This is a genomic window from Lysobacter sp. H23M47, assembly GCF_015209765.1.
Lineage (GTDB): Bacteria > Pseudomonadota > Gammaproteobacteria > Xanthomonadales > Xanthomonadaceae > Novilysobacter > Novilysobacter avium.
On the sequence record NZ_CP063658.1, the window covers coordinates 1,364,881 to 1,480,223 of the forward strand.

The window sequence follows — 115,343 nt, forward strand, 5'->3', positions numbered from 1 at the left end:
ACGCGAGGCAATCCCCGGGCTGGGGGTTCGCCTGTCGGCCGTCAATCCCGGTACGCCGCGCGCCGATGTCCGCCTGGAGTTCACCGAGCCGGCGGAACTGGACGGCGATGAGTGGGCGATCGACTGCAAGGGTTTCACGCTGTGGCTTGAAGCCGAGAGCGTGAGCGTGCTGGACGGCGCGGAAATCGACTACGAAGCGCTCGCAACCGGGGGTCAGCTGCAGATACGCGCCCCGAAGATCAAGGGCGCCGTGCCCGGCGAGTCCGCGTCGCTCGTGGAGCGCGTCCGCTACCTCATCGAGAACGAGATCAATCCTCAACTGGCCATGCACCGGGGCAACGTGGCGCTGCAGGAGGTCACTGCGGACGGCATCGTCGTGCTGCGGTTCGGAGGCGGATGCCACGGTTGCGGCATGGCGGACGTGACATTGAAGAACGGCATCGAGAAGACCCTGCGCGAAAAGGTGCCCGGGGTGACCGGCGTGCGTGATGCGACCGACCATGACACCGGCGCCGCGCCGTATATCGCGCGCAACGGCGCCAGCTGACCGACCAGCCCACCCTTGACCCTTCCGGCTGACGCGTGGCTGCATGCGCTCCGGCTTCGGATGAAGCTGGTGGAACCGCATCTTCGTCGCGCCGCTGGCGAGTTCCCGCCGGGGTGGAACGAGTGGGTAGCCCGCGAGGAACGCTCCCGCACCCCCGCCGTCCCGCCCGAAGCGCTGGCCTCCGTGTTTGCCCAGCGCGACGTTGCGCCGCCCCCGCCACACTCCCCGGAGCTCGGCCGATGGGAGTCGCTCAAGGCGCTTTACCGGGAGCAATGGGACCCGCCGCCAGCCGACGAACGCCCGGTCCGCCGCATCGCGTGGGTGGTCGCTGTCGGCTGGCATCTGTTTGTCGCGCTAATGCTGGTGTGGTTGATGTATCAGCAGTATGTGGCGCCCGCGAATCCGCCGAAAAAAGGCGAGGAGGAGGTCGTCCAGATCGAGTTCCTCGGTGAGGGCACGCCGGACGAGGTTGGCGGCGGGCCGGATGTCACGCCTTCATCGGACGACGCGGCCGCAGCGAGCGCCCCCGCTTCCGGGCAGGATTCGGCCGCAGCCGAACCGCCCGCCGCACAGGCTCCATCGCAAACGCTCGATCCCGCGCCAGAGATCGCCGCCTCGGAGCCGCCGCCGGTGCCGCGCGTTACGCCCGACCTGCCGGTGCCCGAACCCACGCCGCCGGAGGTCAGTCAGAACGTCGAGGTGAGCAAGCCGGTGCCGGATGTGTCCGAGTACCAGTTGCCTCCACCGATGCCACGGCTTCCGCTGCCCCAGGTGACGGTTCCGGAGCGCACCGTCTCCGCACCGGACGCGGTCGTGGTCGAGGTGCCGTCGCGACCGGCCACCGCGCTCCCTACCATCGCGCCCAGACCGATTCCGGAATTAGAGCTGGAGCCGACACCTTCAGAGGTCGTCGTGCGCGAAATTGCCGCGCCGCTGCCCGCGGCCCCGACGGTGGTCGTGCCGCGGCGTGAGGTGGCGGTGGCCGAGCAACCGCTGATGCCGCGGGCACTCCGGGAACGGGAGATCCCGGCGCCCTCTCCAGCCACTGCCGTCCAGCCAGCTCAATCCCGAGCCAGTGACACGGCCACCGCCGCAAGATCGGATAGTTCCTCGCCGAGCGAGCGGAAGAACAACGTTTCGACCGGCAACGGCAATGCGGCGGCGACCCCTGCGCAAACCACCGGCCCGAAGGCGGCCGCCGCGCGTGGAGGCTGGGATACGCTCAAGCGCGCCGACGACTGGGGCGATTCCACCCGCAATGTCGAAGGTGGACAGAAGGGTGATCCGTCGGGTCTATACAACAGCGATGGCAGCGTTCGTCTTGCCGGGACGCCGGGGTCCGCCTCGCCGGCCCGCCCTCCCGGGGCGTTGACCGATGAGATCGTCAACCTGGATCGCGCGGGCACCTGGCTCAAGCGCAAGCCCACCGACTACGAGCCCACCGCGTTCGACCGCTACTGGCGGCCCAGCGAGACCCTGCTGGAAGAGTGGGTGCGCAAGAGCGTCACCACCGTCCGGATTCCTATCCCGGGCACCAACAAGCACGTGGTCTGCCAGACTATCCTGCTGGTGGTTGGCGGCGCGTGCGACATCACCGATCCCAACCTGCTGGATGTCGCGGCCACGGCCCGGCCTGCGCCGGACATCCCGTTCAAGCCCGAATTGCAGGAAGGCAATGGCAGCCTGCCGGAGCCGGTCGAGGAGTGAGCCGGATATCAGGTTCCGACCATGGAAAAAGCCCGCGGCAGGCGGGCTTTTTTCCTGATCGAAGCAACGGGGCGGAGGTACTTGCCGCGCCCGGGTTCCGCTACTTCTTGTGCGAGCCCGTCAGGTTGACCAGATTGCTCGGACGCGATGCGAAGTACGTCGACAGGTCGGCGATCTGCTGGTCGGTGAGCGCCTTGGCCTGCATCGACATCATGACGTGGTCGCGGCTGCCATCGCGGTAGCTCTGCAGGGCGTAGGCGAGATAGTCCTGGTACTGGCCACCGATGACCGGGTAGGTCGTGTCGATCGGCGCGTTGCCATCAGCGCCGTGGCAGTCGATGCACGACTGGCCGGTTGCCGCGCCCTTGGCATTGGCCATCTGCTCGCCGGCCGCGACGTATCCCTGCGGCAGCCCGGCGGACGAGGAGTGGGAAGGATCCGCCGGCGTCTGCGAGCAGGCGGACAGGGCGATCATGGCGACGGCGGCAAGGACCGCAGGGGCGATGGCGAATGTTTTGCGGATCGTCATGGGGCTGCGTTCCTACTTCACGTTGGACAGAAATGCGGCGATGTCGGCGATGTCCTGCTCGGAAAAGCCCTGGGACTGTGCACGCATCGTGGGATGCGAGCGGGTGCCGTTCTGGTAGGCGGTGAGCGCATTGACCAGATAGTCCGCCGACTGTCCCCCCAGCTTGGGCACGTGGTAGTTGGGGTAGGCGTTCTTGTAGCCGTCGATCCCGTGACAGCCCTGGCAGGTGTAGGTGAGCTCGTAGCCGTTCTGGGCACTGGCCGATGCGTGGGCGGGCTCCTGCCCGGCGGCAGGGGCCGCAGCAAGGGTCAGCGCCAGGGCAGCGGCAATGGTCAGCAGTCGCATCATAGGTATCCGCAATCTCGTGTGGCTGGCGAAATTCAGGCCGGCTTGGGCAGTGTGTAATCGCCGCGGGCGCCGCGCAATTTTCGGAGTATAGCTTGCGTTCATCGATCAACGAAGGGCAATTGTCGCAAACGGCCGCCCGTTGCAGGCGATAATTGCAGGTCGCATCGGCATGACCTTCGGCGCATTCCGGTGGTGAAGTGTTGGTGACATACTTATCTACAACACCGGCATTGCGACCGGGCTGTCTCCTTCCAAAATCACACCACCGGGGTCTCCAATGCAACATCGCGCCAATTCCAGCGGCAATGTCTGGCTTCGTGCCTGCGGCTCCCTGCTCGTGTGCGCGCTGCTGCTCTCAGGCTGCAAGGGTGGGGCGGCGGGAGCCGATGCCGCCGGGAAGGGCGACGCCGAAGAAAAGGAGGCGGTGACGGTTGAGGTGGCACCGGTGGAGACGCGATCCATGGCTGCCAGCTACACCGGCACCGCTCCGCTGGAAGCCTCGGTGGAGGCGCAGGTCGTCGCCAAGACGTCCGGAGTGGCGCTGAAGGTGTTGGTATCGGAGGGCGAGAACGTGCGGGCCGGGCAGACGCTTGTGCGGCTGGATTCCGACCGCGCCCGCCTGCAGGTCGCACAGACGGCGTCGCAGGTGGGAAAGTTGAGCAACCAGTTCGAGCGCGCGCGGAAGATGGCCGCCGAGCAGCTGATCGCAGCCGCGGACTACGACCAGATCCGCTACGACCTCGCCAACGCGCAGGCCGCAAACCGCATGGCCAACCTGGAACTTTCCTACGCGGACGTGAAGGCCCCGATCGACGGCGTCGTGGCCTCGGTGCCGCCCAAGGCGGGCAATTTCATCCAGATCAATACGCCGATCGTGAGGATCGTCGATACCTCGACCCTCGAAGCGACCCTCAACGTGCCCGAACGTGAGCTTGCAACGATGGCGGTGGGCCTGCCGGTAGAATTGGCGGTGGATGCCTTGCCGGGCAAGTCGTTCCGGGGCACGGTCGAACGGATATCGCCGGTGGTCGATGCCGGCAGCGGCACCTTCCGGGTCATCGCCCGTTTCGACAGCGACGGCGGCCTGCAAGCAGGGATGTTTGGCCGGATCAGCATCAACTACGACCAGCGTGCCGACGCCGCCGTGGTGCCGCGCAACGCGCTGCTGGAAGGGGAAGGCGATCCGGCGGTGTTCGTGGTCGAGGACGGAAAAGTCCGTCGTGCGCCTGTCCAACTCGGATACACCGATGGCAACTGGGTCGAGGTGCGCGAGGGACTTGCGATAGGCGACCGAGTCGTCATCGCAGGCAAGACGGCCCTGAGGGATGGCAGCGCGGTGACGGTGATCGGCGACACGCCGGTCTCAGCGACCGCCGAGTCCGCACAGTAATCCGGGCCCGGCGATGAACGACGTCATGGAACGAGCACCGCACCCTCCGGAGCAGCAGCCGGCCCGCAGCTTCAACCTGGTGGAATTCTCCACCCGCCGGCGGGTCACGGTGGCGATGATCACCATCAGCTTCCTGTTGTTCGGCTTCATCGCGCTGGGCAACCTGAAGGTCAACCTGCTTCCGGATCTGAGCTACCCGACGCTGACCGTGCGTACCGAATACATCGGCGCTGCGCCCACCGAGATCGAGACCCTGATCACCGAGCCGGTCGAGGAAGCCGTTGGCGTGGTCAAGGGACTGCGCAAGCTCAAGTCCGTCTCGCGCACGGGCCAGAGCGATGTGGTGCTCGAGTTCGCCTGGGGCACGGACATGGATACGGCTGGGCTGGAAGTCCGCGACAAGATGGAGTCGCTGCAACTGCCGCTGGAGGCCAAGCCGCCAGTGCTGCTGCGCTTCAACCCTTCGACCGAGCCGATCGTCCGACTGGCGCTGTCGTCCAGGACGGAAGGCGACGAGTTACGCCAGCTCGCGGTACTGCGCCACTACGCCGACGACGACCTGAAGAAGAAGCTCGAGCCGGTGCTCGGCGTGGCCGCGGTCAAGGTCGGCGGCGGACTGGAGGACGAGATCCAGGTGCTGGTTGACCAGGAAAAGCTCGCCCAGTTGAACCTGCCTTTCGGGACCGTCACCCGGCGCCTGGAGCAGGAGAACATCAACATCTCCGGCGGACGCCTTGAGGAGGGCTCGCAGCGCTACCTGGTGCGGACCGTCAACCAGTTTTCCAGCGTGGACCAGATCCGCGACATGCTGGTGACCACGAGCAGTGGGGGCGGTGACGCGGCCGCCGACGCAGCGATGCAGATGGCGCGCGTCGCGGCGGCCTCCGGATCCGCCGATGCCATGGCTGCGGCGGCGTCGGTACAGAGCGCGTCATCGAGTGACGCCACTACGGTTGCCGGCGGCAAGCCGGTGCGCCTGAAGGACATTGCCGAGGTCGTGCAGGGGCACAAGGAACGCGAGGCGATCATCCGCCTGGACGGCCGCGAAGCCGTCGAGCTGGCGATCTACAAGGAGGGCGATGCGAATACCGTCGCCACCGCAGATGCGATCCACGAACGGCTGGAGACGATCCGCAAACAGGTGCCACCGGATATCGACTTGACCGTCATCGACGACCAGTCGACCTTCATCCGCAATGCGATCAGCGACGTAAAGATGGACGCGGTGATCGGCGGCCTGCTGGCGATCCTGGTGATCTTCCTGTTCCTGCGCGACGGCTGGAGCACCTTCGTGATCGGCCTGTCGCTGCCGGTCTCGATCATCACCACCTTCTTCTTCATGGGCCAGCTCGGGCTGAGCCTCAACGTGATGTCGCTGGGCGGGCTGGCGCTGGCCACCGGGCTGGTGGTGGATGACTCGATCGTGGTGCTGGAGTCGATCGCCAAGGCGCGCGAACGCGGCCTGGGAATCCTGCAGGCGGCGATTGTCGGGACCGGCGAGGTCAGCATGGCGGTGGTGGCCTCGACCCTGACGACGGTGGCGGTGTTCCTGCCGCTGGTATTCGTGGAAGGCATCGCCGGCCAGCTGTTCCGCGACCAGGCCCTCACCGTTGCCATTGCCATCGGCATCTCGCTTGCGGTGGCGATGACGCTGATCCCGATGTTGAGTGCGCTGCGCGGCCGACCCTCCGAGTCCTTCCCCGAAGAGCCACCACATCCGCAGTGGCAGGCGAGGCGCCGGTGGCAGAAGCCGGTCGCGGCGACGCGCCGAGGCATCGGTGCGGCGATCAGCGGTGCGCTGTTTGGCGCCGCCTGGCTGGTGGTGCGGTTTTGGCGCGCCATCGTTGCCGTGGTCGGGCCGATCATGCGCAAGGCCAGCGACCTTGCGATGGCACCCTATGCGCGCGCGGAGCGGGGCTATCTCAGGCTGCTGCCTGCGGCGCTGGGCCGTCCGGGGCTGGTGGTGATTTCTGCGGGCGCGGCGTTCGTGCTGGCGTTGCTGCTGGTGCCGCTGCTGGGCGCGGATCTGATCCCGCAACTGGCCCAGGACCGCTTCGACATGACAGTCAAGCTGCCGCCGGGAACCCCGCTGCGGGAAACCGATGCGCTGGTGCGCGAGCTGCAGAAAAAGCATGCCGGGACCGAGGGCATCCACGCGCTCTACGGCGTCAGCGGAAGCGGCACGCGGCTGGATGCCAGCCCGACCGAAAGTGGCGACAACATCGGCAAGCTCAACATCGTGATGAGCAACGGCGGCAGCGAGCGGCTGGAAGCGTCGATGAGCGATGCGTTGCGCGAGAGCATGCAGGCGTATCCATCGGCCCAGGTGGACTTCAGCCGGCCGGAGTTGTTCAGCTTCTCCATGCCGCTGGAGATCGAACTCGCCGGGCCGGACCTGGAGACCATCAGCAAGGCCGGTCAGCGGATGGCGGCACTGTTGCGCGCCAACCCGCACTACACGGACGTCAGCTCAACGGTGGAGCAGGGCTTCCCGGAGATCCAGATCCACTTCGACCAGCAACGCGCTGCCGCATTCGGAATGACCACGCGACAGATCGCCGATGCGGTGGTGTCCAAGGTGCGCGGTGACGTGGCCACGCGTTACAGCTTCCGCGACCGCAAGATCGACGTCCTGGTACGGGTGAAGGAGGGCGACCGGGGCTCGGTGGACGACATCCGCAACCTGATCATCAATGCCGGCGGGAAGTCGGTGCGGCTGGGCTCGGTGGCCGATGTGGTGTCCACCACGGGTCCCAGCGAGATTCATCGCGCCGACCAGGTCCGGGTCGCGGTGGTCTCGTCCAACCTGCAGGGCATCGACCTGGGCAGCGCGGTACTGGAAGTGCAGAAGCTGGTCGCGGAAAACCCGCTGGGCGCGGAGGTGCAGATGCACATCGGCGGCCAGGGCGAAGAGCTGTCGAGTTCAATCCGTTCCCTGCTGTTCGCGTTCGGGCTGGCGATCTTTCTGGTCTACCTGGTCATGGCCTCGCAGTTCGAGTCCTTGCTGCATCCCTTCGTCATCCTGTTCACGATCCCGCTGGCCATGGTTGGCGCGGTGCTGGCGTTGCTGCTGACGCGCTCGCCGGTGTCGGTGGTGGTGTTCATCGGGCTGATCCTGCTGGTCGGGCTGGTGACCAAGAATGCGATCATCCTGATCGACAAGGTCAACCAGCTGCGCGAGGCCGGCGTGGCCAAGCGCGAGGCGCTGGTGGAGGGCGCCCGCTCGCGCCTGCGGCCGATCGTGATGACCACGCTGAGCACGCTGTTCGGCTTCCTGCCGCTGGCGTTGGCCTTCGGGGAAGGTGCCGAGGTCCGCTCGCCGATGGCAATCACCGTGATCGGCGGATTGCTGGTATCGACCCTGCTGACACTGGTCGTGATCCCCGTCGTCTACGACCTGCTGGACCGGCGCCCGGACGAGTACTACCGCAACCGTGCCCGGCGCGGTGATGACATCCTGCCAGTGGCGACGGGGAATCCGGAGCCGGCTGCATGAGCATCGCCGAGATCAGCCTGCGCCGGCCGGTCACCACGATCATGCTGTTTGTATCGATGGTGGCGATCGGGCTGATCGCCGCGGTACGGCTGCCCCTGGAAGCGCTGCCGGACGTGTCCGCGCCGTTCGTGTTCGTGCAGCTGCCCTACGCGGGGTCCACGCCGGAAGAGGTGGAGCGCAACATCCTGCGCCCGGCAGAAGAAGCCTTGGCTACGATGAGCGGCATCAAGGGCATCCAGGGTCGTGCGAGCTCGGACGGTGCCGCGGTTTTCATGATGTTCTCGGACTGGAGCCGCGACGTGGAGATCACCGCATCAGAGGCGCGCGAGCGCATCGATGCCATCCGCGACGAATTGCCCGACGATCTGCGCCGCTATTTCGTGTTCAAGTTCTCCACCACAGACCAGCCGATCATGCGGCTGCGACTGGCCGGCGAGATGGACATGAGCGGCGAGTATGACCTGATCGACCGCGAGTTCAAGACGCCGCTGGAGCGTATCCCCGGCGTCGCCAAGGTCGATATCGGCGGTGCAGCAGCCAACGAGGTCGAGGTGGCGATCGATCCCGATCGCCTGGTCGCGCACGGCCTCAACCTCAATGAGCTGACCCAACGCCTGCAGGCAGCGAACTTTTCCGTATCTGCCGGTCAGATCGAAGACGGTGGGCGTCGTCTGCGGGTCCAGCCGATCGGTGAGATCAACCAGATCGAGCAGTTGCGTGAGCTGCCGCTCAACGCCACGGGCCTGCGCCTTGCTGACGTGGCTGATGTCCAGTTGCGCTCCGCGCGTTTGGATGTGGGCCGGCGGCTGGATGGCAGGCCCGCCGTGGCGCTGGAAATCTTCAAGGAGCGCAATGCCAACCTGGTGGAGGTATCCAGGCTGGTCCTCGCCGAACTGGACCGGATCCGCACCCAGCCAAGCCTGAGTGGCGTTGATTTCAAGGTCATCGAGAACCAGGGCAAGGACGTCACCGACTCTCTGCTGGAGTTGGCCGAAGCCGGCGGCATCGGCCTGTTGTTGTCGGTCGCGGTGCTGTTCTTTTTCCTCCGCCACTGGCCGTCGACGCTGATGGTGACGCTGGCGATCCCGATCTGCTTCGTGATGACTCTGGGCTTCATGTATTTCGCCGGCGTCAGCCTGAATGTCCTCAGCCTGATGGGTTTGCTGCTGGCGGTCGGGATGCTCGTCGACAACGCGGTGGTGGTGGTGGAGAGCATTTACCAGGAGCGCGAGCGGATGCCCGATCAGCCGGTGCGCGCATCGATCGTGGGCACACGCAACGTCGCCATCGCCCTGTCGGCAGGCACACTGTGCCACTGCATCGTGTTCGTTCCAAACCTGCTGGGCGAGGTCAACAACATCAGCATATTCATGTCGCAGATCGCGATCACCATCTCGGTGTCGCTGTTGGCGTCGTGGCTGGTGGCGGTGAGCCTGATCCCGATGCTGTCCTCGAGGATGAAGACGCCGGCGGCGGTGCAGAACGATCACGGACTGATCCGGCGGCTGCAGACTCGCTATGCGCGTTTCCTGCGCTGGACACTGGAGCATCGCGGCTGGAGCATCACCGGAATCGTGCTGATCATTGCCATCAGCGTGGTGCCGATGACGAAGACCAAGTTCGACATGTTCGGCGGCAACCAGGGCGGCGACACGAATATCGCCTACAACTTGAACGGCAGCTACAGCAAGGATCAGGTGTCCGAGGAGGTCGCCCGCGTCGAGGCATATCTGGAGGAAAACCGCGACCGTTTAAGGATCGCCCAGGTCTACTCGTGGTTCAGCGCGGGGAACGACGCCGGCACGATGGTGACCTTCAAGAGCGACGTCGCCGACGCCGGGGAACTGGTGGAGGAGATTCGCAAGGGCCTGCCCAAGTCCGCGCGCGGTAAGATCGGCATCGACGAACAGGGCAACCAGGGCGGCGGCACTGGCGAGGGCATGCAGGTCCAACTGGTCGGGGATTCAACCGAGGTGTTGACCGCGCTGGCCAATGACGTGGTGCCGCTGCTTGCCCGGCGAACGGAACTGCGCGATGTCCGCATCGATGCCGGCGACAGCAACAACGAATTGAACGTGCGGGTCGACCGCGAGCGGGCCGCCGCATTCGGCTTCAGTGCAGACGAGGTGGCGCGGTTCGTCGGCCTGGCCCTGCGCGGCGCGCAGCTGCGGGACTTCAGCCGCGGCCAGACCGAGGTGCCGGTATGGGTGCGCTTCGCCGGTGCCGAGCAATTCGACGTCTCCGACATCGCCGCCTTTACCGTGCGCTCGGCGGACGGTCGCGACGTTCCGTTGCTGTCCATGGTGGATCTGGATACCAGCGCCGCGGCGACCGAGATCCGCAGGACGAACCGGCAGACCTCGCTGGTGATCAAGGCCAACCTGGCCGGCGATGCCACCACCCCCGACGCGCGCAAGGCGATCGAGCAGACGCTGGACAGCGTGGCGTTTCCACCTGGTTACGGCTACAGCTTTGAGGGCAGCTCGTTCCAGAACGATGCCGAAGCGGTCAACCAGATGATGTTCAACCTGATCATCGCGCTGGTGATGATCTACGTGGTCATGGCCGCGGTGTTCGAGTCGCTCGTATTCCCGTCGGCGATCATGAGCTGCGTGGTGTTCTCGATCTTCGGCGTGTTCTGGCTGTTCTGGCTGACCGGCACCTCGTTCTCGGTGATGGCCTTCATCGGCATCCTGGTGCTGATGGGTGTGGTGGTGAACAACGGCATCGTGATGGTCGAGCACATCAACAACCTGCGTCGCCGCGGTCTGTCACGCACCGATGCGCTGGTGGAAGGCAGTCGCGAGCGCCTGCGGCCGATCCTGATGACGATGGGCACGGCGATCCTGGCGATGATCCCCATCTCGCTGAGCAATACCGTCGTGCTGGGCGGCCTGACGTACTCGCCCATGGCGCGTGCGGTGGCCGGCGGACTGGCGTTCTCGACCCTGGTCAGCCTGCTGTTCCTGCCGACCATCTACGCGATCCTCGACGATATGCGTAACGCGACGGCGCGGATGGCGCGCAGGGCGAGGGGAGTGGGGGCGGATGGTGGAACGCCGGAGCAGACAGCAGTTTGAAGGAAACGCCGTAAGCGGTGCGTTGACGCGCCGCTGGCGGTGCGGTGCCGGGTCGGACAATCAGCCGAACAGTGTTCCCAGCATTTTCAAGCCGCCGGTCCAGACCCCGATGGCCGTGCCCAGACTTGTCAGGAAGAAGTTCAACAGCGTCCGTGAAACGCGGTTGCGCCACCAGCCGCGCACGGTCTGCACATCGGCGCGAAGGGCCATGAAGTCGGCGTAGGTCGGCTTGCGGATCCATCCCTCGGTCAGCGCGCTCAGGGTGCCGGACGCCAGGGCAGGGTGGAGCGGGGTGATCGGCGAGGCGACGAACGCCACCAGAATGCTCAGCGGATGGCCGCCGGCAATCGCGCACCCCAGTGCGCCGAGCAGGCCCGTGGCGAGGATCCACTGCAGCAGCAGGTCGGAACCCACATCGATCCCGCCCTGCCAGAAGCCCCAGGCGAATCCGCCGATGACCACGGTGGACAGGATGATGGTGAACCATGGAATGCTGCTTTTGGGCGCGACGGACTCGAGTTCCTCGCGGATCGCGCCGGCGGGGGCGGTTTCCTCGCGCAAATGCCTGGCCAAGCCTTGCAGGTGGCCGGCGCCGACCACTGCCAGCACCTCGCGGGAACCGTCGTGGTTGGTGTCCTCGCGGATCTGGCGCAGGCGCGCGGCCATGTAGCGGTCGCGCTCGGCGATGACGGTCTCGTACACCGCAGGGCTTTCGCTGGCGAACTCGTTGAAGCTGGCCTCGAGCATGTCACCCTGTTTGAGCTTCTCGATTTCCTCGGCGCCGACCTCGTCATCGGCCAGCAGTCCCGCCAGCAGTCCGCCACCGAGTTTCGCCCGGCCCCAGAAGCCCAGCCGCGCCGATGCACGCTTGAAGGTCAGGCCGACGTCGCGGTCGATCAGGTGCACCGGCATGTCCCGCGCACGCGCCTCCAGCACCGCCCGTTTGAGCTCGGCGCCGGGCTCGACGCCGAGTTGCTCGGCGAGCCGGCGCTGGTAGGCCGCGAGCGCCAGGTTGGCGGCGAACATCGCGGTCTTGCCGGTGCGGATCACCTTCACCAGGTCGAGCTTGGCCATCGAATCCGCGTCCGAGAGTGCCTGCAGGCGGGCTTCGTCGAGTTCCACGGCCACGGCGTCGAATCGGCCACTGCCGATCGCATCGCGGACCGCCTCCACGCTCGCCTGCGACACATGGGCCGTGCCCAGCAGGGTGTAGCGGACACCGTCGCGCTCGACGACCTCGTGCGGCTGGCCATGAAGGAAATCGGCGGTGGCCGCCAGTGGGGTATCGCTCATCTAGGTACAACCGTGTTGGGGGTGGCGCGCGAGCGCAACGGGATCAATCGCGATAGCGCTTGAGCAGATCGTCGTAGGCGTCGATGCGCCGGTCGCGCAGGAACGGCCAGATCCGTCGCACGTCCTCGCTGCGCTGCAGGTCGACCTCGCCCATCAGGATTTCCGGACCGTCGCCTGCCATTGCCAGGAACTCGCCCTGCGGACCCAGCACGTGACTGTGACCCCAGAAGTCGACCCCCGCAGTACCCAGCGGAGAAGGCTCATGCCCGACGCGGTTGCAGCTCAGCACCGGCAGACCGTTGGCGACCGCGTGGCCCCGGTGGCTGACGATCCACGATTCACGCTGGCGGTCTTTCTCTGCCTGGTCGTCTTCCGGGTCGTAGCCGATGGCAGTGGGGTAGAGCAGCAGTTCAGCGCCGGCCAGCGCCATCAGGCGTGCGGCCTCCGGGTACCACTGGTCCCAGCACACGAGCACGCCGAGCCGGCCGACGGACGTGTCGATCGGCTCGAATCCGGTATCGCCCGGCGTGAAGTAGAACTTCTCGTAGAAACCCGGGTCATCCGGGATGTGCATCTTGCGGTACTTGCCCGCGATGCTGCCGTCGGCTTCCAGGACCACGGCGGTGTTGTGGTAAAGCCCGGCGGCGCGGCGCTCGAACAGCGAGCTGACGATCACCACCTTGTGCTTGGCAGCCAGGCGACCCAGGCGGTCGGTGCTGGGCCCGGGGATGGGCTCGGCGAGGTCGAACTCGTCCACCGACTCGTGCTGGCAGAAGTACGGGCTGTTGTGGATCTCCTGCAACAGGACCAGGCGGGCGCCGTCAGCGGCGGCCTTGGCGACGCGCTGCTCGATCTGCGCCAGGTTGGCCTCGGCGTTGCCGGCGCCGCGGTCGATGACGGCGCGATCCTGGATCAGCGCAACGGGGAGTGTCCTGGTTTTCATGACGGTTCCGATGATTCGATAGGTGGAATTCGAGCGCTCGACTGCAGGTGCCGCGCACCCGTGGCGCGGATCAGACGACGCCGTCGGGCAGTTGCATCGTGATGCAGTGCAGGCTGCCGTTCTGCCAGATCAGTGGCCGGCAAGGGACCTGGATGACCTCACGGCCCGGGAATGCGTTTGCGAGCACTGCTGCGGCCTCATCATCCATGCTGTCGCCGTAAGCGGGCATCAACACCGCACCGTTGATGATCAGGAAGTTCGCGTAGCTTGCCGCGAGCCGGCGGTCGCCATCCATGACGGGGCCCGGCCAGGGCAGGGGAAACAGTCGATACGGCTTGCCTTCGATGGTGCGCAGGGCGGCCAGTTCCTTCCCCATTGCCTGCAGCGCAACGAAATGCGAATCGGTCTCGTCGTCGCAGGCCTGGTAGACGATGGCATCGCGCGCGGCGAAGCGGGCGAGCGTATCGATGTGGGCATCGGTGTCATCGCCTTCCAGATAACCATGGTCCAACCACAGCACGCGTCGCTGTTCCAGGTGGTGCGACAGCTTCTGCTCGAGCTCCTCCCGCGTTGCGTCCGGATGACGCTCGTGGAGGCAGGTCCACGTGGTAAGGAGGGTTCCCTCGCCGTCGGTCTCGATCGCGCCGCCTTCCAGGGCGAAGTCGATGTCCTGCCGCCGGCTGCGACGGAACACGTCGCGATCGAACAATGCCTCGACAAGGCGATCGTCAAGGCTGGCGTCAAACTTGCCCCCCCAGCCGGTGAAGCGGAAATCCAGCAGGCGGAATTCCCCGTTCGCCCTGAGGCTGATCGGACCGGAATCGCGCAACCAGGTATCGTCGTATGCGACCTCGATGAACCGGACCCGCTGCATATCGACACGGGCCGACGCCAGCCGGGCACGCGCGTACGCCTCGACATCCTCGTCGGCCACGCAGATCAGCGCCGGCTGGAATCGGGTGATCGCCGAGACCAGAGCGATGTAGGTTTCCTCCACCTCGCCCAGCCGGTCGGCCCAGTCGGTCCCGGCCGTCGGCCAGGCAATCAGGATCGCCGATTGGGGCTCCCACTCGGCGGGAAAGCGCATCGTTTCAGTCATGGGGCTTGCTTGCAAGGGGGCTTATCGTATGGCCGGCTTCGGGCCGATTTCAGTGCTCATCGCCTGATTCGCGACGACGTCGATCACGCGGTCCCGCTCGAAATAGACCGTGAACTGGGGATAGGACCAGCGATTGATGGTTGGCCACTGGCTTTTCTGGCCACCTCGCGGATCAAGCCGCTGCGTCGGCTCGCCGTAGCGTGCCTGGACCTGCGCCATGCTGGCTCCGCGAACGGGCACCGCTGCCTGGTTGAGCTGCCCGGTGCGATCGATAAGTAGCGTATCCGCTGACGCCGGAGCGGCAAAAATGAGCACGGCGAGCAGTGAAAGGCTGGCGATACCGGTCTTGTTGGTCATTTCCCAATTTCCATGGACGGATTCTGAAGCGGGATTGTAAGCACAAGGACGAGACGGCCGCGTGGTCGCCATCAGGAGCGCGACGGCTTTGACGCACGAGTCCGGATCCTGCCGGCGGAAAGCAGAAAGCCGCCCGGAGGCGGCTTTCTGGCGAAGCGCAGGAAGCGCCCGTGGATCAGCGCTGGCGCGCCTTGAAACGCGGGTTCGACTTGCAAATCACGAAGACCTTGCCGCGACGGCGAACGACCTTGCAGTCGCGGTGACGGGCCTTCGCCGACTTCAGGGAGGACAGGACCTTCATGAGAGACCTCGGCAACAGTGGGAAAATAGCAAGCCCGCAATGTTAGCGGGTAATTGCATGGCAATCAAGCGCATCCGGGCGCTTCAAGTCAACCTGAGGCAGCTCGCCAGAGGTCGGGCAACCGCTCCAACGTCTTTGCGGTGCTTCCGGGCGATCGGCGGACGGCATAATAGCGCGATGAACAGCAATCCAAGCGAAAAAACATCCGATTCCGCCCCGGTTTTGACGATTGATGGCCCATCCGGCTCCGGCAAAGGAACCATCAGCCGCCTGGTGACCGCCAGGCTCGGTTGGCACTACCTGGACTCCGGCGCACTTTATCGCGCCGTCGGCGTCGCCGCAGGGTGGAAGGACATCGACCTGGGGGACCCGGCAGCGCTGGTGCGCTGCGCGTTCGATACCCGGGTCGACTTCGAGGAGCGGGAAGACGGACTGCGCGTGCTCGTCAACGGCACCGACGCAACCGACGAGCTGCGGATGGAAACCGCTGGCGCGGCCGCATCGGCGATCGCGGCAATCGGCGAAGTGCGCGAGGTGCTGAAGGACCGGCAGCGCGCGTTCCGGCGCGCTCCGGGCCTGGTTGCCGACGGCCGGGACATGGGGACGGTCATCTTCCCCGACGCGGCCCACAAGGTGTTCCTGACCGCCAGCGCGGACGAACGGGCGCAAAGACGCTATAAGCAGTTGAAGGACAAGGGGGTTTCCGTTACATTTGCTGGGCTGCTACGGGAGATTCTCGCCCGTGACGCCCGCGACGCGAACCGTGCCGTGGCACCTTTGCGACCGGCCGCAGACGCCGTGACCATTGATACCACAGGCATGGCAATCGACGATGTGGTGGACAGGGTCCTGGCGTTGCTGGCCCCTGCGCAGTGAGCTTCACCGCAATACCGCTGTAACAATCCCGTCGCAATTCCGCGGCGGATCAACCAACCGACACATGGTGCAGCTCCTCCGCACCACATCAACGGGTGGGTCGACCACGTGCTGCTTGCGTTATCCCCTGTGGGAAACGATGCCAGCCGGTGCGACCCGTGTGTTCACACGGATATTTTCCTAATGACCGAATCATTTGCAGAACTGTTCGAACAGAGCGAGCAGTACCTCTCGAACCTGAAGCCTGGCTCCATCGTTGTTGGTACCGTCGTCGAAGTCCGAAGCGACGTCGTGGTGATCAACGCCGGCCTGAAGTCCGAAGGCATCGTGCCCATCGAGCAGTTCCGTAACGACGACGGCGAGATCGACATCGCTGTCGGTGACAAGATCAAGGTCGCGCTGGATGCCATCGAGAATGGCTTTGGCGAGACCGTCCTGTCGCGTGAGAAAGCCAAGCGCGCGATGGTGTGGGACGAGCTGGAAGAAGCGCTCGAGAACAACGAGACCATCACCGGCCGCATCAGCGGCAAGGTCAAGGGTGGTTTCACCGTCGACATCAAGGATGTCCGCGGCTTCCTGCCCGGTTCGCTGGTTGACGTCCGCCCGGTGCGCGACTCGACCTACCTGGAAGGCAAGGAACTCGAGTTCAAGCTGATCAAGCTGGACCGCAAGCGCAACAACATCGTCGTCTCCCGCCGTGCGGTGGTTGAGAGCGAGCACTCGGAAGAGCGCGAGCAGCTGATGGAGAAGCTGGTCGAGGGCGCCATCCTGAAGGGTGTGGTCAAGAACCTCACCGACTATGGCGCGTTCGTGGACCTGGGCGGCATCGACGGCCTGCTGCACATCACCGACATGGCCTGGAAGCGCGTGCGCCATCCGTCGGAAGTCGTGGAAGTCGGCCAGGAGCTGGACGTCCGCGTGCTCAAGTACGACCGCGAGCGCAACCGCGTCAGCCTCGGCCTGAAGCAGCTGGGCGAGGATCCGTGGGACAACATCGCCCGCCGCTACCCGGCCGACACCCGCGTGTTCGGCAAGGTCTCCAACGTCACCGATTACGGTGCGTTCGTGGAGATCGAGCCGGGCGTGGAAGGCCTGGTGCACGTCTCCGAAATGGACTGGACCAACAAGAACGTCAACCCGTCCAAGATCGTGCAGGTCGGTGACGAGGTCCAGGTCATGGTGCTGGACGTGGACGAGGAGCGTCGCCGCATCTCGCTGGGCATGAAGCAGGTCTCGTCCAACCCGTGGGAGACCTTCTCGGTCCTTCACAAGAAGGGCGACAAGGTGGAAGGCCAGATCAAGTCGATCACCGACTTCGGCATCTTCATCGGCCTGGACGGCGGCATCGACGGCCTGGTCCACCTGTCCGACATCAGCTGGAACACCACCGGCGAAGACGTGGTCCGCAACTACAAGAAGGGCGACACCCTGGAAGCCGTTGTCCTGGCCGTGGACCCGGAGCGCGAGCGCATCAGCCTGGGCGTGAAGCAGATGGAGCAGGACCCGTTCGGCCAGTTCATGGCGTCCAACACCCGTGGCTCGATCGTCACCGGCAAGGTCACCGAAGTCGACGAGAAGGGCGCCACCATCGAGTTGGCGGACGGCATCGAAGGCTACGTGGCGGCTCGCGACATCTCCAAGGATCGCGTTGACGACGCCAGCAAGGTGCTCAAGGTGGGCGACGAGATCGAAGCGCGCTTCATCGGTATGGACCGCAAGGGCCGCACCATGCAGCTCTCGATCAAGGCCAAGGACGAGGCGGAAATGCAGGAAGCCGTCTCCGATTACAGCCGCGCCAGCGCGGAGGCCGCCAGCGGCACGACCAAGCTGGGCGCGTTGCTGCGTGAGCAGTTGAACAGCAACAAGTCGGAGTAATCCGCATCGGCGCGCTGTCCTGTCCGGATGGCGCGTTGTTGACGTTACCTGGCTGTAGCAACACAAGTACGGCCCGGCTTTGGCCGGGCCGTACTTCGTTTGAACCACACACCCCCATATTTTGAGATGGCCGCTAGCCGCCGCCCGGATTCCCATGACCAAGTCCGAACTGATCGAGATCCTGTCCCAGCGCCAGCCGCACCTGAAGGGCGAAGATGTGGATCTGGCAGTGAAGGCATTGCTGGAGATGATGGGAAGTTCACTCGCCGATGGCGAGCGCATCGAGGTGCGTGGCTTTGGCAGCTTCTCGCTGCATTACCGTCCGCCTCGCATGGGTCGCAACCCGCGGACGGGCGAGTCCGTTGCACTGGCCGGCAAGCACGTGCCCCACTTCAAGCCAGGCAAGGAACTGCGCGAACGTGTCAGTGACGCGATGCCAGTGGATGAGGCCGATTGAGCCCGCCGTCGGCTATGCACGGATCGGGGGCTGCGACGCCTCGCCTCCAATCCGATGAGCTGTTTTTCATGGACGCAGCAACCAGGAGATTGTCATGCGAGTGATCCGGTTTCTGGTGGCGATTGTTTGCCTGGCGTTTGGTGCAGTCCTCGGCGCACTCAACCGGCAGGCGGTGTCGATTGACGTGGGCTTTGGCCATGTAGCTTCCAACCTCGGCATCGTTATGCTCGCGTGTCTGCTTGTTGGCGTGATCGTCGGTGGATTGGCGATCAGCGCCAGCGTGGTGTGGCCACTGCGTCGTCGCCTGGCGAACGCGCAGAGGCAGCATGCAAGCCTCCCGACCGTTGCAAAGGAAGTTCCGTAAATGGACTTCATCAGCGAGTGGTTCTGGTTCTTTGTACTGGTGCCCTTGGCGGCGCTCGGCGGCTGGGTGGTGGGCAGACGCGGTGGTGAGCGGCACAGCACCACGCAGGTAAGCCGGCTTTCCACCACCTATTTCCGCGGCCTCAACTACCTGCTCAACGAACAGCCGGACAAGGCGATCGAGCTTTTCCTGCATATCGCGGAACTCGACAAGGACACTTTCGAGACCCAGGTTGCCCTTGGGCATCTTTTCCGTCGACGTGGCGAGGTTGACCGGGCCATCCGCCTGCACCAGGCGCTCGTACAACGTCCAGGCCTGAGCGACCAGCAGAAGGTGCAGGCGCTGCTCGCGCTGGGCGAGGATTACATGAAGTCCGGGCTGCTTGATCGCGCGGAGACCGTGTTCAGCGATCTGGTGGACCTGGACATGCGGGCGCCGCTGGCGCTGCGGCACCTGATCCACATCTACCAGTCCGAGCGCGAATGGGACAAGGCCATTGAAAATGCCCAACGCTACGAGGCGGCGACCGGTGAGTCGATGGGCAAGTTGATCGGCCAGTTCGAATGCGAGCTGGCAGATCGCCACCGCGCTGCAGGTGACGTGGACGCGGCACGCGCTGCGGTCGCGCGTGCGTATCAGGCGGACGCCAATTCGGTCCGTGCCGGAATGTTGGAAGGGCGTCTGGAAGTGGAATCGGGAAACGACGCCGGCGCAATCCGCGCCTTCGAGCGCGTGGCCCGTACCGATCCCGATTACCTCCCAGAAGTGATGCCGGCGCTGTTGTCGTCCTATGAACGAACCGGGGATGGCTCCGGGGCGAGAGCGTTTCTTTCCGAGATGTGCGAGCACTATCGTGGCATCGCCCCGGTCCTGGCGCTGACCAAAATGGTCGAGAGTCAGGACGGCGTTGCTGCCGCGCGCGCCTATCTGGCCAACGAGCTCAAGGACCGACCCTCCGTGCGTGGCGAAGCCGCGTTGATGGAGCTGAGCATCGCTGAGGGCGCGGATCCGCTGGCGACCCTGCATGACCTGAAGCACATCACCGAGCAGTTGCTGGTCCGCAATCCGAGCTACCGGTGCAATCATTGCGGCTTCGGGGCCCGCAGCCATCATTGGCAATGCCCGAGCTGCAAGGAGTGGGGCACCGTCAAGCCACTCCTGAACTACGCGGTGGTGTGACCGCTTGCTCTTCTGGTTGCTCCTGCACTTCCTGATTGCAGCGGCGGGGACGCTGTTGGCGCGCCGCTACGCGCTGCAGCGTGATCTCCTTGATCACCCCGGGGAGCGGCGCAGCCACCAGGTAGCCACCCCGCGCGGCGGCGGCATCGCGATCGTCGTTGCGATGTTGGTCGCGATCCTCGCGCTGGCGCTGCGCGACCCCTCGCAACGCTGGTTGCTCGGCGGTTTCGGCGTCGGGCTCGTCCTGGTTGCAGCCGTTGGAATGGTGGATGACCACCGGCCGTTGCCGGCGAGTCTGCGCCTGGCCGTCCACGCGCTCGCCGGAATGGTGCTGGCAATCAGCGTGCAGATGGCAGCGGGGAACCCGTGGCTGAGCGCGATGGCGTTTCTTTCGGTGATCGTCCTGACCAACATCTGGAACTTCATGGACGGTATCAATGGCCTGGCCACAAGTCAGGCGTTGCTGTTGGCGCTGGCGCTCGCCTGGCTGTTGGGCGGCTCATGGGCGCTCCTGGCTGGCGCACTTGCGGCGTCCTGCACAGGCTTCCTGCCGTTCAATTTTCCGCGTGCGCGCATCTTCCTCGGCGATGGGGGCAGTGGCGGCATCGGTTACTGTCTCGCCGGGCTGGGAACGATTGCAGCGCTGACCGGGGGCGCGGCAGCGCTTTGGCTGTTGCTGCCCCTGTCGGCTTTCATGGTGGATGCCGGCTTGACCCTGCTGAAGCGCGTCGTTCAGCGCGAGCGATGGTGGGAGGCGCATACTCGACACGCTTACCAGGCATGGGCCCGCGTGGTTGGACACACGAGGGTCACATTGGCATACGCATCATGGACGGCGACGACTGTCGCCGTGATGATCGTGCTCCGCTCAACGCCGGTTGCACTGGCGCTTGCGCTGTGTGTGGTGACGTATCTGGCCGCATCGGTGGTCTGGTGGCGGCTGGAGCGAATGGAATCGCATATAAAAACAACAGGTGACAAATGACTAGATGGCGTGAGCGTTGGTCGGGTGCGGTGCCGCGTTCGGCGGTTGTGGTGCACGACCTTGCGATGGTCTGGATCGTCTGGGTGGTTCTTCACCGTGTGCGATACGGCGTGATGGTGTCGCCGCCCGAATTGCCGCTCTGGTCGACCGAGATCGCCATGGTGCTCGCTGCGCAGGGGCTGGTGTTCTGGCAGGTGGGCCTTTATCGCGGACTGTGGAGGTTCGCCAGCGTTCCCGACCTCTGGAACATATTCAAGGCGTGCGCACTCGGTCTGTTTGCCATTGTCCTGGGTCTGTTTCTCTACAACCGGCTTGAGCTTGTCTCGCGCACCGTCCTGCTGATGTACCCGTTCGTGCTGATGGGCATGCTCGGGGCACCGCGGCTTCTCTATCGCGCCTGGAAGGACAGCCACAACGACCAGACGGATGCCGCATCGGTGCGCATCCTTATCCTTGGTGCCGGTCATGCCGGGGATGCGCTGGTGCGCGACCTGCGTCGTCTAGGGTCGTATCAGCCCGTTGGGTTCCTGGATGATGCGCGCCGGCTCCGCGGAAGCAAGGTCCAGGGCATTCCCGTTCTTGGCGGTGTGGAAGAGGTGGCCGAAATCGCCCGGGAGACTGCGGCTCGGCTTCTGGTCATCGCAATGCCCTCTGCAAGCGCAAACGAAATGCAGCGCGTCGTCGCCGCATGCGAGCGCTCGGGCTTGCCCTTCCGGATGGTGCCTCGACTGCGCGACACCCTGGAGGGTCGGTCGCTGCCGGGACAGTTGAAGGAAGTCGCCATTGAGGATCTGCTCGGACGCCAGCAGGTGTTGCCCGACTGGAAAGCGATCCGCAGTTGGCTGGGTGCGCGCGCGGTCCTGGTCACCGGCGCAGGCGGTTCAGTCGGATCGGAGTTGTGTCGGCAGTGCGCGCGTCACGGCGCGCGCCGCATTGCGATGGTGGAGCAGGACGAGTTCGCCCTCATAACCGTGCTGGCGAGCTTGCGCCGTGACTTTCCGGATCTTGAGTACATCCCGGTGCTTGGCGATTGCGGCGATCCCGCGGTTATCCGGCACGCGCTTGAGGCGTCGCAGCCTGAAGCGGTTTTCCACGCGGCGGCCTACAAGCAGGTTCCCCTGCTGGAGACCCAGCTCCGCGAAGCCGTGCGCAACAACGTACTCGCGACCGAGACGGTTGCCCGCGCCTGCCGCGAGGCGGATGTTGGCACCTTTGTGTTGATCTCGACCGACAAGGCCGTGGATCCGGGCAACATCCTGGGCGCCACGAAGCGTCTTGGCGAGATGGTCTGCCAGTCTCTGGTGGACCCGCGCAGTACCCGGTTCGTTACGGTGCGCTTCGGCAACGTGCTGGATTCGGCAGGTAGCGTGGTGCCCCTGTTCCGTGAGCAGATCCGCCGGGGCGGGCCGGTGACCGTCACCGACCCGGAAGTGACGCGCTACTTCATGACAATTCCGGAAGCCTGCCAGCTGATCCTGCAGGCATCGGCAATCGGCAGCCAGGAGGCGATCTACACGCTCGACATGGGCGAGCCGGTGCCGATCCGCCTGCTTGCCGAACAGATGATCCGCTTGGCCGGGAAGCAGCCGGGGCGGGACGTCTCGATTGTCTACACCGGACTGCGGGCGGGCGAGAAGCTGCACGAGACCCTGTTCCACGCCGACGAACGCTATCGCGCCACCGCGCACCCCAAGATCCTCCAGGCCGAGCCACGCGCCGTGGTTGTCAGCGAGATCCACCAGGCACTTGAGCGCCTGCGCGATGCCGCAGGCCGCTATGACCTGTCCGCGCTCGACGTCGTCCTGCGACGTACCGTGCCCGAATTCCAGCCGATCGGATCGCACGCGGTCTCGGTCGCCGCTCCCACCACGGTGGTGGCGTTCCCCTCCCACGCTTCAAGGAAGAATTGATGTCCCAACGTATTCGCAAGGCGGTGTTCCCGGTCGCAGGACTGGGGACCCGTTTCCTTCCCGCCACCAAGACCGTGCCCAAGGAGATGTTGCCGATCATCGACCGGCCACTCATCCAATACGCAGTCGATGAGGCGATCGAGGCCGGTTGCGACACCCTGGTGTTCGTGACCAACCGCTACAAGCATGCCGTCGCCGATTACTTCGACAAGGCCTACGAGCTGGAAGACAAGCTGGAAGCGGCGGGGAAACTGGAACAACTGGAGCTCGTGCGCAACCCGCTTCCGCCAGGTGTGCGCGCGGTGTTCGTGACCCAGACCGAAGCGCTCGGCCTGGGTCACGCGGTGCTGTGCGCCAAGCCGGTGATCGGCAATGAACCGTTCGCGGTCATCCTCCCCGACGACCTGATCTGGAACCGGGGCGCGGGTGCGTTGAAGCAGATGGCCGATGCCGCCGAGTCCAGTGGTGCCAGCGTGATCGCAGTGCAGGATGTGGAGCGGGAGAAGACCGGTAGCTATGGCATCGTCGCCACGGACGAATTCAGCGGCCGGCAGGGGCGCATCCGCGCCATCGTCGAAAAGCCGAGTCCGGCCGATGCTCCCAGCACCCTGGCCGTGGTCGGTCGTTACGTGCTCAGTCCGCGTATCTTCGAGTTGCTGGAAGGCACCACCCCGGGCTCAGGGGGCGAGATACAGCTCACCGACGCCATTGCTACGCTGCTGGTGGAGGAGGCCGTCGACGCCTACCGGTTCCAGGGGACGCGTTTCGATTGCGGGACGCATCTTGGATTGATCGGCGCCACCATCCGCTACGCGCTGGACCACGAGAAGCTCAGCGAGGCAGCGCAGGGAATGATGCGCGACGCACTGAATGAAATGGGTCTGCGCGAACTGGAGTAGGCCGTCCCGTAGTTGGCGCAGAGCGTCTCGGGGGGGCGCTGAAACACCCAGCGCCAGCCAAGGTTCGGGCGAATAAAAACGAAGGGAGCCGTGCATTTTCGCCCGGCTCCCTTCGCTTGTTTCAGTGCACAGGTTTTTTTGCAGCGCTTCTGCTTACAGCGCTTCGAAGATGCCCGCAGCACCCATGCCGGTACCGATGCACATCGTCACCAGGCCGTACTTCTGCTGGCGCCGGCGCATCCCGTGCAGGATCGTCGCGGTGCGGACCGCTCCGGTCGCGCCCAGAGGATGACCCAGCGCGATCGCTCCGCCCAGCGGGTTGACCTTGGCCGGATCCAGCTCGCTGTCGCGGATCACGGCCAGCGCCTGCGCCGCAAACGCCTCGTTCAATTCGATCCAGTCGATCTGGTCCTTGGTCAGGCCGGCCTGCTTGAGCGCCTTGGGAATCGCGGCGATCGGGCCGATGCCCATCACCTCCGGCCGCACTCCGGCAACGGAGAAGCTGACGAAACGGGCCAGCGGCGTCAGGCCATAATCCTTGATGGCCTGGGCCGAGGCGAGCAGGATCGCGCCGGCGCCGTCGGACATCTGCGAGCTGTTGCCCGCGGTTACCGTGCCCCCGAACTGTCCGTTGCGGAAAACGGGCCGCAACCTGGCCAGGCCTTCAATCGTGGAACCGGCGCGCGGGCCCTCGTCGGTGTCGACCAGCGTGCGTTTCTCGCGGATGCTGTCGCGCTCAAGGTCGGGAACGTGCGAGATGACCTCCAGCGGAGTGATCTCGTCGCGGAACTCACCGGCTTCAATTGCTGCCAGCGCCTTCAGATGGGATTCCAGCGCGAACGCATCCTGGTCCTCGCGGCTCACTTTCCACTCTTCGGCAACCTTCTCGGCAGTGATGCCCATGCCGTAAGCGATGTTGACGTGGTCGTCCTTGAACACGTTGGGTGATAGCGCGATCTTGTTGCCCATCATCGGCACCATGGTCATCGACTCGGTGCCGCCGGCGAGCATCAGGTCGGCGTTGCCGAGACGGATCTGGTCGGCCGCCAGCGCCACCGCCTGCAGGCCGGAGGAGCAGAAACGGTTGATGGTCTGCGCCGCGATCGTGTCGGGCAGGCCTGCCAGCAGCACGCCGATGCGGGCCACGTTCATTCCCTGCTCGCCCTCGGGCATCGCGCAGCCGATGATTGCGTCATCGATCCGGCTCACATCGATTCCCGGTGCCTGGGCAATGACGGCCTTGAGCACGTGGGCGAGCATGTCATCGGGTCGGGTATTGCGGAACGCGCCACGGGCCTTGGCAACCGGCGTGCGGGTGGCGGCGACGATGTAGGCGTCTTGTACTTGCTTGGTCATGGTGTTGTCCTCGTCGTCACTCAGTTGCGCAGGGGTTTGCCGGTCTTGAGCATGTGGGCCACTCGGGCCTGGGTCTTGGGCATCTGCGCCAGCTCGACAAAATGTTCGCGTTCCAGCTTCAGCAGCCACTCCTCGTCGACCAGCGATCCGCGGTCGACTTCGCCGCCGCACATGACGGTCGCGATGCGGCTGGCGATCTCGTAATCGTGTTCAGAGATGAACCGGCCCTTGAGCATATTCACCAGCAGCATCTTGAAAGTCGCTATGCCGACATCGCCTGCCACCTGGATCCGGCGAGCGGGCAGGGGCGGGCGGTAGCCGGATTCCGCCAGGGCGCGGGCGTGCGCCTTGGCGACGTGGAGCAGCTCAAAGGCATTGAAAACGACCACGTCGTCCTCGCGCGCCAGCTCCAGCGACTTGGCCTCCATGGCCGAGGTCGCCACCTTGGCCATGGCGATGGTCTCGAACACGTTCTTGAGCTCGGCGAAGACATCGCCGTTGGGCCCGGCCGCATCGGATGCGCGCACGGCGAGCTCCTTCAGGCCGCCGCCGGCGGGCAGCAGGCCGACGCCCGCTTCCACCAGCCCGACGTAACTCTCCAGCCCGAACACCGTGCGCGCCGCATGCATCTGGAACTCGCAGCCGCCGCCCAATGCCAGGCCGCGCACGGCGGCAACCACCGGCACCAGCGAGTACTTGATCCGCTGGCTGGTGCGCTGGAAGTTGGCGACCATCGACTCGAAGCCCTTGATGTCGTTGGCCTGCAGCAATCCCAGCGCTCCTGAGAGGTCCGCGCCGGCAGAGAAGGGCTCCCTGGCCTGCCAGATGACCAGTCCGGAGAACTCCTTCTCCGCGCGGGAAATCGCTTCCTGCAGTCCATCGAGCACGTGGTCGGAGACGGTATTCATCTTGGTCTTGAAGCCGACCACGGCGATGTCGTCGCCTTCATCGGCCCACATGCGCACGCCGTCGTTCTCGAACACGGTGCGTCCCTGTGAGGGCTTCTCGCCCAGCAGCGCGTCCGGGAACCGCTGCCGCGCATACACCGGGTTGGACGAGCGCGGCACGATCGCGTCGCGGCCGGGGCTGTAGCTGCCATCGGCGACGTGGACGCCCTCGCGGCCGTCAAAGACCCAGTCGGGCAGGGTGGCAGTACTCATCGCATTGCCGGCCACGATGTCCTCGGCAATCCAGTCGGCCACCTGCTTCCAGCCCGCTGCCTGCCAGCTCTCGAACGGACCGACCGACCAGCCATAACCCCAGCGCATCGCGAGATCCACGTCGCGCGCGGTCTGGGCAATGTCCTTGAGGTGGAACGCGCTGTAGTGGAAGGTGTCGCGGAAGCACGCCCAGAGGAACTTCGCCTGAGGGTGCTCGCTCGCGCGCAGGGCGGCGAACTTCTTCGCGGGATCGCGTTCCTTGAGCAGCGCTGCGACGTCCGGATCCAACTCCGGAGCGGAGGGACGGTAGTCCTGCGCTTCCAGGTCGAGCACCAGGATGTCCTTGCCCTTGCGGGTGTAGAACCCGGCGCCGGTCTTGGCACCCAGAGCGCCCTTCTCCACCAGCGCTGCGAGCCATTTTGGCGCCTTGAAATACTTGTGCCACGGATCGTCGGGCAGGGTGTCCGCCATCGTCTGGATGACGTGCATCATGGTGTCCAGCCCGACCACGTCTGCCGTGCGATAGGTCGCCGATTTCGGGCGCCCGATGGCGGGCCCGGTCAACGCATCCACCGTATCGAAGCCAAGTCCGAGCTGCTTGGTGTGATGCATCGCCGTCAGCATCGAGAACACGCCGACGCGGTTGCCGATGAAGTTCGGCGTGTCCTTGGCGATCACCACGCCTTTGCCCAGGGTGGTGGTCAGGAAGGTTTCCAGCGACTCGAGCACGCCTGCGTCCGTCGTGCGGGCCGGAATCAGTTCCGCCAGATGCATGTAGCGCGGCGGATTGAAGAAATGCACGCCGCAGAAGCGGGGACGCAACTGCTCGGGCAATACTTCTGCCAGCTTGTTGATGCCCAGGCCGGAGGTATTGCTGGCCAGCACGGCGTGATCTGCGACGTGCGGGGCAACCTTGCGGTACAGGTCCTGCTTCCAGTCCATGCGCTCGGCGATTGCTTCGATGATCAGGTCGCAGTCGGCGAGATTCTCCAGGCCGGTCTCATAATTGGCCGCAGTGATACGGCCGGCAAGACGCTTGTCCGCCAGCGGAGCGGGGCTGAGCTTGGCGAGGTTGGCGATCGCCTTGTCGACGATGCCGTTGGGGTTTCCTTCCTTGGCCGGCAAGTCGAACAGCACCGTGTCGACGCCGGCATTGGTCAGGTGCGCAGCAATCTGAGCGCCCATGACGCCTGCGCCCAGAACGGCCGCACGCCGGACAAGTAGTTTATTAGACATTACTTGTAACTCCTTGATTGGATTGTCTTATGTCAACCATCATTTTTTGAATCCGGCCGCGGCGAAGCGGATGAGTTCGCGTGCCGCCCGTTCCGCATGGGCCTTCTCCTGCACCCCGCCGGGGCGCTTGATCAGGCCGAAATCGGCCATTGCGTAGGTCAATGCGCCGGCGAGGAAGTCCAGACGCCAGTACAGCTCCTCCTTGCTCAGGCCGGGCAGGCAGCCACCGATGGCACGCGCAAAGTCGCGCAGCACGTGCCCGTAACGCTCGGACAGGAACGTACGCAGGCCGTCGTTCTTTTCCGCGTAGGCGCGGGCGATGACACGCACGAACGCGGCGCCGCCCTGGCGATGCAGGGCGACGGCAAGCGCTGGCTCGATAAAGGCGGCAAGGATCGGCTCCAGATCGCCCGGGTGCTCGTCCAGCGCGGCTTTCAGCGCCACCAGGCGCTGCGCGCTCATCTCGTCCATGCGTCGCCGGAAGACCTCGTTGACGAGGTTTTCCTTGCTGCCGAAGTGGTAGTTCACCGCCGCGATGTTGACGTCGGCGCGCCCTGTGACCTGGCGCAGGGAGGTACCAGAGAACCCGTGCTGGGCGAACAGCTCCTCTGCCGCAGTCAGGATGCGGTCCTTGGTGGAGAACTGGGTGTTGGAAGACATGGCGGCATCCTGAACCAGCGCGACCGGTGCGGTTGCGCAAGATGAATCAAACGCTTGTTTGGATGCTAGGGGCCAGGGCCGCTGCCGTCAAATTCAATCCCGATGCGTGCATTGCGCAAGCGGATTTCCGGTAGAATCCGTGGCAGCCATTACGGCCAAACCCGCGTCAGTACGCGGGTTTTCCTGTTATCCTTTGGCGCGTATCCCTGACATACGGGGTGCCGCCCGCCCAACCGGAGATTTTCCATGGCGCTGGAGCGTACCCTTTCCATCATCAAGCCCGACGCAGTTGCCAAGAATGTGATCGGCGAGATCTACAGCCGTTTCGAAAAGGCGGGCCTGAAGGTCGTCGCCTCGAAGATGAAGCATCTTTCGAAGGACGAAGCCGAAGGCTTCTACGCAGTCCATCGTGAACGTCCGTTTTTTGCCGCGCTGGTCGATTTCATGAGCTCCGGGCCGGTGATGATCCAGGCGCTGGAAGGCGAGGGTGCTGTCCTCAAGCACCGCGACCTGATGGGCGCCACCAACCCGAAGGACGCCGCACCGGGCACCATCCGCGCCGACTTCGCCGACAGCATCGACGCCAATGCGGTGCACGGATCGGACAGCCTGGAGAACGCCGCGATCGAGATCGCCTATTTCTTCCCGGCCACCGACGTCTACTCGCGCTGACCATCCACTCCCGGCCGCCGGGAACGCAACACGCAGTACCCATGCCATGACCGCCAACCGCGACAACACCATCGACATCCAGCTGACCGCTTCGCCTGTGGCGGAAGGCCAGGCTGTGACCGGTGCCGCCGCGGATACGACATCACAGGCACTTCCGGGAGCAGCAAGCGCTGCTCCCCGGAAGAACATCTTTGACTTGGACCGCACGCAGCTGGAGGACTTCTTCGAAGGCGTGCTGGGCGAAAAGCGTTACCGCGCCCACCAGGTCATGAAGTGGATCCATCATCGCTACGTCACCGATTTCGACGAGATGACGGACCTCGGCAAGGCGCTGCGGGCCAAGCTGCACGCGCACGCTGAAGTCCGCGCGCCGATCGTGCTGACCGAGAAGCCGTCCGTGGACGGCACCCACAAGTGGTTGATCGGGATGGACCCGAAGAACGCCATCGAGGCGGTCTTCATCCCCGAGAAGGGGCGCGGCACGCTCTGCGTGTCCAGCCAGGTGGGCTGCGCGCTGAACTGCTCCTTCTGCTCCACCGGCACCCAGGGCTTCAACCGCAACCTCACCACCGCCGAGATCATCGGCCAAGTGTGGGTAGTCGCCCGCCACCTGGGCAACATGCCCCACCAGCGCCGCCGCCTCACCAACGTGGTGATGATGGGCATGGGCGAGCCGCTGATGAATTTCGACAACGTGGTCCGTGCGATGAGCATCATGCGCGACGACCTGGGTTACGGGCTCGCCAACAAGCGCGTGACGCTTTCCACCGCCGGCATGGTCCCGATGATCGACAAGCTGGGCGAGCTCAGTGATGTCTCGCTGGCGGTGTCGCTGCACGCGGCCAACGATGAGCTGCGCACCGAATTGGTGCCGCTGAACAAGAAGTACCCGATCGCCCAGCTGATGGCCGCCTGCGAGCGCTATGTCATGCGCAAGCCGCGCTCGTCCATCACCTTTGAGTACACCCTGATGCGCGGCGTCAACGATCAGCCCGAGCATGCGCGCCAGCTCGCGCGCCTGATGAAGCAGTTCGACAATGCAACCCAGATGAAGGATGCGGCCAAGGTCAACCTGATCCCGTTCAATCCGTTCCCGGGCACGCGGTACGAGCGCTCCGACGAGGAAGACATCCGCGCCTTCCAGCAGTTGCTGCAGCAGGCCCGGGTGCTTACCACCGTGCGTCGCACCCGCGGCGACGACATCGATGCCGCATGCGGCCAGCTCAAGGGGCAGGTCATGGACCGCACGCGACGACAGGCAACGTTCCGAAAGATGCTGGCCGAGCAGGGCGCAGGAGAAGCCGGTGTCTGAGGGGCTCAGGTCCAATCGCCCGTCCGGGGCGAACGCGTTGATAGCGGTGTTGGTCGCCGTGGTACTTGCGTCCACTGCCTGCAGTCGCTTGAGCTTCGTCAAACCCAAACTCGCGCGCAGCGGGATGGATCGCAAGGCGCCCGAGGTGCGGATGACCCCGGACAGCTACGATTCTCCGGCCGCGAAATCCCGCGTCTTGATCCAGCAGGGTCAGGTCGCACTGTCGCAGGGCGATCTTGCGGGCGCCGCGAAGGCGGCCGATCAGGCGGTCCGCATGGCGCCCGACAACGCTTCGGCCCACACCCTGGCCGCCCTGGTTGCCGAGCGCAGGGGCGACTCCGCCGCGGCAGGCAAACACTACCGGCGCGCGATTGATCTTGAGCCGCGGCAGGGAAGCTTCGCGAACAACTACGGCACCTGGTTGTGCGCCAGTGGCCGCGCGCAGGAGTCACTGGAGTGGTTCGACCGCGCATTGGCGGATCCGGGCTATCGCACACCCGCCATCGCAATGGCGAATTCCGGAGCCTGCGCCGCTGACGCCGGGCAGGATGCCCACTCAGAGCGCTACCTCACAGGTGCCCTTGAACTGGACCCGGAGAATCCGGTGGCACTGGGCGCCATGGCCGAGCGAACGTTCCGCGCTGGCGACGCTTTCCGTGCACGAGCATTCTCGCAACGACGCCTGGCGGCCGCTCCGGCGGACCGGCGGTCCCTCGTGCTTGCATCACAGATTGAAGAAAAGCTTGGCGACAAGGAAGCCGCCGATAGATATGTTCAACGGGTGGGGGCGGAGTTCCCGGCCGTACCGGGTTCCGGAAACGGGGAAATCGGAAAGTGATGGGACAGTCGAACGATAGGCGATCGGATGATGCCGAACGTTGTGGCGCACGGCTTGCGCGTGCGCGTGAAAGTGCCGGGATCACGCTTGAGCAGGCTTCCGCACGCCTGAAGATGCCGGTGCGAGTGGTGCGCTCCCTGGAAAACGACGAGTGGCAGTCCGAGCCGAGTGTCTTTGTCCGCGGCCACCTGCGCAGTTACGCAAAAATGCTCGGCGTCGACATCGAGCAGGATCTTGTCAGGTCGGGCGTCAATGAAGTTCGACCTGCAGAACTCGTCAGCCATACCCATACGCCCAAATACCGCCATATGTTCGAGCAGGCGGCGCGCCGCGGTATCTATATCGCAATCACCGCGTTCATCGTGGTGCCCGTGTGGTTGGCAACCAAGCCGCATCTGTCCAGCATGCCGGAAGTGCAGTCACTGGATATCCCGTCCTTTGCCGCGGGAATGGGCGATCCGGCATCGCAGGCCGACGCCTCGGTTCAGGAGCGCACGCCGGTCATCGCCTCCATGGCAGCCATCCGCGCGCCTGCTGCTACGGAGCCGCAGGGTCTGTCGTTGACGTTTACCGATGACAGCTGGTTGCAGGTGACCACGTCCACGGGCGAGGTACTCGAGCAGGCCGTCATCGGCAGTGGCGAGAAGAGGCAGTGGGACGCCCGGGAAGACCTGCGGATCGTGCTCGGGAACATCGCCGCGATCAAAGCCAGGCAGAACGGCAAACCTGTGGATCTGGAGGCATTCAGCCGCGCGAACGTCGCCCGCTTTAAGCTATCCTCTGACGGTTCACTTGTGCCGACCAGCGACTGATCAGCCACAACGGCATCGTCGCTCCAATCCGGCACTTCCTCACCGGCCCGCTGCGCGGGCCGTTCGTAATCAACGATCCGTCTGTTCCGGCGGATCCGGACAGCATGGCGACCCCAGATGGCAATTGACGATCCGCTAGACGAACACGAGCAGAGCGAACGCGTATTGGCGTGGTTGCGACAGAACGGCGTTGCCCTGGTGGGCGGCATCGTGCTCGGACTTGCCGCGATCGGCGGTTGGAAGTGGTGGGGCCACCACCAACACACCGAAGCGCTGGCAGACGCCGATCGCTACCAGAAGGTTATAAGCGCCATCGAAGCAGGTGACGCCGATGTGGCGTCCCGCATCGACGGCCTGCAAAGCAACGTGTACGCCGAGCTTGCCGGTCTCGAGCTCGCTTCCCGACAGGTTCGCGATGGCGACAATGAAGCGGCCATCGCCACGCTGCGGGCGATCAAGCCAGGCGACTCGCGCATCGCCGCAGTCGTCCACCAGCGTCTGGCCCGCTTGCTGGTGGATGCTGGCAAGGGCGAGGAGGCGATCGGGCTGCTCGACGGCGCGGATACCGCCATGGCACTGGAAGTGCGTGGCGATGCCCAATACGCCCTGGGCAAAATGGACGATGCACGCACTGCCTACATGGGCGCGCTGACCAAGATGGACGTCGCATCGCCGCGTCGCAAGCTGCTCGAACTCAAATTGATGGAAGTCGGCGGCAAGCCCGACGACTCCGAGGTACGGTCCTGATGAATGCTGCATCCAAGCTCTCCACCATCCGCCCCCCGGCGCGTCAACTGGTCGTTCGGGTCTCCGTGCTCCTGCTTTGCGCAACCGCGCTTGTGGGGTGCAGCACGATGAAAGGCTGGTTCAGCAGCGACAAGAAGAAGGCCGCGGCGCCTGCGGCACTGGTTGAATTCCAGCCGTCTGCGCAGCCTTCGCGCATCTGGTCGGCCAACGTCGGCAAGGGTGAGGGCAAGATCGGCGCGCGCCAGGGTCCGGTCATCGCAAATGGCAAGGTGTTCGCAGCCGCGGTGAAGGGCGGCGTTCACGCCTACGATCTGCAGTCGGGCGCCAAGGTCTGGAGCTATCCCAGCAAGCTGCGCCTTACCGGCGGCCCGGGCGTGGGCGAAGGTGTGGTTGCGGTGGGCAGTCTGGACGGCGACGTTGTCGCGCTGGACGCCGACACCGGCAGCGAGAAGTGGACGGCAAAGCTTGGCAACGAGATCATCGCCGCTCCCGCCGTTGGCATGGGCATGGTATTCGTACGTTCCAACGACGGTCGGATCACCGCGTTCGACGCTGCCAGTGGCGAGCGTCGCTGGTTCTGGAACCACGACGTGCCGATGCTTTCGGTGCGGGGCAACGATACGCCTGTGCTCGGTCCGGGCTACCTCTTTGTCGGCAACGACGATGGCACCGTGGTGGCACTGTCTGCCAACGATGGCCGCCCGTTGTGGGAAGAGAGCGTCGCCCAGCAGGAAGGGCGCACCGAGCTCTCCCGCATGGCCGACGTCGACGGCGCGCCGGTGCTTGACGGCACCAGCCTGTACGCCACCAGCTACAAGGGCAAAACCATTGCCATTGACGCTCCCAGCGGCCAGCCGATGTGGATCTCCGATCACGGTGGACCTGGCCGGATCGGCGTGGGTCCCAACGTGCTCGTGGTTTCCGACTCCGCGGACAAGGTGGTCGGTCTGTACAAGACCGGCGGCAGCGCAATGTGGACGCAGCCTGCGATGACCCGGCGCAACCTCACGGCACCGGCCATCCAGGGCGACTACGCGGTGGTTGGCGATCTGGACGGGTACCTGCACTGGTTGTCGCTGGACACCGGTGAATTCGCGGCGCGCACCCGGGTCGGGCGTGACCGTTTGCTGTCGGCGCCGCGGGTGGCTGACGGCATCCTGGTGGTGCAGGACGTTGGCGGTAAATTGAGTGCGTACCGGCTGGGACAGTGACCAGCAAGCTCCCCCATTCCTGCCGGATCCGCCAATGCTGCCGCTAGTCGCCCTCGTGGGCCGTCCCAACGTCGGCAAATCGACGCTGTTCAATGCGCTCACCCGCACCCGTGACGCGCTCGTCCATGACCAGCCCGGAGTCACCCGGGACCGGAACTACGGGCTGTGTCGCCCCGAAGGCCAGCGCGAATTCGCGGTGGTTGATACCGGCGGCATTGGCGGGGAGGACGAAGGCATTGCCGGCGCGACAACGCGCCAGGCCCGTGCCGCTGCTGCCGAGGCCGACCTGGTCCTTTTCATCGTGGACGGCCGCCAGGGTGCCTCACGCCTGGATGACGACATCCTCGCCTGGCTGCGTAAGACCGCGCGTCCGACCTATCTGGTGGTCAACAAGACCGACGGCCTGGAAACCCACGCCGCACTGAGCGAGTTCGCCCACTACGGGTTTACCGATGTCATCGGCATTTCCTCTGCCCACCGCCAGGGCATCGATGACCTGATCGATGTGATCCTGGAGCGATTGCCGGAGCTGGGCGATTCGGCCCAGTTGGACAACGACCCTTCGCGGATCAAGGTGGCCTTTATCGGCCGTCCCAACGTCGGCAAGTCGACTCTCGTCAATCGGCTGCTGGGCGAGGAGCGGATGATCGCCTCCGATGTTGCCGGCACCACCCGTGATTCCGTCGCGGTGGATATGGAGCGCGACGGACGTCTGTACCGACTGGTCGACACCGCCGGTCTGCGCCGCAAGTCCCGCGTGGACGAGGTGGTGGAGAAGTTCTCCATCATCAAGACCCTGCATGCGATCGAGCAGTGCCAGGTGGCCGTGGTCATGCTGGACGCCAACGAGGGCGTGACCGACCAGGACGCCAGCGTGCTGGGCTACGCGCTGGACGCCGGGCGCGCGCTGGTGATCGCGGTCAACAAGTGGGACGGGCTGAGCGAATACCAGCGCCAGCAGAACGAATCGCTGTTGGCCCGCAAATTGACCTTCGTTGATTGGGCCGAGCGGGTTCGCATCAGCGCGACGCACGGCTCCGGGCTGCGCGAATTATTCGCTGCCGTGCATCGTGCGCATGCCTCGGCGACCCGCGAGTTCAGCACCAGCGAAGTGACCCAGGCGATGGAAGCGGCGTATGAGGCCAATCCACCACCGGTCATCCGCGGTCATGTCGCCAAGCTCCGCTACGCCCATCCTGCGTCGAGCAACCCGCCGACGTTCGTGATCCACGGTACGCGACTGAAGACGCTGTCCGACAGCTACAAGCGCTATCTGGAGAACTTCTTCCGCAAGCGTTTCAAGCTGATCGGAACGCCGGTGCGCTTTGTCTTCAAGGACAGCGTCAACCCGTACGAAGGCAAGAAAAACGTACTCAGCGAGAAGCAGGTCGCCAAGCGCCGCCGCCTGATCCGTCACGTAAAGCGCGGCTGACCTGCGTAAAAAAAGATCCCCTCGCAAGGAGGGGATCGGATTGACGCGAGTATCGGATCCGGTTTCAGCTGGGCCGCTCGTCCCGGAGCTCCCGGCGCAGGATCTTGCCCACGTTTGACTTGGGGAGTTCACTGCGGAACTCGACCACCTTCGGACGTTTGTAGCCCGTCAGGTTCTCCCGCGCGAACGCGCTCACCTGCTCGGCGGTCAATGACGGGTCCTTTTTCACCACCACCACCTTGACCACTTCGCCGGAGTGCTCATCGTCCATGCCGATGGCCGCAACCTCCAGCACGCCGGGCATCATGGCGATGACGTCCTCGACCTCGTTGGGGTACACGTTGAAGCCGGAGACCAGGATCATGTCCTTCTTCCGGTCCACAACGTAGAAGAACCCGTTCGCGTCCATCCGGGCGATGTCGCCCGTGTGCAGCCAGCCGTCGGCATCCATGACATCGGCGGTTTCCCTGGGCAGCTGCCAGTAACCCTTCATCACCTGAGGCCCCTTCAGGCACAGCTCGCCGACCTCGCCGACGGGAAGCATGTTGCCGTCCTCATCCTTGATGCAGGCATCCGTGGACGGGATGGGCAGGCCGATGGCGCCGTTGTACTCGGCCAGGTCCATCGGGTTGATGCAGGCGGCGGGTGCGGTTTCAGTGAGGCCGTACGCCTCGATCAATGTGCAGCCGGTGGTCTTCTTCCAACGCTCGGCGACAGACCGCTGGACCGCCATGCCGCCGCCCAGGGTCAGTCGAAGCTTGGAAAAATCCACCTCATCGAAACCGGGCGTGTTCAGCAGGCCGTTGAACAGCGTGTTGACGCCGGTGATGGCCGTGAACGGGACCTTCTTGAGTTCCTTGACGAAGCCGGGCATGTCCCGGGGGTTGGTGATCATGTAGTTCAGTCCTCCGAACTTCATGAACACCAGTCCGTTCGCCGTCAACGCGAAGATATGGTAGAGCGGCAGCGCAGTGATGATGATTTCCTGACCCAGCGTGACGTTGGTACCGACCCACGCCGAGGCCTGCTGCATGTTGGCGACCATGTTGCGGTGGGTCAGCATCGCGCCCTTCGCCACGCCGGTGGTCCCGCCGGTGTACTGCAGGAAGGCAATGTCCTCCGGACCGACATCGATTTCAGGCAATGCATGCCTGGCGCCTTCCTTGAGCGTCGCGTTGAAGCGCACAGCGCCGTGGATACGGTATTCCGGCACCATCTTCCTGATGTACTTCAGCACGAAGTTCATCACCGAGCCCTTCAGCCCCAGCATGTCGCCCAGACCGGTGGTGATGACGTGCTGCACCTTGGTATCGGCGAGCACCTCCGCGGCGGTGTCGCCAAAATTGTCGAGCACCAGCAGCACCTTCGCGCCGGAGTCGACCAGCTGGTGGCGCAGCTCGCGGGCGGTGTACATCGGATTGGTGTTGACCACCGTAAGGCCTGCGCGGAGCACGCCGAAGGTGGCGACCGGATACTGCAGGCAGTTGGGCATCATGATTGCAACGCGATCGCCCTTGCGCAGCTTCAGCGTGCCGAGCAGGTAGGCCGCGAACTGTGCACTGAGGGTGTCGATCTCCGCGTAGGTCAGTGACTTGCCGAAGTTCGCAAACGCAGGACGGTCGCGGAAACTGGCGATCGCAGCCTCCATGACGGCGACGATCGAGGTGTACTCGTCAGGATCGATCTGGGCGGGCACGCCCGCCGGGTAATGGTCGAGCCATGGACGTTCAACACTCATCGCGATCCCCTTGATAACTGTGGTGCGTGCGCGACCGGTGGATCGGATCCGCGACGGCGCATGGTTCCAAAGATTTGAGCATAGGCCCCGATGGGTGGCAAGACGGCTGCAACCCCTTTCCGGTCAGGGCTCGACAGCGTCGCGAGCGATGGCATCGCCCCGCGCAGCTTTGGCGACGATGCTGGTAGCCGCGAGATCAGCGGTGACGTTGCCCAGTGTCGCGAAGACATCCGGGATCGTGTCCACTGCCAGCAACAGTCCCAACGGTGCCACCGGCAGTCCCATCGCCTGGGCGACCGGAAGGTTGGTGGCCATATAGCTGACCTGTCCTGGCAGCCCGACGGAGCCCAGGCTGATCACCACCGCCAAGGCGCAACCGGCGGCCAACTGGGCAACGCCCAGGTCGATGCCGTAGGCCCAGGCGATGAAGGCCGCAGCGCTGAGGTACTGCACAGGACTGGTGATCCGGAACAATGTCACCGCCATGGGCAGGACCAGTCCGGAAATCTGCCGCGGGTAGCGCAGTCGGTCGTTGGCGACCTCCAGCATGGCCGGCAGCGAAGCCAAGGACGACTGGGTGCTCGCCGCGACCACCTGGGCGGGGGCAATGGCGGCGGCAAACCGCCGGATCGACTCTCCGCCCCACACAACCGCCACCAGCACCATGGCCACGGTCACGGTCAGATAGAGCAGGCATTGAAGCGCGATGTAGATGCCCAGTGCGCTGAGCATGCTCAGTCCGGCTCGAGCGGTAACGGCCAGGATGAGCGCGAAGACGCCAACCGGCGCCGCCCAGAGCACCCAACGCACGATCATGATCATGGCGTCGGCCAGTGCCTGGAAAAACTCGACCATCAGCGCGCGCCGCGGCGCTTCGATCCTCGTCAGCGCAAATCCGAAGAACAGCGCGAAGACGACCAGCGGAAGCATCGCGCCACTCGCAGCGGCCTCCACGGCGTTGCTGGGGACGATGCCGGTCACCCATTGCGACCAGCCGGCCGGAGCGGGCAGGGCGGCGGTCTCGCTCGCGCCTCCGCCCAGCGCGACCGCAAGGCCCGGATCGTGCGGAAGCAGTGACAGCAGCGCCGGTGCGGCGATGGCAGTGAACACCGCGGCCAGCGCGAGCAATGCGATGAATACCAGTATCGCATTGCGCGCGATCCGCCCCGACGCGGCGGCATCGGCCGCGGTACTGACGCCGACCACGACCAGCGCAAGCACCAGCGGCACCACGGTCATCTGCAGTGCGTTCAACCACAGCCGGCCGAAAGGATGCACAACGTCGGCGACGCGCGTCGCGATTGCCGGGTCGATCCAGGCCAGGCCAAGGCCGACCAGTGCGCCCAGGGCGAGGGCAAGCAGTACGCGGGAAGTGCCGGTCACAGCCCCCTGCTCCGCGCGGCGAGGGTGCCCACCTCAATGACAGATGCGCAGGAACAGTGGTGAAACACGGCAGGTCGTTGCATGGACGGGCTCGCGACAGGCGGCGGCGATCGAGGAGCGCGGCCGGCGTGGGATGGGAAGAGAACAGGATCTACGGCTGCGATCAAGGTTCGAGCATCGGTTGCAGGCGTTCAAGGTTCTCACGCAACTGCCGATCGCGTCCGCTTTCGCAAAGCCGGACGAACACCCGGTCCATCAGGTGCTGTGCTGCAGCCTGGTAAAGCAATGGCTGGATATGCACCTGATCATCGTGGGCCGATACCAGCAGGGCGATATCGGCATAGGCGCGCAGCGGGTTGGAAGTGTGGCGGGTGACGGATACGACGCTGCCGCCACGCTCCTGAAAGCTGCGGGCGATGTAGCACAGCGGGGGCGGCTTTCCGTGTTCGGAGAAGACCATCAACACGTCGCCCTCACAGGCAGCGCTGACGCTGGCCGCCATATGGGCGGGATCGAAGTTGTGCACGGTCAGGATGCCCAGCAACGAGAGCCGCAGGGCGAGCGCGCGGGCGCGGATGTCGTCATCGCCCAGGCCGATCAGGAACACCTTGCCGCCCTCACCGGCGCGGGTAATGGCTGCCGCGACGGCTGCAATGGTGCCGGGCGGATTGATCGACCGCGTTTCCTCCTCGGCCGCCGATTTGCGTCGCCACAACTCGGCCGCCATGGCATCGGCGGGATGCTCCGGCGCACTGGTAGCCGGCTCCTCATCGCCGTTGTCGGCGCGCGCGATGTCCTCGCCCACGGAATACTTGAGGTCGGGGTAACCCTTGAAGCCGAGCTTCTGGCAGAACTTCACCACGCTGGACTGACTGACGCCCAGTGCGTTGGCGAGCTGCTGCGAAGAGTAGTCGCGCAGCAGGTTGGCGTTGTCGAGCACGAAGTCGGCAATGCGGCGCTCGATCGCCGACATCTGGTCTCGCCGCGAGCGGATGGTCAGCAGGGCCGACATTTCAGGCGGCTGCGTTGCAGTTGCTGATCGGCTCCAGACCGCGGATCTCACGGATGCCCAGCCCGGGTGCATCCGTGATCGATATCTCCGACTCGTTGAAGATCACTCCGCCTTCCACCGGGTTGTAGGCACACAGCGAAGGGCCGTCCAGGTCGACCTTGGTGATCACGTCGGACTTGGCCACCGCCAGGTGGACGGCGGCGGCAACGCTGATGCTGGTCTCCAGCATGCAGCCGATCATGCACTCGACCTGGTGCATCGCGGCGATATCGGCGATACGCACCGCGTTGGAAATGCCGCCGGTCTTCATCAGCTTGATGTTGATGATGTCGGCGGCGCGCATGTGGATGAGCTTGATCACCTCCATCGGGCCGAACACGCTTTCATCGGCCATGATCGGGGTATGCACGCGCTCGGTCACGTAGCGCATGCCTTCCAGGTCGCGCGCGCGGACCGGCTGCTCCACCAGTTCCAGCCGGACGCCGGCATCCTCCAGGCCGCGGATGGCGTACACCGCCTCCTTGGCACTCCAGCCCTGGTTTGCATCCAGGCGCAGCAGGGCCCGGTTTTCCACCGCCGCGTAGATGGCCTTGACCCGCTCAATGTCGACGCCGATGTCCTTGCCGACCTTGATTTTCAGCGAGTCAAAACCCCGGTCGACCGCGCTGATCGAGTCGGCGACCATCTTGTCGATGGTGTCCACGCTGATGGTGATGTCGGTGGTGACGAGTGGATCGCCGCCGCCGAGCATTTTGTACAGCGGCGCACCATAGAGCTGCCCGAACAGGTCGTAGATGGCGATCTCGACGGCGGCCTTGGCGCTGGAATTCTTCTCCATCGCGGTCTGGATCAAGCGGGTGATGCGGTTGAGGTCGGCGATCTCCTCACCGATCAGCCGCGGCGAGATGTAGTGGCGGATCGCGTCGACGATGGAGCCGTGCGTGTCGCCGGTAATCACCGCCGTCGCGGGCGCCTCGCCGTAGCCGATGTTGCCGCTGTCGGTGTGGACCATGACGACGATGTCCTCGACCTGCTGGACCGTCCGCAGGGCGGTCTTGAACGGGGTTTTCAGCGGCACGCGGAGCATGCCGAATTCAATTCGGGTGATCTTCATTTATCGCAGGTCCGGTTGCAGTGTGCGTCGTAGGGTCAGTGGCTCGGCAGGCGCAGCGCGCCGTGCGGGCGCACGATGCTGGTCATGCGATCGATGTAGCTCTCGGTCTCGCTGAACATCATCGGTTCCAGCGGCGTCACCACCACCCCGTTGAGCGCCATCGAGACCAGCTCGCCATCGTCGCCGCTGTAGCGGCCGCCGTGGGTGTCGTGGATGAGGTAGGTCATGCCGCCGTGGTGGCCGATCACCATCATCACGTGGCCGGGAATGTAGACCAGGTCGCCCACCTGCAACTGGGCAACCGCGGCCTTGCGCTTGGCGGCGTCGTCGTTGCGCTCGAAGGTGATGTGCTCCAGCGCCGGGCTCACCGCCTGCGCGCTGGTGTTGCGGGGAAGCTCGACGCCCATGCTGCGGTAGATCTCCGAGACGAAACCGCTGCAGTCGCGGGTGCCGTACGCGTGTCCCCAGCCATAGCGCTCGCCGAGGAACTTGAACCCCTGGTCGACGAGGTTTGCCGGAGTCAGCGCCAGGTAATCCGCGGCGCTGTCGGCGCGACGCGGCAGCAGCGCCGGCGCCATCCCCAGGCTCCCGTCCTCGTTGCGCACCGGCATTTGCAGCACGTAGGCGGCGTAGGGGTGCTGGCCGTTGACGGGCTTGTTGGGCGGAACGTCCGCCAGCGGCAGACGAATGCCCATGTCGAGCTGCAACTGCGACACGCGCGGCTCCTCGCGGGTAAACACGGTGCGCTCCACGCCGCCGGTGATGATCCGGTAGGGCGACTCGGTGGTGTAACCCAGCACCTTCGCGCGGCTGCCTTCGGCGACGTGGTGCTTGTCCACCCACGCGGCGTATCGCGGACTGATCACGAACAACCACTCGCCATCAGCGCTTTCGTGCGCAATCACAACCGGCGTCCCGGGGAACAGCGCGCTCTCCTGCAACCGGTCGATGTCGGTATCGCCGCGACTGCTGAAGATGCGCATCGTGGTCGGCAGGCCACGCATGTCGGTGCGGTGCACGACCAGTCCGTAGCGGGTCGCCTGATCGGCGGGGACGGCTTGCACGGCGGTGTTGGCGAACATAGCGTCGATCGCTTCCACGGCGACTTCGTCTCCCTCCACATCCCAGCGCGGCGTCGTGGGACGCGACGACGCGTCGTCCAGCCATTTGCGGACCTGATTGCCGTCAAGGCGGGCAGGCAGTTTGTCGAGGTCATGCATTGAGCCATCGAGCTCGAACAGGCGACGGTTCTGCGCGTCGATGGCCGGGGTATCCAGCAGAACCCGGTCGGGCGCGGCCATCGCCGATGTCCAATAGTCCGGCGATAGCATCGCCTCGTCGATGATTCCGACCACGCCGTGCGCAGGGACAGGCGCCGCTGTAGCCACGGGGGCCACGATGGTCGCGGGAGGCAGCGCGTGCAGAGGCTGGGAGATCCCGCCGGCCAGCAACAGGCCCACGGCAAGTAGAGTGATGCGCATCGTTGTTCTCGGTTCTGGGGCGCGTGGCACGGCGCGCGCGAAGTTTGCCGTCACTGCGGAATACGTGATTCTTATATCATGCTATCGCGGAATATATTATTGCTTCCCGTCGCGCGGCATGCTAAACATCGCCTTGAATCATCGGCTTGAGGCAGGCACTGATGCACGGGGTCACAAACGCGATCGCTACTGACAGCCTGGGGCAACCGGGCCGTTCCACCAGGAACGGCGTTGGTTGGCCCGGAGTGCGGCGGTGACCACGATGATTGCCCACGGCATCGTGCTCGCGATCGCCATGGCGATGAGCGCGGATACCGCGAGCCAGGGACCGCAGCCGGCCGCGCAGACCGGCCCCGAGATTGCGTCTGCGGCGACCCAGGCCCGTAGCGGCGAGCTCGATGCAATCGTGCAAATGGTGGACGCGGGGTACTTCAAAAAAGCCGAGTCTGCAATCACTTCCGCCCTTGAGCGGGCGGCAGGAGCCAATCCAGCACGTGAGGCGCTCCTGTTCGAACGTGAGCGCATGCGCCGGATACTGATGGATTTCAGTCTTGAGGAATCCGAGGCGCTTGCGCAGTTGAGGCAACAGGTGCCAGATCTCCGCCAGGCGGAGTTCGATGAGTGGGCGGATGCCGGACTGATCGAGCATCGCGTGATCGATGGGCGGAAGCTGTATTTCAACCGCTCGATTTCCAACCTGTTCCGCCTCAGCCCCGAAGCCGCCGAACGACGAGCGGACCCGAAGCCGTTCCGCGACGGTCCGATGGAATCGTTTAATGCGCACCACATTGCGATCGCCGAGGCAGCGATGTCCAGTGGCAAAAGCAGCGTGTTGCCCCAGCAGGTCCGTGTCACCCAGACGCTTACGGTCAACGCCGACGCGGTCCCGGCCGGTGAAGCGGTACAGGCCTGGATTCCATTTCCCAGGGAGATCCCCGGCCAGCAGGAAGACATCCGGCTTCTGGACAGCGAGCCCGCAAAAGCCGATATGGCACCGGCGTCCGTCGCCCAGCGCACGGTTCATATGGAAAAGCCGGCGCGCGCCGGGCAGCCCACGACGTTCAGCGTCCAATATGAGATGACTGTCTACGCGCGCTACCACGACATCGACGGTGAGCGTGTACTACCGACGCCGAACGACCCGGCGCTGGCCGAGAGCCTTGCCGAGCGACCACCCCACGTCGTCTTCACCCCGGCCTTGCGTGCATTTTCGCGGGATGTGGTGGGCAATGAAACCAACCCGTACCGCATCACGCAGAAGCTGTTCGCCGCCGTCGACCGCATTCCGTGGGCGGGCGCGCGCGAATATTCGACAATCTCGAATATCAGCGAACACGCGTTGCGTACGGGCTTCGCCGATTGCGGACAGCAGACCCTGCTTTTGATCACTTTGCTCCGGCTAAATGGAATCCCGGCGCGCTGGCAATCCGGGATGGTCTACTCCGACTCGCAGGTGGGTGGCGCCGATCGTGCCGGCTATTGGAACCTCCACGACTGGGGGCAGGTGTATCTGGCGCCTTATGGCTGGGTTCCGATGGACGTGACAACAGGGAGGATGCCCGGCGCGATAGACGGGCAGGGCAGGAGCCTGGAGTGGTTCTATCTGGGGGGGCTGGACGCCTACCGGATTGCTTTCAATGGCGACTTCAGCACGCCATTCGAGCCAGCCAAGCGTCATTTCCGGTCCGAGACGGTGGACTCGCAACGCGGCGAGGTCGAATGGAGCGGTGGAAATCTGTACTTCGATCAATGGACCTATGACTTCAATACGGAGGTCCTGCTGCCTTAGGGGGTGACTGCAGGACCTGAGTTTTCACAAACCTTTCGGGAGAGGGGAAATGCGACACACACGATTGCGCAAGAGCGTACTGAGCCTGGCCACGGGCATGTGCCTGGCAGCCATGGTGCCCACGGTAGCCATGGCGCAGAGCGTCACAGGTGCCGTGGCGGGTCGCGCGGAAGCGGGCACGCAGGTAACCATCACCAGCACCACAACGGGGGTGTCGCGCTCCGCCCAAGCGGCGGGAGACGGCAGTTACAGGATCGGTCAATTGCCTCCGGGCGATTACATTCTTACCTCCGGATCGGGAGCGCCAGTTTCTGTCAGCGTTTCGCTGGGAGGTACGACTACCGTCAACTTGACGAGTGGCGGCACCGTAAACATGGCTGCCGTGCAGGTGGTTGGTTCGCGAGTGGTCAATCGCGTGGACGTCCGTTCCACCGAGTCCTCGACCAACGTTACCCGCGAGCAGTTGGCCAAATTGCCGGTGGATCAGAGTCTGGCTTCCGTTGCGCTGCTGGCGCCGGGCGTGGTCGACTCGGGCGCGAGCTTCGGCGGTCTTTCGTTCGGCGGCTCCTCGGTGGCGGAGAACGTCGCCTACATCAATGGCTTGAACGTCACCGACCCCTATCGTCGCCAGGGGTTCTCATCTGTGCCCTTCGCGTTCTACGAGGAGTTCCAGATCAAAACCGGCGGCTATTCGGCGGAGTTTGGCCGCAGCACCGGTGGCGTCATCAACGCCGTGACCCGTTCAGGCGGCAACGAGTTCCATGCCGGCGCAGAAGTGACGATGGAACCGGCGGCCTTCTCTTCCTCCAGAAAGGACCGCTTCCACCGGGACGGCAGCATTGTTGAGCAGGACCGCATGAGCCGGGATGACTCGTCGTTCACCAAGGCCAACGTCTGGGCGTCCGGTGCCATCGTGCAGGACAAGCTGTTTTTCTTCGGCATTTACGAGAAGCGCGACAGCAACCCCCGGGATATCGATACGATCGAGGCTTGGTACACGGAGAGCAACAACGACTTCTGGGGTGCCAAGCTCGACTGGCAGATCAATGACAATCACCTGCTGGAACTGCTCGCTTTTTCGGACAAATCCGAGTCAGACACTCTCAGCTACAAGTATGACTGGGATACCGCCACGCGCGGCGCTGCCCAGGGTGGAAGCTCGGTCGGCTCAGGCGGTGACAACTGGTCGCTGACGTATACCGGCAGCTTCACCCAGAACTTCGTCGCCAAGGCGATGTACGGCGTGAACGAGCGAAGCTCTTCCTCTTACAGTCAGTGGGACCCCTACTGCAGCATTCTGGATCGCGACGGCACCTACAACTCGATTTTCGGCCCGGCAACCAGGCGCGAAGGCTGTGCCCCGAGTAAGAACAGCGTCAGCAACCGGGACGACAAGCGCGAGGCCGCGCGCCTCGACTTCGAATGGACGCTGGGCGACCATCTGGTGCGCTTCGGCGCCGACCAGGAAATCATGGACTCCACGAGTTCATCCGTTTTCCCCGGTGACGGAATGCGCTACAGGCTGATGGGGGCCGCACCTGACCCGGATATTTCCAATCCCCCCAACAACGGGGTTCTTCCGAACGGCACACCAATCCCGCTGGACGTGCATGCCTACCTCGACGGGCGTTACAAGGTCACCGGCGCCCCGGTCAGCACCAAGGCGCAGGCGATCTACATCGAGGACAACTGGAGTGTTACCCCGAACCTGCTGCTGAACCTCGGTCTGCGCGCCGATAAATTCGAAAACACACTCGCTTCGGGCGTGACCTTCGCCAAGGCTGACTTCGGCGACATGATCTCGCCGCGCTTGGGTTTCAGTTGGGACATGAAGGGCGATGGCAGAACCAAGGTGTTCGGCAACGCGGGTCGTTACTACATTCCGCTGACCAACAAGCTCACCGACTACTTCGGCGGAGGCACCACCGACGAGCACACGTATTACGTGTTGGACGGCTGGGAAGAGCGGATCGATCCAATTCTCGGTACCACCTACCTGTATCCGATCATTGGCCAGCAACTTGGTCCGGTCAACACGGAAGGCAACGCCCCCGCACCTGATGATGTCCGCACCGCTGTGGCTCGCGATCTGAAGCAGGTCTACCAGGATGAGTTCATCCTCGGCTTCCAGCAGGCGCTCAACAACACCTGGTCGTACGGCGTCAACGCCACCTATCGCGAGATGACCCGTGCGGTGGAAGACGTAAGCATCCGCCATGTGGAAGGTTGCCCCTGGTACTCCGGCGACTGGCCCATCCTCAACCCGGGTGAAAGCAATACGCTGTGGTGCCCGGACACTCAGGATTGGGTGTCGTTCGATAGCTCCAAAGACGGCTACATCACGTCCGGCAGCAACATCGTGATGGGCTACAAAAAGCCCAAGCGCACCTACAAGGCTGTCGAATTCCAGTTGGACCGCGCATGGGATGACAAGTGGGCACTGAACGTCAGCTACCTCTGGTCCAAGTCCGACGGCAATATCGAAGGCCCGGTGAACTCGGATACCGGCTACAACGACACAAGTCTGGTGCAGCACTACGACCATCCGGCCGTGAACGAACGTTTCGGTCCCACGTTCAACGACCACCGCCACCAGATCAAGGCGCGCGGCAGTTTCAAGTTCAACGACATGTGGAGCGTTGGTGCCACGGTGTCTGCGCGCTCGGGCGGTCCGATCACGGCGTTTGGCGTGCGTTGGCCCGATGACAACCGCAGCGCCGGCGGTCCGAGCGAGTACAGCGGTGGCGGATCTGGCTGGTTGTGCAATTCCGGCTGCGACGATTACACGACGCGGGACATGACCTACTCGCCGCGTGGCGCTTTCGGTCGGATGCCGTGGGTGAAGGATGTGGGCCTCAGCGTGACCTGGACGCTCCCGGTCGAGCACATCGACCTGAAGGCTCGCCTGTCCATCTACAACCTGCTCAACAGCCAGACCATGGTCAACGTGCATTCCCGTTACGAGAGCACCCCCGGCAACAAGATGCCGTACTTCGGGGAAGCCACGAACTGGCAGTCGCCGCGTTATGCACAGCTGGTGGTTACCTACGCCTTCTGATGCACGCTTGGCTGTCTTGATATTGGCCAGGGCGTCCCGGAGATCATCCGGGGCGCCCCGGGGTCCGACAAGGAGTTGCAAAGTTGGTGGCTAATCACGTTTACACCGCGGCCGCATTAGCGGCCGCACTCGTTCTGGCCCAGGAGAACGCCCAGGCATCGCCGCAGGCTGCGCTGCCATCCGCTGAGGTCACTACTGCGGTCGACGACGTGGTCGCCCGGTACGAGTTGCCGGGCATCTCCGTAGGCGTCGTCGTTGACGGCAAGGTCCGGCAGTGGGAAGTACGCGGCGAGACGGCTGCGGGAAGTGGCGAGCGCGTGGGCCGCGATACGCTGTTCAAGGTTGCGTCAAACACCAAGGCGATGACAGCGGCTTTGCTCGCGCGCCAGGTCGATGCCGGCCTGCTGGCCTGGGACGACCCGGTGGTGAAGCACCTGCCCGGGTTCCGGATGTACGAGGACTGGGTTACCAGGGAAATGCAGGTGCGCGACCTGTTGATCCACAACAGCGGCATGGGGCCGGGCGCCGGCGACCTGATGCTGTGGCCCGAGCCCAACCATTTCACCCGCGACGACGTGATTGCAGGGCTGGAATACCTCAAGCCGCGCTGGAGCTTCCGCTCCCGCTACGCCTACGACAACACGCTCTACATCGTCGCCGGCGAAGTCGCCGCCGCCGTGGGTGGAGTTCCGTATGACGTGCTGTTGCGGCGCGAAGTCTTCGAGCCGCTGGGAATGGACGGCTGCCGGATCGGCGAGTGGCGGATCTCGGAGGCGGGCAGCGTAGCCTCGCCACACGTAAAGCGCCAGGGGCAGTGGATAGCGAGGCAGGACGGCGAAGTCGTGGCGGACATGCCGATGGCGGCGGCTGGCGGGGTGCGTTGCAGTCTGGACAGCATGCTGCGGTGGACGCAGACGTGGCTGGCCGAAGAGGGCGATACACCGCATTCCGGGTGGCTTTCAAAGAAGCAGCGCGAGGCAGTCTGGACGCCTCACATGCCGATGCCGCTCACATCGCGCATGCGCGAATGGAACAAGAGCCACTTCTACGCTTATAGCTACGGCTGGCGCCTGAGCGACGTGGACGGCACTGCCAAGGTGGCCCACACCGGCACGCTTTCGGGCATGTATTCCGCGGTGACCCTGCTGCCGGAGTTGGGCACGGGCTTCGTGATCCTGATCAACGGTGAGGCGGGAGAGGCGCGCACGGTGCTGGAACAGGTCCTGACCAAGCACTTCACTGCGCCTGGGCAAAACCGCACCGTCGCTTACTACGCGGAGGATCTGGCCCGCGAAAGGGCGGCTCCTGAATCGAGTGCCGCCAGACAATCGTCGGGAGCCCCGGTCGCAGATGCGAGAGCTTCTGCGCCTCGGTCTATCGCGTCTTCCAGCGAGCTGGCGTCCTGGCTCGGCGAGTACCGCGACCCCTGGTTTGGCGACGTCTCGATCTGCCCGTCAGACTCCGGAGCGCGATTCGAGTCGGCCAATTCACCGCGTCTTTCAGGACCGGTATTCAATGCAGCAGGGCGTTTCCTGGTCGATTTCGAGACCCTGGAGTCGGATGCGGATGCCTGGCTGGATTTTGCGAACGATTCGCCTGACGGAAAGAAGCAACTCACGATGGCGAAGGTCGATCCCGACGCGGACTTCAGCTACGACTATGAGGACCTGCATTTCCGGCGCACGGGTGAGTGTGCAAGTCGATGAGTTTTGCCGCCCCCAACCCGACCCGGACTGACCCCCTACGCTCAACCCGGAGACCCCGATGTTGCGAACTGACCCTGCCAGGAAGCCTCTGTCGTTTCCCCTGCTGGGAGGGTTCTTCATTGCCATCCTCCTCGGTGCCTGCGCGATGACCCCGGCTGGCGGCGAACTTTCGGCCGAAGCGGCAGACGAAGCAGATTCTGCGGTGGTGACAAAGAAGATCGACCAGCTGATGAACCGCTATGCCGGCAGCGGTCCGGGGGCGTCGCTGCTGGTTGTGCGCGCTGGCAAGCCGGCGATCCGTCGATCCTATGGGATGGCAGACGTCGAGAAAGCGGTGCCTGTCACGCCGGCGACGAATTTCCGGCTGGCCTCCGTCAGCAAGCAGTTCACCGCCGCGGCGATTCTTCTCCTGGTCGAGGATGGGCGCCTGACGCTGGAGGATCGGGTTGGCAAGTGGCTGCCGGAGCTGCCCGCCGCGACTGCGGCGATCACGATTCGCCACCTGCTGACTCATGTCTCCGGCCTGATCGACTACGAGGATGAAATGTCCGCCGAGCTGGACCGCCAGGTCCACGATGCCGACGTCCTGCAGATCCTGGCCGAGCTGGATCGGACCTACTTTCCGCCGGGTAGCGATTTCCGCTACAGCAACAGTGCATACGCGCTTCTGGCGCTGATCGTTGAGCGCATCTCCGGTGAGGAATACCCCGCGTTCCTGGAGAACAGGATTTTCCGACCTCTGGGAATGAGCACTACGCTGGCCTTCGTGGACGGCGGGCCGGGGGTCGAGAATCGCGCCTACGGCTACAGCCGGAAAGACGGCATCTGGGTGCGGACTGACCAAAGCCCGACCAGCGCAGTCCTGGGTGACGGCGGAATCTACTCATCCATCGACGACCTGGCCAAGTGGAACGCCGCGCTCGGCGACGACCGTTTGTTGTCTGACGAGTCACGCGACCTGGCGTTCACCGCGGCCGTGTCGACCAACGATCCGGGAGTCGACTACGGTCTTGGCTGGTACGTCGGCAAAGACCGGGTATGGCATTCGGGCGAGACGATCGGCTTCCGCAATGTACTCGTGCGATACCCGAAGCAGGGTCTGGCGGTGGTCATCCTGAGCAACCGCAACGACCCCGAACCGATGGCAACCGCCTTGGCCATCTCGGCCCTGTTTCAGCAATAGGCAATTGGAAGCACCCGCACGGCCGCTTTCGCCGGACGTACGGAAGTTGAGGCCATGAAAAAAGCGGCCACCTCGGCCGCTTTCTCCATCACACGGCCCGGCTGTGGCAGCCGGGCCGGCAAAAAGTGTGCGTCAGGCGGCCTTCTTGGCCAGGTCGCGCAACACGTAGTGCAGGATGCCACCATTGCGGTAGTACTCGACTTCCTTGGGCGTGAGCAACAACACGTCCACCTCGAAGCGCTTCTCGCTGCCGTCGGCCTTGGTCGCAAGCACCGTGGCGGTCTTGGACGCGCCGTCGTTCAAGCCGGTCACGCTGATCATCTCCGAGCCGTCCAGACCGTGCGCCACTGCGCTTTCACCCGCCTTGAACTGCAGCGGGAGCACGCCCATGCCGACCAGGTTGGAACGGTGGATGCGCTCGAAGCTTTCGGCGATGACTGCCTTGACACCCAGCAGGATCGTGCCCTTGGCCGCCCAGTCGCGCGACGAGCCGGTGCCGTATTCCTTGCCGGCAAACACCACCAGTGGCACGCCTTCGGCCTTGTACTTCATGGCCGCGTCGTAGATGTCCATCTGCGTGCCGTTGCCGTCCTTGTCGAAGTGCCTGGTGAAGCCGCCTTCCACGTTGTCCAGCATCTGATTGCGGATGCGGATGTTGGCGAATGTGCCGCGCACCATCACGTCGTCATTGCCGCGGCGTGAGCCGTAGCTGTTGAAGTCGGGTGGCTGCACGCCGCGCGACTCCAGGAACCGGCCCGCGGGCGAGTCCGCCTTGATGGCACCCGCCGGCGAGATGTGGTCGGTGGTGATCGAGTCACCGAACAGCCCCATGATCCGCGCACCGCGGATGTCGTCGATCGACGCAACCTCCATCGTCATGCCATCGAAGTAGGGCGGGTTCTTGATGTAGGTGGAGCCCTCGTCCCAGGCGAAGGATTCGCCGTCGGGCGACTCGATCTCGTTCCAGCGGGCATCGCCCTTGAACACGTCGGCGTAGTTCTGTGCAAACAACTCCGGCCCAACGGTGGCAGCGATCGTGTCGCTGATTTCCTTGTTCGTAGGCCAGATGTCACGCAGATAGACGTCGTTGCCGTCCTGGTCCTTGCCGAGCGAATCGTTGGCCAGATCGATGTCGATCGTGCCGGCGATGGCGTAGGCGACCACCAGCGGCGGGGAAGCGAGATAGTTCATCTTCACTTCGGCGTGGATGCGGCCCTCGAAGTTGCGGTTGCCCGACAGCACCGCCGCGACGGCCAGATCGTTCTCGGCGATGCCGCGCGAGACCTCTTCCGCCAACGGACCGGAGTTGCCGATGCAGGTCGTGCAGCCGTAGCCGACGATGTAGAAGTTGAGCTTCTCCAGGTCGGTCAGCAGCCCCGCTTTTTCGAGGTAGTCGGTTACCACGCGCGAGCCTGGGCCGATGGAGGTCTTCACCCAGGGTGCGGACTTCAGGCCCTTCGCGGCGGCCTTGCGGGCCACCAGGCCGGCACCGATCATCACCGCCGGATTGGAGGTGTTGGTGCAGGAGGTGATCGCCGCAATCACCAGCGAACCATCGGTCAGCTCGTGTTGTTCGTCGTGCAGGCTGATAGTGGAAATCGGCTTGGCGGCCAGTCGTTCGGCCTGCGGCTGCGCGCCTCCTTCTTCCTTCATTTCGATGACCGCGCAGCCGACGCCGCGGTTACTGGTGAAGCCCTTGACGTTGGTGCGGAAGTTTTCCTGCATGTCGCTCAGCAACACCCGGTCCTGCGGCCGTTTCGGGCCCGCGAGCGAGGGCTGAACCTGACTCATGTCCAGTGTCAGCGTCGCGGAATATTTGGCGTCGGGCTGGCCAGGCTCATGCCACATGCCCTGGGCCTTCGCATAAGCCTCCACCAGCGCGATCTGCTCTTCGCTGCGACCGGAAAGTCGCAGGTACTTCACCGCTTCAGCGTCCACCGGGAAGATGCCGCAGGTGGCGCCGTACTCGGGCGACATGTTGCCGATGGTGGCGCGATCCGCCAGTGGAAGGTGCTGCAGGCCCTCGCCGAAGAATTCGACGAACTTGCCGACCACGCCGTACTTGCGCAGCATCTCGGTCACGGTGAGCACCAGATCGGTGGCGGTCGCGCCCTCGGGCAACTGGCCGGTCAGCTTCATGCCAACCACCTGGGGAATGAGCATCGAAGAGGGCTGGCCGAGCATGGCGGCCTCCGCCTCGATGCCGCCCACGCCCCAGCCGAGCACGCCGATGCCGTTGATCATCGTGGTGTGGCTGTCGGTGCCGAAGACCGTGTCGGGATAGGCGAACAGCTTGCCGTCGATCTCGCGCTCCATCACTACGCGGGCGAGCTTTTCCAGGTTGACCTGATGGACGATGCCGGTGTTGGGCGGGACGACCTTGAAGTTCTCCAGCGCCTTCTGGCCCCAGCGCAGGAAGCCATAGCGCTCCTTGTTGCGCTCGAACTCGATCCGCCCGTTGATGTCCAGCGCGTCGGATCGACCGTAGACATCCACCTGTACCGAGTGGTCGATCACCAGCTCGGAAGGGATCTGCGGATTGATCTGGTTCGGCCTGCCGCCCAGCCGGGTGACCGCATCGCGCATCGCGGCGAAGTCGACCACGCATGGCACGCCGGTGAAGTCCTGCAGGACGACGCGGGCGGGCATGAAGGCGATCTCGCGCGCGGACTCGGCATTCGGATCCCAATTGGCCACCGCCTCGATGTGCTCGGTGCCAACCGTCATGCCGCCATCCTCGTGGCGCAACAGGTTCTCCAGCAGGACCTTCATCGAATAGGGGAGTCGGGCGATGTCGAACTTTTCGCCCAGCTTGCGGAGGCTGAAATAGTTGTATTGCTTGCCGTTGACCTCGAGGCGGTCGAGCGTTGAGAACGAGTCGGTCGTCATGGGGGAGCTCCTTGTTGCGGATGGCGTGCGGGACAGGGCTGGGGCGGCCCGTCTCCTTGCGATGTTGTTGGCAGCTGGTACGGGGGCAGTGGCGAACAGCGACAGATTGCGGGATCCACCCACGAGGGGATCCAGCTTACAAGGCCAGGCGTGTTGATCGCGTCATCACGTTTGTGAACGCGGCGCCGATTCCAATGGCGCTCAACTCTACTTGGACTGGACAGAGTATGCCTGAAAAAGTATGTATTATGAAGACATACCCCTATTTTGCGGACCTTATGGACGTTACCGTTGCAGAGCGCGGCCAGATCACTTTGCCCAAAGCGGTGCGTGACGCGCTGGGGTTGAGCAAGGGCACGCTGCTGAAAGTGGAACTCGAGGGCAGCCGCATCATCCTGAGCAAGAGCGTTGACGACGCCCTGTCGCGGGTTCGTGGCAAGTTCGAGCTGGACAGGGTCGAACCGGACGACAGCAAACCGGGCTCATCGCGCGACAGTGGACAGCGGCGATGATCGCGGTCGACGCGCCGGTCGTTGTTGAGCTTCTCAGCGATGGACCACAGGCCGATGCGGTCGAATCGTGTCTCCGCCAGGCGCTTGTCGCCGGTCGGGTCGTGATCTGCAGCGTAACGCTCGCGGAAATCTGTGCCTCGCTGCGCGGCGGGTCGCAGGTGCACGAGGCACTGGAAGAAATGGGCCTGCATTTCAGTCCGCTGGAGGCCAAGTCCGCGCTGCGTGCTGGTGAGATGCAACGCCGGCACCGCGAGCGCAGCGGCGCATCGGAACGATTGGCCAACTTCTTGGTGGGAGCCCATGCGCTGCTCCAGTGCGACGCGCTCATCACCTGGAACGACTCGTTCTATCGGGATTATTTCAAGGGTCTCAAGCTGATCGTCCCGCGCCCCTGATCGCGGATCCAGACTCGCCCCGCAGGGGTGCCTTGTGATCGTGGTTCAGCCGCCCAGATGCGCGTTCACTGCCGCAGCGAGATCGCGCCTGCGCAGAATGAAATCGAGGAATCCACCGCCCGACTGACGCCACAGCACCGCCGAGCGGATCGCCGACAGCAGCACGGCGCGCACCTCGGCGACCACCGCCGGCTGCCCGAGATAGTGCGGGTTGCCCTGCACCAGCACGCGCGGTCGCAGGTTGCTCAGCGTTTTCGAGTAAAGCCCGCCAAGCGCGGCGAGCACTTCGGGATGGGCGACGCCCAGCTCATCGGCCTTGTCCTTCTGCGCGAGGATGCCTTCCTGCACTTCGCTGACCATGTCCATGTCGGCGACGAAGCGGCGCTCCAGCTGGGTGACGGACAGGGCCAGACGCGGCAGCTGCGCGTCCTTTGTGGTCCCACCGAAGTAGTCCCGCAGCAACAACAGCCCCGGCCTCAACGCCGCCGCACCGCCATAGACATCGGCCACGGACGCGGCGTCGATCTGGAAGACCGAGCTGAGCATGGTTTCCAGCACCGAAGCCTCCGCCTGCCCGGTATCGGCAATGCGCCTTACCTGCGCCAGGGCCTGGGCGAGCCCGGCAAGAGCCAACACGCGGTCGGACATCGGGTTGAAGCGGGTGCTGGGCGATGGAATGGCGGTGGATCCAATGTCGGTCATTCGGCGGCGGTTCTCAGGCGTTGTTCGAGGGGAGCATCGGTGCGGGCGATCACCGCGCCGCCCAGGCATACGGACCCGTCATAGAGGACCAGCGATTGCCCGGGAGTGACTGCACGCTGGGGGTTGGCGAAGCGCACTTCAAGGCAGCCATCATCGCCGACGATGGCCTCGCAGGCCTCATCGGCCTGCCGGTAGCGCGTCTGCGCGGTGCACTGGAATCGATCTGCCGGTGGGTCGCCACCGATCCAGTGCGCCTGTTCGGACCATAACAGGCCGGATTTCAGCCATGGCGTATCACTGCCCTGTTCCACATAGAGCACGTTGTCCGCCACATCCTTGCCGACGACGTACCAGGGCTGGGAGCCAAAGCCGCGTACGCCGCCGATATTGAGTCCCTCGCGCTGTCCCAGGGTGAAATAGAACACACCCGGGTGGGTGCCTATAACCTGTCCGTCCGGTGTGCGCATCTCGCCGCTGCGGGCGGGAAGGTACTGGCCGAGGAAGCTGCGGAAATCGCGTTCACCGATGAAGCAGATCCCCGTGGAATCCTTCTTCGCAGCCGTCGGCAGTCCCGCATCCTGCGCCATCCGGCGAATGGCCGGCTTGTGCAGGCCCCCCAGCGGAAACTTCGTCGCCGCGAGCTGTTCCTGGCCCAACTGGTGGAGGAAGTAGGTCTGGTCCTTGTCGCGATCGACCCCCCGCAACAGGCGGTGCCTGCCGTGGTGGTAATCAACGCGGGCGTAGTGCCCCGTCGCCATGAATTCCGCACCCAGCTCGCGGGCTGAGTCCAGGAAGTGCTTGAACTTGATTTCCCGGTTGCACAGCACATCCGGATTCGGCGTACGGCCGGCCGCGTATTCGGCAAGGAAGTGAGCGAACACACCATCCCAGTACTCGCCGGAAAAATCACGGAAATGGATCGGGATGCCAAGCCGGCCGCAGACCGCCACCGCATCGCGTCGGTCCTCGTCGGCGCGGCAGTCGCCGCTGCCATCGTCCGCCCAGTTCTGCATGAACAGAGCGGCGATGGGCTCGCCTGCGTCCCGCAGCAACATCGCGGCGACCGAGGAGTCGACACCACCGGACATGCCGACAACCGTGCGCGGTCCGCCTGCGCCGCCCGTCAATGGTCCAGTCGGGATCACGCCTGCTGCAACAGCGCGAGGGGATGCCGCTGCCCGGCGAGGTAGTCGGCGACCGTCCGCCACACCAGCGGACTGCGATGACGATCGGCGGCCTGTTCCAGTTCCTCCGGGGTCATCCAGAGCGCCCGGGCGATGCCGTCGTCGAGGGTGCGCGACGGATCTTCGCCAAGCGCGTCACCGACAAATGCAAAGCGCAGGTAGTAGCGCGCCTTGTCGCCGGGCTCCAGCGGCGGTGCGCTCCACTGGTAGGCACCGATAAATGCAGTCAGACGGATGTCCCAGCGCGTTTCTTCGCGGGCTTCCCGCACCGCGGCCTCCTGCAGGCTCTCGTCTGGCTCCAGGTGTCCGGCAGGCTGGTTCAGCACCAACCGCCCCTTGGAGGTCTCCTCGACGATCAGCAGCCGCCCGTCGTGCTCGACGACGGTCGCCACGGTCACGTCCGGTTGCCAGAAGCGGCCTTCACGGTAGCTCATTCAGAACTCATCGGAGCCGGGGCTCAACTCGGTTTCCATGGCGTCCGCGGTGGTGACGGCGGCGGCAATGGCGTCCTTCAGTTCCGTGGTACTCGCATCTGCAGCGATCTTCACCACGAACATCGCGATGTCGCCCTGTTTCACCCAGCTGCCAAGGACGGAGTCGTGGGAGTCTTCCAGCAGGCGCACGGAGACTGGCGCGGGAAACCGGCCGCCATCGACACGGTAGGCGGGCGACCAGATTTCCCGGATCCTGTGCGATCCGAACTCGTGCACAGGGCTGCGCACGTACGCCAGCTGGGTGCGGTCGTCTTCCATTTCCAGGACCAGCTTGAAATCACCGTCGTCGTCGACGTCGTGGTCGTAGCCAAGCTCGTCGAGCTGCCTGCCGATCGAGACCTCGACGGCGGGCGCTTCCACGGCGGCAGACCGGGTGGATCCGACGGTTGCGTACTGCGCCGCAGCACCCGTACTGGCCATGAGCATGGCGACCCCTAGGGCGCCAACGGCGCTGTGATTCAGTTTCATGGATGCGGCCCCTGATTAAAACGTCAATTCTGAGGCAGTGCCTGAAGCGCGTCCATACGGGGGCGGCAATGCGTCGATCCGGCCATCTATAATGCGCGCATGCCAAGACAGACTGAAACCGAGCACCACCACGGCACCGTTGCCGAGGCGGGCAGGCCCGAGCTGGCCCCGCCGCCGATGTACTCCGTGCTGCTGCTCAACGATGACTACACCCCGATGGACTTCGTGGTGGAGGTACTGACGCGCTTTTTCCCTATGACCGCGGAGAATGCCACCCAGATCATGCTTCACGTGCATACCCGTGGTCGCGGGGTATGCGGGGTTTTCACGCGCGACGTGGCCGAATCCAAGGTAGCGCAGGTCAACGAGTTCTCCAGACTGAACCAACACCCGTTGCTATGTACGATGGAAAGGGCCTGAAGCGTCGGCGGCGTGGAAATCGGTGCCGGCACCCCCATCTTGGGATGCAGTAGTTACCGGAGGCACACGCCCCATGTTCAGTAAAGATCTCGAGTTCAGCATCGGCCAGTGCTACAAGCGCGCCCGTGAGGCACGCCACGAGTACATGACGGTCGAGCACCTGTTGCTGGCCCTGCTAGACAACCCCTCGGCCGAATCGGTCCTGAAGGCCTGCGACGCGGACGACCACCGCCTGCGCAGCGACCTGGAAGAAGCGATTGCCACGTCGGTCTCGGTACTTCCCGATGACCTCGACCGCGACACCCAGCCCACCCTGGGCTTCCAGCGCGTGCTGCAACGCGCTGTCTACCACGTGCAGTCCTCCGGCAAGAAGGAGGTCACCGGCGCCAACGTGCTGGTGGCGATCTTCGGCGAGAAGGATTCGCACGCCGTCTACTTCCTCAACCAGCAGGACATCGCCCGCCTGGATGTGGTGAATTACCTGTCCCACGGCATTGCGCGCCACGGGGATGGCGAAGACAGCCAGCCCACCGATGGCGAAGCGCGCCCGGCGGAGGCCGAAGGCGAGGGCAAGGCCGATGCGCTGTCGGAGTTTGCCGTTGACCTCAACCAGCTGGCCCGCGACGGCAAGATCGATCCGCTGGTCGGCCGCGGCGAGGAAGTCGAGCGCACGATCCAGGTGCTCTGCCGCCGCCGCAAGAACAACCCGCTGTACGTGGGTGAAGCCGGCGTGGGCAAGACCGCCATCGCTGAAGGCCTGGCCAAGCGTATCGTGGACGGCGAAGTCCCCGAGGTGCTGGCCGACGCCATCATCTACGCGCTGGACCTGGGCGCGCTGGTGGCCGGAACCAAGTACCGCGGCGACTTCGAGAAGCGCCTGAAAGCGGTGCTGGCGCAGATGAAGAAGATTCCCGAGGCGATCCTGTTTATTGATGAGATCCACACCATCATCGGTGCGGGCTCGGCGTCGGGCGGCACCATGGATGCCAGCAACCTGATCAAGCCGGCGCTGTCTTCAGGCGACCTGCGTTGCATCGGCTCGACCACGTTCCAGGAATACCGCGGCATCTTCGAGAAGGACCGCGCCCTGGCACGCCGCTTCCAGAAGATCGATATCGTCGAGCCGACCCCGGGCGAGACCGTCGAGATCCTGCAGGGGCTCAAGCCGCGCTACGAGACCCACCACGGCGTCACCTACAACGACGACGCGCTGCAGGCGGCGGTGGACCTGTCGGTCAAGCACATCGGGGACAGGTTGCTGCCGGACAAGGCGATCGACGTGATAGACGAGGCGGGTGCACGCCAGCGCCTGCTGCCCGAGGGCCAGCGCAAATCGCAGATCGATGTCGACGAGATCGAGACGATCGTGGCCAAGATGGCCCGGATTCCGGCGCGGCAGGTATCGGCCACCGACAAGGACGTTCTGCGCAACCTGGAGCGCAACCTGAAGATGGTGATCTTTGGCCAGGATCCGGCCATCGACTCGCTCACTTCCGCGATCAAGCTGTCGCGTTCCGGCCTGGGCAATCCCGACAAGCCGATCGGCAACTTCCTGTTCGCCGGCCCGACCGGCGTGGGCAAGACCGAGGTGACCCGTCAGCTTGCGCTGCAACTGGGTATCGAACTGGTGCGCTTCGACATGTCCGAGTACATGGAGCCGCACTCCGTGTCGCGCCTGATCGGTGCGCCCCCGGGTTACGTGGGCTTCGACCAGGGCGGCCTGCTGACCGAGAAGATCGTCAAGACGCCGCATTGCGTGCTGTTGCTGGACGAGGTGGAGAAGGCGCATCCGGACATCTTCAACATCCTGCTGCAGGTCATGGACCGCGGTGCGCTGACCGACACCAACGGCCGCGAGGCGAACTTCCGCAACGTGATCCTGGTGATGACCACCAACGCCGGTGCCGCCATGGCGTCGCGACGGACGATCGGCTTTACCCGCCAGGACCACAGCACCGACGCGATGGAAGCCATCCGCAAGGCCTTCAGTCCGGAATTCCGCAACCGCCTGGACGCGGTGGTGCAGTTCGATGCACTGGGCTTCGAGCACATCCTGCGCGTGGTGGACAAGTTCCTGATCGAGCTGGAAGCACAGCTGCAGGAGAAGGGCGTCACGCTGTCAACCACGCCGGAGGCGCGCGAGTGGCTGGCCCAGCACGGCTTCGATCCGCAGATGGGCGCAAGGCCGATGGCGCGCGTGATCCAGGACAGGATCAAGCGCCCGCTCGCCGACGAGCTGCTGTTCGGCAAGCTGATGAACGGCGGCCGCGTCAGCGTGGAGGTCAAGGACGACGAGCTGGTGATCGACTCGTGGCCCGAGCCGGAGAAGTTGCTGCCTGCCTCGGTGGAGTAGGGGACTGCCGTCCGGGTCCGCCGTCGTGGCCGGCCCGGCATTTCGGTTCGGAGTCACAAAAAAGGCGGCCACTGGCCGCCTTTTTCTTGTGTTGTACCCGCCGCGATTACTTGTTGCGGTAGGTGATGCGCCCCTTGGTGAGGTCGTACGGGGTCATCTCCACTTTTACCTTGTCGCCGGTCAGGATGCGGATGTAGTTCTTGCGCATCCGGCCTGAAATGTGGGCGATGATCTCGTGCCCGTTTTCGAGGCGCACGCGGAACAGGGTGTTCGGAAGGGTTTCCGCCACCGTGCCCTCGAATTCGATCACGTCGTCTTTTGCCATGTGTTTCCTGTATCACTCAAATGGCGGCGCAACAATGCGGCCGCGAAGCCCGGCATTCTGACACGATCAGGTCGACCACGCAAAATCGGCGCAGGTTTTCTGTTCACGTGCCGCGTCCGATTGGGCCGGCCGCCCCGGTGGTAACAACGGGCGCGTCCGCGAGGCAGGATGCGGAGAGTCGACCGAAGCGTTCGCTCCAGGTGCCTGGCTCACCCTCCTCGCCAGCCAGCGCGCCGGCAATATCCAGAAAGCGATCGCGCGGCCACGACATGGCGCCCAGCGACATGAGGTGCGCATTCTCAACCTGCGCATCGATCAGCGGCCAGCCTCGCAGGTCCAGATGATGGGCCAGCGCGGCCAGTGCGATCTTGGATCCTCCGGGCGCGGCGCTGAACATGCTCTCCCCGAAGAACATCCTGCCGATGGCCACGCCGTACAGCCCGCCAACGAGAATCACGCCATCCCAGACCTCGATGGAATGCGCGTACCCCAGTTCATGCAGCCCGTCGTATGCCTCGCACATCGCGCGGGTGATCCAGGTGCCGGGTTGGCCCGCACGTGGGGTTTGCGCGCAGTTGTCGATGACCTGCCGGAACGCGGCATCGGCGGTGACCGTCCAGTCGGATCGTCGCAGATCGCGGCGGAATCGGCGGGAGAGATGGACGCCATTCGTAAGGAAAACCGTGCGTGGGTCGGGCGACCACCACAACAACGGCTGGCCCTCGGAGTACCAGGGGAAGATTCCGCTGGAATAGGCGGTCAGCAGCCGCGCTGGCGACAGGTCGCCGCCCATTGCCAACAAGCCATCCGGGTCTCGCAGGGCGGTCCTTGGATCCGGAAACGGCGCGACCGGATCGTCCGACAATTCAGGAAGATAGATCGGCATCGGCTGCCGGCCCGGGCTCGGCCTGCTTGAACGGGGAATGCGCGGACAGCGTGCGCGCGTAGCTGCGCACCGATTCGGTCTCTTGCCGGCACCAGGGCCGCAACGCATCGCGAAACACCGGCTCGGCAATCCAGTGGCGGCTATGCACGAACTCGGGCAGGAAACCACGTGCGAGCTTGTGCTCGCCCTGCGCGCCGGGCTCAAAGCGCGACAGGCCTTCGCGCAGGCAGTATTCGATGCCCTGGTAGTAGCAGGTCTCGAAGTGCAGGCCAGGCACGTCTTCGATCGAGCCCCAGTAGCGCCCGTACAGCGTGTCGTCGCCACGCAGGCACAGCGCACCCGCGATGGGTCGGCCGTCGCGCTCGGCGAAAAACAGGACCAGTGACCCGGGCATCGTCGCGGCGAGATGGTGCAGGAAGGGCAGCGTCAAGGCCGGGTGGTTGCCGTAGTCGGCGAATGTCTGCAGGTAGAAGCCATGGATCCGGCGCAGGTCTTCCGCCGTCGCGCTCGTGCCATCGACGATCCGGAAGCTCACCCCGGCGGCGGCAACGCGGGCGCGTTCCTGGCGGATATTCTTGCGACGCTTGTGGCTGAGCGCGCCCAGGAGCCCGGCAAAGTCGTCCCAGTCGCCGTGGTTGCTCCAGTGGTACTGGACGTCGATGCGGGCCAGCCATTGGCTGCTGGTTACGGCGTCCTCGAATGCTCCCTGCTGGCCGGCCGGGTGGAAATTCACGTGCGCCGAAGAGTTGCCCATACGCGCCGCATCGTCGGCCATGGCATCGACCAGCGCACGCTCAAGCCCGGCATCGCCGCCGGCCAGCAGGCGCGAGCCGGTGACCGGGGAGTAGGGCACCGCGTAGAGATGCTTGGGGAAGTACGCCAGGCCTTGCGATGCGTAAGCGCGGGCCCAGGCGTGGTCGAACACGAACTCGCCGTGCGAGTTCTCCTTCAGGTAGCCGGGCGCGGCGGCGACCAACGCACCGTCGCGCCACAGTGTCAGGTGCCTGGGAGTCCACCCCCACTGCGCCTGGATGCAGCCGTGCCGCTCAAGTCCCGCAAGGAACGCATGCTGCACGAACGGATTGCTGCCGTCGTGCAAGCGATCCCACGCCGCGGGCTCGATCTCATCCAGGCTGGCGACGGTGCGAGCGAGCAGGGCGCTCATGGGCGATTGCCGGTCGTCAGCTTTCCAGGTCGAGGAAACGCTCGGCGTCCAGCGCGGCCATGCAACCGAAGCCGGCCGAGGTGATCGCCTGGCGGTAGACCTGGTCGGCCACATCGCCGGCTGCGAACACGCCGGGTACCGAGGTCTGGGTCGCGTTGCCGGCCAGGCCGGACTCGATCTGCAGGTAGCCGCTATTCATTTCCAGCTGGCCTTCGAACAACGAGGTGTTGGGGGTGTGGCCGATCGCCACGAAGAAGCCGTTGACCTCGATCTCGCGGACGCTCTGGTCATCCTTGGTCGAACGAAGGCGCATGCCCGTCACGCCCGAGTCATCGCCCAGGACCTCCTCGACCGCGTGATCCCAGATGAGTTCGATCTTGCCCGCCTGGGCCTTGGCGAACAGCTTGTCCTGCAGGATTTTCTCCGCACGCAGGGTGTCGCGGCGGTGCACCAGATAGACCTTGCGGGCGATGTTGGAGAGGTACAGTGCCTCCTCGACGGCCGTGTTGCCACCGCCGATGACCGCCACTTCCTGTTCCTTGTAGAAGAAGCCGTCGCACGTCGCGCAGGCGGACACGCCCTTGCCCATGTATTTGGTCTCTGATTCCAGTCCCAGGTACTTGGCGCTGGCGCCGGTGGCGATGACCAGCGCGTCGCAGGTGTATTCGCCACTGTCTCCGATCAGGCGGAACGGGCGGCGCGACAGGTCGGCCGAGTGGATGTGGTCGAACACCACCTCGGTGTCGAAACGCTCGGCGTGGGCCTGCATGCGCGACATCAGGTCGGGCCCCTGCAGTCCATGGGCATCGCCGGGCCAGTTGTCGACGTCGGTGGTGGTCATCAACTGGCCGCCCATCTGCATGCCGGTGATCAGCAGCGGTTTGAGGTTGGCGCGTGCGGCGTACACCGCGGAAGTCCAGCCCGCAGGGCCTGAGCCCAGGATGATGAGACGGGCGTGTTTGTTTGGGGTCATGGCTATAATCGCAACGGTTGTAGGAGACGCGGCGGCAGCATCAGCGCGGCTGCCCGGATGCTCCATAGCTTGGAGTCCGGGTCCCGGCAACACAAGGCGGAGGGGCGGAAACGGATCGTTGCATCGCAGGCGCTTGATTCGGTTTGGACCAGTTTTTCACGTATATTCAATGGCTAACGCAACTTAGCTAAGGCGGAACATCACGGTGGCGCAAGCGTCGGCTGCATCCCGGAAAAAGAAAGCCCCACTGAGCTCCAGCGCTGCGAAATCGCCGTCGCCAGGGCGCCAGCGGCTGATGCGGGACATTGCGATGATCCTGATCGCGCCGGTCCTGCTGTACCTGGTCGCCAGCCTTTTCACCTATTCGCCGACCGACCCGGGCTGGTCGCAGTCGGTCAGTGTGACGGCGCCGACAAGCAACGTGGGCGGCTATTTCGGCGCGTGGACGGCGAGTGTGTTGCTCGCCCTGTGCGGCTACGTGGCGTTCCTGTTGCCGGTGATGCTCGGTCTGGTCGCCTGGATCGCGCTGTTCGGAATGGATACCGACGGCGACGGCGAAGCCGACCTCGGTCCCGCGCTTCGCCTGGTAGGCATCGTCGGCTTCCTGGTCTCGGCGACCGGATTGCTGCAACTGCGCATCGGCCCGGTGGCGGACTTTTCGGCCGGCGCCGGCGGCATCCTGGGCAAGCTCGTGGGGGACTCGCTGTACAAGGGCTTCGGGCCGGTCGGCGGCAACCTGTTCCTGCTCGCGCTGCTGCTGGTGTCGGTGACCCTGGCCACCGGCATCTCCTGGCTGGCCGTGATGGACCGCATCGGGCAGGGTGTGATGCGCCTGGGGCCGGTGCTGGGCGGTTTGTTCCGGCGTGGCACGAAGCAAGCCAGCGAGTGGCAGCACACCCGGGCGCTGCGCGAGGAGCGCGAGGAGGTCCGCAAGGTCGACACGGAATTGCGGGCAAAACGGGCGCCGGTCAGGATCGAGCCACCCGCACCGGCGGCGGTGGAGCGCAGCGACCGCGCCCACCGCGAGCAGCAGATCCCGCTGCTCAATGTCGGCGATGGCAGTGGCATACCGCCTTTGTCGCTGCTGGATGATCCGAAGCCGCAGCCCAAGGGTTACAACTCCGAGACGCTGGAGACCCTGTCGCGGCAGATCGAGTTCAAGCTCAAGGATTTCCGCATCGACGCCACCGTGGTCGGCGCCTATCCGGGTCCGGTCATCACCCGCTTCGAGATCGAGCCGGCGCCCGGGATCAAGGTCAGCCAGATCAGTTCGCTGGACAAGGATATCGCCCGCGGCCTGTCGGTGAAGGCGGTCCGCGTGGTCGATGTGATTCCGGGCAAGGCGGTGATCGGCCTGGAAACGCCGAACGACAAGCGCGAGATGATCTACCTCTCCGAGCTGCTGCGTTCGAAGGAATACGACAAGTCCTCCAGTCCGCTGACGATCGCGCTGGGCAAGGACATCGGTGGTCGTCCGACGGTGGCGGACCTGGCGCGCATGCCGCACCTGCTGGTCGCCGGAACCACCGGCTCGGGCAAGTCGGTCGGCGTCAACGCGATGGTGTTGAGCCTGCTCTACAAGGCATCGGCGAAAGACGTGCGGATGCTGATGATCGACCCCAAGATGCTGGAACTCTCGGTCTACGAGGGCATTCCGCACCTGCTGGCGCCGGTGGTCACCGACATGAAGGAGGCGGCCAACGCGCTGCGCTGGTGCGTGGCGGAGATGGAGCGCCGCTACAAGCTGATGAGCGCGGTCGGCGTGCGCAACCTGGCCGGCTTCAACAAGAAGGTGCGCGACGCGATCGACGCCGGCCAGCCGATGAGCGATCCGCTGTTCAAACCGAATCCGGAGATCGACGAGGCCGCGCCACTACTGGAACCGCTGCCGTTCATCGTGATCTTCATCGACGAATTCGCCGACATGATGATGATCGTCGGCAAGAAGGTCGAGGAACTCATCGCCCGCCTGGCACAGAAGTCCCGCGCCGCCGGGATCCACCTGATTCTTGCGACCCAGCGGCCGTCGGTGGACGTCATCACCGGGCTGATCAAGGCCAACATCCCGACCCGGATCGCCTTCCAGGTGTCGAGTAAGATCGACTCGCGGACCATCCTCGACCAGTCCGGCGCGGAGACGCTGCTGGGCAACGGCGACATGCTGTACCTGCCGCCGGGCACCGCAATGCCCGAGCGCGTGCACGGTGCGTTCGTCTCCGACGATGAAGTGCATCGCGTGGTCGAGTTCCTCAAGCAGACCGGCGGTGGCCCCGATTACATCACCGGGGTTCTGGAGGATGTCCAGACCATGGGCGATGGGGTAGTGGTAGGACCGGGTGGCCTGCCGGAAACCGTCAGCAGCGGCGATGAATCCGATCCGCTGTACGACGAAGCGGTCCGGGTGGTCACTGAAACGCGACGGGCGTCGATATCAGGTGTGCAGCGCCGCCTCAAGATCGGCTACAACCGCGCCGCGCGCCTTGTCGAGGCCATGGAGGCAGCCGGGATTGTCAGTCCCCAGGAACACAACGGCGACCGCAGCGTGCTGGCGCCACCGCCGCCTCGGGACTGAATGGCGACGCATGATGTGGCGTACCCGTTCAGCTTGATTCGCACACACTTGACGTCCGTTGGACAGCAATGTTGATGCAACCGGAGATCGACCTATGAACCCGATGATTCGCTGGGGTACCGGATTGCTGCTGGGCGCGTTCGTCGCCGGCAGCGCGCTCGCGGGCGCACGCGATGATCTCTCGCAATTTACCAAGGGCCTGACCGGGCTGGATGGCACCTTCACCCAGGAGGTGTATGACGCGGGTGGCAAGCTCAAGGAGACCTCCACCGGGCAGGTGCAGCTCTCGGTGCCGCATCTGTTTCGCTGGGAGTACGTCAAACCCTATCCCCAGCTGATCGTCGCCGATGGCAACAAGGTGTGGATTTTTGACCCCGACCTGGAGCAGGTAACCGTGCGCAATCAGGGGGCCGAGGAGCAGAGCAGCCCGCTTTCCGCATTGTTTGAGCCGGCCAAGCTGGATCAGCGATTCGTGGTCAAGGAAGCCGGCAAGGCGGACGGTCTGGACTGGCTGAGCCTGGCGCCCAAAACCGACGAAGAGGCGAGCTTCCGCACCGCGCGCCTCGGCTTTGCCGGCGCGAAGCTGATGCGCATGGAGGTCGAAGACGCGGTCGGTCAACGTACCCGCATCGAATTCGCCCAGTGGAAGCGCAATCCCGACTTTGCCGCTTCCACGTTCAGGTACACGCCGCCCAAGGGCGTTGACGTGATCGGCGAAGGCTGATCAATCCCGCAGCTTGGCCAGATCGCGCGCCTCCGGTACCGATGCATCTGTCACAACGCCTGATCTGCTGAGCGTGGACAACAGTGCGCTGCGGCCGCTTGCCGAGCGCATGCGGCCGGAATCGCTGGACGAGATGGTCGGCCAGCGACGCCTGCTCGCACCCGAGTCGGCGCTGCGCCGCGCGGTGGAATCCGGCCACGCCCACTCGATGATCCTGTGGGGGCCGCCGGGCTGTGGCAAAACCACCTTCGCCCTGCTGCTGGCCCAATATACGGATGCCGAGTTCCGGGCGATATCGGCGGTGCTGTCCGGCCTGCCGGAAGTCCGCAAGGTGCTGGCAGAGGCGGCGCAGCGTTTTGCCGAAGGGCGGCGCACCGTGCTGTTCGTCGACGAGGTGCATCGGTTCAACAAGACCCAGCAGGACGCGTTCCTGCCGCACATCGAGCGCGGCACGATCCTGTTTGTTGGTGCGACGACCGAGAATCCCTCGTTCGAACTGAATTCAGCGCTGCTGTCACGCTGCCGCGTGCATCTCATGGATGCGGTTTCGGCCGATGACATCGCGATCGCACTTCGCCGCGCGCTTGATGACAGCGTGCGCGGATTGGGCGGCCAGGACCTGGCCGTCACCGACGAGGCATTGCTGCAGATTGCCGGCGCCGCGGATGGCGATGTACGCCGCGGACTGACGCTGCTGGAGATCGCCGCCGAACTCGCGCTGGGCGAGGAGGGCGAGATCACCCCGGCGACGCTGGTGCAGGTCCTCGCCGACCGGACCCGCCGCTTCGACAAGGGTGGCGAGCAGTTCTACGACCAGATCTCCGCCCTCCACAAATCGGTACGTAGCTCCAACCCCGACGCGGCCCTGTACTGGTTCGCCCGGATGATGGACGGAGGCTGCGATCCGGCCTACCTGGCGCGTCGGCTGACGCGGATGGCGACTGAGGACATCGGGCTGGCCGATCCGCGCGCGCAGCAGATGGCGATCGACGCGTGGGACACCTACGACCGGCTTGGCAGCCCGGAAGGTGATCTGGCCCTGGCTCAACTGGTCATCTATCTGGCGAGCACCGCCAAGTCCAATGCTACCTACACGGCGTGGAACGCCGCCCGCCGGGACGTGCGCGAGCACGGTACGCAGGAGGTGCCGATGCATCTGCGCAACGCGCCAACCAAACTGATGAAGGAACTGGGCTACGCCAAGGGCTATCAGTACGATCATGACTCGGCCGACGGCATCGCACTGGAGCAGACCGGGTTTCCTGACGCGATGGGTGAGCAGGTCTACTACCGACCGGTTGAGCGGGGCATGGAGATCAAGCTGAAGGAAAAGATCGACCGGATCCGAGCCGCGCGCCAGGCGGCGGCAAAGCGCAGGTAGCGCGCTACGGCCCAGCGCGTCGACGCATGTGCGGGTGGCGAACGCCAGCAGCACTCGTCCGCGGCGACCTCAACCTGCGGTCACAAACGGGAAACATGCGGATTGTCGGGCACGTACCATCGCCACGGCAGATCCGTCGCCCGCGAAATCCCGATGCGGGTCGTTACCACGGGAGCGGGTGGGGGAGGTACGCCGTCGTCCACCAGTCGAAAAGGCCCGTCGACCAGATCGGTTCCATCGTCATCGCCGGTGATGCCAAGCGCCTGCGCAAGCCTTGCCGGACCGCGGCACAGGTCCAGGTCGCGACGCGCCTTGGTGCGGGCTTCCCGCATCCTTTGCAGTCCGGCGACTGGCTCCAGCGCCCTGATCAGCACCGCGGTGCCTTCGCCGTCGCTCCCGCACACGACGTTCGCGCACCAGTGGATGCCGTAGCTGAGGTAGACATACAGGAGCCCGGGCGGTCCGAACATCGTCGCGTTCCGCTGCGTCTTGCCCCGGTGCGAATGCGATGCGGGATCGTCAGAGCCGGTATAGGCCTCGACCTCGACAATCCGGCCGGTCCGGCCGTCGGAGGCCACCAGCAATTTATTCAGCAGCACGGGCCCGAGCCCGGTCGCGGCCCGCTGGTAGAAGCTTGCTGGAAGGGTGCTTTTCAACGTGCGAAAAGGATTCGTTTGCGGTCTTCCTCAGTCCTCCGTGATCGGCTCGCCTGCGATCCGCGCCTGGCGACCGACACTGCTCAGAAGGTTCATCGCCACCAGGAGCCCGCGTCGGGCGTCCTCGTTACGGTTCAACTCCCGGATGCCCTGCCACAGCGTTGGCGGCGTCTCCACGCGGCCTGCCTCTGCGGCCGAATGGCGGGTGATGTTGCTCAGGTTCCAGGCGCCGGCAACAACTTCCTCGTAGCCCTTCATCATCTTCTGCACCATCGCGTCGTCGGCCATGTCGACGACGTCCGACACCGCCGACAACAGGTCCACGACGTTGTGCAGCCGTTTGCCCTGCAACAGCGGGGCCAGCTTGGCGACGATGTCGGAGATGCCTTGCAGCGTTGCCTGATCATTCAACTCGGGAGACTGGCGTGCCAGATCCGCGAGCGAGCCCATCGGCTGGGCCTGTGCTTCCATTTCGTTACTCATGTTTGCTCCTCCTCAGACCAGGCCGCGGGCGACGGACCAGTACACGCCACGGTTGAATGCCTTGCGCATCAGTCCGCCGACCTTCGTCGCGGGGGTGGGTTGAACATCCTTGTCGTAGTCGTACCAGAGCGGCATTCCTGCCTCCAGGCCCATCTGCGCGACCGCCTGCACCTTGCCGTCGTATTCGGCGACGGTGTGGCCCAGGCGGATCAGGCCAGCGATGTTGTCGCAGATCACCGGCGCCTGGTTGTGACAGCTGCCTCCTGCCTTGCTGATTGGCAGGTCGACCGTGTCGCCCATGGGGAACACGTTGGGAAACCCGTCCATCTGCATCGTCAGGCGATCGGTGGGCAACCAGCCTTCATTGTTCGGTGCCTCCGATACGCCGGAGTTGAGGACGGCATCGACCGCGCGGATCGGCGGCGTCTGCATCAGGATGTCAAAGGGCTCCTCGCCACCTTCCTCGGAATAGGCGACCTTGGCGTCCGGATCCACCCGGTTGAGGGTGAAGCCGCGTTTGTACTCGATTCCCTTGGATTCGAACACGCCCGGCAGCACCTCGCCGACGTCCTTTTGCAGGAACAGGCAGTTGCGCAGCAGCTGCGAGATCGTGGGGTAGGTGTAGACGATCTCGACCTGATCGCGAACGCCACGTTTCCGCAGCAGGTCGTCCAGCATGAGCGTGGTCTCCATCGGCGCGATGCCGCACTGATGGGGCACGTTTGGCGTCTGCGGAAAGGTCACGCCAATGAAGATGCGCCCCTTCTCGATCGTGCGCAGCTTGTTGTACAGCTTGAGCGCCGGGTCGTGCTGGTAGAAATGGTCTCCGCCTTCAACCAGACCCTCGATCCGCTCGGGGGAGGGGATGCAGCCGGTGGATACCACCAGGTAATCGTAGCTGTGGTCTGCACCCGACTTGGTGCGCAACCTGCTGTCCTTGAAGTCGAACGCAGTGACTTCATCGAGGATGAAATTGACTTCGGGACGCAGCAGCGATGCCTGCCTGCGACGCAATTCGTTCTTGTAGAACATGCCGAACGCGACGTACATGAAGGCGGGTTTGTAGTAGTGCCAAGGACTGTTGGAAATCAGGGATACGCGGACTTCGCCGCGCTGGATCTCCGGATAGAGTTTGGCGACGAGGCTGTTGGCGGTCATGGTGCCGCCGATCCCTCCGCCGATCACGAAAATATCTTTTTTCACACGGACTCTCCTTCAGTTGCGCCGCCGCCTTGGGCGTTTTCGTTGGCAAACAGCTTCTGAAACGCCACGAATGGAAGCAAAATCGCTCCATGGCGGGCGGTGTGCGGCTTGGCGGCGGCGAAAATCTCGACTTCAGGCCAGTCGAGTGGGGCATCGGGTTCGGATGAACCGGAAAGTAGTTGCTCAAGCTGGGTCTGGACACGGGCCAGGCCTTCGGCGTCCATACCGATTGCGCGTTGCGCTGCAATCGCGGTGGATGCCTGTCCGAGCGAGCATGCGCGGACACGGTAGCCCACGTCGGTAACACGGCCGTCAACGATCTCGGCATCCAGCGTGAGTTTGCTGCCGCAGACTTCGCTGTAGACATCGACCGAACGCGCAGGCGGCACCTGCAGGCGTTTGTCTTTTCGTACCTGCGGCACGTACTTCTTGAGTGCTTCGTAGAGCGATTCCATGGAGGAACCGTCAACTTGCGTGGTGATATCTCGTCTCCTGGATTGACTCCAGTCACCGTAGCACGGTGGGGGAAACGAGCAGTGAGCGGTTCTCCGGATCGGGTGTTCCTGGATGGGGCGGGGCGGCCGTTCGGCCACGCCTGCCCTGATCGCCTGCGGGTGTTCGGCGATTCCTTATCCTATGGGTTGCATGTCCTGACGCTCCAGAGCCTTCTTCACACCTTCGTCAGCTTCCATGTCGGCCCGGTGCTTCCTCAATGCGGGGTAATCGTCGATGGAGAGCGGTGTCTGTTCCAACCAGCGGGTGAGCACGTACAGAAACGCGTCCGCGAACGACCTGACGCCTCCCAGATACCAGTTACCGCCGTGCGCTTTCATGTCCTCGTTCAGGCGCGTGTAGTGCACGTTGAGCTTCTCGTAGGTCTTCTGCTTGACCTCGTCTTTCGCCGTTTCACTGTCCGCGAGGTTGCCGGGGCCAAAATGACCCCCATAAGTCGCGTGAACCTCGGATGTCATGTAGGACAACGCTTCGGCTTCCTTGCGGCCAATTTGGCTGTCACGGGCAAACTTCCCCTTGCCGTAGGTCGATCCGAGCCAGGCCAGGATCGCCGACGCTTCAGTCAGGACATCGCCGTCCTCGAAGCGCACCGCAGGGACCTTACCTTTTGGATTGATCTCCAGATAGGCGTCCTTCTTGTGGTCGCCGTAGGCCATGTTGTGGATGTCGACCGGTGCATCAAGCCAGGCGATGGCGATGTTGGGCGCAAGCGAGCAGGTACCGGGCATGGTGTAGAGGGTGGGCATTCTGGAATCTCCGTAGAAGTGAATGGCTGGTCGATCTGCTACTTCGCATAATGCATATCGAGCAAGATTCACAGAAGTTTCTCCCCGGCCAGCGCTGGCCGATTATTAACATCGGAACGAAAAAGCGGCAATTCTTTCTCGGCTTCGCCAAAAAAAAGCGGGTTATCAGTGCGGTTATGTAAACGGTCTGGATGGGTCACGAGCGGCGCTCCAGCGCCTACAGCAAGAGCGGCGCATCCATGCGCCATAGCTGCAGGGGAGGGCCCCTGCACCCCCGTGGGGGGGCTGGTAGCAGATGCGGAAGAGGAGTCGGGCCAAGACACACCGAAAGGCAAATCGCGGAGCTTACAGCTCGGCTGAAAAAGCAAGCCGCGGCTCAACCCCAAGACGTTGAGCCGTTGGACGAACAGCTCTGCCAGGTCATCCCGGAAGTCCTCCCGGTTTGTCCACGGAGAGCCGTCCTCCAAAAATCGAACACCCTCCGGCGGAGATCGACGGCGGCAAGCCTCCAAGAACGCGGAGAAGACGGCACGCTCAAGCTCACCGATTGAGATCCAATCCCACGTATCGCGGGGTCGGAGAACGGGGGTCATTTCAGGAACAGCGCGGCTCACGAGGACACAGCCTTGCACGCTTGAACGCGGCTGGCTTTAGGACGTGAGGGAGGTTTTGCGGGACGTAGTAAGGGGGTCAAGCAACGAGAAGCCGGGCATAACTGCCCCCTATCCCCCAGGAGGCGGACAGGCTTGACCCCTTCTTCTGCGCTTGGCGACTGTGACGGGGGTAGGCCGCTGCATGAGTCCTGAGGGACACCGGGGGCCGACAAGGCGGATCGTATACCGTCACCAGCTGTGGATGCAACAGGCCTCTCGCGTACGGCGCCTGCAGCTGCCGGCGCTGGCGCGCCGCCATCCTCCAGCCGCCGATCGCGCGCTGTCCTCTGGAACTCCCGTGCTTGGCGAACGATGAGCGACCACCACGCCATGCCAGTCGCCTCGATGACGTGCCCCTCAGGCGTGTAGAGACGGTCGTGACGGACGTGCCAGCCCTTCCATGCCGGACCGAGGAACTTGGCCCCGCGCATGACACGCAGGAGCTTGTAGGCAGCGTAGGGCACTCGGCAAACGCCAGCTTCCCAGTTGCGCACCGTTCGCTCGGTCACCTGGAGGAGATTCGCGCAGGCTCGCACGCCGACCCCGAGGCTCAGGCGGCACTCCCGGAACCGCACGGCAGTGACCGGGAACCGGGCTACCTTCTTCCGGCTATGGGTCTTCCGGACTTCGCATAATGCATATTATGTACAAACTCCAATGTCATCCTGGTGTGACTTCGACTCGCTTCAACCTGATCAAGCGCGGGTCGTCGGCCAAATCCACCAACATCGTCCGAACGCGCTCCTGCCAGCCTTCTGCAAACGCGCGCTTCTGCGAGTCGCTCGCCACGCCCTGCATGATTCCAATCAGCAAACCACGCTGGTTCGGGTTTCCGGGTACCGGGGAAGTGTCGAGTTCCGCGATCACCAACTCGCCGGTATCCCGGCGGCGGAAAGTCACTGCGCCCGACTCGGGATGTTCGGCGAAGGTCAACAGGCCGTTGCGCGCGTAGCTTCCACCGATTCCCTTGAATCCGTTCTCCGCTGCCGCTCCCGTCAGCAGCGTGAGCACCTGCGCCATGACTCCCGTGGTGCCGTGACCAGCAGGAGCGCCCATCGAGACCTCTATCTGCCCACGTTCGGCGCGACCTTCGGGATAAAGCGCCTGCATCGCGGCACGGCCCATGAGGAACGAGCCGGCGACGGTTGGACAGGAATGCCCGGAAAAACGCACGGCATCGGCGTAGACATAGTCAAAACACCCGTCACTGGGGGCACCTAGGAGTTTGGCGAGCGGATCGAAGGCTTTCACTACGGGAGCCTGCTCGAAAAAGGCTGGAAAGATCACGTCTGACTCCGATGAAATGGTTATCACTACGCTAACCATTCGGGCCGTTGCTTCACGTGACGCAGATCAAGCTCCACGCGCGAGTCGTCCCCGCGACCGATCCGGCCGAGAGACTTCCGGGTAGTCTGATCCGCCGTTGAGCGCATCGCGGACGAGGCTAGCGACGTCGCGGAAAGCCAAACCAGCGCGGGACGCGTTGCCTGTACTGCGCGAACAACGTGCCGAAGCGCGCCGCCAGATGCCTCTCTTCGCGTTTTATCGCGAGCTGGTTCACCAACACGGCCGCAACCAGTGCGGTAACCAGTAGCCACGGCAAGTGCAGCGCCAACGCCAGACCGAGCAGCAACAGCGTGTTGCCAAGATAAATGGGGTTGCGTGACAGGGCGAAAACCCCGTTTGTCACCAAGTGTCCCGCAGCACGATGGGGCAGGATGTTCGTCCGTGCCCGGTGCATGGTGAGCATGGCTGCAAGGTCGAAGCCAAGCCCCGTCGCCGCGACCAGGATACCTGTGACACGAGTCCAACGCCCTGCCCCGGCCAGCATTTCTCCCGTGGGCCATACCGCTTCCAATACCCAGGCTGCCAACACCGCGCCCCCCGCCAGGATGGGCGGCCAGGGAACCCGGTTGGGGCGCTGCGTGATGTCGTCGTTCATCATCATTTCTCTGGCGCATTGCGATGTGTGATCGCGTCCACTGCGGATCGTGCATTGGCGGGTGCCTGCAGATCGGATTGACCTTCCCACCCGCCTCCCAACGCCTTGAACAAGGCTACCAATGCGACTGCGGCGGATGTGTGCGTGCGGGCGTATGCGTCTTCGGCATCCCGAAGATTGCGCTCTTCGGCCAGTTGCTCGGTAAGGGCAATGTCGCCGGCGCGGTAGCGGTCTTGTGCGTGCCCGTAGCTGCGGCGCGCTGCTTCTACCGCCCTGCTCCGACGCTCAACCGCTTCCAGGCCGAGCCGGTAATTGGCAAGCGCCCGCTCAGCTTCGCCGAGTGCGGCCAGCACTGTCTGCTCGTAGGCGAGTGCGGCCTGGGCCTGCCGCGCTTCGCTGGCGCGGATCTCGGCGCGCACCCGACCACCATCCAGCACGCGCCATGAGATCAGCGGCATGACCGAAAACGTCTGGCTGGTCGATTCGAACAGGTTGCCGGCGTCCAATGCCTGAAAGCCGCCGCTGGCCCCAATGGAAAGCTTGGGGAACAACTCGGCAGTAGCAACCCCGATGTCGGTGGTGCGAGCGGCGAGTCGTCGTTCGGCGGCCAGGACGTCGGGGCGGCGGCGCAGGATGTCCGCCCGCTCGCCCAGCGGTATCGGAACCAACACGATCGCATCCGCGGTGGTTTCGAGCAGCGCAAGTTCGCGCTCCGGTGGCTGGGCGAGCAGGACGCCCAGCCCCAACGCTGCGCTGCGCAATTTCGCCTCGATTCCGGGAATTGCAGCTTCCGCAGCCGCAACGCGTGCGTCGACCGCGTCGAGTTCCGCCTGTGCCGCATCGCCCACCCCGAACCGCATCTCCACCAGGTCACGTGTAAGCGTCAAAGCAGTCACAGAACCCGTGCGCGCCGCAAGCTCCCGCTGCGCGCCCCGCAACGACAGGTAGCTGCGCGCAACTTCGGCGGCGATGCTGATGCGCACGCCGACCGCCTCTGCCTGCGCAGCCTGGACAACCGCATCCGCGCTTTGCAGCGCCCGCCGGGTCCGACCGAACAGGTCGATTTCCCAACCGGCGTCGAACCCGGCTTCGTAGATGGTCTGGTCGCGCTCGATGCCGGGAATGGAAGCGATCGGCAGAGGCCCGTTCGCGCTTTGCCGGCGACGCATCACGCTGCCGTCGATTTCGACGACGGGCGCATGTCCGCCGGCGGCCCGGTCGCGTAGCGCACGCGCTTCGTCGATCTGTGCCTGTGCCTGCTGCAGGTCCAGGTTGTTCGCCAGGGCCGCCTCCACAAGTCGCGTGAGATCGGGATCGCCCAACGTGGCCCACCACGTCGAATTATTGAACTCTGCAACGTTGGAATCAGCGGGCTGGCTCCATCCCGAGCCGGTATCGACGGGCGGTGGGTCGCGGTACTCCGGCCCGACCGCGCAGCCGCCGGACGCGAGAGCTGCCAGAACCAGTGCAGCGAGCACCCCGCAACGGGAACCGGTATTTGAGCGCTTCATGTCAGACCTCTCATTGCGTGGTGCATGTGCGTCACTGCAGACGACTGCGTACGAGTACGGCGGCCGCGGTCAACGTCACCAACGCGATGACCGCGAGCGGCCAGGTATTGGCGAGGATGTCGGAGGCCGGCATGGCCTTGAGGAACGAGCCTTCCACGATGACCAGGAAGTGGGTGAGCGGAATGGCCTGGGCCATCCATTGCAGTGCGATGGGCATGTTATCCACCGGCGTGGCGAAACCCGACATCAGCACCGCGGGTACACCGATTGCAAACGCTCCGAGGATGGCCTGCTGCTGGGTCGCCGAAACCGAGGAGACCATCAGGCCAATACCGACCACCGACAGGATGAACAACAGCAGGCTCGGCAGGAGCAGCCAGAACGAACCCGTAAACGGCACCCGGAACAGAAATGCAGCCGCCCCGATCATCATCAGGCCAAGCACGGTGCCGATTGCGAGTGCGGGCACCGCCTTGGCGATGATGATCTCCGCCGTGGTGGTCGGCGATACCAGCAGTTGATCGAACGTTCCCAGCTCGCGTTCGCGGGCGATCGACAGCGATGTGATCATCAATGCACTGAAAAAGACCAGGATCCCCGACAGTGCCGGGACCACAAACCAGCGATAGACGAGGTTGGGGTTGAACCAGTGCCGCACGACTGCAGGGGACGTTGGCGAGGATTGCCCCCTCGCCGTGCTGCCGACGTCTGCCGCGATGGCATTGAGGTAGCCCAACGCGATCTGGCCGGCATTGCTGCGACGTCCGTCCACGATCACCTGCACGTCTCCAGTGCCGCCAGCGGCGATGTCGCGTGAGAATTCGGGTCCGATGTGGATCGCAGCAATCACCTTCCTGCGACCAACGAGTTCCTGCAGTTCGTCCGGGTTGTGCACGGTATAGAGGCGGTCGACGAAGTGCGCGGCGCCGATGCGTGCCTGGAGCTCGTGCGACCACCGTCCCGCATCGTGGTTGTATACGGCAATGTTGGCGTTGCGCACTTCCAGCGTGGTGGCGAAGGTGAAGACCAGCAGTTGCAGCAGTGGCGGCGCGAACACGATCATGCGGCTGCGCGGGTCGCGCAGGATACTGAGCAACTCCTTGACGATCTGCGCCCGTAGACGCGGACTGATGAAGCTGTCCAACAGGCCGGCCATCCACGGGGAGCTCATCGATCAGGCCTCCAGGTTCTTGCTCGTCTTGTGCTTCGCGATGGCGAAGAAGACGACGCCAATGGCAGCCATCGCCCCCAGGTTCGGCAGGAACACCGACCAGACATCGCCCGCCAGGAACACGGTCTGCAGCGAAGACACGAAGTAGCGCGCGGGGATCAGGTATGTGATCAGCTGGATCGGCAGCGGCATCGCGTCGATCTCGAACAGGAACCCCGAGAGCAGGAACGACGGCAGGAAGCCGGAAAAAAGCGCGACCTGTGATGCGAGGAACTGGTTCCGGGTCACCACCGAGATCAGCAGTCCCTGCCCCAGCGCAGGAATCAGGAACACTGCCGACAATGTCATCAATGCAAGCAGCGACCCGCGCAAAGGCACGTCGAACGCAAACGTCGCCAACGCCGCTGACGCCAGCGTGGCGATCATGCCCATCGTGAAGTACGGCGCCAGCTTGCCGATCAGGATCTCCATCACCGACGCGGGCGTGGAGAGGATCGCCTCCATCGTCCCCCGCTCCCACTCACGTGCGACGACGAGCGCGGTCAGCATGGTGCCTATGATCGTCATCACGATGGCGATGGCGCCCGGGACCAGCGCACGGCGGCTTTCCAGCTCGGCGTTGAACCAGAAGCGCGGATCCAGTGAAATCGCGGGCACCGGTGCCGATCCGGCGCGACCCGCGCCCCAGGTCTGCACGACTCCCTGGGCGTAATTGGCGACGAAATTGGCTGTATTGGGCTGCGAGCCGTCAGTGATGACCTGCACCAGCGGCTGCGAGCCCGGCGAAGCCAGACGGCGCTCGAAATCCTGCGGGATCACCACGAAGCCGCGCAACTTGCCGGAAACGAGCTGATCCGCGACTTCACGACGGTCGCGTGCCGGGGTCACCTTCAGGTAGCGGGTGCCGGCAAAGGCCGCTGCGAGTGATTGCGCGGCCGCGGTATCGGACTCGAGCACTACTCCAATGCGCACCTCGCGCACATCCAGCGATACCGCGTAGGCGAACAGGAACAGCAGCACCACCGGCATCACGAAGGCGATGAGGATCGTGGACGGGTCCCTAATCGCCTGCAGGCTTTCCTTCCGGATCAGCGCGGCCAGTCGACGCCCGTCGAATCTGCGCCCGCTTCGCTCGTCATCGGGTCGGGTTTGGGGGCCGTCGTATGCCGGCGCATCGATGGAATCGCTGCTCACGCCGCCTCCGCGTCAGTGCGTGCCCCGTCTTGCAGCTCGGCGGATTCAACCAGGTGGATGAATGCGTCTTCCATCGTCGGATCGGGGCGCTCGTCGGACCGCGCTCCCCGTTTCAGCCCGTCGGGTGTGTCGAGTGCGATCAGCCGGGCGCGATACATCATCGCGACGCGATCGCAGTACTCGGCCTCATCCATGAAATGGGTGGTCACCATCACGGTAACTCCCTTGCGCGCGAGCCCGTTGATGTGGGTCCAGAACTCGCGCCGCGTGATCGGATCAACACCGGAAGTGGGTTCATCGAGAAAAAGCACAGGCGGGCGGTGCATCAGCGCACAGGCCAGCGCGAGCCGTTGCTTGAAGCCCAACGGCAGGGATTCGGGCGACGTCGACAGGTATTGACCGAGATCGAAGGTGTCGATCATCTCGTCGATGCGCTCGCGCCTGAGCGCTCGCTCCAGCCCGTAGACGCCCGCGGAGAATTCCAGGTTCTGGCGCACCGACAGCAGCCCGTAAAGCGAGAACTTCTGCGCCATATAGCCGAGCTGGCTCTTGGCAGCGCCAGTTGCATAACGAAGATCGTTCCCCACGACGTGCGCCTGCCCTGCCGTGGGTTTCAGCAAGCCACAGAGCATCTTGAACGTCGTGGACTTGCCCGCTCCGTTGGGTCCCAGCAGGCCGAATATTTCGCCCTTGTGCACCTGGAAGCTGACACTGTCTGTCGCGGTGAAGTCGCCAAAGCGCTTGGTCAGATCCTTGCAGGACACGGCGATGTCGGAATCAAGTTCCACCGTATCAAAGCGATCGGCGAGCGCCGACGTCCCGCCCGGCCCGCCGCCCAGCAGGTCGATGAAGGCATCCTCGAAACGCGCCTTTACCGGTTCAAGGCTTGCCCCCACATCGGCGGCCAGCGCTTTGAGTTCATTACTGCCAGCACCCTGCCGCAGCACCACCCGCACTGCATCGCCTTGGAGCACGCCATCGCTGACGCTGGCCAGATCCAAAGCGCGTGACAGGACGACGCGACGTTCGGCGCCGACGTGCTCCATGCGGAAACTTCGCCCCTGCAGCCGGTCGCTCAGCTCCTGCGGCGCACCGTCGAACTCGAGCTTCCCCTCGTTGAGCAGCAGCACGCTCTGGCAACGCTCGGCCTCGTCCAGATACGCGGTCGACCAGATCACCGCCATGCCATCATCGGTGAGTGCCTGCACCATTCGCCACAGATCCTGCCGGCTGACCGGATCGACGCCCACGCTCGGCTCGTCCAGCAGCAGCACCCGGGGTTTCGCCATCAGCGCGCAAGCCAGTCCCAGCTTCTGTTTCATGCCGCCCGATAGCTTGCCGGCGAGGCGTTGGGTAAACGGTCCGAGCCGGGTGAAGTCGAGCAGGCTTTCGAAGATCCGGTCGTGCAGGTCGGCGCCCATGCCGCGCAGGCGCGCATACAGGCGCATGTTCTCGATTACCGACAGGTCTTCGTAGAGACCGAAGCGCTGCGGCATATAGCCACTGGCGACGTGGATCGCATCGTTGTTGTCAACCACGTCAAAGCCGGCCAGCGTCACGGCCCCACCATCTGGCACCAACAGCCCGGCCATGATCCGCATCAGCGTTGTCTTGCCGGCGCCATCGGGTCCGACCAGCCCGGTGAGGCGCCCATAGTGGATTTGCGCGCTGAAACCCCGCAGTGCCTCGACATCGCCGAAGCGCTTGGCGACGTTGTCGATCTCCACGGCGGCGCTCCCGAGGCGTTGTTGTTGAACGTGGCTGGCTTCGGCCGAAGTCACCTCATGGCTCCGGAGATTCCTGCGTACCGGCTGGATCGTTCTCAACCACCACCGTTACCGGCATGCCTTGCCGAAGGCCTTCATCCGCATCGGCGACGACCACCCGCAAGCGGTAGACGAGGTCGGTCCGCAGGTCGGCGGTTTCCACCGCCTTCGGGGTGAACTCCGCACGAGGCGAGATGAAGCCGATCTGGCCCCGGTAAACTTTCTCGGACGAATCGGTCTCGATACGGACCTGCGTGCCCGGGGCAACCAGCCCCAACTGCGGCTCGCTGACGTACGCACGCACATACACCGGATCGCGCAGGCTCAGGCTGTAAACCGTGCTGCTGCTTGCCACCATGCTGCCCGGCTCACGCGCGCGAGAAAGCACCGTCGCGTCGCTGGGCGAAACCAGCTCGGTATCATCAAGCGCAGTCCGGGCCTGCGCCAATGCGGCGTCGGCAGCGGCTACACGCGCTTGTCCCACGGTGACATCCTCGCTGCGGGAACCATCACTGGCAAGGGACAAGGCGGACTTGGCCGAGGCGAGTGCGGCGGCGGCCTGCTCGCGCGCGTTCCTTGCCGCATCGACAGTGCGTTGACTGCTGGCGCCCGAGGGCAGGAGCCGCTCTTGGCGTTGGAAATTGAGCTGCGCCTCGTCGAAGCCGGACTGCGCCTGAGTGACGGCCTGCTTCGCCTGGGCAACTTCCTGCGGGCGGCTGCCACTGCGCAGCTTGGCCAGCTCCGCCTGGGAGGCATCAAGCTCGGCCTGTACAGCGGCCAGGGAGTGCTCGTAGGGGCCCGCATCGATCGTGGCCATGACATCGCCTGCCGCGACCGCGTCGCCCTCATCGAAATGCATGCGCGAGATGCGTCCCGGTTGCCGGAAGGCCAGTTCCACCTCGCGGATATCGACGTTGCCGTAGAGGCGCAACGCGTCGCCATCGTCCCGATCGCGCACCAGCCACCATGCCAGGCCCGCGACAAGTAGTACCGCGAGCACCAGCAGAACCCGCCGTGCCCTGCCGAATGGAGTCCTGCGGGGCTCAGTCGTCATGGCGTGCCTCGATACCGCGGCTGTAAATCGTGAACGACCCGGGTGCATCGCGGCGCATCTGCTCAACGTCCCCTGCCAGCAGGGATTGCATGATCAGTCCCTGGATGGAACCAATGAAAAGGGTCGCCGCCGCATCGGTGTCCAGCGTGGCCAACAGTTCGCCCTGTGCCTTGCCCTCCTCCACCTTGGCCCGCAGGCGCGACCGGTAACCGGACATCAGGGCCTGCACCATCTGCTTGGCCCCTGTCGTGCCGGATCGCTGGAGCTCGCCGAACATCATGCGCGGGACCCCCGGATGCTCCGCGACGAAATCAACGTGGGCCAGGAACATTGCGCGCATTGCCCCAAGCGGCGAGTCGATGCCCGTGGCGGCCCGGTCGATAACCGTCAGCAACCGCTCGGCGACCCATTCCATGACGGCCTGCCAGATCGCCTCCTTGCTGGGAAAATGCCGGAACAGGGCGCCTTGGGTAAGCTGCATTTGCTTGGCGATCGCCGCCGTCGTGATTTCGCTGGGATTGGTGGAGGCTGCCAGCGCCACCACCGCTTCCACCGTTACGGCACGACGCTCTTCGGCGGGGAGGTTCCTCGGTCGCTGGGACATTTTCTGCTTGGCCTGAAAGAGAGTAATCGGTTACTATCTTATCGATGCAGTGTGGTAACGCAACACTTCCAGAATCAACGCAAGCAGCAGGCCTGCTTTCGAGCCCCCCACTCAAACCGGTGTCCACCCGATGCGTTTGTCCGCCATGAAACCCGCCCACTGGATCTCCGTCGTGGTGGTTGTCGCTGTTCTGGTCCTTGCCTTGATGTGGCTGTGGAGCCCTTCCCCAGCGGATTCAGGCTCCGCAGACGCGGCCCCTGTCGCCGACGCCCAGGGCCGGATCCAGATGAATGCGGACCAGATCGAAGCCCTCGGTATCGAAACCGTGGCGGCGAAGCCGGCCAAATACATCCCTGTCACCGGCCTTCCAGGCGAGGCCGTACCGCCGCTTGATGCAATGACCCAGGTGACCGTGCCGTTCACGGGCGTGGTCACGCGGGTGCTGGTGGATGAAGGCGAGCGCGTTCGAGCCGGGCAACCCCTGTTGCGCATGCAGAGCCGCGAGCTGATTGCCATGCAGGGCGACCTGGCCCGAGCCCGCGCGGAAGCCGGGGTTTCCAGCCAGCAGGCACGCCGCGACGCGACACTCGCCGGCGAAGGGATCATTCCTGAAGCCCGCCATGCCGAGAGCAGTGCGCGAGCCGCGGCCGCGCGCGTGACCCTGGATGAGGCGAACGCGATGATGTCCCGGCTCCGGCGCGTGCCCGGCGGACAGGCCGGCGAATACGATGTCCTCGCCCCCCAGTCCGGCCTTGTGCTGCGCCGTAGTGTTTCTCCTGGAGAGGCCATGGAAGCGATGGCCCCGGCCTTCGTGCTAGTGGAGTCCGACGCCCTGGATGTCCAGTTCCGTGCACCCATTTCCCTGCGCGGACAGCTGCAACCGGGACTCCCCATCAGCCTGGCCAACGGCATCGAGGGCGAAGTGGTCGCGGTGGGGGCGGACACGGACGCAGGTACGCAGACGCTACGCGTACGTGCCCATGTCGATAAGCCGGGCACGCTGGTGGCCGGGCAGCAACTGGCGGTCGCGCTTCTCCTGCCGGCGCCGGCGGATGCGGTATCGGTGCCGCAGCGCGCGCTGCAGACGCACGGCCAGGGCGACTCGCTGTACGTGCAGGACGGGGCGACGTTCCGGGGGATCGCAGTCGAGCGTCTTGGCGGCGATGCCGACACCGCGGTGGTGCGCTCGGCGGAGGCCTTGCAGCCTGGTGACATGGTCGTGCAGAAAGGCGGCAGCGTGCTGAAGTCACTCGCACCGATCGTGGAGTAACGCCGTGCTCTACCGTCTAATCGAGTTTTCCCTGCGCCAGCGCCTGCTGGTGCTTTTGGCGACGCTGGCGGTCTGCATTGCCGGCGCGATGGCCTTCATGCGCTTGCCCATCGACGCATTCCCCGACATCTCGCCGACGCAGGTGAAGCTGGTGCTCAAGGCGCCCGGCCTGACCCCCGAGGAAGTCGAGGCCCGCGTCATCACGCCCCTGGAGATGGAGTTGCTGGGCGTGCCCAGCGCGGTGATGTTGCGATCGGCGGCGAAGTACGCCATTGCCGACATCACGCTCGATTTTGCCGAAGGCACCGACCTTTACTGGGCCCGGCAGCAGGTGGCGGAGCGGTTTGCCAACGTGGCTCCCGACCTTCCCGAGGACGTGAGCGGCGGACTCGCACCGATTTCCACTCCGCTGTCGGACGTGTTCATGTTCACCATCGAGGGCGGCGGCCTGAACCTGCAGGAGCGCCGCAGCCTGCTGGACTGGACCATTCGCCCCGCGCTGCGCACGATACCGGGGGTCGCCGACGTGAACGTCCTGGGCGGCGAAGCCAAGAGCTTTGTCGTGGTCCCCAACCGGGGCCGGCTGACCGCCAACGGGCTGGCGTTGGATGATCTGGTGGACGCTTTGCAGCGCAACAACCGCAATGACGGTGCAGGCCGCCTGCAGTCCGGCGAATCGGCACTCATCGTTCGGGCCGAAGGCGCCCTGCAGACGGTCGGCGACATCGGCAACGTGGTGGTCACGTCCGGCGCCCAGGCCTTGCGGATCCGGGATCTTGCCGAGGTTCGCGTGGAGGGACTGACCCGGTACGGCGCGGTCGTCCGTGACGGCGAAGGAGAGGCCGTCCAGGGAATCGTGGTGGCGTTGCGCGGCGCCGACGCGTCGCAACTGATCAGGAATGTGGAAGCGCGGCTTGAGGAAATCCAGCCGAGCCTGCCGGCGGGCGTGGAGATCGACACCTTCTACAACCGCAGTGCCCTGATCACCCGGGCCGTCGGCACTGTCGAGCGTGCGCTGCTGGAAGCCACGGCACTGGTGGTCATCCTGCTGCTGCTTTTTCTCGGCAACATGAGGGCGGCGGTCGTGGTCGCGCTCATACTCCCAATCGCGGCACTTTCCACGTTCCTGCTGATGTATCTCACGGGACAGAGCGCCAACCTGATGAGCCTGGGCGGCCTGGCCATCGCCGTGGGATTGCTGGTGGACGCAGCGGTGGTGGTCATAGAGAACACCGTCACCCGCCTCGACCCGGACGCGCCGGGCGCGCACCTGCCCCACCTGCATCGCGTGTTCGCCGCGACCCGCGAGGTCGCCATGCCGGTCGCTGCGGGCATGCTCATCATTTCCCTGACCTTTGTGCCGCTGCTGACCCTGCAGGGTCTGGAGGGCAAGCTTTTCGCACCCGTGGCGCTGACCATCGTTTTTGCACTCGGCGCCTCGCTGCTGGCGTCGCTCACCGTGATACCGGTGCTGGCCTCCTTTCTTATGAAGGAGGGTGCCCACGGTGATCCTTGGCTGGTGCGCAAGGTCGACGGAATCTATCGGCCACTGCTCGACAACGCTTTGGCCAAGCCTGCCTACGTTTTTTCCGCCAGTGCCCTCGCCCTGCTGCTGGGTGTCGTGGCCTATACCGGCACCGGCAAGAGCTTCATGCCGACCATGGATGAGGGCGACGTGCTGATCCAGTTGCTGAAATCACCCTCGATCTCGCTGGAGCGCTCACTTGAGCTTGAGCTCGCGGTGGAGAAAGCGATCATGGACGAGGTCCCGGAGGTCGCCCACATCGTTTCCCGTGTGGGCTCCGACGAGCTGGGCCTGGACCCGATGGGACTCAACGAGAGCGACATGTTCCTGGAGCTCAAGCCCAAGAAGGAGTGGCGCGTGCGCGACAAGGACTGGCTGACCGGAGAACTGCGCAAGGTGCTCGCCCGCTTCCCCGGCATCGAGTACGGCTTCACCCAGCCCATCGACATGCGCGTCGCCGAAATGCTGACCGGAAGCCGTGGCGACCTGGCGGTGAAGATCTTCGGTCCCGACCTGACGGTGCTGGGCGAGCTCGCCCAACGCGTCGCGGTCCTGGTGGAGGAAACCGATGGTGCAGAAGACGTCCTGACCCAGACCACCGAAGGGGTGGATTACCTGAAAGTCGAGATCGACGCGTTGGCCGCCGGGCGACAGGGTCTTGCAGTGGCCGATGTGCAGGACGAACTGCGCGCCCAGCTTGAAGGCGTCGATGCGGGGATGGTGATCGAGCCCGATCGCAGGACGCCGATCATCGTGCGCGGCAACGACGACATCCGGCTGTCTGCAGAGCTCTTCTCGCGGATGCAGGTCAGCCTGCCGCAAGGCGGCGATGTACCGCTGTCGAGCATTGCCCGCATCGTGGGCGGCAACGGACCGGTGATGATCGATCGCGAGCACGGTTCGCGCTACGCGCTGGTGCAGGCCAACGTGGACGGACGTGACCTGGTCGGCTTTGTCGAGGAAGCGAAGGCCGCGGTGGCTCAGGAGATCCCGTTGCCGGCAGGCTATCGGCTGGAATGGGGCGGCCAGTTCGAGAACCAGCAACGCGCCGCAGCGCGTCTGGCCCTGGTGGTCCCGGCAGCGTTGGGACTGATTTTTCTGGTCCTGTTCATGACGTTCGGCTCCGCGCGACAGGCGTTGCTGGTGCTGTTCAACATCCCATTCGCACTGGTCGGCGGCATGGTGGCCCTCTGGCTTTCAGGCGAATACCTGTCGGTGCCGGCGTCGGTCGGCTTCATCGCACTGCTTGGCATCGCGGTGCTGAACGGGCTGGTGCTTGTCACCCGATTCAACCAGCTCCACGACCAGGGCCTGGACATCACCACGGTCGTGCGCGAAGGCGCATGGCGACGGGTCCGACCGGTGCTCATGACGGCAAGCATCGCCGCCTTCGGCCTGGTTCCACTGCTCCTTGCCACCGGCCCGGGCTCGGAGATACAGCGCCCGCTCGCCATCGTGGTGATCGGTGGCCTGGTCAGCGCCACCGCCCTGACCCTGCTGCTGATGCCCTTGCTGTACCGCCGCTACGGCTTGCCGCCGGTGTCCAAATCCGACAGGAGTGCAGCGCCATGAGCGACTGGATCCGACTGAACATGGTGTTCCCGCCCCGGCTTGAGACACCGCTGACCGAAGCACTGAGTTCCGACCCATCCATTCCGGGCTACACCCTTTTCCACGCCGAGGCCCATACCGGCGACTTCGCCGGCGCCTCGGATGCCGAGCGGGTCCGCGGCCGCGTGGACAGGCGCGTGTTGTGGGTGGTGATCCCCGCGGACAGGAAGGACGACGTTCTGCGCTTGATGCGCGAGCACGTGGACGCCGGCGCCCTGCGCTGGTGGACCGAAGCGGTAGTGGAAACAGGGCTGCTGGGATGAAGCGGATTGCATCAATGGCGCTCCTTTTGGCGTTGACCACGCCGATTGTGCAAGCGCAGGACTGGCTGCCCGATCCCGCTTTGGTGGAGGCCGCTATCGCCGAGCAACCTGGCGTCCGCGCAGCGATGCGCCGCACCGACGCCGCCGGAGCGCAGGCGCGTGCCCGCGCCGTGGGCCCGCACGAGTTCGAAGTGAGCGCCATTGCGCAGGAACGCAAGATCGATGTCGATGACAGGACGGAACGTTACGACGAATATGAAGCGCAACTGGGACGCGCCTTTCGATGGCCGGGCAAAGTGGCACTGGACCGCCAGATCGGCGAATACGGCATAAGCGCCAGCGAGCTCCGGCTGGACGATGCACGGCACGAAGCCGCGCGCGTATTCCTGAAGTACTGGCTGGACTGGCTGCGCGCCAGCGAACAGTCGGCGGAGGCCGCCGAGCAGTTCGAGTCGCTGAGCCGCGAGCGCACTGCGCTGGCGCGCCGGGTGCAGTTGGGCGATGCCGCGGCGAAAGATCTCGACCTGCTGGATGTTGAACTTGCCCAGGCGGACGCCACGCGACTTGCCATGAACGGAGCGCTCGTGGACGCTGAGGCTGCCATCGCACATGACTTCCCCACCCTGCCCTTGCCGGAGCATGTCCCTGCTTTGGGCGATCCGCAGGAGTTGCCCGAGACACCGGCGGCCTGGGTGAACCGTATTGTCCAGCGCAGCCACGAAATTGGCGCGCTGGAAGCAGATGCCATGCAGGCTGACGCGCTCGCCGCTCGCAGCCGTGCGGACCGCCTGCCCGACCCCACCCTTGCCCTGCGATTGATGAATGATCGGGGGGGGCCGAGCGCGTGGTCGGCCTCGTATTCACCATGCCCGTGGGCGGACGCCACCGCTCCGCCCTGGCCAGCGCCGACGGCGCCAGCGCCGCCGCATTGCACGGTGATGCCCAGGCGAAGCGTCGCGAGATCGAGCGCGAGGCCGAGCAGGCCGTACGCAAGGTCGAGCAGGCGCGCATGCAGTGGCTTGCCCAGCAGCGCGCCCTGAGCGCCAGCGATGGCGCCCGCAAGCGCATGCGTCGCGGCTGGGAGCTGGGCGAATTATCACTGGCGGAGTGGCTGCTCGCCGAGCGTACCCATCGGCAGATCGCCCTGGCAGAAGCCTCGGCCCGAGCCGACGCCGAGGAGGCGCGACTGGGGGTCCTGGTCGACAGCCACGAGCTTTGGCACGCCGATTAGCCGCGGTTGGCGCCTATGATGCGCTCGAATTCCAGCTCCTTCAGCAAGCCCGCATGGTCGCGATGCACGAACGCCGCGGCCAGCTCGCGTCCGCGCTTGAGGTAGCTGATGGTGCAGTCTCGCTTCGAAAGGTCGCCGTCCAGCCGGACATCGTCGAAGCCCGTCGCGTGGCCGACGTAGGACAGGCCGAACCCGTGTTGCTCGGTCCAGAAAAAGGGCACGGCGTCGTAGCGTTTCCTGCGACCCAGCATGTTCAACGCAGCGGTCTGTCCCTGGTGTTCGGCGACCACCCAGTGCTCGATGCGCACGCGTTCGCCGGTCAGCGGTCCCGGCCACAGGGCAATGTCGCCCGCGGCGTAGATTCCCGGCGCACTCGTCTGCAGATATCGGTCGACGATGACGCCACGATCGACCGCAAGCCCCGCCGCTTCGGCCAGTTCCAGCCGCGGGCGCACACCGATGCCGACCACCACCAGATCGGCTTGCAGGGTCTCCTCGTTGGTCAGGATGACCTCGTCTTCGTTGATCGTGCTGGCAGTGGTTTCGAGGTGGAAAATCACCCCTTTCTTCTCGTGCAGTTGCTGCAGGAAGGCACCGAGCTCCTTCCCCAACACGTTGGCCATCAGACCGGTTTCGCGCCCGACGACGTGCACTTCGATGCCGCGCGCGCACAGGCCCGAGGCGACCTCCAGTCCGATAAAGCTGGCGCCGATGATCACCGCGGTTTTTGCGCTTCTCGCTTGCGTGAGCAGGCGGTGGCATTCGCCGGCACTGCGCAGGTAGTGCACGTGGGGAAGGGACGCGCCCGGCACATCGAGCTTGACCGGCTCCGCACCTGTGGCGATCAACAGCGCCTCGTACGCAACGCGCTCACCGTCCGCGAGTTTCACCTCATGCTCGTCCACATGGATACGCTCAACGCGCGTTCCCAAGCGCAGGTCGATGGCGTTGTCGCGGTAGAACTGTGGCGGATGCAGGTCGTTGGCGTCCTCCTCGATGTCCCCGCTGAGCACGCCCTTGGACAGGTTGGTGCGGTCGTACGGCGCGGAGTCATCGGCGCTCAGCATGGTGACCGGACCGGTGTAACCCTCGCGTCGCAGCGTCTGGGCTGCGCACAATCCGGCCGCTCCTCCGCCGATGATGACGATCGATGCCGGCAACGCTACCGCTGTGGAATCGCGAGTGGGCTTCAGTGAAGCGCGTGGTTCTGCAGGCCGCTTTCGGGTCACGGTGGCTGTGCCTGCGGTGACCTCGACCTGGTAGCAGTCCACCGGATCGAGGGCAGGCGGGCGCGATGGCAGGCCGGTGCGCAGGTCAAAACAGGCGTGGTGCCAGGGACAGCGAACGCCGCCATCCACCACCAGCCCTTCCGCGAGCGGTCCACCCTGGTGGGTGCACACCGCACCGAGGGCGAAAAGCTCCTCGCCCTGCCGGACCAGTACGACGGGTTTGGCATCCACATGACCCAGCAGCAGCCCGCCATCGGCAATCTGGTCGATCCGCACGCCGACCGCCAGGTCGGGCCCTTCCAGCGTCTCGGTGTCGTCCGCCATCCCGGTGTCCTCTGTGTTGCCCCCCGTTTCGGTCTCACTCCCGAGCCTGAGCCACCCCGCATTAGATCGCGGTGAATCTTTATCCTCCTGGCGCACCGCTTCCCATGGTCAGATGGACGTGGTGCTGTTGACCGTCATCGCTCAACGGAATCCTCGCAGCATTGCCGCTCAATCCTACCGGCGCGCCGTCCAGCATGGCGTCGCGGATGCCGCGGGTGGCGCCCGCGGGGTTGTCCAGCTGGATGTGATATTCCGAACCGCGGTGGCGGTAGATCATGGTGAAGCCGGGCCAGTCCGCGGGAATACAGGGATCCACCAAAAGGTGGTCGCCACGCAACCCGAAGCCGAGCAACGCCTCGATGCCAGCGCGGTATAGCCAGGCGGCGGAGCCCGTATACCAGGTCCATCCACCGCGCCCGGCCAGGGCGCCGATGGAATAGACATCGGCGCAGGACACGTAGGGCTCAACGCCGAAATGCTCAGCCGCTTTTGGCGATATCGAATGGCCGATAGGATTGAAGAAATCGAACAGCTCCCAGGCCTTGTCAGCCTCGCCCAGCGCGGCCCAGGCAAAGATCGACCAGATGCAGCCGTGGGTGTACTGCCCGGCGTTCTCCCGGACGCCGGGCGGATAGGCCTTGATGTAACCCGGGTCGTGGTGGCCGTTCTCGGCGAACGGCGGCGTAAACAGCCGCGCTAGGCGGTGGCGCCGGTCAACCAGTTCACGGTCGGTGGCATGCATGGCCGAACGGGCCCGGTCCGGATCGCCAGCGCCCGACATGACGGCCCAGGATTGCGCGATCGAGTCGATGCGGCACGCCTTCTGGCTGGCACTGCCCAACGGCGTCCCATCGTCGTAGTAGCCGCGCCGGTACCACTGACCGTCCCGACCTGCGCCTTCCATCGCCGCTTTCACGGTGAAAGGGCACACTCGCCTCAAGAACCTCGACCTCCCCGGTCACTTCCAAGTAGTGCAGCACCGAATACGGCAGCCAGAGCCGGTCGTCGGTCATCCGGCTGCGAAGGCCCTTTCCTCCCGGCGGCAACCACCAGTGCTGCACGTCGCCCTCGATGAACTGGCGCGAGGCGGCACGCAGCAAATGCTCGCGGGCGATGCCCGGGCAAGCGATGCAGAGCGCCATCACATCCTGCAGCTGGTCGCGGAAGCCGTACGCACCGCTGGCCTGGTAGTACGCCGTGCGCGCCCACATCCGGCAGGAGAGCACCTGGTACAGCAGCCAGTGGTTGAGCAGCAGGTTTGTCGCAGAATCGGGCGTTTCGACTTGGAGCGTTGCGGTGACATCTGTCCACCTTTGCCGGATCTCGCCCATCACCGCGTCCAGATCCAGGCCGCGAGCGCGCTGGACCAGATCACTGGCGGCATTGGTTGATTCCGCGTCGCCAATCAGGAAACGCAACTCCCCCGTGGCGCCGGGTCGATCTCCAATACGGACTGTAGCGCGGCGCAGGGATCACGGCCCGCGCCGCACCAGCCCGACAGTGATCCGCCTGCGTTGAGCGCCGCCGGTCGATCGACCGCGCCATGCGTGCCGAGGAACTCGCCGCGATCGCAGGTGAAAGCCGCCATGTCCACGCCGATGTCTGCGAAGGCAACGCGCTCGCCGAATGCCTCGCGCCAGCGATTGACCGCAAACACCGCGCCGGTTTGCGGATCCTGCGACGTCGCCACATAAGGGCCGGACGCGGTTCCGTTGGGGGCCAATGCCCACTGCAGGTAGCTGGTAACCGCAATGGCCCGACTGCGCCCCGACCCGTTGTCGATGCGCAGTCGGGAGATTTTGACCGCATACCCAGGCGGTACAAGCTGCAACAATTCGATTCGCAGACCGTCGAAATCGTGCGACCAACTGGTCCAGCCCCTGCCGTGACGTGTGACGCGATTGCTTGCCGCGCCCGATAGCGGGAGTGGCGTGGCGCTCCACAGGGCGCCGCTGTCGTTGTCACGCAGGTACACGACCTCACAGGCCTCGTCGGTAACCGGGTCGTTGGGCCAGGGCGTGAGCGGATTTTGCTGGCTGTTGCAGGAGAACGTGTGCCCGCCGCCTTCCGCCGTCGCGATGAAGCCGAAGTCCGGATTGGCGACGACGTTGCTCCAGGGCGACGGGGTGCAGCGATCACCATCGGCGCGGATGAGGTACTCCTCGCCGTCCCCGCTGAAGCCGCCGTAGCCATTGTCGAACTGCAGGGAATGCGCCGCAGCGACAAACCCGGCGTGATCGACCGGACGGAGGTCCGCGTTGGGTGGGAGCGCTGCCGGCTCCGGTCCATTGTTCAGGGACGCGTCCCACCCGTTTTCCGCCACGGCACGGGTAGCTTCCGGCCTGGCCGCGACGCCGCCTGCCGGGACGATCGCCCGGGCCGCGCCGAGCAACCCTTCGTGGAGGCCGCGGTCAATTTCATCGGCGCGGAGGTAGAACGCTTCCGCTTTCGGAAGACCTCCTCCAGCTTCGAGCTTCCGCATCTGCTCTGCGACGAGATCGACAAGCGACTGATCCCCTGCAGATCCCTTCGCGACACTTCCGCTTGCCAGCAAGACCACGTCCACGCCGATTCCCATCGACTGCCAGTAGCGTTGCGCGCGCAGCACTTCATCGACACGTTGGGGAATTTCCTCCCCGTCGATCCGCAGCAGCGCGATCGGACGATCGCCGGATATGCCGGCCGCCCAGAGAACCGGAGTACCACCGGCCGCCCGGGCCAACGCCTCCGGTGATGTGCGCCACGCCGGGTTGGACACCAGCAGCGCAGCGAGCAAGCCGCACCAGCGCTCCGCGCAGGCGTGATCGACCTGGAACTTCGTCCTCCTCGCGATTTCGCAAACGCGCGCCTTTTCAGTGACGTGCCCGCAGTGTTCAGGCCCCGGCGAAGCCCTGGCCAGTGCCAGCGCCTTTACCCGCGTCTGCGCGGCGCAATTCCAGAATGCGATCTTCACCGTGGCACCGGCCGCGATTCGCACGCGGCGCCGCAGGCTGATCACGGCGTCCAGTACGTCGCCGGCGCTTCCGCCAAGTACATCGCCGTCGCGCAACGCCAACGCGTTCTCCAGACGGCGTCCGCGACCAAGGAATCCGCGGCGATCGCTCTCGTATTCGCAGGTATCGGTCGGCTGGCCTTCCACCCTCGCCACCTGGGCGATCCAGGTTTCCTTCTCGTCGGCGGATTTGCGGCGCCGGGTGGCGAGCAGCACCCCGCCCTCGGCCACCCACTCGGTGCGCACGAAAAGCTTGGAAAACGCTGGGTGAGATGCGTCCGCGGCGAGCGACCCAAGAACAGGCTCGCTATAGGAGGTCACCTCGATCACACGCGGCTGTGAGCTGCGATTGGTCATGCTCAGGTGCCGCAGCTCGGCGTCGCGATCGGCAGCCACGACCACAGTCATGGAGGTTTCCAATTCGTGCGCGATCCGTCTGCTGGAAAACACCCCATGCGCCGAATCGATGGCCACCTCACCAGCGGGCGAAGACATCGGCTGCCGGGTCGGTGACCACACCGCGCCGCTGTCGGCATCGCGCAGCACCAGGTAACTGCCCCACGCATCGCAGGTCGGATCTTCGCGCCACCGGGTCAACGCCCGGCCGCACCATCGACTCCACCCCGACCCGGCATCGGTCAACATGGTGGTGAATCGACCGTTCGACAGCAGGTGGACACGCTGCACGGCAATCGTCGCGGCGCTCGTATCGGGCATGTCTGATCCATCGGACCGCATGGAGTCTTGATCCTACTCCCCCATCGTTACGCGGCCTTGAAGGTCGATCCGCTACCGTCGCCGTATCGCAGCGGACGGATACCACGGTGACCGATGAGCGACTGATCGATCGTTTGCAGCGGGGTGCATTCGGCTACTTTTGCGGCGCGTTCAATCCGGTCAATGGTCTGGTCGCCGACACGAGCCGCGCGGGTTCGCCATGCAGCATCGCGGTGGTTGGCTTCTGCCTGGCAAGCTATCCGGTGGCGGTCGAGCGCGGATGGATCGGTCGGCGGGATGCGGTCCAACGGGCGCTGGCGACGCTGCGCTTCTTCCACGAGAGCGATCAGAGCGGCGCGGCGGGCGCCACCGGTCACAAGGGCTTTTACTACCACTTCCTGGACATCGATTCGGGCACGCGGACGTGGCGCTCGGAGCTGTCCACGATCGACACCGCGCTGTTCATTGCCGGGGCGTTGCTTGTCGCGCGCTACTTCACCCACGACACGCAGGATGAGCGCGAGTTGCGCTTTCTGGCCGACGCCCTGTACCTGCGTGTGGACTGGCAATGGGCCTGCGCCGACAAACCCACCATCCGCCAGGGCTGGAAGCCGGAGTGTGGCTTCCTGCACTACGGCTGGGATGGCTACGACGAAGGCATCCTGCTGTATGTGCTGGCCGCCGGCTCGCCCACCCATCCGATCGACAGCGACAAGTACGCCGCGTGGACTGCCACCTACCAGTGGGAAAACCTCTATGGCGAGGAGTTCCTGTATGCCGGGCCGTTGTTCGTGCACCTGTTCTCACACGCCTGGATCGACTTTCGCGGCATACGCGACCGCTTCATGCGCGAGAAGCGCAGCGATTACTTTGAAAACACCCGCCGCGCCATTGCCGTCCAGCGCGAGTACGCATGGCGCAATCCGCAAGGTTTTGACGGTTACGACCGCGACTGCTGGGGTTTGACCGCATGCGACGGTCCGGACGAGGGCAGGCCCGAGCTGGCCAACCACCTGGGGCGGCTGTATGGCTACGCCGCGCGGGGGGTTCCCTACGGGCCGGATGACGGCACCTTGAGTGCCTGGCTCGCCCTGTGCTGCCTGCCCTTTGATCCCGGGGTCGCGCTGTCGGCGACCCACGCGTTGCTGCACCGGTATCCACAAACCCTGCGCACGGAGCGCTTCGCCAGCGCATTCAACCCCTCACTCGCAGACGACGACGGCGCGCCGTGGGTATCCGCCGGCGCCTTCGGACTGGATCAGGGATTGGTGGTGATGATGGTGGAGAACCACCGCACCGGGCTGATCTGGAACCTGATGCGCGACTGCGAATACCTGCGAAACGGCTTGAAAAACGCCGGGTTCGGCGGAGGCTGGCTGGAATGAACTCCCTTACCCGTGAGGGCGCGGTTACCAATGCGCCGGCAGACGACTACGAAGCAGAACGCCTGGGTAACGTGCGTCCGTCCGCCTGGCGGAATCCGGACCCGGCGCCGAGATATGACCTGGTCATCCTCGGCGGTGGCACTGCGGGACTGACCGCCGCTGCAGTGGCGCGCGAGCGCGGCGCGAGCGTGGCCCTGATCGAGCCACGCCTGCTCGGTGGCACATGTCTCAACACGGGATGTGTCCCATCCAAGGCACTGATCCACAGCGCCCGGATCTTCGCCGAGCTGCGCGACGCCAACAGGTACGGAACGGCGGACGTTGGCCCGGTGCAGGTCGATTTCGCTTCCGTAATGGAACGGATGCGCGGGATCCGGGCGCGGATCAGCCGGGGCGATGCCGCATCGCGGTTGGCGGCCATGGGTACGGATGTTTTCTTCGCCTCGGCGCGATTCACCGCCGCCGATTCGCTGCATGTCGGCGGGACCGAACTGAAGTTCGACAAGGCGCTGGTAGCCACCGGGGCGCAGCCTCTGGTCCCTGCCATTCCGGGGCTGGCCGAATGCGGCTTCCTGACCAGCGATACCGTCTTTGACCAGACCTCCCTGCCGGAGCGCATCGTGGTGATCGGCGGCGGCCCGCTCGGATGCGAAATGGCCCAGGCCCTGTGCCGCTTCGGCGCCCGGACCACGATCGTGCAGAACTGGCCGCTGTTCCTGCCGCGGGAAGAACGCGACGCAGCGCAGATCCTGTCGGGGGCCTTTGCCCGCGATGGCCTGGAGGTGCGCCTGAACACCCGCGTTGTGGACATCCGCATGGACGGCGAGCGCCGCATCGCCGAGCTGCTGAGTGACGACAACAGGAGCACCCTGGAGTTCGATGCCATCCTTACCGGAACCGGCCGATCACCCCGCGTGGAGGGAATGGACCTGGAACTGGCCGGGATCGAGTACGACGGCCGCCGGGGAGTGCATGTCGATGATTGCCTGCGCACCAGCAATCCGCGCATCTTTGCCGCCGGTGACGTGTGTCTGGCGCACCGCTTCAACGACACGGCGCGCGCCTCGGCACGGCTCGCAGTGGCGAACGCCCTGGACGGTGCGAACGAGCGCTGGAGCGAGCTGGTCATCCCCTGGTGCACCTACACCGATCCGGAGATTGCCCACGTGGGCATGTATGTCCGCCAGGCGCGGGAAAAGGGCATCGGGGTGCGGACCTTTACCGTGCCGATGCATACCGTGGACCGGGCGATCACCGACGGTCACGACGAGGGCTTCGTCAAGATCCACGTGCGCGACGGCACCGCCGAGATCCTCGGGGCCACGATCGTCGCCCGCCACGCCGGCGAAATGATCAGCGAGATAACGCTGGCGATGGTCGCCAAACTGGGCCTCGACAAGCTCTCGCGGGTGATCCACCCCTACCCCACCCGGTCCGAAGCGATCCGAATGGCAGCCGACGCGTTCGTGCGCAGCGAGCGTGGCCCGGCCGTCACGAGGAAATTGCGAGACTGAGGCGACTACGGAGTCACGCACTAATCGCAAACGCATTATTTGAACAAGGAGGCGCGAGATGAAACTCGGCATGATCGGCCTGGGACGCATGGGCGCCAACATGGCCCGCCGCCTGATCCAGGGCGGCCACTCGATCGTTGGATTCGATCCTGATCCCGATGCCCGCAAGGCGCTGGAAAGCGACGGCGCGCAGACCGCGGACAGTCTCAAGGCGCTGGTCGAATCCCTGCCCGGCCCGCGCAACGTCTGGATGATGGTCCCCGCCGGCGACATCACCGAAAGCACGGTAGGCGACCTGCTGGCGCTGCTGGACGCCGGCGACACCCTGATCGACGGCGGCAACTCCAACTACAAGGACACCGTTCGGCGCGCGAAATCACTGGCCGAACACGACATGCATTACGTGGACTGCGGCACCAGCGGCGGTGTCTGGGGGCTGGCGGAAGGCTACAGCCTGATGATCGGCGGGGAGCCGGCCCCGGTGGAGGCGCTGCGCCCGGTGTTCGAGACCCTCGCTCCGGCGACGGACCAGGGTTGGGGCCACGTCGGCCCGCCCGGCGCCGGCCACTTCACCAAGATGGTCCACAACGGCATCGAATACGGAATGATGCAGGCCTACGCGGAAGGCTTCGCGATTTTGCAGCACAAGCAGGAATTTTCCCTGGACCTGCACCAGGTCGCCGAGATCTGGCGCAACGGCAGCGTGGTGCGCTCGTGGCTGCTGGACCTAACCGCCCGCGCCCTGGACGAGAATCCGACCATGGACGGGATCGCTCCGTGGGTCGACGACTCGGGCGAAGGCCGCTGGACCGTGGCGGAGGCGATCGATCTCGACGTCTCGGCCCCGGTAATCACCCTCGCCCTGCTGGAGCGGCTGCGCTCGCGTGACAAGGACTCCTACTCCGACAAGCTGCTGGCGGCAATGCGCAATCAGTTCGGCGGGCACGCGATCAAGAAGGAGTGACGCCGGCGTTACACTGACACTCCACACCGCCGTCGCTCGATGCGCCCGAAGCCATGCGTAATCCCCTGCAGGACCAGTTGCTGAAAGCCGGCCTGGTCAAGAAAAACAAGGTCACCCAGGTCGTCCGCGAACAGAACAGGAAGCGGCACGGCAAGGGCTCGCCCAACGCAGCGCCCGAGCCCGACGCGGTCGATGCCCAGCAACTGCTCGCCGAGCGCGCCGAGCGCGACCGCGCGCTGTCGGCCGAACGCAACGCGCAGGCGCGGGCCAACGAGCTGAAGGCGCAGGTGCGCCAGATTGTGGAGATGCACCGGGTCAAGCGCGAGGGCGAGATCGACTACCGCTTCACCGACGGCAAGGCCATCCGCAGCTTGCTGGTCAACGAGGCGTTGCGCGCCCAGCTCGCCAAGGGCGCACTGGTGATCGTGCGCCACGGCGACAGCCATGAACTGGTGCCGCGTGCGGCCGCGGAAAAGATCCGCGAGCGTGATCCGGATGCGATCGTGCTCGACCACGGCCGCGGCGCCGACGCCGCGGGCGATGCGGATGAGGACGATGATTTCTACAGCCAGTTCAAGGTGCCCGACGACCTGGTCTGGTAGTCACACCGGCGCCGCTCAGCCCAGCAGCGCCCTCGCCCGCTTGACCACGTTGTCGACCGTGAATCCGTAGGCGTCAGCCAGTGCCTGCATCGGCGCGGACGCGCCAAAGCGATCGACCGACAGCACGTCGCCGCCGTCGCCGACCCAGCGATGCCAGCCCTGCGCGCTTCCGGCCTCGACCGCCAGCCGCGCAGTGGCCGCAGGCGGCAGCACCGAGTCGCGGTAGTCGCGCGGCTGCGCCTCGAACAGGTCCCAGCTCGGCATCGACACGCACCTCACGCTGACGCCGTCGCGCCGGAGCCGTCCCGCGGCCTCCACGATCAGGCTGACCTCCGATCCGCTGGCGATCAGGATGATCTGCGGCGAGTCGTCGGCGTCGGCATCGAGCACGTAGGCGCCCTGCCTCAGGCCCTCGGCGGCGGCGTAGACCTCCCGGTCCAGCGTGGGCAGATCCTGGCGGGTCAGGATGAGCATCACCGGCCGGTCGCGCGTCTCCACCGCAACGCGCCAGGCCACGGCGGTCTCGTTCGCATCGGCCGGGCGAATCACGCTGAGCCGCGGGATTGCCCGGAGGCTGGCGAGCTGCTCGACGGGCTGATGGGTCGGACCGTCTTCGCCGAGCAGGATGCTGTCGTGGGTGAACACATGGATCAGATGCAGCCCCATCAGCGCCGCGAGGCGGATCGGCGGGCGCATGTAGTCGGAGAAGACGAGAAAGGTTGCCCCGTACGGGATGAAGCCGCCGTGGGCCGCCATGCCGTTGACGATCGCGGCCATCGCGTGTTCGCGAACGCCGAAATGCAGGTTGCGGCCGGCCAGGCTCCAGCCACCTCCGTCGGAGCCCTGCGGGTCTTCGCCCGCTTCCAGCGGTGGATTGAAGTCGCCCATTCCCTTGAGGGCGGTCTTGGTGGAGGGATCCAGGTCGGCGGAACCGCCCGACAGTTCCGGCAACTTGGGCGCGAGCGCGTTCATTAGCTTGCCGCTGGCAACGCGGGTCGCCATCCCCTTTGCATTGGCCGGAAATACGGGGATGTCGGCATCCCAACCGCCCGGGAGCACGCCCTCCAGGCGCCGGCGGAGTTCCGCCGCCAGCTCGGGATGGGCGTCGGCATAGGCCTGCATTAGGCGGTTCCAGGCGTCTTCCTGGTCGGCGCCCTTCCCCACTGCGGTCTGCATGGTGGAGAGCGCCTCGTCGGGAACCCGGAACGCCGGCTCCACCGGCCAGCCCAGGTTCTGCTTGGTCAGCCGCACCTCCTCCTCGCCGAGCGGCGAGCCGTGGGCCTCGAAGCTGTCCTGCTTGGGCGAGCCGTAACCGATATGGGTGCGGACCAGGATCAGTGACGGCCGCGCGGATTCAGCGGCGGCCGCGCGGATTGCCGCGTCGATGGCCGACAGGTCATTGCCATCCTCGACCCACTGCGTGTGCCAGCCGTAGGCGCTGAAGCGCGCTTCGCAGTCCTCGGTGAAGGCGATGTCGGTGGCCGCGGACAGGGTCACGAAGTTGGCGTCGTACAGGCAGGTCAACTTGCCCAGCTGCAGGTGGCCGGCGAGCGAGGCGGCCTCGGAGGCGACGCCTTCCATCAGGTCGCCATCGCTGGCCAGGACCCAGGTTCGATGGTCGACGACCTTGTGCCCGGGCCGGTTGTAGCGGGCCGCGAGCTGCGCCTCGGCCATCGCCATCCCGACCGCGTTGGCGAATCCCTGCCCGAGTGGCCCGGTGGTCACCTCGACGCCCGGCGTGTGCCCGCGCTCGGGATGGCCTGGAGCCTTGCTGCCCCACTGGCGGAACTGCTTGATGTCCTCCAGCGAGACGTCGAAGCCGCTCAGGTACAGCAAGCTGTAAAGCAAGGCCGAACCATGCCCCGCCGAGAGGACAAAGCGGTCCCGGTCGGCCCAGTCGGGGTTGCGAGGGTTGACCTTCAGCCAGCGCGACCACAGCACATAGGCCGTCGGCGCCGCGCCGAGCGGGAGTCCCGGATGTCCGCTGTCCGCCTTCTGCACCATGTCCACGGACAGGAAACGAAGGGTGTCGATACAGAGCTGGTCGATTCGCGCGGACATGCTGCTACCTCACTGTTCGGTGGACGGGTCCTCCAGGGCGGCGTCAACGGTCTCCTGTGCATCCTTGAGCAATTGCTTCAGATGGTCGGCGTCGCGGAAACTCTCGGCGTAGATCTTGTAGATGTCCTCGGTCCCGGAGGGACGGGCGGCAAACCAGCCACTGGCAGCGACGATCTTGATGCCGCCAATGGAGGCATCGTTGCCCGGCGCCTTGTCCAGCACCTGCTGGATGGGCTCGCCGGCAAGCTCGGTCCGTGTGATGGCCTCCGGGGTCAGCGCAGCGAGTGCGCGCTTTTGTGGCTTGGTCGCGGGTGCTTCCACCCGATCGGTGAACGGCTCGCCATAACGGTCACACAGCTGGCGGTAGACCACGTCGGGATCGTCGCCGCCGCGGGCGGTGATTTCCGCGGCCACCAGCGCCGGGGCGATGCCGTCCTTGTCAGTTGTCCAGACCGATCCGTCGCGCCGCAGGAAGGAGGCCCCGGCGCTTTCCTCCCCGCCGAATCCGAGCGCGCCGGAAAACAGCCCGTCGACGAACCACTTGAACCCCACGGGCACCTCGTACAACTGCCGGCCCAGCCCGGCGGCAATGCGATCGATCATGGCGCTGCTGACCACCGTCTTGCCGATGCCGGCACCCGCGCCCCACTGCGGCCTGTTGCGGAACAGGTAGTCGATGGCGACGCAGAGGTAATGATTGGACGGCATCAGCCCGGCGCTGGCGGTCACGATGCCGTGGCGGTCGTGGTCGGTATCGCAGGCGAATGCGACGTCGTACCGGTCCTTCATGCCGATCAGCCGGCTCATCGCGTACGGCGAGGACGGGTCCATGCGGATGCGCCCGTCCCAGTCCAGGCTCATGAAGCCGAACTGCGGATCCACCTGCTCGCTGACCACGTCCAACGCGATCCGGTAGTGCTCGGCGATGCGTGCCCAGTAGTGGACGCCAGCTCCGCCCAGCGGGTCAACGCCCAGCCGCAGGTCAGCGCTGCGGATCAGGTCGAAGTCGATCACGTTGCCCAGATCGGCGACATAGGCCGACAGGAAGTCGTGTTCGACGGTGGTGTCGGCGGCGCGGGCGCGCCCGCCGGTCCAGCGCCGCACTTCGGCCAGGCCGTTGGCGAGGCTCGCGTTGGCATGCTTCTGGATCCAGCCGGTGACGTCCGTATCCGCCGGGCCGCCGTTGGGCGGGTTGTACTTGAAGCCACCGTCCGCCGGCGGATTGTGCGACGGCGTGATCACGATGCCGTCGGCACGACCGCGCTCGCGGTTAGCGTTGTGGACGAGGATCGCGTGGGAAATCGCCGGCGTCGGCACGGGCTCGCTACCCGCCGAGACGCGCACCTCGACGCCGTTGGCGGCCAGCACTTCCAGCGCGGTCTCCAGCGCCGGCGCGGAGAGCGCGTGCGTGTCGGCGCCGATGAAGATCGGGCCGTCGATGCCCTGCCCCTCCCGGTACGCACAGATGGCCTGGGTAATGGCGAGGATGTGGTCCTCGTTGAAACTGCCTTCCAGCGAGGAGCCGCGGTGGCCGGAAGTCCCGAACGACACCCGCTCGGCCGGGTTCGACGCGTCCGGGCGGGTCTGGAAGTACGCGTTGACCAGATGACCGACGTCGATGAGGTCCCGTGCTTCGGCGGGGGTGCCGGCGCGTGTGTCGATCCGCGTGCCCATCAGCTGCGACCCCGCGCCGCGCGGTAGCGCTGGATCAGGGTATTGGTCGAGCTGTCGTGCGTCAGCGCGGGCGCGTCCGTGGCCTTGAGTTCCTCCGCAAGAGGCGTGGCCAGCTGTTTACCGAGCTCGACACCCCACTGGTCGAAGGAATCGATGTTCCACAGGGTTCCCTGCACGAACACGCTGTGCTCGTAGAGCGCCACGAGACTGCCCAGCGCATGCGGGGTCAGCCGGTCGGCAAGAATGGTGTTGCTGGGACGGTTGCCGTCAAATACGCGATGCGCTTGCAGCGCTTCGGCGGTGCCCTCGGCCTCGACCTGGGCGGGCGTCTTGCCGAATGCCAGCGACTCGCCCTGGGCCAGCAGGTTGGCGATCAGGAGATCGTGCTGGTCGCCGGCAACCGTATCCGCACCGGCCTCAGCTTGCAGCGGCAGCGGGTTCAGCGGATGGCAGAAGCCGATGAAGTCGCACGGCACCAGACGGGTGCCCTGATGGATCAACTGATAGAACGAGTGCTGCCCGTTGGTGCCAGGCTCGCCCCAATAGACCGGCGCGGTCTGGTAGTCGACCCGGCTGCCATCGGCGGTCACGTGCTTGCCGTTGCTCTCCATGGTGAGCTGCTGCAGGTAGGCCGGGAACCGGCTCAGGTATTGCGAGTACGGCAGCACCGCGACGGTATTGGCGCCGAGGAAATTGTTGTTCCAGATTCCCAGCAGGCCCATCAGCACCGGCAGGTTGCGCTCCATCGGGGCGCTCCGGAAATGCTCGTCCATGGCGTGGAAGCCCGCCAGCATCTCGTGGAAGCGTTCCGGGCCGATCGCCAGCATTGTCGAAAGTCCGATCGCGGAATCCATCGAATAGCGGCCGCCCACCCAGTCCCAGAACCCGAACATGTTGGCGGTGTCGATGCCGAACGCCTCCACCCCTTCGGCGTTGGTGGACACCGCGACGAAGTGCTTCGCGACCGCCGCCTCATCGCCCAGGGACTGCATGCACCAGGCTCGGGCGGCATGCGCGTTGGTCAACGTCTCCAGCGTGGTGAATGTCTTGGAGCAGACGATGAAGAGTGTCTCGGCCGGATCCAGGCCGCGGGTGGCTTCGGTGAAATCCGTGCCGTCCACGTTCGACACGAAATGGAACGAGAGCTCGCGCTGGCTGTAGAAACGCAGCGCCTCATAGGCCATGACCGGCCCCAGATCCGAGCCGCCGATCCCGATGTTGATGATGTTGCGGATCGGCTTGCCGGTGTGGCCCGTCCACTGGCCGCTGCGCACGCGATTGCAGAACGCCGCCATCCGGTCCAGCACGGCGTGTACATCGGCCACCACGTCCTCGCCGTCCACCACGAGCTTGCTGCCAGCGGGCATGCGCAGGGCGACGTGCAACGCCGGACGGTTTTCGGTGACGTTGATCATCGCACCGGCAAACATCGCCTCCCGTCGCTCCTCCAGGCCGCAGGCACGCGCCAAGTCGACCAGGAGGTCGAGGGTCTCCCGGTTGACCCGGTTCTTGGAGTAATCCAGGTACAGACCGGCACCCTCCGCAGCCATCCGCGTGCCCCGCTCCGGGTCATCGGCGAACAGCTCCCGAAGATGGCGCGGCGCCATCCACGCCAGTTGCTCTTCCAGCGCCTTCCATTGCGGTTTCCCGGTGAGCGACCCGTCCTTCATCAGGCGCGTTCCTCTCCGGTAAGCATGCGGCTGCGTGACTCTATGGTCTCCAGCAGCTCTTTCCACGACTTCACGAACGCCTCTGCCCCCTCGACCTGCAAGCGGTCCGCCAACGCGGGAATATCCACCCCCGCTGCGGAGAAGCGCTCGAGCACCGCCTTCGAATCACCGCCGTCCAGCGCCATGGCACCCCCCAGTCGGCCGTGGTCGGCAAACGCGTGCAAGGTCTTCTCAGGGATCGTGTTGATGGTGTCCGGCGCGGCGAGCGCCTCGATGTACAGTGTGTCGGACGCGTTCGGATCCTTGGTGCCGGTGCTTGCCCAGAGCATCCGCTGCGGTTTCGCTCCGCGCGCTGCAAGCTTCTGCCAGCGCGGCGAATCAAGAAGCTCGCGGTAGGCCTTGTAGGTCTGCTGGGCGACCGCGATGCCCAGCGTGTTGTGCATCTCCTCGGGCACCTTGTCGGCGACGGCGCGGTCCCAGCGGCTGACAAACAGCGAGGCCACCGACGCCACACGGGCGTCCAGTCCGGCTTCCAGCCGCCGCTCCAGCCCGCGCATGTACGCCTCGGCCACCGCCAGGTATTGCGCCGTCGAGAACAGCAGCGTCACGTTGACCGGCACGCCGGCGAAGATCGACTCCTCGATCGCCGGCACCCCTTCAGGCGTGCCCGGAATCTTGACGAAGAGATTCGAGCGGTCGCCCTGGTCGTGGATCGCCTGGGCGGCGGCAATGCTGCCGGCGGTATCGGAGGCCAGCAGTGGGGAGACTTCCATCGAGACCCAGCCATCCACGCCGTCTGTGGCGTCATGGACCGGCTTGAACAGGTCCGCCGCCCGGCGCAGATCCTCCAGCGCGAGCTCCATGAACAACGCTTCGCCCGACTGTCCCTCCCCCGTCTTCTTGCGCATTCCTTCGTCGTAGGCATCGCTGCCGCCGATCGCCTCGTTGAAGATGCTTGGGTTGGACGTAAGGCCGCTCACGGAGAAATCGGCGATATACCGCGCCAGCGTGCCGTCATCCAGGATGGTTCGGGAAATGTTGTCCAGCCACAGGCTCTGGCCCATGTCGTGAAGTTTTCGAGTCGTGCTCATGCGTCCTCCGGTATGCGGCATCGGCCAACATGGTAGCCCCGGGGATGCGAGTGAGCAGTGCCATTGACCGGTCGGTGCGGCGCAACGGGTGTCCGCGTCTGGTCAGCAGGGATCGCTCTGCTCGGGCTGCGGGTCCTGCCAATGGCGGCCGCCGGTGACAAGGTCGTCGGCGGATTCCGGACCCCAGCTTCCCGGTTCATAGATGGTGAGCGGGGTGTTGTGATTGCCATGCGAATCGGGCAGCACCGGTTCAACGATGCGCCAGGCTTCTTCCACCGAATCGTCGCGGGTAAACAAGCTGGTGTCGCCTTCGATTGCGTCGCCGAGCAGCTGCTCGTAGGGCGACTTGCCTTCATCGCGCGAGCTTCGCGCGACCAGCTCGACCTGCCGGCCCTCCATCCCCTCGCCGGCCTTCTTGACGCGAGCGCCGGTGGAGATCACGACTTCGGGGCTCAGCCGGAAGCGGAAATAATTGGACTCGGCGAGCGAGATCGAGTCGAAGATTTCCAGCGGCGGCGGCTTCAGGTCGACCATCACCTGGGTGCTGGTGATTGGCAGCTTCTTGCCGGCGCGGATGTAGAACGGCACTCCCGCCCAACGCCAGGTGTCGATGTACAGCCGCAGCGCGACGAAGGTCTCAACCTGCGAGTCCGCGGCAACCCCGGTCTCGTCGCGATAGCCACGGAACTGCCCGCGGACCACATCCTCCGGGCGCAGCGATCTGGTGGCGCGGAACAGGCGCAGCTTCTCGGCGCGCAGCGACTCCGGATCGCGGCCCGCCGGGGCATCCATGGCCAGCAGGGACATGACTTGGAGCAGATGGTTCTGGACCACGTCGCGGATCGTGCCGACCTCCTCGTAGAACGCGCCACGCCCCTGCACGCCGAAGTCCTCGGCCATGGTGATCTGCACGCTGTCGACGTAGGTGCGGTTCCAGACCGGCTCCAGGAAGGTATTGGCGAAACGGAAATACAGCAGGTTGCGCACGGCCTCCTTGCCCAGGTAGTGGTCGATGCGGAACACCGACGATTCGGGGAACACCTCGTGCAGTTCACGGTTGAGCTCGCGCGCCGACGCCAGGTCACGGCCAAAGGGCTTCTCGACGATCACCCGGGCGTCGGCGTTGCATCCCGACGCGGCCAGCCCCTGCACCACCGTGCCGAACATGCTGGGCGGGATGGCCAGGTAGTGGATGGGCCGGGTCGCCGGGCCGAGCGCCTGTTTCAGGCCTCGGAACGTCTCCGGGTCGCTGTAATCGCCGTCGATGTAGCGCAACTGTTCGCACAGGCGGGCAAAGGCGTCCTCGTCCACGCCGCCATTGGCTTCAAGGCTGGCGCGCGCCCGCTCACGCAGGCGCTCCAGCGACCAGCCGCCACGCGAGACACCGATCAGGGGCATGTCCAGCTCGCCGCTGCGGATCATCGCCTGCAGCGCCGGGAAGATCTTCTTGTACGCCAGGTCCCCCGTGGCGCCGAAGAAAACGAATGCGTCTGAGACGGGTGTGGCCATGCCGCTGCTCCGGTAAGTCGACCCGTCGATTTTGCCTACCCGAACGTGATGGCAGGCGAATGACTATGCGAGCGCCCGATCAGACGTGCCCGCGACCCATGCACGGCGCGAACAGGTCCTGGCTCGGGTCGTAGACGGTCGTGTCCACCTGCATCAGCCCCAGCACCGAACTGAAAAGATTGTCGTGCGTGGCAGGTGCGTCGAGGCGCTGGCGCATGCAGCCGATGTCGATATTCCGGTCCGTCGCCAGCGCTGGTGACAGCCACATCACCATGGGCACCTTCAGCTGGGTGGCCGGTGCGATCGCGTAAGGCATCCCGTGCAGATAGAGATTGCCCTCGCCCAGCGATTCGCCGTGGTCGGAGACATAGATCACCGCACTGTCACGTGTGTCGTCCGAGTCCAGGGTTTCGATCAAACGGGCGAGGAAATGGTCGGTATAGAGGATCGCGTTGTCGTAGGCGTTGACGATCTCCGCCTGGCGGCACTTGCCCAGGTCCGCCGATTCACACACCGGGACGAACTGGCGGAACTGATCCGGGTAGCGCTGGTAATAGCTCGGCCCGTGATTGCCCAGCTGGTGCAACACGATCACCTGATCGCGATCCTGGACGTCGATCTTCGCCCGCAGGTCATGCAACAGGACCTCGTCCAGGCAGCGCTCCGTGTTGCACAGCTCCGCAATCCGGGCGTCCACGAGGGATTCAAACGGCAAGCCGGCGCATACGCCCTTGCAGCCGCCCTGGTTGTCGCGCCACAGGGTCGCGATGCCCGCGTGGTCGAGCACGTTGAGCAGCGACTCCGACTCCCTGATCGCGCGCTTGTCGTAGCCACGTCGCCCCTGCGCGGAGAACATGCACGGCAGGGAGACATCTGTGCTGGAGCCGCACGCGCTTACGTCGGTGAAGTTGAGGACATCCAGATTGGCCAGCTCGGGCGTGGTCTGGCGCGCGTAGCCGTTGAGGCCCCAGTTCTGGGCCCGCACGGTTTCGCCCACCACGATCACCAGCACCCGCGGTTTGCCGTCGCCGCGCCCCACAACGAGGGCGTCGCTGCCGACCGGTTGGCGTGCGCGGACGGCCGCCGCGGGATCCTCCGTCGCGACCCGTATCAGGGAGACGAGGTAGTTGCCCGGGGCGATCAGGTGGCGCAACTCCGTCCGGTTGCGCATCAGCGCAGAGATATCCTGGAACGACACCAATAGTGCGCCGGTGGTCACGGCCGCGACGGCCACCATGAGGAGCACACGCCGCAACAGCGCGGGCGCGGGCGCTTGCGCAGGAATCCGCGTCCACCAGACCATCGCCACGGGGATGAGTGCGGCCAGCACGGGCAGCGCCAGCCCGGGCGTCAACAATTCGCGGGCCTCGCGGCTGTCGGTATGCAGGACGTTGCGGATCATGTCCGGATCCAGATAGACGCCGTAATGGTGGGAGTAATAGCCGGCCAGCGCGGTGACCACCAGCAGCACCGACAGCACCGGTTTGGCTGTCCAGCGGTTCATGACCACGCACAGCAGCAGGAAATGCAGACCGGTCATCGCCGTTGCCAGCGACGCGGCGGTCACCCAGCAGCGTGCGCTTTCCAGCGCACCGGTCCCGGCGTACGCACGCCAGAACGCGGCGTTGCAGGCGACGGTAAAGAAGACACTCGCTGCCAGGGCCATGCCCTCCTGACTGACCGAGGGGCGCCACACCGATACGCGACGACGCGCGTCGCGGGTTTGGACGACGGCGCTCATGCCGACCTCCCCTGCCCGGTCGGGCGAAGGAGCCACGTCGATCCACCCAGTGCCACCAGCCAACAGATGATCAAGGTCCACAGGTCGTGGGACAGGAAGTGGGCTCCGCGCAACTGCTGGCTGATCCCGAACAGCGCGCCCAGCCCCAGCGCAACCGCAAGTCCCGCCCACCGCCAGCGCGGTCGCACGGCGCAAAAGAAGAAGTAGAGCGTCACCCAAGCGTAACCGGCGCTTGCGTGGCCGGCCGGAAAGCACGCCGCACGACCCATGCTCGGCGGCCGCGCATCAAACAAGCCGACAAACGGCTGCAAGCCACCGTAGCGCTGCAGGTCCCACGGACAATCCATGCCGCTGGCTGCCTTCAGCAGCGATACGGTGACCGCTCCTGCCAGCGTTGCAACCGCCAGATAGCCGAGTGGGCGACGCCACCGGGCCAGCCTGCGATCGAAAAGACTCCACACCCATGCCAGCAAGACGCCCAGCCACGCGGCGGCGGAGACGGTCTTGCCGGCCTCGTGCACCACCGTTGTGGTGATCCAACTCTCGCGCAGGGCCCACGTGTGGCCTTGGGCCGCGTACAGCAGGTCCGCAAGTAAAAAATCCCCGCCTGCATTGATCAGCATTACGCTGGCTGCGGCCGCCGCCAGGAGCGGATATACAAGGTGATGGCGCAGGAAAGCGCGCTTTGGCCTCCCCGTCGAGGGAAGGCGTTCGGATGGACAGAACTCGTCGGATCGCGTTGCGTGAATGGCGGGCACGTCGGAAGTACGGGAGGGGACCAGCGCAAAGCATGTGCGCCCCGTTGTAGCGATCTCTCAGCCATTTCTCAGGCGTTCGTTATCGGTCGCCAGCGGCCCGGACTAGACTTGCCTGGATCCGTGCCCCAGCAGAGCCAATGTCCGACTCCCTGAAAATCCTGATCGTGGAAGACCAGCGCGATATCGCCGCCAACATCTGGGACTTCCTGGAGCGCCGCGGCCACGAGGTCGACCACGCCGCCGACGGCGAGACCGGGCTGATACAGGCCCTGCGCATCGCATTCGACGTGATCGTGCTGGACCTTGGCCTGCCCCGCCTGGACGGACTGGACCTGTGCCGGCAGCTGCGCGAGGCCGGGCATGGAACACCGGTGTTGATGTTGACGGCCCGCGACACGCTCGACGACAAGATCCGCGGGTTCCATGAGGGCGCGGACGACTACATGGTCAAGCCGTTTGAACTCAAGGAACTGGAAGCGCGCATACGGGCATTGCACCGTCGCGGTGCGCCCTCGCCACTGGTGCCGCTCGTAACCGGCCCGCTGGAACTGGACGTCCAGGCGATGGTCGCCAGTCGCGGCGGTTCCCGGATCGCGCTTACACGCAGCCAGAGCAGCATCCTGGAGCTGCTGATGAAACGATCACCCGGAGTGGTCACCCATGACCTGCTGATCCGGGCCGTTGCGGGCAACCGCGGCGGCGATGCAGCCTCCCTGCACACGCATATGTATGACCTTAGGAACCTGGTGGACAAGCCGTTCGACACGCCACTGATCCGCACCGTGCACGCCATCGGTTACCGCCTGGTGCCACCCGAATGAGGTTCCCGTTGCCGCTGCGCACGCGCGTGACCTTGCTGTACACGGCCATGGGCGCCGTCCTGAGCGTGGTGTTTGCGCTGGGCGTGGTGTTCATCGCCGAGGAGTACGAGCGCGTCCTGGTGGACTCCATCCTCACCGGCCAGGCGCATGATTACGCCGAACGGCTGCAGCGCGAGCCCGGTATCGACCTTCCACGCAGCGACCGGGTCAGCGGCTATCAGCTCCTGCCGGGCAACCGCGGCGAAGTCCCGGGCGTATTCCTGGCCCAGGCGCCGGGGATCCGTGAGGTACGCGACCCGGATGGCGACGAGGTGTTCCTGGGCGTGTTCGATACGGGAGCCGGCCGCCTGTTCTTCGTGATGGACCTGCACGATATCGAAGCGCTGGAGCGCTACCTCGCCTTCGTCCTCGCCGTGGTGGTGCTAGCGGGAACCGCTTTCAGCGCGTGGCTGGGATGGCTCCTGTCGGGTCGGGTCGTGCGCCCGGTCCAGCAACTGGCCGAGTCCGTCGCCGCGTTGCCGACCCAGCCCGCGCGCACCGCGCTCGCAGCCGAACTGCCGCCCGACGAACTGGGACAGCTGGCCACGGCGATTGATGACTACCAGGCCCGCCTGGCGGCTGCCGCCGAAGCCGAGCAGGCTTTCCTGGGCGATGCCAGCCACGAACTGCGCACACCGATTTCGGTCGTGCGCGGCGCGACCGAGTTGCTGCTGGAGGACAGCGCCGACATGCCGGCGCTGCAGCCGCGTCTGCAGCGCCTGGACCGCGGCATCCGTGAACTGTCGGAACTCATCGATGCGCTGATGCGCCTGGCCCGTCACCGTGTCGATTCGGCTGAGCCGGTGGCGCTGCGCTCTTGGCTGCCATCCTGCCTGGCAGGCGTTGCGTCCATCGCCGACGGATCGGTGAGCGTCGCGCTGGAGGGCCCCGAGATCCCCATGCAACTGCCGGCGAGCGACGCGACCCTGATCGTCCACGGCGTATTGCGCCGACTGCTCCCTCCAGGCGCGCCGGGAGTGCTGCGTGTGTCGATTTGCGACAGCAGTATCTCGTTCGTCTTCGACGCCGATGACACCCGGCGACCCGCCACGTCGCGGCCGCACCCGTCCAGCAGCGACCGTCGCCTTGGCCTGACCCTGATCGGCCGGCTCGCCCACCGCATCGGCTGGGAGATCGACGACGCCAACGCCGCCACAGGCGTCGTCGATATACGACTCGCTCAGGGATAGGACATCGCCCTGCCGTATCCTGTGGCGTCCACGCACCACCGCTTGATGCGCCCCGCAACAGTAGGGAATCCTGATGTCCAGCAAGTTCAATGGCAGCCGCAACGACAATGACGACACCCCGGATACGGGCATCGAGCCCCACGCCGACCTGCGCGATGCGGCCGGCAAGCTGCTGGGTGGAATCGTCCGCCGCGATGGCGAATGGGTGCTCGGCATGGACGGCAAGATGGTCGGCAGCTCCGACAGCGCCGCGACCATGCTGGCGCTCATCCGCCGTGCCGCCTCGATGCACGAGCGCACCGGCGCCACCGCAACGCTCAAGTTCTCCGATGCGCTGCGCGATGCCGCCAACGCGGAGGCGCGTCAGCTCGGACTTGACTTCCCGCAGTTCGAAGCCCAGCTCGACGAGAAGATGAAGACCAACCCGACCTCATCCACGAGCAGCGCGGCCGACCGCAGCGGGCTGCACTGAGCGCCCCGAATCACATCCCGGCAACCGGAAACTGCACTGAGGCCTGGAATCCGTCTGCCCGGTCAGTGGCGGGCGAGGCCAATTTGAGCTCGGCGCGTGCCGCCGTCGCAACGGTCGAGACGATCGCCAATCCCAGCCCATAGCCGGGCGCTCGACCGCTGCCGCGGACGAAACGCTCGGTCAGCTGTGCCAGCTCGGCGGGGTCCAGGACGTCGCCGGCATTGACGACCGTAAGCCGCGCGTCTGTGGTCAGTTCGACATTGATGGGACGTCCCGGCGCGCCGTATTTCAACGCGTTCTCGATCAAATTTCGCGCCAGGATCGCGAATGCGTCTGCATCGATCGGTGAGAGGACCGGCCCATCCGGCGGCAGCGTCAGCTGGATGGGAACCGTGGCCACGCGTTGCAGGTCTCCCACAACGTGGTTCAGCAGCATCGCCAGGTCCTGGGGAACCTCCGCAAGCACGCTCCCGCCCTCCGCCTTTGCCAGTTGCATCAACTTCTCTGCGAGGCGCGCCAGCTCCCTCAGCGATGCCTCGATCTGCGCTGCGCGCTCCTTGACCGGTCCGTCGGCCGCCTCATGGCGGAGACGCTGCACCTGGGCAAGCGCGGCCGCCAGCGGGGTGCGCAGCTCGTGCGCACTGTTGGCGGTGAACCTGCGCTCGGTCTCAAGCGCACGCCGCAGGCGATCAATCAGGTTGTTGACCGCATCCGCGCTCGGACGGATTTCCAGCGGCAAGGGCGCGGTCTGGATCGGCGAGAGGTCACCTACGCCTCGGGCTTCGACCGCGCGTCGATAGGAGCGCACGCTGCGCAGGCTGAAACGCACGAACAGCCAGACGCCCAGCAGGCTGGCGGGCACCAGCAACAGCAGTGGCAGCAGCAGGCCAAAGGTGGCATCCCGCGCGGCCTTGCGGCGATATGACAGGGGTTCGGCGACCTGCAGGAACAGCGTGTCGCGCAGTGCACTGGCGCCGTACAGGCGGTGGGTCGGCGTCGTGCTGAAGCCCTGCATCGTCGGTGGGCCAAAGACCGTCAGGTCGGCGTCGCGCGATTGCAGCAGGATGGTGCCCTCGCGGTCGCGCACCAGATACGCGACCTGGCCGGGAAGCGCATTCAGTGGCGCCACCCTCTGCTGGGTAAGTGGCTCTTCGCGATTGAGGATGTCCATTACCGCGAGCGGCAGGAGCCGCTGCGCAGCGCCCTGCATCGCATCGTCGAACGCATCGTCGAGCCGGTTCTGCACGATCAGCCCGGACAGGGCGGTCGCGACCAGCCACAACACGACGATCCCCAGCGTGAGCCCGTATACGAGCTGCTTCTGCAGACTGCCCGCCGCCTTCATGGCTGCTCGAGCCGGCCCAACCGGTAGCCCATGCCGCGGACGGTATCGACCACGTTGAAGCCGAGCTTTTTACGCAGGTGGCTGACATGGACCTCCACCGCATTGCTCTCTATCTCGGCCCCGAACTCGTACAGGCGTTCCTCCAACTGGGACTTCGACAACAACGCGCCCGGGCGCTGGAGGAAGGCTTCCAGCAGCGCCCATTCCCGCGCGGTCAAGGCGATGGCTTCCCCTTCGCGCTGGATGCTTCGATCCGTCAAGTCGATGGACAGCTCTCCCAGTTGCAACCGCGGGTTCGGATTGCCGCTGTAACGACGCGCCACGGCAGCCACGCGGGCGGACAGTTCCGACAGGTCGAACGGTTTGACCAGGTAGTCATCTGCCCCGGCGTTGAGGCCGGCAATGCGGTCGGACAGCTGGTCCATGGCCGTCAGGATGATGACCGGCGTGCGGTCGGCGGCCGAGCGCAGGCGGCGCAGGAAATCGATGCCGCGGCCGTCGGGCAGCATCAGGTCGAGCAGGAGAAGGTCGTACGGAGTCGAGCCGATCGCCAGTTGCGCGTGAGCCAGGGTCTGCACCCAATCCACCGCGTGTCCGTCATCGCCGATCTGCTCGCGCACGGCCTGGCCCAGGTCGGCGTTGTCCTCGATCAACAGTACCCGCATTGCAAAAAACCCCCGCCTTAAGGCTGGCATCAGGATGCTCCGCCAGAGTCCACGTTGCACCCACTCAAAGGAGATCGCGCTCATGAAACTGCTCACTCTGACCGGCGTCGTCCTCGTCGGCCTCGCCTTCAGCGGCGGCGCACTGGCCAGTGACGACTGTACCGATCCCGTAGCCGACTGGCAGCCGCGGGAAGTCCTGCGCCAGCAGCTGGAACAACAGGGCTGGGAAGTCCAGCGCATCAAGGTCGACGACGGCTGCTACGAAGTCCGCGGGACCGACAAGCTGGGAAACCGCTTCAAGGCCGAGTACTCCCCGGCATCGCTGCAGATCCGTGAGCTGAAGATCAAGTTCGACGGCAAAGGCGGCGCCCGCGACTACCTGGACCGAAAACCGGACCAGAGGGCCAAGTGAAGTCCGCCACCCACCCGATTGCAGGAGCAACAACATGAACAAGCTCGTCCTATCCCTCTGCCTGGCCGGTGCCATGGCCCTGCCCGCACTGGCTGATGCCCGGCCGGTCACCCTGACCACCCAGATGAAAGCCCACGGCGGTGACGGCGCCTACCTGGCCATCTATGTCACCGATGCCGCGGGCAAGTACCACAAGACACTCTGGGTCTCGGGCAAGAAGTCGAAGTACTACAAGAACCTGCGCGACTGGGCCCGCGGCAGCGGCATGCGGGCGAGCGAGTTTGACGGCGTGAGCGGCGCGAGCGTCGGCAGCGGGCGCACCCTCAAGGTCACCGCCGAACTTGAGGACGCGTTGATCGATGCCGGCTATGAAATACGGATCGACACCGCGGTGGAGGACGGTCGCGACAATCCCGCCGACGTGCGGGCGCCCCTGACCAAGGCCGGCAGCGGCAAAGCGACTGCGGGGCGCGGTTACGTGCAGTCATTCACTTACGACATGTAATCGATCGGCCTGAAGGAGGTCCGCATCATGTTGCGTCGGATTCACTCACTGCCCGCTCTTGTCCTTGGGCTGCTGATCGCCGTATTGGCGATCAGCGGCGCGATCCTGTCGGTCAATCCAGCCATTGACCGGCTGGGAACGACGGTGCCGGAGCGTGGGCAGGTCAGCGTCGCCCTGCTTGCGGAGCGGATAGCCGAGAACTTCGTCGGCGTGGAGCAGATCCAGCGCAGCCCGTCCGGCTCGATCATCGTCTACTACAGCCAGGATGACCGGGCCGAGGCGATGCGTGTCGACCCGCTCAGCGGAAAGGCGATCGGCCCGTATGCGCCCTCGCCCACCACGCGCTGGATCAAGAACCTGCATCGCTCATTTCTTGCAGACACGCCGGGCAGGGCCGCGGCCGGGATCTCGGCGCTGACGATGCTGGTCCTGTGCGTGTCAGGCATGGCACTGCTGCTCAAGCGCGTCGGGGGATGGCGGCAGCTGTTGCGCCCACTGCGAGGCAGTTTCAGCCAGCGTTGGCACTCGGAGCTCGGGAGAATCGCCCTGTTGGGGCTGCTGATGTCCGCGCTGACCGGCATCCTCATGTCGGCGACCACCTTTGGCCTGATACCCGAGGGGGCGGACACCGAGCCTGCGTTCCCGACTGCGGTGGAGACGCCAGCCGCGCCGGTACCGGTGGGCACCCTGCCCGCTCTGCTGGAGATCGATCTCCAGGACCTGCGCGAACTCGTCTATCCGATGCCGGACACTCCCTCGGACTTCTACTCGCTCGCCACCGCGCAGGGCGACGGCTACATCGACCAGGCCACGGGCGTCCTGCTGGTCTTCCAGCCACATGACCGGGTCCAGAACGCCCATGAACTGATCTACCGCCTGCACACCGGCGAGGGACTGTGGTGGCTGGGTCTCCTGCTGGGCGTCTGTGCACTCAGCGTTCCGGTGATGAGCGCCACCGGCGTGGTGATGTGGTGGCAGCGTCGCCGCCTGATGCCGCGCATCGCCAACAACAGCGGCGCGCAGGCGGCAGACACCGTCATCCTTGTGGGCAGCGAAGGCAACAGCACCTGGGGCTTTGCGAACGCGTTGCACGACGCGTTGCACAAGGCCGGCAAGCGGGTGCACACCGCCCCGATGAACCTGCTGGCGAAGGAGTATCGCCAGGCACGCCACCTGTTCGTACTCACCGCCACCTACGGTGACGGAGACGCGCCCACCTCGGCCAGGCAGTTCCTTGCGCGCCTGGGAAGGTTCAGCGGTGACAACAAGCCGGCGTTCGCGGTCCTGGGTTTCGGCGATCGCCAGTTCCCGCGGTTCTGCCAGTTCGCCAGGGAAGCCCGCGAGGCCCTGTTTCGCCGCGGCTGGACCGAATTTCTCGAGCTGGACACCGTGGACCGGCAGTCCTCGCAGGAGTTCGCGCGCTGGGGAGAGGCGGTTGAACCTGCACTGTCCCTCAAGCTGGGGCTGACACACGTACCGTCCCACCCCCAAACCCGCCCACTCGAGCTGATCAGCCGGATGGACTACGGTGCCCAGGTCAATGCGCCGACCAGCATCCTGCGCTTCGGGCCGGTCGCCTCACCGAGCGCTGGCGGGAGGTTGCGTCGGATGCTCGGTATCAGTGAACTGCCCCACTTCGACGCAGGTGATCTGGTGGGAATCGTGGCGCCGGGAAGCCCGGTCCCGCGGTTCTATTCCCTTGCCAGCGGATCCAGCGACGGCTTCCTTGAAATCTGTGTGCGCAAGCACCCCGGCGGCCTGTGTTCGGGGATGCTTCACGACCTGCAACCCGGCGCCCGGATCGATGCGTTTATCCAACCCAACCCCGACTTCCGGCCGGCCTCGGGCAAGTCGCCGGTGGTTCTCATCGGCGCCGGAACAGGAATCGGGCCGCTGGCCGGATTCATCCGCAACAACACCGGTAAACACCCGATGTATCTGTACTGGGGCGGCCGCGACCCGGCGTCGGACTTCCTCTACGAGCCGGAGCTGGACGGCTACCTGGCCGATCACCGGCTGACCGGGTTGAACGCGATTTTCTCCCGCACCGCCAATGGCGGTTACGTGCAGGACCGGCTGCTGGACCACTCCTCGCAGATGCGGCGACTGATTGAAGACGGCGCTCAGATCCTGGTCTGCGGCGGCCGCGCGATGGCCGACAGCATCCGCCAGACCATCGACGCCATCGTGGCTCCGATCGGCCTGGATGTTGCCACCCTCAAACTGCAGGGGCGCTACCGTGAAGACGTCTTCTGAATCCGCTGATTCATCCGTCGCGGTGATGCAGCGGTACAGCCTGCACGGCGAGACGATGGGCACCCGTTACAGCGCGCTGTTCTTTGCCGCGCCGGGCGTCGATGAGCCGGACATTGGCCAGCGGCTCTTCGCCGCTGTGGATACCGTCGATCGACAGATGTCGAGCTGGAAGGCCGATTCCGATCTGAGCCGGCTGAATGCCGCGCCGATCAACCAATGGATCACGGTTCCGGCCGAGCTGTTCACGGTGCTGGAAACCGCCCTGCAGGTCGGTCGACAGTCCCGGGGCGCGTTCGATATCGGCGTCGGCGATCTGGTCCAGTCCTGGGGTTTCGGCCCCGCCCGGGGCGCGATCGACCTCACGGCGATCGCCGCTCGTAAAGCGGGTGTCCGCCGCGCCGCATCCGAGATCCTCGAACTGGAAGCCCCGCAGAGCCGCGTCCGCAAGCGGGCGGCGATCATCCTGGATCTCGCGGGGATCGCCAAGGGGTTTGGGGTGGACCAACTGGCCCGCTGTCTCGACGGTTTCGGCATTACCCGCTACCTCGTCGGGATAGACGGTGAGATGCGCGCCCGCGGAAGCAAGCCGGACGGCCGTCCCTGGGCCGTCGCGATCGAGAAGCCTGTCCGCGGTGTGCGCGAGGTCACCGGGGTGATGGAGTTGGCTGACGCGGCAATTGCCACGTCCGGCGACTACCGGCACTGGGTTGAGCATGACGGCCGCAGCTACCCGCACACCATGGACGCCACCGGCCAGCAGCCGGCCAGCAACCGACTCGCCGCGGTCAGCGTCGTGGACGCCACGTGCATGCTTGCCGACGCATGGGCGACCGCCTTGCTCGCCTTGGGCGAGACGGAAGGGGTCAGGCTGGCGCGTGAACGTGGAATGGAGGCATTGTTCACCCTGCACGATGGCGACGGCTTTCAGGAGATCCACGTCGGCTAACATCCACCGCTTTCTACCGGAGCGCGTAATGACTGCACCTGATACCGCCGATACGGTTCTTGATTGTCTTGTCATCGGCGGCGGTCC

Annotated in this window: 97 protein-coding genes and 2 pseudogenes (2 of these 99 only partly in view); 47 read left to right on the top strand and 52 right to left on the bottom strand. The window is 65.1% G+C overall.

Going from position 1 to position 115,343, the window contains the following annotated elements:
* Positions 1 to 547: the 3' portion of an NfuA family Fe-S biogenesis protein gene (locus tag INQ43_RS06220; RefSeq protein WP_194037459.1), read on the top strand. The gene continues 50 nt to the left of window position 1, outside the view; 547 of the gene's 597 nt are visible here — the last part of the coding sequence; the start codon falls outside the window, past its left edge; its stop codon occupies positions 545 to 547.
* 60 nt (positions 548 to 607) lie between these two features.
* On the top strand, positions 608 to 2,254 hold the full coding sequence (locus INQ43_RS06225; protein ID WP_194037460.1) for a hypothetical protein: 1,647 nt from the start codon (positions 608 to 610) through the stop codon (positions 2,252 to 2,254).
* A 100-nt stretch (positions 2,255 to 2,354) separates the two neighbouring features.
* Here INQ43_RS06225 and INQ43_RS06230 read toward each other — a convergent pair whose 3' ends face one another.
* Both INQ43_RS06230 and INQ43_RS06235 read right to left on the bottom strand, forming a co-directional pair.
* Positions 2,355 to 2,729, bottom strand: coding sequence for a c-type cytochrome (locus INQ43_RS06230; RefSeq protein ID WP_228062672.1), 375 nt, complete (start codon positions 2,727 to 2,729; stop codon positions 2,355 to 2,357).
* Positions 2,730 to 2,795: 66 nt separating this feature from the next.
* Entirely contained in the window at positions 2,796 to 3,128 is a 333-nt protein-coding gene (locus INQ43_RS06235) for a cytochrome c (RefSeq protein ID WP_194035605.1), read from the bottom strand.
* Positions 3,129 to 3,408: 280 nt separating this feature from the next.
* On the opposite strand from INQ43_RS06235, the gene INQ43_RS06240 reads away from it, so the two are divergent.
* The 3 genes from INQ43_RS06240 to INQ43_RS06250 are packed head-to-tail and all read left to right on the top strand — an operon-like array spanning position 3,409 to position 11,097.
* A complete protein-coding gene (locus INQ43_RS06240) occupies positions 3,409 to 4,521 on the top strand; it encodes an efflux RND transporter periplasmic adaptor subunit (RefSeq protein ID WP_194035606.1) in 1,113 nt (370 codons plus the stop codon).
* Positions 4,522 to 4,546: 25 nt separating this feature from the next.
* Positions 4,547 to 8,017 (top strand): efflux RND transporter permease subunit, encoded by a 3,471-nt coding sequence (locus INQ43_RS06245; protein WP_228062644.1) that lies wholly within the window; start codon positions 4,547 to 4,549, stop codon positions 8,015 to 8,017.
* Entirely contained in the window at positions 8,014 to 11,097 is a 3,084-nt protein-coding gene (locus INQ43_RS06250; protein WP_194035608.1) for an efflux RND transporter permease subunit, read from the top strand. The genes INQ43_RS06245 and INQ43_RS06250 overlap by 4 nt, the downstream gene beginning before the upstream one ends.
* 60 nt (positions 11,098 to 11,157) lie before the next feature.
* Here INQ43_RS06250 and INQ43_RS06255 read toward each other — a convergent pair whose 3' ends face one another.
* The 5 genes from INQ43_RS06255 to ykgO form a co-directional block, all read right to left on the bottom strand.
* Positions 11,158 to 12,390: a TraB/GumN family protein gene (locus INQ43_RS06255; protein ID WP_194037462.1), complete on the bottom strand. Its 1,233-nt coding sequence runs from the start codon at positions 12,388 to 12,390 to the stop codon at positions 11,158 to 11,160.
* Between the two features lie 43 nt (positions 12,391 to 12,433).
* Complete coding sequence (locus tag INQ43_RS06260) at positions 12,434 to 13,333, bottom strand: carbon-nitrogen hydrolase (RefSeq protein ID WP_194037463.1); 900 nt, start codon at positions 13,331 to 13,333, stop codon at positions 12,434 to 12,436.
* 70 nt (positions 13,334 to 13,403) lie between these two features.
* Complete coding sequence (locus INQ43_RS06265) at positions 13,404 to 14,432, bottom strand: agmatine deiminase family protein (protein WP_194037464.1); 1,029 nt, start codon at positions 14,430 to 14,432, stop codon at positions 13,404 to 13,406.
* Positions 14,433 to 14,453: 21 nt separating this feature from the next.
* Positions 14,454 to 14,789: a hypothetical protein gene (locus tag INQ43_RS06270; protein ID WP_194037465.1), complete on the bottom strand. Its 336-nt coding sequence runs from the start codon at positions 14,787 to 14,789 to the stop codon at positions 14,454 to 14,456.
* Positions 14,790 to 14,964: 175 nt separating this feature from the next.
* The gene (ykgO, locus tag INQ43_RS06275; protein WP_010342887.1) at positions 14,965 to 15,090 is read right to left on the bottom strand and encodes a type B 50S ribosomal protein L36; all 126 of its coding nucleotides are present in this window, start codon (positions 15,088 to 15,090) and stop codon (positions 14,965 to 14,967) included.
* 177 nt (positions 15,091 to 15,267) lie between these two features.
* On the opposite strand from ykgO, the gene cmk reads away from it, so the two are divergent.
* From cmk to galU, 8 genes and pseudogenes are all read left to right on the top strand, one after another.
* Positions 15,268 to 15,966 (top strand): (d)CMP kinase, encoded by a 699-nt coding sequence (cmk, locus tag INQ43_RS06280; RefSeq protein WP_194035783.1) that lies wholly within the window; start codon positions 15,268 to 15,270, stop codon positions 15,964 to 15,966.
* Positions 15,967 to 16,149: 183 nt separating this feature from the next.
* Positions 16,150 to 17,841: a 30S ribosomal protein S1 gene (rpsA, locus tag INQ43_RS06285; protein ID WP_194037466.1), complete on the top strand. Its 1,692-nt coding sequence runs from the start codon at positions 16,150 to 16,152 to the stop codon at positions 17,839 to 17,841.
* 154 nt (positions 17,842 to 17,995) lie between these two features.
* Positions 17,996 to 18,298 carry an integration host factor subunit beta gene (locus tag INQ43_RS06290; protein ID WP_043959472.1) on the top strand — a complete coding sequence of 101 codons (303 nt, stop codon included), beginning with the start codon at positions 17,996 to 17,998 and terminating at the stop codon, positions 18,296 to 18,298.
* A 94-nt stretch (positions 18,299 to 18,392) separates the two neighbouring features.
* Positions 18,393 to 18,662 (top strand): LapA family protein, encoded by a 270-nt coding sequence (locus INQ43_RS06295; protein ID WP_194035614.1) that lies wholly within the window; start codon positions 18,393 to 18,395, stop codon positions 18,660 to 18,662.
* Entirely contained in the window at positions 18,663 to 19,841 is a 1,179-nt protein-coding gene (gene lapB / locus INQ43_RS06300) for a lipopolysaccharide assembly protein LapB (protein WP_194037467.1), read from the top strand.
* Between the two features lie 16 nt (positions 19,842 to 19,857).
* Positions 19,858 to 20,826: a lipopolysaccharide biosynthesis protein gene (locus INQ43_RS06305; RefSeq protein ID WP_228062645.1), complete on the top strand. Its 969-nt coding sequence runs from the start codon at positions 19,858 to 19,860 to the stop codon at positions 20,824 to 20,826.
* Positions 20,823 to 22,652: pseudogene (locus tag INQ43_RS06310) on the top strand (nucleoside-diphosphate sugar epimerase/dehydratase); the annotation flags it as partial. The gene INQ43_RS06305 and the pseudogene INQ43_RS06310, both read left to right, overlap by 4 nt.
* Before the next feature lie 83 nt (positions 22,653 to 22,735).
* Complete coding sequence (gene galU, locus INQ43_RS06315) at positions 22,736 to 23,635, top strand: UTP--glucose-1-phosphate uridylyltransferase GalU (RefSeq protein ID WP_194037470.1); 900 nt, start codon at positions 22,736 to 22,738, stop codon at positions 23,633 to 23,635.
* A gap of 153 nt (positions 23,636 to 23,788) precedes the next feature.
* Here the strand turns inward: galU and INQ43_RS06320 are convergent, their stop codons facing one another.
* Genes INQ43_RS06320 through INQ43_RS06330 form a run of 3 tightly spaced genes read right to left on the bottom strand, consistent with a single transcriptional unit; the run spans position 23,789 to position 28,047 of the window.
* Positions 23,789 to 24,991: an acetyl-CoA C-acyltransferase gene (locus tag INQ43_RS06320; RefSeq protein WP_194037471.1), complete on the bottom strand. Its 1,203-nt coding sequence runs from the start codon at positions 24,989 to 24,991 to the stop codon at positions 23,789 to 23,791.
* A gap of 20 nt (positions 24,992 to 25,011) precedes the next feature.
* On the bottom strand, positions 25,012 to 27,387 hold the full coding sequence (locus INQ43_RS06325) for a 3-hydroxyacyl-CoA dehydrogenase/enoyl-CoA hydratase family protein (RefSeq protein ID WP_194037472.1): 2,376 nt from the start codon (positions 27,385 to 27,387) through the stop codon (positions 25,012 to 25,014).
* Positions 27,388 to 27,426: 39 nt separating this feature from the next.
* A complete protein-coding gene (locus tag INQ43_RS06330; RefSeq protein WP_194037473.1) occupies positions 27,427 to 28,047 on the bottom strand; it encodes a TetR family transcriptional regulator in 621 nt (206 codons plus the stop codon).
* 246 nt (positions 28,048 to 28,293) lie between these two features.
* Here INQ43_RS06330 and ndk point away from each other — a divergent pair, with 246 nt between their 5' ends.
* From ndk to der, 7 genes are all read left to right on the top strand, one after another.
* Positions 28,294 to 28,719 carry a nucleoside-diphosphate kinase gene (gene ndk, locus INQ43_RS06335; RefSeq protein WP_194035622.1) on the top strand — a complete coding sequence of 142 codons (426 nt, stop codon included), beginning with the start codon at positions 28,294 to 28,296 and terminating at the stop codon, positions 28,717 to 28,719.
* A 46-nt stretch (positions 28,720 to 28,765) separates the two neighbouring features.
* Positions 28,766 to 30,031, top strand: a complete 1,266-nt coding sequence (gene rlmN, locus INQ43_RS06340; protein WP_194035623.1) for a 23S rRNA (adenine(2503)-C(2))-methyltransferase RlmN — start codon at positions 28,766 to 28,768, stop codon at positions 30,029 to 30,031.
* A gap of 58 nt (positions 30,032 to 30,089) precedes the next feature.
* Entirely contained in the window at positions 30,090 to 30,869 is a 780-nt protein-coding gene (pilW, locus tag INQ43_RS06345) for a type IV pilus biogenesis/stability protein PilW (protein WP_228062673.1), read from the top strand.
* Positions 30,869 to 31,681 (top strand): helix-turn-helix domain-containing protein, encoded by an 813-nt coding sequence (locus tag INQ43_RS06350; RefSeq protein ID WP_194037475.1) that lies wholly within the window; start codon positions 30,869 to 30,871, stop codon positions 31,679 to 31,681. Before pilW ends, INQ43_RS06350 begins: the two co-directional genes overlap by 1 nt.
* Before the next feature lie 117 nt (positions 31,682 to 31,798).
* Positions 31,799 to 32,428, top strand: coding sequence for a tetratricopeptide repeat protein (locus INQ43_RS06355; RefSeq protein WP_194035626.1), 630 nt, complete (start codon positions 31,799 to 31,801; stop codon positions 32,426 to 32,428).
* Positions 32,428 to 33,639 (top strand): outer membrane protein assembly factor BamB, encoded by a 1,212-nt coding sequence (gene bamB, locus INQ43_RS06360; RefSeq protein ID WP_194037476.1) that lies wholly within the window; start codon positions 32,428 to 32,430, stop codon positions 33,637 to 33,639. Before INQ43_RS06355 ends, bamB begins: the two co-directional genes overlap by 1 nt.
* A 34-nt stretch (positions 33,640 to 33,673) precedes the next feature.
* Positions 33,674 to 35,071, top strand: a complete 1,398-nt coding sequence (gene der, locus INQ43_RS06365) for a ribosome biogenesis GTPase Der (RefSeq protein WP_194035628.1) — start codon at positions 33,674 to 33,676, stop codon at positions 35,069 to 35,071.
* 64 nt (positions 35,072 to 35,135) lie between these two features.
* Here the strand turns inward: der and INQ43_RS06370 are convergent, their stop codons facing one another.
* The 5 genes from INQ43_RS06370 to INQ43_RS06390 all read right to left on the bottom strand — a co-directional run bounded on the left by INQ43_RS06370 (position 35,136) and on the right by INQ43_RS06390 (position 41,799).
* Positions 35,136 to 36,809 carry a long-chain fatty acid--CoA ligase gene (locus INQ43_RS06370; protein WP_194037477.1) on the bottom strand — a complete coding sequence of 558 codons (1,674 nt, stop codon included), beginning with the start codon at positions 36,807 to 36,809 and terminating at the stop codon, positions 35,136 to 35,138.
* Between the two features lie 123 nt (positions 36,810 to 36,932).
* The gene (locus INQ43_RS06375) at positions 36,933 to 38,192 is read right to left on the bottom strand and encodes a dicarboxylate/amino acid:cation symporter (protein ID WP_194037478.1); all 1,260 of its coding nucleotides are present in this window, start codon (positions 38,190 to 38,192) and stop codon (positions 36,933 to 36,935) included.
* Positions 38,193 to 38,355: 163 nt separating this feature from the next.
* The gene (locus INQ43_RS06380; protein WP_194037479.1) at positions 38,356 to 39,204 is read right to left on the bottom strand and encodes a MurR/RpiR family transcriptional regulator; all 849 of its coding nucleotides are present in this window, start codon (positions 39,202 to 39,204) and stop codon (positions 38,356 to 38,358) included.
* Between the two features lies 1 nt (position 39,205).
* A complete protein-coding gene (locus INQ43_RS06385; protein WP_194035632.1) occupies positions 39,206 to 40,318 on the bottom strand; it encodes a dipeptide epimerase in 1,113 nt (370 codons plus the stop codon).
* A 35-nt stretch (positions 40,319 to 40,353) separates the two neighbouring features.
* Positions 40,354 to 41,799, bottom strand: a complete 1,446-nt coding sequence (locus tag INQ43_RS06390; protein ID WP_194037480.1) for an SH3 domain-containing protein — start codon at positions 41,797 to 41,799, stop codon at positions 40,354 to 40,356.
* 412 nt (positions 41,800 to 42,211) lie between these two features.
* On the opposite strand from INQ43_RS06390, the gene INQ43_RS06395 reads away from it, so the two are divergent.
* From INQ43_RS06395 to INQ43_RS06410, 4 genes are all read left to right on the top strand, one after another.
* Entirely contained in the window at positions 42,212 to 43,588 is a 1,377-nt protein-coding gene (locus INQ43_RS06395) for a transglutaminase-like domain-containing protein (protein WP_228062674.1), read from the top strand.
* A 64-nt stretch (positions 43,589 to 43,652) separates the two neighbouring features.
* On the top strand, positions 43,653 to 46,646 hold the full coding sequence (locus INQ43_RS06400) for a TonB-dependent receptor (protein WP_228062646.1): 2,994 nt from the start codon (positions 43,653 to 43,655) through the stop codon (positions 46,644 to 46,646).
* A gap of 86 nt (positions 46,647 to 46,732) precedes the next feature.
* Complete coding sequence (locus INQ43_RS06405) at positions 46,733 to 48,352, top strand: serine hydrolase domain-containing protein (protein ID WP_228062647.1); 1,620 nt, start codon at positions 46,733 to 46,735, stop codon at positions 48,350 to 48,352.
* A 58-nt stretch (positions 48,353 to 48,410) separates the two neighbouring features.
* Positions 48,411 to 49,535, top strand: a complete 1,125-nt coding sequence (locus INQ43_RS06410) for a serine hydrolase domain-containing protein (protein WP_228062648.1) — start codon at positions 48,411 to 48,413, stop codon at positions 49,533 to 49,535.
* 132 nt (positions 49,536 to 49,667) lie between these two features.
* On the opposite strand, the gene acnA is transcribed toward INQ43_RS06410, so the two are convergent.
* A complete protein-coding gene (gene acnA, locus INQ43_RS06415; RefSeq protein WP_194037482.1) occupies positions 49,668 to 52,424 on the bottom strand; it encodes an aconitate hydratase AcnA in 2,757 nt (918 codons plus the stop codon).
* A gap of 278 nt (positions 52,425 to 52,702) precedes the next feature.
* On the opposite strand from acnA, the gene INQ43_RS06420 reads away from it, so the two are divergent.
* Positions 52,703 to 52,936 (top strand): AbrB/MazE/SpoVT family DNA-binding domain-containing protein, encoded by a 234-nt coding sequence (locus tag INQ43_RS06420; protein WP_194037593.1) that lies wholly within the window; start codon positions 52,703 to 52,705, stop codon positions 52,934 to 52,936.
* Entirely contained in the window at positions 52,933 to 53,331 is a 399-nt protein-coding gene (locus tag INQ43_RS06425; protein WP_194035640.1) for a type II toxin-antitoxin system VapC family toxin, read from the top strand. The genes INQ43_RS06420 and INQ43_RS06425 overlap by 4 nt, the downstream gene beginning before the upstream one ends.
* Positions 53,332 to 53,376: 45 nt before the next feature.
* Here INQ43_RS06425 and hflD read toward each other — a convergent pair whose 3' ends face one another.
* From hflD to INQ43_RS06445, 4 genes are read right to left on the bottom strand one after another with little or no spacing between them, the layout of a single operon-like run.
* Entirely contained in the window at positions 53,377 to 53,979 is a 603-nt protein-coding gene (hflD, locus tag INQ43_RS06430) for a high frequency lysogenization protein HflD (RefSeq protein ID WP_194035784.1), read from the bottom strand.
* Between the two features lie 50 nt (positions 53,980 to 54,029).
* Positions 54,030 to 55,121: a tRNA 2-thiouridine(34) synthase MnmA gene (gene mnmA, locus INQ43_RS06435; protein WP_194035908.1), complete on the bottom strand. Its 1,092-nt coding sequence runs from the start codon at positions 55,119 to 55,121 to the stop codon at positions 54,030 to 54,032.
* 53 nt (positions 55,122 to 55,174) lie between these two features.
* A complete protein-coding gene (locus INQ43_RS06440) occupies positions 55,175 to 55,651 on the bottom strand; it encodes an NUDIX hydrolase (protein WP_194035642.1) in 477 nt (158 codons plus the stop codon).
* On the bottom strand, positions 55,652 to 56,179 hold the full coding sequence (locus INQ43_RS06445; RefSeq protein ID WP_228062414.1) for a hypothetical protein: 528 nt from the start codon (positions 56,177 to 56,179) through the stop codon (positions 55,652 to 55,654).
* A 99-nt stretch (positions 56,180 to 56,278) separates the two neighbouring features.
* On the opposite strand from INQ43_RS06445, the gene clpS reads away from it, so the two are divergent.
* Both clpS and clpA read left to right on the top strand, forming a co-directional pair.
* The gene (gene clpS / locus INQ43_RS06450) at positions 56,279 to 56,599 is read left to right on the top strand and encodes an ATP-dependent Clp protease adapter ClpS (protein ID WP_194035643.1); all 321 of its coding nucleotides are present in this window, start codon (positions 56,279 to 56,281) and stop codon (positions 56,597 to 56,599) included.
* A gap of 73 nt (positions 56,600 to 56,672) precedes the next feature.
* Positions 56,673 to 58,952 carry an ATP-dependent Clp protease ATP-binding subunit ClpA gene (clpA, locus tag INQ43_RS06455; RefSeq protein ID WP_194035644.1) on the top strand — a complete coding sequence of 760 codons (2,280 nt, stop codon included), beginning with the start codon at positions 56,673 to 56,675 and terminating at the stop codon, positions 58,950 to 58,952.
* 106 nt (positions 58,953 to 59,058) lie between these two features.
* Here clpA and infA read toward each other — a convergent pair whose 3' ends face one another.
* The 4 genes from infA to trxB form a co-directional block, all read right to left on the bottom strand.
* Positions 59,059 to 59,277, bottom strand: coding sequence for a translation initiation factor IF-1 (gene infA / locus INQ43_RS06460; RefSeq protein ID WP_036193457.1), 219 nt, complete (start codon positions 59,275 to 59,277; stop codon positions 59,059 to 59,061).
* A gap of 103 nt (positions 59,278 to 59,380) precedes the next feature.
* Entirely contained in the window at positions 59,381 to 60,163 is a 783-nt protein-coding gene (gene aat, locus INQ43_RS06465; RefSeq protein WP_194035909.1) for a leucyl/phenylalanyl-tRNA--protein transferase, read from the bottom strand.
* Positions 60,144 to 61,328 carry a GNAT family N-acetyltransferase gene (locus tag INQ43_RS06470; protein ID WP_194035910.1) on the bottom strand — a complete coding sequence of 395 codons (1,185 nt, stop codon included), beginning with the start codon at positions 61,326 to 61,328 and terminating at the stop codon, positions 60,144 to 60,146. The genes aat and INQ43_RS06470 overlap by 20 nt, the downstream gene beginning before the upstream one ends.
* A gap of 16 nt (positions 61,329 to 61,344) precedes the next feature.
* A complete protein-coding gene (gene trxB / locus INQ43_RS06475; protein ID WP_194035648.1) occupies positions 61,345 to 62,301 on the bottom strand; it encodes a thioredoxin-disulfide reductase in 957 nt (318 codons plus the stop codon).
* Between the two features lie 205 nt (positions 62,302 to 62,506).
* On the opposite strand from trxB, the gene INQ43_RS06480 reads away from it, so the two are divergent.
* The 3 genes from INQ43_RS06480 (at position 62,507) to INQ43_RS06490 (ending at position 66,978) form a co-directional block, all read left to right on the top strand.
* Positions 62,507 to 64,873 carry a DNA translocase FtsK gene (locus INQ43_RS06480; RefSeq protein ID WP_305058197.1) on the top strand — a complete coding sequence of 789 codons (2,367 nt, stop codon included), beginning with the start codon at positions 62,507 to 62,509 and terminating at the stop codon, positions 64,871 to 64,873.
* Positions 64,874 to 64,967: 94 nt separating this feature from the next.
* The gene (gene lolA / locus INQ43_RS06485; protein ID WP_194035912.1) at positions 64,968 to 65,597 is read left to right on the top strand and encodes an outer membrane lipoprotein chaperone LolA; all 630 of its coding nucleotides are present in this window, start codon (positions 64,968 to 64,970) and stop codon (positions 65,595 to 65,597) included.
* Between the two features lie 109 nt (positions 65,598 to 65,706).
* The gene (locus INQ43_RS06490; protein ID WP_194037595.1) at positions 65,707 to 66,978 is read left to right on the top strand and encodes a replication-associated recombination protein A; all 1,272 of its coding nucleotides are present in this window, start codon (positions 65,707 to 65,709) and stop codon (positions 66,976 to 66,978) included.
* A gap of 80 nt (positions 66,979 to 67,058) precedes the next feature.
* On the opposite strand, the gene INQ43_RS06495 is transcribed toward INQ43_RS06490, so the two are convergent.
* The 14 genes from INQ43_RS06495 to INQ43_RS06560 all read right to left on the bottom strand — a co-directional run bounded on the left by INQ43_RS06495 (position 67,059) and on the right by INQ43_RS06560 (position 80,474).
* A complete protein-coding gene (locus INQ43_RS06495) occupies positions 67,059 to 67,634 on the bottom strand; it encodes a DNA-3-methyladenine glycosylase (protein ID WP_194035913.1) in 576 nt (191 codons plus the stop codon).
* 30 nt (positions 67,635 to 67,664) lie between these two features.
* Positions 67,665 to 68,117 (bottom strand): hypothetical protein, encoded by a 453-nt coding sequence (locus INQ43_RS06500; RefSeq protein WP_228062415.1) that lies wholly within the window; start codon positions 68,115 to 68,117, stop codon positions 67,665 to 67,667.
* Positions 68,118 to 68,129: 12 nt separating this feature from the next.
* Positions 68,130 to 69,320, bottom strand: coding sequence for an FAD/NAD(P)-binding oxidoreductase (locus tag INQ43_RS06505; RefSeq protein WP_194035914.1), 1,191 nt, complete (start codon positions 69,318 to 69,320; stop codon positions 68,130 to 68,132).
* Positions 69,317 to 69,775 carry an iron-sulfur cluster assembly scaffold protein gene (locus tag INQ43_RS06510; protein ID WP_194035654.1) on the bottom strand — a complete coding sequence of 153 codons (459 nt, stop codon included), beginning with the start codon at positions 69,773 to 69,775 and terminating at the stop codon, positions 69,317 to 69,319. Before INQ43_RS06510 ends, INQ43_RS06505 begins: the two co-directional genes overlap by 4 nt.
* Before the next feature lie 174 nt (positions 69,776 to 69,949).
* Positions 69,950 to 70,579: a glutathione S-transferase gene (locus INQ43_RS06515; protein ID WP_194035655.1), complete on the bottom strand. Its 630-nt coding sequence runs from the start codon at positions 70,577 to 70,579 to the stop codon at positions 69,950 to 69,952.
* A 68-nt stretch (positions 70,580 to 70,647) separates the two neighbouring features.
* A complete protein-coding gene (locus INQ43_RS13000) occupies positions 70,648 to 70,779 on the bottom strand; it encodes a hypothetical protein (RefSeq protein WP_255518449.1) in 132 nt (43 codons plus the stop codon).
* Positions 70,780 to 71,892: 1,113 nt separating this feature from the next.
* Positions 71,893 to 72,519: an FmdE family protein gene (locus tag INQ43_RS06525; RefSeq protein ID WP_194035916.1), complete on the bottom strand. Its 627-nt coding sequence runs from the start codon at positions 72,517 to 72,519 to the stop codon at positions 71,893 to 71,895.
* Between the two features lie 157 nt (positions 72,520 to 72,676).
* Positions 72,677 to 73,174, bottom strand: a complete 498-nt coding sequence (locus INQ43_RS06530) for an isoprenylcysteine carboxylmethyltransferase family protein (RefSeq protein ID WP_194035917.1) — start codon at positions 73,172 to 73,174, stop codon at positions 72,677 to 72,679.
* Between the two features lie 2 nt (positions 73,175 to 73,176).
* The gene (locus INQ43_RS06535; protein WP_194035918.1) at positions 73,177 to 74,685 is read right to left on the bottom strand and encodes an efflux transporter outer membrane subunit; all 1,509 of its coding nucleotides are present in this window, start codon (positions 74,683 to 74,685) and stop codon (positions 73,177 to 73,179) included.
* Positions 74,686 to 74,716: 31 nt separating this feature from the next.
* Entirely contained in the window at positions 74,717 to 75,841 is a 1,125-nt protein-coding gene (locus tag INQ43_RS06540) for an ABC transporter permease (protein ID WP_194037597.1), read from the bottom strand.
* Between the two features lie 18 nt (positions 75,842 to 75,859).
* Positions 75,860 to 77,035, bottom strand: coding sequence for an ABC transporter permease (locus INQ43_RS06545; RefSeq protein WP_194037598.1), 1,176 nt, complete (start codon positions 77,033 to 77,035; stop codon positions 75,860 to 75,862).
* Positions 77,036 to 77,046: 11 nt separating this feature from the next.
* Entirely contained in the window at positions 77,047 to 78,831 is a 1,785-nt protein-coding gene (locus INQ43_RS06550) for an ATP-binding cassette domain-containing protein (protein ID WP_194037599.1), read from the bottom strand.
* Between the two features lies 1 nt (position 78,832).
* Positions 78,833 to 79,870, bottom strand: a complete 1,038-nt coding sequence (gene hlyD / locus INQ43_RS06555; RefSeq protein ID WP_194035919.1) for a secretion protein HlyD — start codon at positions 79,868 to 79,870, stop codon at positions 78,833 to 78,835.
* A complete protein-coding gene (locus tag INQ43_RS06560; RefSeq protein WP_194035920.1) occupies positions 79,860 to 80,474 on the bottom strand; it encodes a TetR/AcrR family transcriptional regulator in 615 nt (204 codons plus the stop codon). The genes hlyD and INQ43_RS06560 overlap by 11 nt, the downstream gene beginning before the upstream one ends.
* A gap of 130 nt (positions 80,475 to 80,604) precedes the next feature.
* Here INQ43_RS06560 and INQ43_RS06565 point away from each other — a divergent pair, with 130 nt between their 5' ends.
* Genes INQ43_RS06565 through INQ43_RS06575 form a run of 3 tightly spaced genes read left to right on the top strand, consistent with a single transcriptional unit; the run spans position 80,605 to position 85,143 of the window.
* Complete coding sequence (locus INQ43_RS06565; RefSeq protein ID WP_194035921.1) at positions 80,605 to 81,744, top strand: efflux RND transporter periplasmic adaptor subunit; 1,140 nt, start codon at positions 80,605 to 80,607, stop codon at positions 81,742 to 81,744.
* Positions 81,745 to 81,748: 4 nt separating this feature from the next.
* Entirely contained in the window at positions 81,749 to 84,841 is a 3,093-nt protein-coding gene (locus INQ43_RS06570; RefSeq protein ID WP_194035922.1) for a CusA/CzcA family heavy metal efflux RND transporter, read from the top strand.
* Positions 84,838 to 85,143, top strand: a complete 306-nt coding sequence (locus INQ43_RS06575; protein ID WP_194033567.1) for a DUF3240 family protein — start codon at positions 84,838 to 84,840, stop codon at positions 85,141 to 85,143. Before INQ43_RS06570 ends, INQ43_RS06575 begins: the two co-directional genes overlap by 4 nt.
* Positions 85,144 to 85,154: 11 nt before the next feature.
* Here INQ43_RS06575 and INQ43_RS06580 read toward each other — a convergent pair whose 3' ends face one another.
* The gene (locus INQ43_RS06580) at positions 85,155 to 85,754 is read right to left on the bottom strand and encodes a hypothetical protein (protein WP_194037698.1); all 600 of its coding nucleotides are present in this window, start codon (positions 85,752 to 85,754) and stop codon (positions 85,155 to 85,157) included.
* A 254-nt stretch (positions 85,755 to 86,008) separates the two neighbouring features.
* On the opposite strand from INQ43_RS06580, the gene INQ43_RS06585 reads away from it, so the two are divergent.
* Complete coding sequence (locus INQ43_RS06585; protein WP_255518450.1) at positions 86,009 to 86,374, top strand: TolC family protein; 366 nt, start codon at positions 86,009 to 86,011, stop codon at positions 86,372 to 86,374.
* On the opposite strand, the gene INQ43_RS06590 is transcribed toward INQ43_RS06585, so the two are convergent.
* From INQ43_RS06590 to INQ43_RS12915, 4 genes and pseudogenes are all read right to left on the bottom strand, one after another.
* A complete protein-coding gene (locus INQ43_RS06590) occupies positions 86,371 to 87,927 on the bottom strand; it encodes an FAD-dependent oxidoreductase (protein WP_194035924.1) in 1,557 nt (518 codons plus the stop codon). The genes INQ43_RS06585 and INQ43_RS06590 overlap by 4 nt on opposite strands.
* A gap of 79 nt (positions 87,928 to 88,006) precedes the next feature.
* Entirely contained in the window at positions 88,007 to 88,831 is an 825-nt protein-coding gene (locus INQ43_RS12905) for a hypothetical protein (protein WP_228062420.1), read from the bottom strand.
* A 70-nt stretch (positions 88,832 to 88,901) separates the two neighbouring features.
* Positions 88,902 to 89,258: pseudogene (locus tag INQ43_RS12910) on the bottom strand (hypothetical protein); the annotation flags it as partial.
* A 74-nt stretch (positions 89,259 to 89,332) separates the two neighbouring features.
* On the bottom strand, positions 89,333 to 91,657 hold the full coding sequence (locus INQ43_RS12915) for a hypothetical protein (protein WP_228062421.1): 2,325 nt from the start codon (positions 91,655 to 91,657) through the stop codon (positions 89,333 to 89,335).
* Between the two features lie 86 nt (positions 91,658 to 91,743).
* Between INQ43_RS12915 and INQ43_RS06600 the strand changes: the two genes are divergently transcribed.
* Genes INQ43_RS06600 through INQ43_RS06615 form a run of 4 tightly spaced genes read left to right on the top strand, consistent with a single transcriptional unit; the run spans position 91,744 to position 96,101 of the window.
* Positions 91,744 to 93,021, top strand: coding sequence for a glucoamylase family protein (locus INQ43_RS06600; protein WP_194035925.1), 1,278 nt, complete (start codon positions 91,744 to 91,746; stop codon positions 93,019 to 93,021).
* Entirely contained in the window at positions 93,018 to 94,535 is a 1,518-nt protein-coding gene (locus INQ43_RS06605; protein WP_194035926.1) for a mercuric reductase, read from the top strand. The genes INQ43_RS06600 and INQ43_RS06605 overlap by 4 nt, the downstream gene beginning before the upstream one ends.
* A gap of 58 nt (positions 94,536 to 94,593) precedes the next feature.
* The gene (gnd, locus tag INQ43_RS06610) at positions 94,594 to 95,499 is read left to right on the top strand and encodes a phosphogluconate dehydrogenase (NAD(+)-dependent, decarboxylating) (RefSeq protein ID WP_194033574.1); all 906 of its coding nucleotides are present in this window, start codon (positions 94,594 to 94,596) and stop codon (positions 95,497 to 95,499) included.
* A gap of 53 nt (positions 95,500 to 95,552) precedes the next feature.
* Entirely contained in the window at positions 95,553 to 96,101 is a 549-nt protein-coding gene (locus tag INQ43_RS06615) for a DUF2058 domain-containing protein (protein ID WP_194033575.1), read from the top strand.
* A 15-nt stretch (positions 96,102 to 96,116) separates the two neighbouring features.
* Here INQ43_RS06615 and tkt read toward each other — a convergent pair whose 3' ends face one another.
* From tkt to INQ43_RS06650, 7 genes are all read right to left on the bottom strand, one after another.
* The gene (gene tkt, locus INQ43_RS06620; RefSeq protein ID WP_194035927.1) at positions 96,117 to 98,162 is read right to left on the bottom strand and encodes a transketolase; all 2,046 of its coding nucleotides are present in this window, start codon (positions 98,160 to 98,162) and stop codon (positions 96,117 to 96,119) included.
* Positions 98,163 to 98,171: 9 nt separating this feature from the next.
* Positions 98,172 to 99,836, bottom strand: coding sequence for a phosphoglucomutase (alpha-D-glucose-1,6-bisphosphate-dependent) (gene pgm, locus INQ43_RS06625; RefSeq protein ID WP_194035928.1), 1,665 nt, complete (start codon positions 99,834 to 99,836; stop codon positions 98,172 to 98,174).
* Entirely contained in the window at positions 99,836 to 101,506 is a 1,671-nt protein-coding gene (gene pgi, locus INQ43_RS06630) for a glucose-6-phosphate isomerase (RefSeq protein ID WP_194035929.1), read from the bottom strand. The genes pgm and pgi overlap by 1 nt, the downstream gene beginning before the upstream one ends.
* The gene (gene tal, locus INQ43_RS06635) at positions 101,506 to 102,597 is read right to left on the bottom strand and encodes a transaldolase (RefSeq protein WP_194035930.1); all 1,092 of its coding nucleotides are present in this window, start codon (positions 102,595 to 102,597) and stop codon (positions 101,506 to 101,508) included. The genes pgi and tal overlap by 1 nt, the downstream gene beginning before the upstream one ends.
* 102 nt (positions 102,598 to 102,699) lie before the next feature.
* Positions 102,700 to 104,106, bottom strand: a complete 1,407-nt coding sequence (gene zwf, locus INQ43_RS06640; protein ID WP_194035931.1) for a glucose-6-phosphate dehydrogenase — start codon at positions 104,104 to 104,106, stop codon at positions 102,700 to 102,702.
* A gap of 79 nt (positions 104,107 to 104,185) precedes the next feature.
* Positions 104,186 to 105,847 carry a phosphoethanolamine--lipid A transferase gene (locus INQ43_RS06645; RefSeq protein ID WP_194035932.1) on the bottom strand — a complete coding sequence of 554 codons (1,662 nt, stop codon included), beginning with the start codon at positions 105,845 to 105,847 and terminating at the stop codon, positions 104,186 to 104,188.
* The gene (locus tag INQ43_RS06650; RefSeq protein WP_194035933.1) at positions 105,844 to 106,470 is read right to left on the bottom strand and encodes a phosphatase PAP2 family protein; all 627 of its coding nucleotides are present in this window, start codon (positions 106,468 to 106,470) and stop codon (positions 105,844 to 105,846) included. The genes INQ43_RS06645 and INQ43_RS06650 overlap by 4 nt, the downstream gene beginning before the upstream one ends.
* Positions 106,471 to 106,754: 284 nt before the next feature.
* On the opposite strand from INQ43_RS06650, the gene INQ43_RS06655 reads away from it, so the two are divergent.
* From INQ43_RS06655 to INQ43_RS06665, 3 genes are all read left to right on the top strand, one after another.
* Positions 106,755 to 107,426, top strand: a complete 672-nt coding sequence (locus tag INQ43_RS06655; RefSeq protein WP_194037600.1) for a response regulator transcription factor — start codon at positions 106,755 to 106,757, stop codon at positions 107,424 to 107,426.
* Complete coding sequence (locus tag INQ43_RS06660) at positions 107,423 to 108,655, top strand: HAMP domain-containing sensor histidine kinase (protein WP_194035934.1); 1,233 nt, start codon at positions 107,423 to 107,425, stop codon at positions 108,653 to 108,655. The genes INQ43_RS06655 and INQ43_RS06660 overlap by 4 nt, the downstream gene beginning before the upstream one ends.
* A gap of 73 nt (positions 108,656 to 108,728) precedes the next feature.
* Positions 108,729 to 109,127 carry a hypothetical protein gene (locus tag INQ43_RS06665; RefSeq protein ID WP_194035935.1) on the top strand — a complete coding sequence of 133 codons (399 nt, stop codon included), beginning with the start codon at positions 108,729 to 108,731 and terminating at the stop codon, positions 109,125 to 109,127.
* A gap of 10 nt (positions 109,128 to 109,137) precedes the next feature.
* On the opposite strand, the gene INQ43_RS06670 is transcribed toward INQ43_RS06665, so the two are convergent.
* Both INQ43_RS06670 and INQ43_RS06675 read right to left on the bottom strand, forming a co-directional pair.
* Positions 109,138 to 110,472: a HAMP domain-containing sensor histidine kinase gene (locus INQ43_RS06670; protein WP_194035936.1), complete on the bottom strand. Its 1,335-nt coding sequence runs from the start codon at positions 110,470 to 110,472 to the stop codon at positions 109,138 to 109,140.
* Positions 110,469 to 111,137, bottom strand: coding sequence for a response regulator transcription factor (locus tag INQ43_RS06675; RefSeq protein WP_194035937.1), 669 nt, complete (start codon positions 111,135 to 111,137; stop codon positions 110,469 to 110,471). Before INQ43_RS06675 ends, INQ43_RS06670 begins: the two co-directional genes overlap by 4 nt.
* A gap of 82 nt (positions 111,138 to 111,219) precedes the next feature.
* Here INQ43_RS06675 and INQ43_RS06680 point away from each other — a divergent pair, with 82 nt between their 5' ends.
* The 5 genes in view from INQ43_RS06680 to INQ43_RS06700 are tightly spaced (at most 55 nt apart) and all read left to right on the top strand, a layout consistent with a single transcriptional unit that may run on beyond the window.
* Positions 111,220 to 111,549: a PepSY domain-containing protein gene (locus tag INQ43_RS06680; RefSeq protein ID WP_193983162.1), complete on the top strand. Its 330-nt coding sequence runs from the start codon at positions 111,220 to 111,222 to the stop codon at positions 111,547 to 111,549.
* Positions 111,550 to 111,583: 34 nt separating this feature from the next.
* Positions 111,584 to 112,054 (top strand): DUF2271 domain-containing protein, encoded by a 471-nt coding sequence (locus INQ43_RS06685; RefSeq protein WP_193983164.1) that lies wholly within the window; start codon positions 111,584 to 111,586, stop codon positions 112,052 to 112,054.
* 27 nt (positions 112,055 to 112,081) lie between these two features.
* Complete coding sequence (locus INQ43_RS06690; protein WP_194035938.1) at positions 112,082 to 114,310, top strand: PepSY domain-containing protein; 2,229 nt, start codon at positions 112,082 to 112,084, stop codon at positions 114,308 to 114,310.
* A 55-nt stretch (positions 114,311 to 114,365) separates the two neighbouring features.
* Complete coding sequence (locus INQ43_RS06695; RefSeq protein WP_194035939.1) at positions 114,366 to 115,256, top strand: FAD:protein FMN transferase; 891 nt, start codon at positions 114,366 to 114,368, stop codon at positions 115,254 to 115,256.
* A gap of 28 nt (positions 115,257 to 115,284) precedes the next feature.
* Positions 115,285 to 115,343: the 5' end (the start) of an NAD(P)/FAD-dependent oxidoreductase gene (locus INQ43_RS06700; RefSeq protein WP_194035940.1), read on the top strand. It continues 856 nt past the right edge of the window; only the first 59 of its 915 coding nucleotides appear in the window; it begins with the start codon at positions 115,285 to 115,287; the stop codon falls past the right edge of the window.

Coding starts and splice junctions, on each gene's coding strand:
- INQ43_RS06225 (WP_194037460.1), top strand. CDS start 608: ATGAAGCTGGTGGAACCGCATCTTCGTCGCGCCGCTGGCGAGTTCCCG.
- INQ43_RS06230 (WP_228062672.1), bottom strand. CDS start 2,729: ATGATCGCCCTGTCCGCCTGCTCGCAGACGCCGGCGGATCCTTCCCAC.
- INQ43_RS06235 (WP_194035605.1), bottom strand. CDS start 3,128: ATGCGACTGCTGACCATTGCCGCTGCCCTGGCGCTGACCCTTGCTGCG.
- INQ43_RS06240 (WP_194035606.1), top strand. CDS start 3,409: ATGCAACATCGCGCCAATTCCAGCGGCAATGTCTGGCTTCGTGCCTGC.
- INQ43_RS06245 (WP_228062644.1), top strand. CDS start 4,547: ATGGAACGAGCACCGCACCCTCCGGAGCAGCAGCCGGCCCGCAGCTTC.
- INQ43_RS06250 (WP_194035608.1), top strand. CDS start 8,014: ATGAGCATCGCCGAGATCAGCCTGCGCCGGCCGGTCACCACGATCATG.
- INQ43_RS06255 (WP_194037462.1), bottom strand. CDS start 12,390: ATGAGCGATACCCCACTGGCGGCCACCGCCGATTTCCTTCATGGCCAG.
- INQ43_RS06260 (WP_194037463.1), bottom strand. CDS start 13,333: ATGAAAACCAGGACACTCCCCGTTGCGCTGATCCAGGATCGCGCCGTC.
- INQ43_RS06265 (WP_194037464.1), bottom strand. CDS start 14,432: ATGACTGAAACGATGCGCTTTCCCGCCGAGTGGGAGCCCCAATCGGCG.
- INQ43_RS06270 (WP_194037465.1), bottom strand. CDS start 14,789: ATGACCAACAAGACCGGTATCGCCAGCCTTTCACTGCTCGCCGTGCTC.
- ykgO (WP_010342887.1), bottom strand. CDS start 15,090: ATGAAGGTCCTGTCCTCCCTGAAGTCGGCGAAGGCCCGTCACCGCGAC.
- cmk (WP_194035783.1), top strand. CDS start 15,268: ATGAACAGCAATCCAAGCGAAAAAACATCCGATTCCGCCCCGGTTTTG.
- rpsA (WP_194037466.1), top strand. CDS start 16,150: ATGACCGAATCATTTGCAGAACTGTTCGAACAGAGCGAGCAGTACCTC.
- INQ43_RS06290 (WP_043959472.1), top strand. CDS start 17,996: ATGACCAAGTCCGAACTGATCGAGATCCTGTCCCAGCGCCAGCCGCAC.
- INQ43_RS06295 (WP_194035614.1), top strand. CDS start 18,393: ATGCGAGTGATCCGGTTTCTGGTGGCGATTGTTTGCCTGGCGTTTGGT.
- lapB (WP_194037467.1), top strand. CDS start 18,663: ATGGACTTCATCAGCGAGTGGTTCTGGTTCTTTGTACTGGTGCCCTTG.
- galU (WP_194037470.1), top strand. CDS start 22,736: ATGTCCCAACGTATTCGCAAGGCGGTGTTCCCGGTCGCAGGACTGGGG.
- INQ43_RS06320 (WP_194037471.1), bottom strand. CDS start 24,991: ATGACCAAGCAAGTACAAGACGCCTACATCGTCGCCGCCACCCGCACG.
- INQ43_RS06325 (WP_194037472.1), bottom strand. CDS start 27,387: ATGTCTAATAAACTACTTGTCCGGCGTGCGGCCGTTCTGGGCGCAGGC.
- INQ43_RS06330 (WP_194037473.1), bottom strand. CDS start 28,047: ATGTCTTCCAACACCCAGTTCTCCACCAAGGACCGCATCCTGACTGCG.
- ndk (WP_194035622.1), top strand. CDS start 28,294: ATGGCGCTGGAGCGTACCCTTTCCATCATCAAGCCCGACGCAGTTGCC.
- rlmN (WP_194035623.1), top strand. CDS start 28,766: ATGACCGCCAACCGCGACAACACCATCGACATCCAGCTGACCGCTTCG.
- INQ43_RS06350 (WP_194037475.1), top strand. CDS start 30,869: ATGGGACAGTCGAACGATAGGCGATCGGATGATGCCGAACGTTGTGGC.
- INQ43_RS06355 (WP_194035626.1), top strand. CDS start 31,799: ATGGCAATTGACGATCCGCTAGACGAACACGAGCAGAGCGAACGCGTA.
- bamB (WP_194037476.1), top strand. CDS start 32,428: ATGAATGCTGCATCCAAGCTCTCCACCATCCGCCCCCCGGCGCGTCAA.
- der (WP_194035628.1), top strand. CDS start 33,674: ATGCTGCCGCTAGTCGCCCTCGTGGGCCGTCCCAACGTCGGCAAATCG.
- INQ43_RS06370 (WP_194037477.1), bottom strand. CDS start 36,809: ATGAGTGTTGAACGTCCATGGCTCGACCATTACCCGGCGGGCGTGCCC.
- INQ43_RS06380 (WP_194037479.1), bottom strand. CDS start 39,204: ATGTCGGCCCTGCTGACCATCCGCTCGCGGCGAGACCAGATGTCGGCG.
- INQ43_RS06385 (WP_194035632.1), bottom strand. CDS start 40,318: ATGAAGATCACCCGAATTGAATTCGGCATGCTCCGCGTGCCGCTGAAA.
- INQ43_RS06390 (WP_194037480.1), bottom strand. CDS start 41,799: ATGCGCATCACTCTACTTGCCGTGGGCCTGTTGCTGGCCGGCGGGATC.
- INQ43_RS06395 (WP_228062674.1), top strand. CDS start 42,212: ATGGTGGACGCGGGGTACTTCAAAAAAGCCGAGTCTGCAATCACTTCC.
- INQ43_RS06410 (WP_228062648.1), top strand. CDS start 48,411: ATGTTGCGAACTGACCCTGCCAGGAAGCCTCTGTCGTTTCCCCTGCTG.
- acnA (WP_194037482.1), bottom strand. CDS start 52,424: ATGACGACCGACTCGTTCTCAACGCTCGACCGCCTCGAGGTCAACGGC.
- INQ43_RS06420 (WP_194037593.1), top strand. CDS start 52,703: ATGGACGTTACCGTTGCAGAGCGCGGCCAGATCACTTTGCCCAAAGCG.
- INQ43_RS06425 (WP_194035640.1), top strand. CDS start 52,933: ATGATCGCGGTCGACGCGCCGGTCGTTGTTGAGCTTCTCAGCGATGGA.
- hflD (WP_194035784.1), bottom strand. CDS start 53,979: ATGTCCGACCGCGTGTTGGCTCTTGCCGGGCTCGCCCAGGCCCTGGCG.
- mnmA (WP_194035908.1), bottom strand. CDS start 55,121: ATGTCCGGTGGTGTCGACTCCTCGGTCGCCGCGATGTTGCTGCGGGAC.
- INQ43_RS06440 (WP_194035642.1), bottom strand. CDS start 55,651: ATGAGCTACCGTGAAGGCCGCTTCTGGCAACCGGACGTGACCGTGGCG.
- INQ43_RS06445 (WP_228062414.1), bottom strand. CDS start 56,179: ATGAAACTGAATCACAGCGCCGTTGGCGCCCTAGGGGTCGCCATGCTC.
- clpS (WP_194035643.1), top strand. CDS start 56,279: ATGCCAAGACAGACTGAAACCGAGCACCACCACGGCACCGTTGCCGAG.
- clpA (WP_194035644.1), top strand. CDS start 56,673: ATGTTCAGTAAAGATCTCGAGTTCAGCATCGGCCAGTGCTACAAGCGC.
- infA (WP_036193457.1), bottom strand. CDS start 59,277: ATGGCAAAAGACGACGTGATCGAATTCGAGGGCACGGTGGCGGAAACC.
- aat (WP_194035909.1), bottom strand. CDS start 60,163: ATGCCGATCTATCTTCCTGAATTGTCGGACGATCCGGTCGCGCCGTTT.
- INQ43_RS06470 (WP_194035910.1), bottom strand. CDS start 61,328: ATGAGCGCCCTGCTCGCTCGCACCGTCGCCAGCCTGGATGAGATCGAG.
- trxB (WP_194035648.1), bottom strand. CDS start 62,301: ATGACCCCAAACAAACACGCCCGTCTCATCATCCTGGGCTCAGGCCCT.
- lolA (WP_194035912.1), top strand. CDS start 64,968: ATGAACCCGATGATTCGCTGGGGTACCGGATTGCTGCTGGGCGCGTTC.
- INQ43_RS06490 (WP_194037595.1), top strand. CDS start 65,707: ATGCGGCCGGAATCGCTGGACGAGATGGTCGGCCAGCGACGCCTGCTC.
- INQ43_RS06500 (WP_228062415.1), bottom strand. CDS start 68,117: ATGAGTAACGAAATGGAAGCACAGGCCCAGCCGATGGGCTCGCTCGCG.
- INQ43_RS06510 (WP_194035654.1), bottom strand. CDS start 69,775: ATGGAATCGCTCTACGAAGCACTCAAGAAGTACGTGCCGCAGGTACGA.
- INQ43_RS06515 (WP_194035655.1), bottom strand. CDS start 70,579: ATGCCCACCCTCTACACCATGCCCGGTACCTGCTCGCTTGCGCCCAAC.
- INQ43_RS06530 (WP_194035917.1), bottom strand. CDS start 73,174: ATGAACGACGACATCACGCAGCGCCCCAACCGGGTTCCCTGGCCGCCC.
- INQ43_RS06535 (WP_194035918.1), bottom strand. CDS start 74,685: ATGAAGCGCTCAAATACCGGTTCCCGTTGCGGGGTGCTCGCTGCACTG.
- INQ43_RS06540 (WP_194037597.1), bottom strand. CDS start 75,841: ATGGCCGGCCTGTTGGACAGCTTCATCAGTCCGCGTCTACGGGCGCAG.
- hlyD (WP_194035919.1), bottom strand. CDS start 79,870: ATGACGACTGAGCCCCGCAGGACTCCATTCGGCAGGGCACGGCGGGTT.
- INQ43_RS06560 (WP_194035920.1), bottom strand. CDS start 80,474: ATGTCCCAGCGACCGAGGAACCTCCCCGCCGAAGAGCGTCGTGCCGTA.
- INQ43_RS06565 (WP_194035921.1), top strand. CDS start 80,605: ATGCGTTTGTCCGCCATGAAACCCGCCCACTGGATCTCCGTCGTGGTG.
- INQ43_RS06575 (WP_194033567.1), top strand. CDS start 84,838: ATGAGCGACTGGATCCGACTGAACATGGTGTTCCCGCCCCGGCTTGAG.
- INQ43_RS06580 (WP_194037698.1), bottom strand. CDS start 85,754: ATGTGCGATGGCAGCCTCAGCGTCCACGAGCGCTCCGTTCATGGCAAG.
- INQ43_RS06585 (WP_255518450.1), top strand. CDS start 86,009: ATGCCCGTGGGCGGACGCCACCGCTCCGCCCTGGCCAGCGCCGACGGC.
- INQ43_RS06590 (WP_194035924.1), bottom strand. CDS start 87,927: ATGGCGGACGACACCGAGACGCTGGAAGGGCCCGACCTGGCGGTCGGC.
- INQ43_RS12905 (WP_228062420.1), bottom strand. CDS start 88,831: ATGGAAGGCGCAGGTCGGGACGGTCAGTGGTACCGGCGCGGCTACTAC.
- INQ43_RS12915 (WP_228062421.1), bottom strand. CDS start 91,657: ATGCGGTCCGATGGATCAGACATGCCCGATACGAGCGCCGCGACGATT.
- INQ43_RS06605 (WP_194035926.1), top strand. CDS start 93,018: ATGAACTCCCTTACCCGTGAGGGCGCGGTTACCAATGCGCCGGCAGAC.
- gnd (WP_194033574.1), top strand. CDS start 94,594: ATGAAACTCGGCATGATCGGCCTGGGACGCATGGGCGCCAACATGGCC.
- INQ43_RS06615 (WP_194033575.1), top strand. CDS start 95,553: ATGCGTAATCCCCTGCAGGACCAGTTGCTGAAAGCCGGCCTGGTCAAG.
- tkt (WP_194035927.1), bottom strand. CDS start 98,162: ATGTCCGCGCGAATCGACCAGCTCTGTATCGACACCCTTCGTTTCCTG.
- pgm (WP_194035928.1), bottom strand. CDS start 99,836: ATGGGCACGCGGATCGACACACGCGCCGGCACCCCCGCCGAAGCACGG.
- pgi (WP_194035929.1), bottom strand. CDS start 101,506: ATGAAGGACGGGTCGCTCACCGGGAAACCGCAATGGAAGGCGCTGGAA.
- tal (WP_194035930.1), bottom strand. CDS start 102,597: ATGAGCACGACTCGAAAACTTCACGACATGGGCCAGAGCCTGTGGCTG.
- zwf (WP_194035931.1), bottom strand. CDS start 104,106: ATGGCCACACCCGTCTCAGACGCATTCGTTTTCTTCGGCGCCACGGGG.
- INQ43_RS06645 (WP_194035932.1), bottom strand. CDS start 105,847: ATGAGCGCCGTCGTCCAAACCCGCGACGCGCGTCGTCGCGTATCGGTG.
- INQ43_RS06650 (WP_194035933.1), bottom strand. CDS start 106,470: ATGCTGATCAATGCAGGCGGGGATTTTTTACTTGCGGACCTGCTGTAC.
- INQ43_RS06660 (WP_194035934.1), top strand. CDS start 107,423: ATGAGGTTCCCGTTGCCGCTGCGCACGCGCGTGACCTTGCTGTACACG.
- INQ43_RS06665 (WP_194035935.1), top strand. CDS start 108,729: ATGTCCAGCAAGTTCAATGGCAGCCGCAACGACAATGACGACACCCCG.
- INQ43_RS06670 (WP_194035936.1), bottom strand. CDS start 110,472: ATGAAGGCGGCGGGCAGTCTGCAGAAGCAGCTCGTATACGGGCTCACG.
- INQ43_RS06675 (WP_194035937.1), bottom strand. CDS start 111,137: ATGCGGGTACTGTTGATCGAGGACAACGCCGACCTGGGCCAGGCCGTG.
- INQ43_RS06680 (WP_193983162.1), top strand. CDS start 111,220: ATGAAACTGCTCACTCTGACCGGCGTCGTCCTCGTCGGCCTCGCCTTC.
- INQ43_RS06685 (WP_193983164.1), top strand. CDS start 111,584: ATGAACAAGCTCGTCCTATCCCTCTGCCTGGCCGGTGCCATGGCCCTG.
- INQ43_RS06690 (WP_194035938.1), top strand. CDS start 112,082: ATGTTGCGTCGGATTCACTCACTGCCCGCTCTTGTCCTTGGGCTGCTG.
- INQ43_RS06695 (WP_194035939.1), top strand. CDS start 114,366: ATGGGCACCCGTTACAGCGCGCTGTTCTTTGCCGCGCCGGGCGTCGAT.